General features: G+C 59.0%; 98 protein-coding genes and 8 pseudogenes (2 of these 106 cut by a window edge). 47 read left to right on the top strand and 59 right to left on the bottom strand.

Going from position 1 to position 113,517, the window contains the following annotated elements:
• Both ACZ1HM_RS02000 and ACZ1HM_RS01995 read right to left on the bottom strand, forming a co-directional pair.
• A protein-coding gene (locus ACZ1HM_RS02000) for a flagellar biosynthesis protein FlgN (protein WP_472740968.1) crosses the window boundary here: on the bottom strand, nt 1-249 show its 5' portion. 114 nt of this gene lie to the left of the window's left edge; the window shows 249 of its 363 coding nt (coding positions 1-249); the start codon lies at nt 247-249; its stop codon lies off the left edge, out of view.
• Nucleotides 224-517, bottom strand: coding sequence for a rod-binding protein (locus ACZ1HM_RS01995; RefSeq protein WP_472740967.1), 294 nt, complete (start codon nt 515-517; stop codon nt 224-226). The genes ACZ1HM_RS02000 and ACZ1HM_RS01995 overlap by 26 nt, the downstream gene beginning before the upstream one ends.
• Before the next feature lie 116 nt (nt 518-633).
• On the opposite strand from ACZ1HM_RS01995, the gene ACZ1HM_RS01990 reads away from it, so the two are divergent.
• From ACZ1HM_RS01990 to ACZ1HM_RS01980, 3 genes are all read left to right on the top strand, one after another.
• The gene (locus tag ACZ1HM_RS01990; RefSeq protein WP_472740966.1) at nt 634-1,482 is read left to right on the top strand and encodes a hypothetical protein; all 849 of its coding nucleotides are present in this window, start codon (nt 634-636) and stop codon (nt 1,480-1,482) included.
• A 103-nt stretch (nt 1,483-1,585) separates the two neighbouring features.
• Nucleotides 1,586-2,206: a flagellar hook-length control protein FliK gene (locus ACZ1HM_RS01985; RefSeq protein ID WP_472740965.1), complete on the top strand. Its 621-nt coding sequence runs from the start codon at nt 1,586-1,588 to the stop codon at nt 2,204-2,206.
• Nucleotides 2,207-2,220: 14 nt separating this feature from the next.
• Nucleotides 2,221-2,892, top strand: coding sequence for a flagellar hook capping FlgD N-terminal domain-containing protein (locus tag ACZ1HM_RS01980; protein WP_472740964.1), 672 nt, complete (start codon nt 2,221-2,223; stop codon nt 2,890-2,892).
• Between the two features lie 4 nt (nt 2,893-2,896).
• Here the strand turns inward: ACZ1HM_RS01980 and ACZ1HM_RS01975 are convergent, their stop codons facing one another.
• The 6 genes from ACZ1HM_RS01975 to ACZ1HM_RS01950 all read right to left on the bottom strand — a co-directional run bounded on the left by ACZ1HM_RS01975 (nt 2,897) and on the right by ACZ1HM_RS01950 (nt 8,288).
• On the bottom strand, nt 2,897-3,874 hold the full coding sequence (locus tag ACZ1HM_RS01975; RefSeq protein WP_472740963.1) for an NAD(P)/FAD-dependent oxidoreductase: 978 nt from the start codon (nt 3,872-3,874) through the stop codon (nt 2,897-2,899).
• Nucleotides 3,862-4,224, bottom strand: a complete 363-nt coding sequence (locus tag ACZ1HM_RS01970; protein WP_472740962.1) for an NAD(P)/FAD-dependent oxidoreductase — start codon at nt 4,222-4,224, stop codon at nt 3,862-3,864. The genes ACZ1HM_RS01975 and ACZ1HM_RS01970 overlap by 13 nt, the downstream gene beginning before the upstream one ends.
• Complete coding sequence (locus ACZ1HM_RS01965; RefSeq protein WP_472740961.1) at nt 4,224-5,042, bottom strand: ABC transporter permease; 819 nt, start codon at nt 5,040-5,042, stop codon at nt 4,224-4,226. Before ACZ1HM_RS01965 ends, ACZ1HM_RS01970 begins: the two co-directional genes overlap by 1 nt.
• Nucleotides 5,039-5,914: an ABC transporter permease subunit gene (locus ACZ1HM_RS01960; protein WP_472740960.1), complete on the bottom strand. Its 876-nt coding sequence runs from the start codon at nt 5,912-5,914 to the stop codon at nt 5,039-5,041. The genes ACZ1HM_RS01965 and ACZ1HM_RS01960 overlap by 4 nt, the downstream gene beginning before the upstream one ends.
• Before the next feature lie 95 nt (nt 5,915-6,009).
• Nucleotides 6,010-7,137 (bottom strand): ABC transporter ATP-binding protein, encoded by a 1,128-nt coding sequence (locus tag ACZ1HM_RS01955; protein WP_472740959.1) that lies wholly within the window; start codon nt 7,135-7,137, stop codon nt 6,010-6,012.
• A gap of 65 nt (nt 7,138-7,202) precedes the next feature.
• On the bottom strand, nt 7,203-8,288 hold the full coding sequence (locus tag ACZ1HM_RS01950) for a polyamine ABC transporter substrate-binding protein (RefSeq protein ID WP_472740958.1): 1,086 nt from the start codon (nt 8,286-8,288) through the stop codon (nt 7,203-7,205).
• Nucleotides 8,289-8,435: 147 nt separating this feature from the next.
• Here ACZ1HM_RS01950 and ACZ1HM_RS01945 point away from each other — a divergent pair, with 147 nt between their 5' ends.
• Together ACZ1HM_RS01945 and ACZ1HM_RS01940 are read left to right on the top strand one after the other, a co-directional pair.
• Nucleotides 8,436-9,146, top strand: a complete 711-nt coding sequence (locus ACZ1HM_RS01945) for a GntR family transcriptional regulator (protein WP_472740957.1) — start codon at nt 8,436-8,438, stop codon at nt 9,144-9,146.
• A gap of 57 nt (nt 9,147-9,203) precedes the next feature.
• Nucleotides 9,204-10,601: an aspartate aminotransferase family protein gene (locus ACZ1HM_RS01940; RefSeq protein WP_472740956.1), complete on the top strand. Its 1,398-nt coding sequence runs from the start codon at nt 9,204-9,206 to the stop codon at nt 10,599-10,601.
• On the opposite strand, the gene ACZ1HM_RS01935 is transcribed toward ACZ1HM_RS01940, so the two are convergent.
• Complete coding sequence (locus tag ACZ1HM_RS01935) at nt 10,596-11,867, bottom strand: lytic murein transglycosylase (RefSeq protein WP_472740955.1); 1,272 nt, start codon at nt 11,865-11,867, stop codon at nt 10,596-10,598. The genes ACZ1HM_RS01940 and ACZ1HM_RS01935 overlap by 6 nt on opposite strands.
• Before the next feature lie 65 nt (nt 11,868-11,932).
• Nucleotides 11,933-12,652, bottom strand: a complete 720-nt coding sequence (locus tag ACZ1HM_RS01930) for a helix-turn-helix transcriptional regulator (RefSeq protein WP_472740954.1) — start codon at nt 12,650-12,652, stop codon at nt 11,933-11,935.
• 81 nt (nt 12,653-12,733) lie between these two features.
• Here ACZ1HM_RS01930 and ACZ1HM_RS01925 point away from each other — a divergent pair, with 81 nt between their 5' ends.
• On the top strand, nt 12,734-13,462 hold the full coding sequence (locus tag ACZ1HM_RS01925) for a glutathione S-transferase family protein (RefSeq protein WP_472740952.1): 729 nt from the start codon (nt 12,734-12,736) through the stop codon (nt 13,460-13,462).
• On the opposite strand, the gene rnr is transcribed toward ACZ1HM_RS01925, so the two are convergent.
• The 3 genes from rnr to dapE are packed head-to-tail and all read right to left on the bottom strand — an operon-like array spanning nt 13,431 to nt 17,446.
• The gene (gene rnr / locus ACZ1HM_RS01920; protein ID WP_472740950.1) at nt 13,431-15,689 is read right to left on the bottom strand and encodes a ribonuclease R; all 2,259 of its coding nucleotides are present in this window, start codon (nt 15,687-15,689) and stop codon (nt 13,431-13,433) included. The genes ACZ1HM_RS01925 and rnr overlap by 32 nt on opposite strands.
• Nucleotides 15,686-16,297 carry a TIGR04282 family arsenosugar biosynthesis glycosyltransferase gene (locus ACZ1HM_RS01915; protein ID WP_472744544.1) on the bottom strand — a complete coding sequence of 204 codons (612 nt, stop codon included), beginning with the start codon at nt 16,295-16,297 and terminating at the stop codon, nt 15,686-15,688. The genes rnr and ACZ1HM_RS01915 overlap by 4 nt, the downstream gene beginning before the upstream one ends.
• A gap of 3 nt (nt 16,298-16,300) precedes the next feature.
• On the bottom strand, nt 16,301-17,446 hold the full coding sequence (gene dapE / locus ACZ1HM_RS01910) for a succinyl-diaminopimelate desuccinylase (RefSeq protein WP_472744543.1): 1,146 nt from the start codon (nt 17,444-17,446) through the stop codon (nt 16,301-16,303).
• A 280-nt stretch (nt 17,447-17,726) separates the two neighbouring features.
• Here dapE and ACZ1HM_RS01905 point away from each other — a divergent pair, with 280 nt between their 5' ends.
• Genes ACZ1HM_RS01905 through ACZ1HM_RS01895 form a run of 3 tightly spaced genes read left to right on the top strand, consistent with a single transcriptional unit; the run spans nt 17,727 to nt 20,402 of the window.
• On the top strand, nt 17,727-19,307 hold the full coding sequence (locus ACZ1HM_RS01905; protein ID WP_472740948.1) for a Hint domain-containing protein: 1,581 nt from the start codon (nt 17,727-17,729) through the stop codon (nt 19,305-19,307).
• A 1-nt stretch (nt 19,308) separates the two neighbouring features.
• Nucleotides 19,309-19,452 (top strand): hypothetical protein, encoded by a 144-nt coding sequence (locus tag ACZ1HM_RS01900; RefSeq protein ID WP_472740946.1) that lies wholly within the window; start codon nt 19,309-19,311, stop codon nt 19,450-19,452.
• 20 nt (nt 19,453-19,472) lie between these two features.
• Nucleotides 19,473-20,402 (top strand): Hint domain-containing protein, encoded by a 930-nt coding sequence (locus ACZ1HM_RS01895; RefSeq protein ID WP_472740944.1) that lies wholly within the window; start codon nt 19,473-19,475, stop codon nt 20,400-20,402.
• Nucleotides 20,403-20,525: 123 nt separating this feature from the next.
• Here ACZ1HM_RS01895 and ACZ1HM_RS01890 read toward each other — a convergent pair whose 3' ends face one another.
• The 3 genes from ACZ1HM_RS01890 to ACZ1HM_RS01880 form a co-directional block, all read right to left on the bottom strand.
• Entirely contained in the window at nt 20,526-20,879 is a 354-nt protein-coding gene (locus ACZ1HM_RS01890; RefSeq protein WP_472740942.1) for a hypothetical protein, read from the bottom strand.
• Nucleotides 20,880-20,887: 8 nt separating this feature from the next.
• Entirely contained in the window at nt 20,888-21,715 is an 828-nt protein-coding gene (dapD, locus tag ACZ1HM_RS01885; RefSeq protein WP_472740940.1) for a 2,3,4,5-tetrahydropyridine-2,6-dicarboxylate N-succinyltransferase, read from the bottom strand.
• 67 nt (nt 21,716-21,782) lie between these two features.
• Nucleotides 21,783-22,331 (bottom strand): thioredoxin family protein, encoded by a 549-nt coding sequence (locus ACZ1HM_RS01880; protein ID WP_472740939.1) that lies wholly within the window; start codon nt 22,329-22,331, stop codon nt 21,783-21,785.
• Between the two features lie 119 nt (nt 22,332-22,450).
• Here ACZ1HM_RS01880 and ACZ1HM_RS01875 point away from each other — a divergent pair, with 119 nt between their 5' ends.
• The gene (locus tag ACZ1HM_RS01875; RefSeq protein WP_472740937.1) at nt 22,451-23,299 is read left to right on the top strand and encodes an LOG family protein; all 849 of its coding nucleotides are present in this window, start codon (nt 22,451-22,453) and stop codon (nt 23,297-23,299) included.
• Here the strand turns inward: ACZ1HM_RS01875 and ACZ1HM_RS01870 are convergent.
• The 4 genes and pseudogenes from ACZ1HM_RS01870 to ACZ1HM_RS01855 all read right to left on the bottom strand — a co-directional run bounded on the left by ACZ1HM_RS01870 (nt 23,296) and on the right by ACZ1HM_RS01855 (nt 25,984).
• The gene (locus ACZ1HM_RS01870) at nt 23,296-23,508 is read right to left on the bottom strand and encodes a hypothetical protein (RefSeq protein ID WP_472740935.1); all 213 of its coding nucleotides are present in this window, start codon (nt 23,506-23,508) and stop codon (nt 23,296-23,298) included. The genes ACZ1HM_RS01875 and ACZ1HM_RS01870 overlap by 4 nt on opposite strands.
• 129 nt (nt 23,509-23,637) lie before the next feature.
• Nucleotides 23,638-24,108, bottom strand: coding sequence for a protein-tyrosine phosphatase family protein (locus tag ACZ1HM_RS01865; protein WP_472740933.1), 471 nt, complete (start codon nt 24,106-24,108; stop codon nt 23,638-23,640).
• Nucleotides 24,109-24,110: 2 nt separating this feature from the next.
• Nucleotides 24,111-25,290 (bottom strand): annotated as a pseudogene (gene rlmN / locus ACZ1HM_RS01860) (dual-specificity RNA methyltransferase RlmN).
• 165 nt (nt 25,291-25,455) lie between these two features.
• A pseudogene (locus ACZ1HM_RS01855) lies at nt 25,456-25,984 on the bottom strand (invasion associated locus B family protein).
• 177 nt (nt 25,985-26,161) lie between these two features.
• On the opposite strand from ACZ1HM_RS01855, the gene ACZ1HM_RS01850 reads away from it, so the two are divergent.
• Entirely contained in the window at nt 26,162-27,142 is a 981-nt protein-coding gene (locus ACZ1HM_RS01850) for an asparaginase (protein ID WP_472740931.1), read from the top strand.
• A 155-nt stretch (nt 27,143-27,297) separates the two neighbouring features.
• Here the strand turns inward: ACZ1HM_RS01850 and serB are convergent, their stop codons facing one another.
• A complete protein-coding gene (serB, locus tag ACZ1HM_RS01845; protein ID WP_472740929.1) occupies nt 27,298-28,185 on the bottom strand; it encodes a phosphoserine phosphatase SerB in 888 nt (295 codons plus the stop codon).
• A gap of 158 nt (nt 28,186-28,343) precedes the next feature.
• On the opposite strand from serB, the gene ACZ1HM_RS01840 reads away from it, so the two are divergent.
• From ACZ1HM_RS01840 to ACZ1HM_RS01830, 3 genes are all read left to right on the top strand, one after another.
• Nucleotides 28,344-29,507 carry a phosphoserine transaminase gene (locus ACZ1HM_RS01840; protein WP_472740927.1) on the top strand — a complete coding sequence of 388 codons (1,164 nt, stop codon included), beginning with the start codon at nt 28,344-28,346 and terminating at the stop codon, nt 29,505-29,507.
• Nucleotides 29,508-29,601: 94 nt separating this feature from the next.
• Entirely contained in the window at nt 29,602-31,197 is a 1,596-nt protein-coding gene (serA, locus tag ACZ1HM_RS01835) for a phosphoglycerate dehydrogenase (protein WP_472740926.1), read from the top strand.
• A gap of 70 nt (nt 31,198-31,267) precedes the next feature.
• Nucleotides 31,268-31,999: a metallophosphoesterase family protein gene (locus ACZ1HM_RS01830; RefSeq protein ID WP_472740924.1), complete on the top strand. Its 732-nt coding sequence runs from the start codon at nt 31,268-31,270 to the stop codon at nt 31,997-31,999.
• Between the two features lie 117 nt (nt 32,000-32,116).
• On the opposite strand, the gene ubiB is transcribed toward ACZ1HM_RS01830, so the two are convergent.
• Both ubiB and ubiE read right to left on the bottom strand, forming a co-directional pair.
• A complete protein-coding gene (ubiB, locus tag ACZ1HM_RS01825) occupies nt 32,117-33,649 on the bottom strand; it encodes a 2-polyprenylphenol 6-hydroxylase (protein ID WP_472740922.1) in 1,533 nt (510 codons plus the stop codon).
• 3 nt (nt 33,650-33,652) lie between these two features.
• Entirely contained in the window at nt 33,653-34,399 is a 747-nt protein-coding gene (gene ubiE / locus ACZ1HM_RS01820; protein WP_472740920.1) for a bifunctional demethylmenaquinone methyltransferase/2-methoxy-6-polyprenyl-1,4-benzoquinol methylase UbiE, read from the bottom strand.
• Between the two features lie 88 nt (nt 34,400-34,487).
• On the opposite strand from ubiE, the gene ACZ1HM_RS01815 reads away from it, so the two are divergent.
• The 3 genes from ACZ1HM_RS01815 (at nt 34,488) to ACZ1HM_RS01805 (ending at nt 36,825) form a co-directional block, all read left to right on the top strand.
• Nucleotides 34,488-34,895: a hypothetical protein gene (locus ACZ1HM_RS01815; RefSeq protein ID WP_472740918.1), complete on the top strand. Its 408-nt coding sequence runs from the start codon at nt 34,488-34,490 to the stop codon at nt 34,893-34,895.
• 237 nt (nt 34,896-35,132) lie between these two features.
• A complete protein-coding gene (gene mutM, locus ACZ1HM_RS01810; protein ID WP_472740916.1) occupies nt 35,133-35,984 on the top strand; it encodes a bifunctional DNA-formamidopyrimidine glycosylase/DNA-(apurinic or apyrimidinic site) lyase in 852 nt (283 codons plus the stop codon).
• A 64-nt stretch (nt 35,985-36,048) separates the two neighbouring features.
• On the top strand, nt 36,049-36,825 hold the full coding sequence (locus ACZ1HM_RS01805) for an enoyl-CoA hydratase (RefSeq protein WP_472740914.1): 777 nt from the start codon (nt 36,049-36,051) through the stop codon (nt 36,823-36,825).
• A gap of 65 nt (nt 36,826-36,890) precedes the next feature.
• On the opposite strand, the gene ACZ1HM_RS01800 is transcribed toward ACZ1HM_RS01805, so the two are convergent.
• The gene (locus ACZ1HM_RS01800; RefSeq protein ID WP_472740913.1) at nt 36,891-37,868 is read right to left on the bottom strand and encodes an HpcH/HpaI aldolase/citrate lyase family protein; all 978 of its coding nucleotides are present in this window, start codon (nt 37,866-37,868) and stop codon (nt 36,891-36,893) included.
• Nucleotides 37,869-37,972: 104 nt separating this feature from the next.
• Nucleotides 37,973-38,623 (bottom strand): response regulator transcription factor, encoded by a 651-nt coding sequence (locus ACZ1HM_RS01795; protein WP_472740911.1) that lies wholly within the window; start codon nt 38,621-38,623, stop codon nt 37,973-37,975.
• A gap of 197 nt (nt 38,624-38,820) precedes the next feature.
• Here ACZ1HM_RS01795 and ACZ1HM_RS01790 point away from each other — a divergent pair, with 197 nt between their 5' ends.
• The 10 genes and pseudogenes from ACZ1HM_RS01790 to gyrB all read left to right on the top strand — a co-directional run bounded on the left by ACZ1HM_RS01790 (nt 38,821) and on the right by gyrB (nt 51,932).
• Complete coding sequence (locus tag ACZ1HM_RS01790; protein ID WP_472740910.1) at nt 38,821-40,065, top strand: pyridoxal-phosphate-dependent aminotransferase family protein; 1,245 nt, start codon at nt 38,821-38,823, stop codon at nt 40,063-40,065.
• A 26-nt stretch (nt 40,066-40,091) separates the two neighbouring features.
• The gene (locus tag ACZ1HM_RS01785; RefSeq protein WP_472740908.1) at nt 40,092-41,288 is read left to right on the top strand and encodes a malate--CoA ligase subunit beta; all 1,197 of its coding nucleotides are present in this window, start codon (nt 40,092-40,094) and stop codon (nt 41,286-41,288) included.
• The gene (gene sucD / locus ACZ1HM_RS01780) at nt 41,285-42,163 is read left to right on the top strand and encodes a succinate--CoA ligase subunit alpha (protein WP_472740906.1); all 879 of its coding nucleotides are present in this window, start codon (nt 41,285-41,287) and stop codon (nt 42,161-42,163) included. The genes ACZ1HM_RS01785 and sucD overlap by 4 nt, the downstream gene beginning before the upstream one ends.
• An 11-nt stretch (nt 42,164-42,174) precedes the next feature.
• Nucleotides 42,175-43,146, top strand: a complete 972-nt coding sequence (locus tag ACZ1HM_RS01775; RefSeq protein WP_472740904.1) for a 2-hydroxyacid dehydrogenase — start codon at nt 42,175-42,177, stop codon at nt 43,144-43,146.
• A 151-nt stretch (nt 43,147-43,297) separates the two neighbouring features.
• Nucleotides 43,298-44,590: pseudogene (glyA, locus tag ACZ1HM_RS01770) on the top strand (serine hydroxymethyltransferase).
• 193 nt (nt 44,591-44,783) lie between these two features.
• Complete coding sequence (rpsT, locus tag ACZ1HM_RS01765) at nt 44,784-45,047, top strand: 30S ribosomal protein S20 (protein ID WP_472740902.1); 264 nt, start codon at nt 44,784-44,786, stop codon at nt 45,045-45,047.
• 512 nt (nt 45,048-45,559) lie between these two features.
• Nucleotides 45,560-46,933: a chromosomal replication initiator protein DnaA gene (gene dnaA, locus ACZ1HM_RS01760; RefSeq protein WP_472740900.1), complete on the top strand. Its 1,374-nt coding sequence runs from the start codon at nt 45,560-45,562 to the stop codon at nt 46,931-46,933.
• Between the two features lie 142 nt (nt 46,934-47,075).
• Complete coding sequence (gene dnaN, locus ACZ1HM_RS01755) at nt 47,076-48,194, top strand: DNA polymerase III subunit beta (protein ID WP_472740899.1); 1,119 nt, start codon at nt 47,076-47,078, stop codon at nt 48,192-48,194.
• Nucleotides 48,195-48,326: 132 nt separating this feature from the next.
• Nucleotides 48,327-49,424: a DNA replication/repair protein RecF gene (gene recF, locus ACZ1HM_RS01750; protein ID WP_472740897.1), complete on the top strand. Its 1,098-nt coding sequence runs from the start codon at nt 48,327-48,329 to the stop codon at nt 49,422-49,424.
• Between the two features lie 93 nt (nt 49,425-49,517).
• Nucleotides 49,518-51,932, top strand: coding sequence for a DNA topoisomerase (ATP-hydrolyzing) subunit B (gyrB, locus tag ACZ1HM_RS01745; RefSeq protein WP_472740895.1), 2,415 nt, complete (start codon nt 49,518-49,520; stop codon nt 51,930-51,932).
• Between the two features lie 106 nt (nt 51,933-52,038).
• Here gyrB and ACZ1HM_RS01740 read toward each other — a convergent pair whose 3' ends face one another.
• From ACZ1HM_RS01740 to ACZ1HM_RS01705, 8 genes and pseudogenes are all read right to left on the bottom strand, one after another.
• The gene (locus ACZ1HM_RS01740; protein WP_472740893.1) at nt 52,039-52,560 is read right to left on the bottom strand and encodes a PqiC family protein; all 522 of its coding nucleotides are present in this window, start codon (nt 52,558-52,560) and stop codon (nt 52,039-52,041) included.
• A 2-nt stretch (nt 52,561-52,562) separates the two neighbouring features.
• Nucleotides 52,563-54,995, bottom strand: a complete 2,433-nt coding sequence (locus ACZ1HM_RS01735; RefSeq protein ID WP_472740891.1) for a PqiB family protein — start codon at nt 54,993-54,995, stop codon at nt 52,563-52,565.
• Complete coding sequence (locus ACZ1HM_RS01730) at nt 54,988-55,644, bottom strand: paraquat-inducible protein A (protein ID WP_472740889.1); 657 nt, start codon at nt 55,642-55,644, stop codon at nt 54,988-54,990. The genes ACZ1HM_RS01735 and ACZ1HM_RS01730 overlap by 8 nt, the downstream gene beginning before the upstream one ends.
• Nucleotides 55,602-56,249, bottom strand: a complete 648-nt coding sequence (locus ACZ1HM_RS01725) for a paraquat-inducible protein A (RefSeq protein WP_472740887.1) — start codon at nt 56,247-56,249, stop codon at nt 55,602-55,604. The genes ACZ1HM_RS01730 and ACZ1HM_RS01725 overlap by 43 nt, the downstream gene beginning before the upstream one ends.
• 147 nt (nt 56,250-56,396) lie before the next feature.
• A pseudogene (locus ACZ1HM_RS01720) lies at nt 56,397-57,367 on the bottom strand (C45 family autoproteolytic acyltransferase/hydolase).
• A gap of 11 nt (nt 57,368-57,378) precedes the next feature.
• Complete coding sequence (locus ACZ1HM_RS01715) at nt 57,379-58,836, bottom strand: biotin carboxylase (protein WP_472740885.1); 1,458 nt, start codon at nt 58,834-58,836, stop codon at nt 57,379-57,381.
• Between the two features lie 21 nt (nt 58,837-58,857).
• A pseudogene (locus tag ACZ1HM_RS01710) lies at nt 58,858-61,574 on the bottom strand (aminotransferase class I/II-fold pyridoxal phosphate-dependent enzyme).
• A 78-nt stretch (nt 61,575-61,652) separates the two neighbouring features.
• A complete protein-coding gene (locus ACZ1HM_RS01705) occupies nt 61,653-62,756 on the bottom strand; it encodes a carbon-nitrogen hydrolase family protein (RefSeq protein WP_472740883.1) in 1,104 nt (367 codons plus the stop codon).
• Nucleotides 62,757-63,096: 340 nt separating this feature from the next.
• On the opposite strand from ACZ1HM_RS01705, the gene ACZ1HM_RS01700 reads away from it, so the two are divergent.
• The gene (locus ACZ1HM_RS01700) at nt 63,097-64,716 is read left to right on the top strand and encodes an FMN-binding glutamate synthase family protein (protein ID WP_472740881.1); all 1,620 of its coding nucleotides are present in this window, start codon (nt 63,097-63,099) and stop codon (nt 64,714-64,716) included.
• A 79-nt stretch (nt 64,717-64,795) separates the two neighbouring features.
• Here ACZ1HM_RS01700 and gabT read toward each other — a convergent pair whose 3' ends face one another.
• Nucleotides 64,796-66,217: a 4-aminobutyrate--2-oxoglutarate transaminase gene (gene gabT, locus ACZ1HM_RS01695; RefSeq protein WP_472740879.1), complete on the bottom strand. Its 1,422-nt coding sequence runs from the start codon at nt 66,215-66,217 to the stop codon at nt 64,796-64,798.
• A 181-nt stretch (nt 66,218-66,398) separates the two neighbouring features.
• Here gabT and ACZ1HM_RS01690 point away from each other — a divergent pair, with 181 nt between their 5' ends.
• A complete protein-coding gene (locus ACZ1HM_RS01690; protein WP_472740877.1) occupies nt 66,399-66,950 on the top strand; it encodes a cupin domain-containing protein in 552 nt (183 codons plus the stop codon).
• 292 nt (nt 66,951-67,242) lie between these two features.
• On the opposite strand, the gene ACZ1HM_RS01685 is transcribed toward ACZ1HM_RS01690, so the two are convergent.
• Genes ACZ1HM_RS01685 through ACZ1HM_RS01675 form a run of 3 tightly spaced genes read right to left on the bottom strand, consistent with a single transcriptional unit; the run spans nt 67,243 to nt 69,676 of the window.
• Complete coding sequence (locus ACZ1HM_RS01685) at nt 67,243-68,964, bottom strand: sensor histidine kinase (RefSeq protein WP_472740876.1); 1,722 nt, start codon at nt 68,962-68,964, stop codon at nt 67,243-67,245.
• A gap of 2 nt (nt 68,965-68,966) precedes the next feature.
• Nucleotides 68,967-69,524 (bottom strand): RNA polymerase sigma factor, encoded by a 558-nt coding sequence (locus ACZ1HM_RS01680; RefSeq protein WP_472740874.1) that lies wholly within the window; start codon nt 69,522-69,524, stop codon nt 68,967-68,969.
• On the bottom strand, nt 69,521-69,676 hold the full coding sequence (locus ACZ1HM_RS01675; RefSeq protein ID WP_472740872.1) for a NepR family anti-sigma factor: 156 nt from the start codon (nt 69,674-69,676) through the stop codon (nt 69,521-69,523). The genes ACZ1HM_RS01680 and ACZ1HM_RS01675 overlap by 4 nt, the downstream gene beginning before the upstream one ends.
• A gap of 110 nt (nt 69,677-69,786) precedes the next feature.
• Here ACZ1HM_RS01675 and ACZ1HM_RS01670 point away from each other — a divergent pair, with 110 nt between their 5' ends.
• Nucleotides 69,787-70,596, top strand: coding sequence for a response regulator (locus tag ACZ1HM_RS01670; RefSeq protein ID WP_472740870.1), 810 nt, complete (start codon nt 69,787-69,789; stop codon nt 70,594-70,596).
• A 2-nt stretch (nt 70,597-70,598) separates the two neighbouring features.
• On the opposite strand, the gene ACZ1HM_RS01665 is transcribed toward ACZ1HM_RS01670, so the two are convergent.
• Nucleotides 70,599-71,510, bottom strand: a complete 912-nt coding sequence (locus ACZ1HM_RS01665; protein ID WP_472740868.1) for a YihY/virulence factor BrkB family protein — start codon at nt 71,508-71,510, stop codon at nt 70,599-70,601.
• Nucleotides 71,511-71,682: 172 nt separating this feature from the next.
• Here ACZ1HM_RS01665 and ACZ1HM_RS01660 point away from each other — a divergent pair, with 172 nt between their 5' ends.
• Nucleotides 71,683-72,936, top strand: coding sequence for an aminotransferase class V-fold PLP-dependent enzyme (locus tag ACZ1HM_RS01660; RefSeq protein WP_472740866.1), 1,254 nt, complete (start codon nt 71,683-71,685; stop codon nt 72,934-72,936).
• Between the two features lie 13 nt (nt 72,937-72,949).
• Here the strand turns inward: ACZ1HM_RS01660 and ACZ1HM_RS01655 are convergent, their stop codons facing one another.
• Nucleotides 72,950-74,194, bottom strand: a complete 1,245-nt coding sequence (locus ACZ1HM_RS01655) for an Hsp70 family protein (RefSeq protein WP_472740864.1) — start codon at nt 74,192-74,194, stop codon at nt 72,950-72,952.
• A 161-nt stretch (nt 74,195-74,355) separates the two neighbouring features.
• Between ACZ1HM_RS01655 and ACZ1HM_RS01650 the strand changes: the two genes are divergently transcribed.
• The gene (locus ACZ1HM_RS01650) at nt 74,356-75,834 is read left to right on the top strand and encodes an ABC transporter substrate-binding protein (RefSeq protein ID WP_472740862.1); all 1,479 of its coding nucleotides are present in this window, start codon (nt 74,356-74,358) and stop codon (nt 75,832-75,834) included.
• A 45-nt stretch (nt 75,835-75,879) separates the two neighbouring features.
• On the opposite strand, the gene ACZ1HM_RS01645 is transcribed toward ACZ1HM_RS01650, so the two are convergent.
• Together ACZ1HM_RS01645 and ACZ1HM_RS01640 are read right to left on the bottom strand one after the other, a co-directional pair.
• Nucleotides 75,880-76,092: a TIGR03643 family protein gene (locus ACZ1HM_RS01645; RefSeq protein ID WP_472740860.1), complete on the bottom strand. Its 213-nt coding sequence runs from the start codon at nt 76,090-76,092 to the stop codon at nt 75,880-75,882.
• Nucleotides 76,089-77,210, bottom strand: a complete 1,122-nt coding sequence (locus ACZ1HM_RS01640; protein ID WP_472740858.1) for an acetoin utilization protein AcuC — start codon at nt 77,208-77,210, stop codon at nt 76,089-76,091. Before ACZ1HM_RS01640 ends, ACZ1HM_RS01645 begins: the two co-directional genes overlap by 4 nt.
• Before the next feature lie 121 nt (nt 77,211-77,331).
• On the opposite strand from ACZ1HM_RS01640, the gene ACZ1HM_RS01635 reads away from it, so the two are divergent.
• From ACZ1HM_RS01635 to ACZ1HM_RS01610, 6 genes are read left to right on the top strand one after another with little or no spacing between them, the layout of a single operon-like run.
• The gene (locus ACZ1HM_RS01635) at nt 77,332-78,279 is read left to right on the top strand and encodes an ABC transporter permease (protein ID WP_472740857.1); all 948 of its coding nucleotides are present in this window, start codon (nt 77,332-77,334) and stop codon (nt 78,277-78,279) included.
• Nucleotides 78,276-79,091 (top strand): ABC transporter permease, encoded by an 816-nt coding sequence (locus ACZ1HM_RS01630; RefSeq protein ID WP_472740855.1) that lies wholly within the window; start codon nt 78,276-78,278, stop codon nt 79,089-79,091. The genes ACZ1HM_RS01635 and ACZ1HM_RS01630 overlap by 4 nt, the downstream gene beginning before the upstream one ends.
• Nucleotides 79,088-80,686 carry an ABC transporter ATP-binding protein gene (locus tag ACZ1HM_RS01625; protein ID WP_472740853.1) on the top strand — a complete coding sequence of 533 codons (1,599 nt, stop codon included), beginning with the start codon at nt 79,088-79,090 and terminating at the stop codon, nt 80,684-80,686. The genes ACZ1HM_RS01630 and ACZ1HM_RS01625 overlap by 4 nt, the downstream gene beginning before the upstream one ends.
• Complete coding sequence (locus ACZ1HM_RS01620) at nt 80,683-81,036, top strand: cupin domain-containing protein (protein WP_472740851.1); 354 nt, start codon at nt 80,683-80,685, stop codon at nt 81,034-81,036. Before ACZ1HM_RS01625 ends, ACZ1HM_RS01620 begins: the two co-directional genes overlap by 4 nt.
• 10 nt (nt 81,037-81,046) lie before the next feature.
• Nucleotides 81,047-82,036 (top strand): P1 family peptidase, encoded by a 990-nt coding sequence (locus ACZ1HM_RS01615; RefSeq protein ID WP_472744542.1) that lies wholly within the window; start codon nt 81,047-81,049, stop codon nt 82,034-82,036.
• On the top strand, nt 82,029-82,838 hold the full coding sequence (locus ACZ1HM_RS01610; RefSeq protein ID WP_472740849.1) for an alpha/beta fold hydrolase: 810 nt from the start codon (nt 82,029-82,031) through the stop codon (nt 82,836-82,838). Before ACZ1HM_RS01615 ends, ACZ1HM_RS01610 begins: the two co-directional genes overlap by 8 nt.
• Before the next feature lie 23 nt (nt 82,839-82,861).
• On the opposite strand, the gene maiA is transcribed toward ACZ1HM_RS01610, so the two are convergent.
• The 5 genes from maiA to ACZ1HM_RS01585 all read right to left on the bottom strand — a co-directional run bounded on the left by maiA (nt 82,862) and on the right by ACZ1HM_RS01585 (nt 88,180).
• The gene (maiA, locus tag ACZ1HM_RS01605) at nt 82,862-83,509 is read right to left on the bottom strand and encodes a maleylacetoacetate isomerase (RefSeq protein WP_472740847.1); all 648 of its coding nucleotides are present in this window, start codon (nt 83,507-83,509) and stop codon (nt 82,862-82,864) included.
• A complete protein-coding gene (locus ACZ1HM_RS01600) occupies nt 83,506-84,198 on the bottom strand; it encodes a fumarylacetoacetate hydrolase family protein (protein WP_472740845.1) in 693 nt (230 codons plus the stop codon). The genes maiA and ACZ1HM_RS01600 overlap by 4 nt, the downstream gene beginning before the upstream one ends.
• Before the next feature lie 53 nt (nt 84,199-84,251).
• Nucleotides 84,252-84,656, bottom strand: a complete 405-nt coding sequence (gene cueR / locus ACZ1HM_RS01595; protein WP_472740843.1) for a Cu(I)-responsive transcriptional regulator — start codon at nt 84,654-84,656, stop codon at nt 84,252-84,254.
• Nucleotides 84,653-87,094, bottom strand: coding sequence for a heavy metal translocating P-type ATPase (locus ACZ1HM_RS01590; protein ID WP_472740841.1), 2,442 nt, complete (start codon nt 87,092-87,094; stop codon nt 84,653-84,655). Before ACZ1HM_RS01590 ends, cueR begins: the two co-directional genes overlap by 4 nt.
• 165 nt (nt 87,095-87,259) lie before the next feature.
• The gene (locus ACZ1HM_RS01585; RefSeq protein ID WP_472740840.1) at nt 87,260-88,180 is read right to left on the bottom strand and encodes a pyridoxal-phosphate dependent enzyme; all 921 of its coding nucleotides are present in this window, start codon (nt 88,178-88,180) and stop codon (nt 87,260-87,262) included.
• 183 nt (nt 88,181-88,363) lie between these two features.
• On the opposite strand from ACZ1HM_RS01585, the gene ACZ1HM_RS01580 reads away from it, so the two are divergent.
• Nucleotides 88,364-89,818, top strand: coding sequence for a mannose-1-phosphate guanylyltransferase/mannose-6-phosphate isomerase (locus ACZ1HM_RS01580; protein ID WP_472740838.1), 1,455 nt, complete (start codon nt 88,364-88,366; stop codon nt 89,816-89,818).
• Here the strand turns inward: ACZ1HM_RS01580 and rfbA are convergent.
• From rfbA to ACZ1HM_RS01550, 6 genes and pseudogenes are all read right to left on the bottom strand, one after another.
• A complete protein-coding gene (rfbA, locus tag ACZ1HM_RS01575) occupies nt 89,815-90,690 on the bottom strand; it encodes a glucose-1-phosphate thymidylyltransferase RfbA (protein ID WP_472740836.1) in 876 nt (291 codons plus the stop codon). The two genes, ACZ1HM_RS01580 and rfbA, sit on opposite strands and share 4 nt — an antisense overlap.
• The gene (gene rfbD, locus ACZ1HM_RS01570) at nt 90,687-91,538 is read right to left on the bottom strand and encodes a dTDP-4-dehydrorhamnose reductase (protein WP_472740834.1); all 852 of its coding nucleotides are present in this window, start codon (nt 91,536-91,538) and stop codon (nt 90,687-90,689) included. The genes rfbA and rfbD overlap by 4 nt, the downstream gene beginning before the upstream one ends.
• Nucleotides 91,535-92,574 (bottom strand): annotated as a pseudogene (rfbB, locus tag ACZ1HM_RS01565) (dTDP-glucose 4,6-dehydratase). The gene rfbD and the pseudogene rfbB overlap by 4 nt, the downstream one beginning before the upstream one ends.
• Nucleotides 92,571-93,139: pseudogene (gene rfbC, locus ACZ1HM_RS01560) on the bottom strand (dTDP-4-dehydrorhamnose 3,5-epimerase). Before rfbC ends, rfbB begins: the two co-directional pseudogenes overlap by 4 nt.
• A gap of 60 nt (nt 93,140-93,199) precedes the next feature.
• On the bottom strand, nt 93,200-93,373 hold the full coding sequence (locus ACZ1HM_RS01555; protein ID WP_472740832.1) for a hypothetical protein: 174 nt from the start codon (nt 93,371-93,373) through the stop codon (nt 93,200-93,202).
• Between the two features lies 1 nt (nt 93,374).
• The gene (locus ACZ1HM_RS01550) at nt 93,375-94,367 is read right to left on the bottom strand and encodes a DUF2793 domain-containing protein (protein WP_472740830.1); all 993 of its coding nucleotides are present in this window, start codon (nt 94,365-94,367) and stop codon (nt 93,375-93,377) included.
• Nucleotides 94,368-94,579: 212 nt separating this feature from the next.
• Here ACZ1HM_RS01550 and ACZ1HM_RS01545 point away from each other — a divergent pair, with 212 nt between their 5' ends.
• Nucleotides 94,580-95,797 (top strand): hypothetical protein, encoded by a 1,218-nt coding sequence (locus tag ACZ1HM_RS01545; protein WP_472740828.1) that lies wholly within the window; start codon nt 94,580-94,582, stop codon nt 95,795-95,797.
• The gene (locus ACZ1HM_RS01540; protein ID WP_472744541.1) at nt 95,713-97,296 is read left to right on the top strand and encodes a calcium-binding protein; all 1,584 of its coding nucleotides are present in this window, start codon (nt 95,713-95,715) and stop codon (nt 97,294-97,296) included. The genes ACZ1HM_RS01545 and ACZ1HM_RS01540 overlap by 85 nt, the downstream gene beginning before the upstream one ends.
• Nucleotides 97,297-97,466: 170 nt before the next feature.
• Here ACZ1HM_RS01540 and ACZ1HM_RS01535 read toward each other — a convergent pair whose 3' ends face one another.
• Nucleotides 97,467-98,690, bottom strand: a complete 1,224-nt coding sequence (locus ACZ1HM_RS01535) for a glycosyltransferase (protein WP_472740826.1) — start codon at nt 98,688-98,690, stop codon at nt 97,467-97,469.
• Between the two features lie 2 nt (nt 98,691-98,692).
• Complete coding sequence (locus ACZ1HM_RS01530) at nt 98,693-99,733, bottom strand: glycosyltransferase (protein ID WP_472740825.1); 1,041 nt, start codon at nt 99,731-99,733, stop codon at nt 98,693-98,695.
• Between the two features lie 403 nt (nt 99,734-100,136).
• Here ACZ1HM_RS01530 and ACZ1HM_RS01525 point away from each other — a divergent pair, with 403 nt between their 5' ends.
• Complete coding sequence (locus ACZ1HM_RS01525; protein ID WP_472740823.1) at nt 100,137-101,036, top strand: glycosyltransferase; 900 nt, start codon at nt 100,137-100,139, stop codon at nt 101,034-101,036.
• A 13-nt stretch (nt 101,037-101,049) separates the two neighbouring features.
• A pseudogene (locus ACZ1HM_RS01520) lies at nt 101,050-102,120 on the top strand (glycosyltransferase family 4 protein); the annotation flags it as partial.
• A gap of 52 nt (nt 102,121-102,172) precedes the next feature.
• On the opposite strand, the gene ACZ1HM_RS01515 reads toward ACZ1HM_RS01520, so the two are convergent.
• Both ACZ1HM_RS01515 and ACZ1HM_RS01510 read right to left on the bottom strand, forming a co-directional pair.
• Nucleotides 102,173-102,841, bottom strand: coding sequence for an ABC transporter ATP-binding protein (locus ACZ1HM_RS01515; RefSeq protein WP_472740821.1), 669 nt, complete (start codon nt 102,839-102,841; stop codon nt 102,173-102,175).
• Nucleotides 102,838-104,145 (bottom strand): KpsE/RkpR family capsule polysaccharide export protein, encoded by a 1,308-nt coding sequence (locus ACZ1HM_RS01510; protein ID WP_472740819.1) that lies wholly within the window; start codon nt 104,143-104,145, stop codon nt 102,838-102,840. The genes ACZ1HM_RS01515 and ACZ1HM_RS01510 overlap by 4 nt, the downstream gene beginning before the upstream one ends.
• A gap of 85 nt (nt 104,146-104,230) precedes the next feature.
• On the opposite strand from ACZ1HM_RS01510, the gene ACZ1HM_RS01505 reads away from it, so the two are divergent.
• The 3 genes from ACZ1HM_RS01505 (at nt 104,231) to ACZ1HM_RS01495 (ending at nt 109,112) form a co-directional block, all read left to right on the top strand.
• A complete protein-coding gene (locus ACZ1HM_RS01505; protein WP_472740817.1) occupies nt 104,231-104,998 on the top strand; it encodes an ABC transporter permease in 768 nt (255 codons plus the stop codon).
• A gap of 131 nt (nt 104,999-105,129) precedes the next feature.
• Complete coding sequence (locus ACZ1HM_RS01500) at nt 105,130-108,333, top strand: glycosyltransferase (RefSeq protein ID WP_472740815.1); 3,204 nt, start codon at nt 105,130-105,132, stop codon at nt 108,331-108,333.
• Nucleotides 108,330-109,112 (top strand): sulfotransferase family 2 domain-containing protein, encoded by a 783-nt coding sequence (locus tag ACZ1HM_RS01495; RefSeq protein WP_472740813.1) that lies wholly within the window; start codon nt 108,330-108,332, stop codon nt 109,110-109,112. The genes ACZ1HM_RS01500 and ACZ1HM_RS01495 overlap by 4 nt, the downstream gene beginning before the upstream one ends.
• Here the strand turns inward: ACZ1HM_RS01495 and ACZ1HM_RS01490 are convergent.
• From ACZ1HM_RS01490 to ACZ1HM_RS01480, 3 genes are read right to left on the bottom strand one after another with little or no spacing between them, the layout of a single operon-like run.
• Nucleotides 109,064-109,954 carry a sulfotransferase gene (locus ACZ1HM_RS01490; protein WP_472740811.1) on the bottom strand — a complete coding sequence of 297 codons (891 nt, stop codon included), beginning with the start codon at nt 109,952-109,954 and terminating at the stop codon, nt 109,064-109,066. The two genes, ACZ1HM_RS01495 and ACZ1HM_RS01490, sit on opposite strands and share 49 nt — an antisense overlap.
• Nucleotides 109,941-111,752 (bottom strand): HAD-IIIC family phosphatase, encoded by a 1,812-nt coding sequence (locus ACZ1HM_RS01485; RefSeq protein WP_472740809.1) that lies wholly within the window; start codon nt 111,750-111,752, stop codon nt 109,941-109,943. Before ACZ1HM_RS01485 ends, ACZ1HM_RS01490 begins: the two co-directional genes overlap by 14 nt.
• Nucleotides 111,753-112,394 carry a CmcI family methyltransferase gene (locus ACZ1HM_RS01480; RefSeq protein ID WP_472740808.1) on the bottom strand — a complete coding sequence of 214 codons (642 nt, stop codon included), beginning with the start codon at nt 112,392-112,394 and terminating at the stop codon, nt 111,753-111,755.
• Nucleotides 112,395-112,592: 198 nt separating this feature from the next.
• Between ACZ1HM_RS01480 and ACZ1HM_RS01475 the strand changes: the two genes are divergently transcribed.
• On the top strand, nt 112,593-113,517 hold the 5' portion of the coding sequence (locus ACZ1HM_RS01475; RefSeq protein WP_472740806.1) for an acyl-CoA dehydrogenase family protein. The gene runs 236 nt beyond the window's last position; the window shows 925 of its 1,161 coding nt (coding positions 1-925); the start codon lies at nt 112,593-112,595; its stop codon lies off the right edge, out of view.

Genomic DNA, 113,517 nt, shown 5'->3' with positions numbered 1-113,517 from the left:
GGTCACAGCGCGGATGCCTTCCATCGCGCCATCAAGCAATTGCTGATTGCGCTGCAACTTACCGCTGAGCGCCTTCAAGCTTAGCGCATCTGTTTGCGATGTGTCGTTCAACACGCGCACTAGCGTTTCTTTTTCATCCAGCAGCATGTGCAACGTCTCCAGTTTGCCGCTCAACAACGCCTGCCTTTCTGCTTCAAGCACTCCGTCCAAGGCTGTGATGGGATCATGTGTCATCTTGTTGTGCTGCATCTTCTCGCTCCTTTAACGCGTCAAAAATCGCCTCGCTTAACCCAATCCCGCCTGCCCGCACCAAGGCTGTTGCGTGTTCCTTCACCAACAGCGATGCGAACTGATCTTCCCCAGCCCCGCCGCCAAAGGCGCCCCGCGACTGACCGAACCCGGCAGACTTAAGCATCTCTGCAAGAAAGCTGGCCTCCAACGCATCAGCCGCCGCGCGTAGCGCTTCGGCAGGGGGAGTGGGGGTTTGCAACGGGTGCGCAACGGGCGGTGTGTCCACGATCAGTCCTTAAATTGCTGCGTATTTTTCGAACCATGCCCCGGTTTGGGTAAACAACGGGTAACGATGATCTGGCATAGCGGCGGACATTCCAGATTTTTGAAGAAAGGCCGCGCGTGCTGCTTCCCTTGCCCCATACCCTCCCGGCCACGCCGCCCCCTTTGGATGCCAAAGGACTGCGCGGCGCGGCTGATTTGATCGAAACAGATGATGCGGCAGCGATTGTTGAAGGGGAGCTGCCTTTGGAAGGCGGCTTTGGCGCGCTCTTTGCCTCTCTTCCAGACCCGAAAGCGGACACAGCGCTGCGGCAAGCGCTGCCAGAAGGGCCTCAGGTTGACGCCCCCGATGGGGCAGAAACGGACGCCCCCAATGACCCCGTGATTGACCTGCCTGAGCAACCATCTTTGACGACGTCGGAGCCAGAACCCGATCTTCCGGCCGCGACACTCTCAAGGCCAGATACAAAGTCGCCACTTCCAGACCCGCGCACGCCGGGTGTTGAGGATGTGCGTCACGCGTCCCCGTCCGCTGCGCCCCTCCCGTCGGGGCCTGATGTGCCGATCAGTGATCGTCGGGCAACGCCAGTCGCAACGTCTCAACTGGCTATGGATCGGGCTTATGCAGAACTTGCGCTTCGCGTACCAACGCAACCCCAAACCGCGCCAGATACGGGCCCGGCAACGCCTATTCAGACACCCATAGAGGGGGCGCTCGCGTCTACCCAACCACACAACTCTGGCGTTGAACAACGGACAAAGCTGCGGTCCCAAGCGCCCTTTGCATCGGATCAGCCCACGCCCCTGGCACCCGGCCATCCAGACCGTGGGCAAACGCAGCTGCCGCAGCAGGGGCAGATACCGCTACCGTCCCAGCCACCACCCGCGCCGCTTGGCCAATCCCTGCCCGTTCAGACAACGATCACCGCGCCCCCTTTCGGAGGCACCACCGCAGATCAAGACCGCTGAAACCCCCGCACCGCAGGTTCTTGCCAGCCTGCCAGTTCAGGCCATGCCGCAAGCACCGCCCCCTCCGCCACAGCGGCGCGGACGCTATGATGTGCTTGCCCCCATGGCTGAGCCGCAAACCGCTCCGCCAAAGAGCAACAATGGCCCCGCAGGGCCTATGACGCCACTGGCCTCGCCCCTGATGTCCAACCCGGCGCTGCAAACGAAAGAACCGCAAAGTGCCTCCACAGTCTCTGAACCTGAGCTGGTGCTTGCCCCGCGCGCTGAGGCGCAAGGCACCACAACAGCAACGCCCGGCACATCCGCGCCCGCCCTGCGAGCTGAGATTGCTCAACAGGTTTCAATGCAGATGGTCGAAGCGCTCAAAGGCCAAACCGCACGCCAGGTTGAAATCACGCTCAACCCAGAGGAACTGGGGCGTGTCCGGCTTGGCATGGCCGCACAGGAAACCGGGCTGTTGGTGCATGTGTTTGTCGAACGGCCTGAAACGATGGACCTCTTGCGCCGCCACATCTCAGCACTGGAAACAGCGTTTGCAGCGCTTGGATACGGCGATGTTGATTTCTCATTTGCCGGCGGTTCAGCAGAACACGCCAATAATCCGCAGGACGGCAGCGGTCAGGCCTCCGACATGGATACCCTTACCGCTGATGCGCCCCAACAGGTCATCGGCCAAATCAACCTCGACGCTGCTGCCGCCGGTGGCGTTGACCTGCGCCTCTAGCAAAGGATCCTTCTATGGAAACGACCCTGCCAACCGCAACCCCACCTGCAGCCCTAGCGGCAGAAGCACCGCAAAGCTCTGCGGTGATCTCGTCAGATTTTGAAACCTTCCTGAAAATGCTCACCGCCCAGGCCCGGTATCAAGACCCGCTTGAGCCGATTGATTCCGCGGAATATGCCGCACAGCTGGCGCAGTTTTCGATGGTTGAACAGCAAGTGTTGTCCAATGATTTGCTCACCTCGCTCGCTGCACAGCTGGGGGCGGGCAACTTAAGCCAGTTGGCTGGATGGGTCGGCATGGATGCCCTAAGCACCGCACCTGCGGCGTTTGACGGCCTGCCAATTGAAATCCTGCCCAAACCAGCGCCGCTAGCCGATGAGGTCATCCTCAGCGTTCGGGACGGCAACGGGACGGAGGTACAACAGCTCGCCCTGCCCAAATCAAATGAACCTGTGCTTTGGGCCGGCGTGCGCAGCGACGGCACGCCTTTTCCATCCGGCACCTACCAGTTTGAAGTGATCAGCCGTGCCAACGGAGAGGTGATCGCCTCAGAACCCGCCGCCACCTACGCCCGTATTTCTGAGGCGCGCATCCAGGGGGATGAAACGCTGCTGATCCTGCCAGGCGGGACATCCATTTCCGCCACTGACGTGACAGGTTTGCGGGCGGCCCAGGGGCTGTCCTAGATCTTCACCGGTCCTTCAACCCAAACCCCGCATAGACAAAGGGCATCACGGCCCGCCGATAACGGCCCAGTTCGAACCGTTTCAGCGGCTGTTTGATCGCATCAGGATAGGTCAGCCGTGGTGCGCGCCCCGCCACAACATCGGCCAGCACCGCACCGCAATAGGTGGCCATCGCCACGCCATTTCCGTGATAGCAAAGGCTGGCATAGAGCCCCGGCGCATCAGGCACCGGACCGACAAAGGGCATCTGATTGCGGGCAATGCACACCATGCCGGACCAGGCATGCGGCGTCTCCACATCTTTCCAGGCGGGAAACATCCGGTCAAAATCAGCGCGCGCCCTTGCGATGGCCTGCCGCTCCGCCCCGGCAGAAGCACGCAGCCCCCCTCTGACACCGAACAGCATCCGATTGTCTGGCATCAGACGAAGGTAATGCAGCAGATGCCGGGTGTCATATGACATCTGGTGACTGGTCCAACCTTGCTGTTCCAACTCCTGTGGGCTGAGTGGTCGGGTCACGATGATGCTGGATTGCGTGGGCATGTACCGACTGGCCAGCCAGGGCGGCAGATCCTCAGACGAATAGCCATTTGTTGCAATGACCACCTTGTCTGCCACCACACGCCCCGATGGGGTGTGAACCGTATGGGCGGCACCGCTACGTTCGATTATGGTGACGGGCGAATGGTGGTGGATGGTCGCGCCTGCGGTCTCTGCCGCGCGGGCAAGGCCGGTGACATATTTGAGCGGGTTCAGGGCAAAGCCTGCCGGGATGGTGATGGCCCCCGAAAAACCTGCATTCATGCCCTGATCTGCCAAATCCTTGGCCTCTGTCAGTTGGGGGGGCAGACCATAGCTTTCGGCATACTGCGCCACCTCTTGCTTCATCGCCTCAAAATCGCTTGCCCGGTGCGCCAGTTGGGTTTCGCCGTGCGAATGGCGGTCAACCTGGAGGGAAAAACGTTTGATCAGCTGGTCCACCAGCGCAATCGCATCCAGCTCTGCGCGGCGCCAATCCAGACGCCCTTGTCTGCCAAAACGTTGGTCAAGCTGGCGGTCCGCCAGCAGCCCGCCCCCAAACAGCAAAACCCACCATTGCGGCCAGAAGCGCCCCAGCCAACCTCTTGGGCATCCAGAACACAGACAGAAACACCCTGCTCTGCCAGATGCAGCGCGGCAGACAGGCCCGTGAAACCGGCCCCAACAATTGCCACGTCAACGGATTTGGCTCCGGTTAAAATGGTGCGGGTCTCAGCCGCGCAGGTCTGGGGCCACCAGCACCCTGCACGGGGTGCATTTGAATAGGCATAATCGCCAAAGATGCGCCGCATCAGACCGGGCGTTCCGCCGCTCGCGCATCCCGCTGCGCACGCACTGCATTCTGTTTGCTGATCAGAGATGCGGTGATCACACCGACGGTCACAATGAGGATCATGATGGTCGAAAGGGCGTTGATCTCGGGCGACACGCCCAGTCGCACGGCAGAGAAGATCTTGATCGGCAATGTCGTGGCGGAGGGTCCGGCTGTGAACGAGGCGATGACCAGATCATCAAGGCTGAGCGTGAAGGCCAAAAGCCAGCCTGAAATCACGGCAGGCGCAATGATCGGCAGGGTCACCAGCCGGAAGGATTCCCAAGGCGTGGCACCCAGGTCAAGTGCGGCTTCCTCAAGCGACCGGTCAAAGGACACAAGCCGCGAAGAGACCACAACAGACACATAGCACATCGAAAACGTTGTGTGCGCCAGCACGATGGTCAGCACGCCACGGTCCAGCCCAATCCCGATGAAGAGCAGCAAAAGCGACAGGCCCGTGATCACCTCTGGCATCACAAGCGGCGCATAGATCATCCCGGAAAACAGCGTCCGCCCCATGAACCGCCCGCCCCGCACCAGCACATAAGCGGCCATGGTGCCCAGCACCGTGGCAAAGGTGGACGACACCACCGCCACTTTGAGCGTGACCCAGGCGGCATCCAGAAAGGCTTCGTTCTGGAAAAGCTCACCGTACCATTTGGTCGAAAACCCCGCCCAGACAGTCACCAGTTTGGAGGCGTTAAAGCTGTAGATGATCAGCACGATCATCGGCAGGTAAAGAAAGGCAAACCCCAGCGTGAGCGAGGTGACGTTGAACCAGCTCATCCGCCTCATTGCTCCGCCTCCTGCTGTTTTTGCTGATTGCGCTGGAAGAGGACGATGGGGATCACAAGGATCAACAGCAAGATCACCGCCACGGCGGAGGCCACGGGCCAGTCGCGGTTGTTAAAGAACTCTTCCCAAAGCACCTTGCCAATCATCAGCGTGCCAGAACCGCCCAAAAGCGATGGGATCACGAATTCACCCAAGGCGGGGATGAAGACCAGAAAAGAGCCCGCGATGATCCCGTTTTTGGACAGCGGGATTGTCACCAGCCAGAACGCCTGCGCCTTGGAGCATCCCAGATCCTCTGCTGCCTCAATCAATGAGGCATCGAGCCTGTCCAGCGCGGCATAGATCGGCAAGATCATGAACGGCAGGTAGGTATAAACGATGCCGATATAGACAGCGATGTTGGTGTTCAGGATCGTCAAAGGTTCATTGATAAGCCCGATCCACGCCAGGAACTGATTGAGCAGCCCTTCGTTGCTGAGGATTCCCATCCAGGAATAAACCCGGATCAGAAAAGACGTCCAAAACGGCAGGATGATCAGCATCATCAGCGTGGCCCGCCATTCCTCGGGCGCTTTGGCCATGCCGTAGGCGATGGGGTATCCCACCAGCAGCGTGAGCGCGGTGGACAGCAGCGCAATCCGCAGGGAGCTGAGGTAGGCTTTCCAATAAAGGTCATCTTCCGTGAGCCAGACGAAGTTTTCAAAATCCAACTCAGCAATCAGCGCGGCGATGCCGTCTTTCATCGTCGGCGTGTAGGGCGGGATCGCCAAGGCCGTGTCTGACAGAGAGATCTTTAGAACGATCAGGAAAGGGGCCAGGAAGAGGACCAACAGCCAAATGTAGGGCACAGCGATGAGAGCGGCGCGGCGCATTTATGCGGCCCTCGTTTCAGGGTGACAGATGTGCGAGGGGCCAGCCCCTCGCGCTCCCCGGAGGTGTAGTGGAAAGATGAAGGACGCAGGCCCGCTCATTGCTCTAGCATCACGCCTGCTGTGGCGCTCCATGAGATCCACACCGGGTCTTCCCAGGTGATGTCACGCCGGGCGATGCGGCGGGTGTTGGCGGTTTGGGCTTTGATGACCTGACCGCCGGGCAGCTCCACATGGTAGGTCGAAAGATTGCCAAGATAGGCAATATCGAGCACTTTGCCCGCGATGGCGTTTGTCGCATCCTCAGGTTTTTCGGTTGAAATGCGGATTTTTTCGGGGCGGATGGCCAGATGGGCCTCTTGGCCTTGGCTAAAGGTTTTTTCCGAAGCGGCGGTGATCGTAATCTGGCCCTCGGCCCAGGTCAGATCATAGTTGTCTTGGCCCGCGGGGCTGGCCTGGCCGCTGATGATGTTCACATCCCCAATAAAGTCGGCCACATAGACCGAATTTGGGTATTCGTAGATATTGGCGGGTGTGGCCACCTGCATGATGCGCCCCTCATCCATGACGGCGACGCGGCTGGCGACGGTCATCGCCTCTTCCTGGTCGTGGGTGACAATGACAAAGGTGGTGCCGGTTTTTTCCTGGATGTCCATCAGTTCAAACTGCGTCTCTTGGCGCAGTTTCTTGTCCAAGGCCCCCAGCGGCTCATCAAGCAAGAGCAGTTTCGGTGCCTTGGCCAGGGACCGCGCCAGGGCCACCCGCTGACGTTGACCGCCCGAGATTTGATGTGGTTTCCGGCGGGCGAATTTTTCCAGCCGGGTGAGCTTGAGCATCTCGTCCACGCGGGCGTCAATTTCGGCCTTTGGCTTTTTGTCGCGTTTGAGGCCGAAGGCGATGTTTTCCCAGACCGACAGATGTGGGAACAGCGCGTAGGACTGGAACATCATGTTCACAGCCCGTTCGTTTGGTGGGACGGGGCCGATGTCTTGGCCTGCCAGATCAATGCGCCCTTCAGTGACGGATTCAAAGCCCGCCAGCATGCGCATCATCGTCGTCTTGCCACAGCCCGAAGGGCCCAGCAGCGCGAAGAATTCTTTTTCAAAGATATCGAGGGTCAGATCGTCAATGGCTGTGAATTCGCCAAACCGTTTGGTGACGTTCTGAAACCGGATCAGGGGCTTTTCGTCCGGGTCATCCCAGGGGGCAAAGACAGATTGGCTCACGAAAAGCTCCCAATAGCGTGGAAGGGAAAAGGGCGCGGTCCGTGTTGGCCGCGCCCTTTGATCTCTTAGGTCCCGGACTTGATCTTGGTCCAGAGGCGGGTCAGGTTCCGCTGATCTTTGGAGCCCCAGGGCGTAACCGTATAGAGGTTCTCAAGGGCGGCCGCGTCAGGGTAGATCGCGGTGTCACCAATCACGTCTTCTTCCAGGAACTCCTGGCTCGCCAGGTTGCCATTGGCGTAATAGACGTAGTTTGACGCTGCCGCCATGTTCTGAGCATCCATGATGAAGTTCAGGAACTTATGCGCCGCTTCGGGGTTGGGCGCATCCACCGGAACCGCCATTTGGTCAAACCACATCAGCGCGCCCTCTGATGGGGCGGTGTAGGCGATATCAACGCCATTGTCGGCCTCTGCCGCGCGGTCGCGCGCCTGCAGCACGTCGCCGGACCAGCCGAAGGCCACGCAGATGTCCCCATTGGCCAGGGCATTGATGTATTCAGAGCTGTGGAATTTCTGCACATGGGGGCGCACGGCCATCAGCACTTCTTCGGCCTTGGCCAAAGAGTCTTTGTCTTTGGCGTCAGATTCCAGGCCTGCGTAGGTCAGTGCGGCTGGGATCATCTCTGAGGGGGCGTCCAGAAAATGCACGCCGCAATCGGCCAGTTTTTCCATATTCGCAGGGTTAAAGATCAGCTCAAGTGAGCCGATGGGAGCATCCGCGCCCAAGATCTCTTGGACCTTGCCCACGTTCACACCCAGGCCGGTGGTGCCCCACATGTAGTTGATGGAATACTCATTGCCGGGGTCATAGGTGTCTGTCCGCGCGGCGATCACGTCCCACATGTTTTCCATGTTAGACAGCTGCGCCTTGTCCAGCTTTTGGAAGGCACCGGCTGCGATCTGACGGTTCAGGAAGGTGCCGGTAGGCACAACAACGTCATAGCCAGAGCCACCGGCAAGCAGCTTGGTTTCCAGCACTTCGTTGCTGTCAAAGACGTCATAGATCAGCTCAATGCCGGTTTCTTGTTCGAACTTCTCCAGCAGACCTTCGTCGATATAGTCGGACCAGTTATAGACCCGAACCTCATCTGCGGTGGCGGCACCGGCCAGCAAGGCCGCAGCAGCAACGCTGCTAAGAATGCGCATAGTCATGATAGTACTCCCTTCAGGTGGCCAGGTTTGCCCCAGCATTCCTGTAATTTGATCAAGTTTTGCCTCATGCGGCAAGATGATTTATGCTTTCACGCAGAGCGAACCGGTGCAAGCACTGGCCCGCGGCGAAAAAACAGGCAGCATTTTATGAGCTTAGCGCTTCTGACCCCCAGCAGTCCCTTTGTCGGTGAAGCCACGGACAAAATACCCGTGCATCAACAGGTCTATGAACGGCTGCGCGGTATGTTGCTGTTCGGAGACCTCGCCCCCGGACAGGCGGTCACGATACAGGGTCTGACGCAAACGCTGGGCGTCGGTATGACCCCGGTGCGCGAAGCCTTACGGCGGCTGGTGGCCGAAGGCGCACTGACACTGCGGGGCAACCGGCGCGTTATGGTGCCTTTGCTCACAGAGGTTGGGTTAGAAAACCTTGATTTCATGCGCAAATCACTGGAACCTGAGCTGACACGCCGCGCCACCCTTCGGATGAACAGCGATGATCTGGAGCATTTGCATCGATGTGATGCCGACCTCAATCAAGCCATTCAGCAGGGGGATGTGGGCGGCTATCTGACCCATAACTACCGGTTCCATGCCTTCATTTATGCCCGCGCCGAAGCGCCGATTATGGCCACGACCGTTGATCAGCTGTGGTTGCGGTTCGGCCCGTCCTTGCGCGTGGTCTGTGGCCGCTTTGGCACCAGCAACTTACCTGACAAACACCAGGCCCTGCTTGCTGCCTTTGCCGCACGGGATGTTGAGGCCGCAGCGACAGCGATGCAAGAGGACGTCAGCCAGGGCATCCTACAGATCAGATCCGCCATGCAAGAAGACCAGGCGGCAGACCGATTCGATTGACTCTGCAAAATTTGATCATATTCTGGCCCAAACGCCGCCGAGAGAGAGGTTTGGCCCATGTCTTCTATCACCAATCACCTGCCCACCGCTGAATTGCAAGCGCTGGACGCTGCGCATCATATGCATCCCTTCACCACCGGGGATGATTTGGCGAAGAAAGGTGCCCGCGTCATCACGCGCGCCAAAGGCGTGTTTTTGACCGACAGTGACGGCAATGAGATCCTGGATGCAATGGCCGGCCTTTGGTGTGTGAACATCGGTTATGGTCGCCCTGAAATGGGCCAGGTCGCGGCGCGGCAAATGACTGAGCTGCCCTATTATAACACGTTTTTCCAAACCACCCATGTGCCGGGCATCGCGCTGGCGGCTGAACTGGCTGCAATGGCACCGGGCGATTTGAACCATGTGTTCTTTGCCGGGTCAGGGTCCGAGGCGAATGACACCAACCTGCGCATGGTCCGCACCTATTGGGCTGAGTTGGGCCAGCCGCAGAAATCCCATGTCATCAGCCGTGAGAATGCCTATCACGGCTCCTCCATGGGGTCCGGTTCACTGGGGGGGATGACCTATATCCATGAACAGGGCGGTCTGCCCATCCCCGGCATCCACCACATCGGCCAACCGGATTGGTGGGCCGAAGGCGGCGATCACACGCCCGAAGAATTCGGCCTTCTGCGCGCTCGTGAGCTGGAAGACAAGATCAACGAACTGGGGGCGGAAAACGTCGCCGCCTTTATTGGTGAGCCTGTGATGGGCGCGGGCGGCGTGGTTGTGCCCCCCAGCACCTACTGGCCCGAGATCCAGCGCATCTGCAAAGAATACGACATCCTGCTAATCGCGGACGAGGTGATTTGCGGCTTTGGACGGACCGGCAACTGGTTTGGCTCCGAAACGCTGGATATCACGCCCGACATCATGACCATCGCCAAGGGGCTTTCCTCAGGCTACGCGCCCATTGGGGGCTCCATCGTGTCTGACAAGGTGGCCAAGGTCATCAACGCTTGTGAATTCAGCCACGGCTACACCTATTCCGGCCACCCGGTCTGTGCGGCGGTTGCGATGGAAAACCTGCGGATCATGAAAGAAGAAAATCTGCTCACCCATGTGCGTGAGGTGGGCATGCCCGCCCTGTCCAAAGCGCTGGCGGAACTGTCCGAACATCCGCTTGTCGGCGGCATGAACCAATCAGGGATGATGGGTTCATTACCGTTGACCCCGCACCGGGAAAGCCGTGCTAAGTTCGCCAGCGAAAAAGGCACCGTGGGCATCATGTGCCGCGAACATTGCTTTGCCAACAATCTGGTGATGCGCCACGTGGGCGACCGTATGGTCATCTCTCCCCCGCTGATCATAACACCAGAAGAGATTGAGATCTTTACCGCGCGGGCCAAAACAGCCCTCGACGCGACCTATAAAGAGCTTAAGGAAAAGGACATGCTCAAGGCCGCGTCATAGCGCCCTGAGCCGTTCCAGCACAGCAAGCGAGGGGTAGCCATCTGGTTTTACCCCTTGCGACAGCTGAAATCGGCGCACTGCATTGATGGTCAGTGGTCCCATCTTGGCGTCGATCTTGACCGTATCAAACCCTGCCGCTGTCAGGCGTTCTTGCAGCTCCGTACGCTCATCCTTGCTCAGGGCGCGCAACCGTCGCGGCCATCCATGCGCAATTGGCCCGCTGCCGCTGATCCGGTCCGACAGGTGGCCCACACCGATGACGTAGGCGTCTGCGGTGTTGTATTTCTCAAGCACCGCAAAGTTGGAAAAGATCATGAAAGCCGCCCCCTCAGCCCCGCCCGGCAGCAGGATGGAGGCCAGACCATATGCATCGTCAAAACGCCCTGTCACCGGCGTGATCCCGATGGCGGCCCAATCACTTGCCCGTTTCAGCTTTTCGCGGTCGGCTAAAGTAAAATCAAACCCGTCAGGCAAACGCACCTCGACACCCCAAGGCCGCCCCTTGGTCCAGCCAAAGTGCTGCAGATAGGCCCCGGTTGAGGCCAGCGCGTCGCGCGGATCGTCCTCCCAGATGTTGCGCCGGCCATCTCCGTCGAAATCGACAGCATGACGTTGAAACGATGAGGGCATAAACTGGGTGTGCCCCATCGCACCCGCCCAACTGCCTTGCATTAGGGCTGGCGTGGTATCGCCGCTGTCCAAGATCCTGAGCGCATGGATCAGCTCACCTTCAAAGAACGCCGCCCGCCGCGCATCATAGGCCAGCGTGGCCAAGCCATTGATCACCGGTGCACTACCGCGAAAGGTGCCATAAGCGCTTTCCAGCCCCCAAATGGCGGTGATCACCTCTTTTTCGACGCCGTACCGCGCCTCAATCTGGGTCAGCGCGCCGTCCCATTTGGCCAAGGCCTTGCGCCCATTTTCGATCCGCAGATCGGACACTGCGGTATCAAGGTAATCCCAGATCGTCTTGGTGAACTCGGCCTGATTGCGGTCCCGTTCGATGATCTTGGGATCATAGCGCGCCCCGCGCATCGCACGGTCAAACGTGGCCGCCGTGATCCCCGCCGCCAAGGCCCGCGCGCGAAAGGCAGAGACCCAAGATTGAAAGCCCTGCTGTGACTGCGTTTGCGTTGTTGCGGCCACCTGCACCACCTGCGCTGTTCGCTCCGCGGGGCGCAGGGACGTGTCAGGGCCAGTGGCCTCAGCCATTGGGGCCAGCCCAAAACTCAGCGCGACAGCCCCTAAAAAACCAATCGGACGCATCAAAGCCTCCTGTCATTGTTACTGCTCACCAGCAGCCTAGCCCGGAACGCTTGATGTCAAAACCCTCAACTCTGGGTTTGGCCCCCTTCGGCGCGTACCCGCGCTTCGGCCTTGAGCTGTTCCACATAGTCACGCAACATCGGCACCCGGCGCGGGCGGAAGCTGCGCCCGGTGCGGGCCAGATCATCCATGCGGTCCAAGCGAAAAACCCGAAAATCTTCGCGCAGGTGACACCAGGCCATCAGCATGTTGGTGTCATGCATATAGATGATTCCAAGCGGATCCACCTCCCGCTCTGACGCAGCGCCTTTGCCGTCTGTATAGGCAAAGCGCACGGTTTCTTCCTCCCAGGTGGCTGCGCGCAAATCGGCCACGTCAATGCGCGGAAGCGTCGGAGGAAAGAACCGTCGGGCGTCCAGCACGGCATGTTGTAACCGGTGCGCCTGACGGGGTGGCACACGAGAGGTCAGCTTGGCCAGCGCTGATTCCGCCGCCTTGGCCAGAGCCGGATCCCCAATCACCGCCACATCACGCAGGCCCAGCACAAGCGCTTCCAGCTCGTCATCCTCAAACCCCAAAGGGGGCAAAGCGGCGTCTTCGATCAGGGTATAGCCGAACCCCGCCTCACCATCGATCACCGCGCCGAGGCCGCGCAGCGCCTCAATATCGCGGTAGACTGTGCGCAAGGATGTTCCCATTTCATCGGCCAATTGCACCGCGCGCACGGGTGCAGGCAAACGGCGCAGGGCAGTCATCATCTGAAACAGGCGGTGGGTTCGGGTCATGCTCAGATCCTAACCCATCCTGACAAAAACTGACAGCACAAGATGCTAGGCCAAGGGCAATCCCAACCTCAGGAGAGACCCATGATCACCCTGCTCACGTACAAAGAAATCTTTGGCCAGCCCGCCGCCAGCCCCTTTTGCGTCAAGGCCATCTGGCTGTTGAATATGTCCGGCCTGCCGTGGCAACGCCAAGACCTGGATGATCCCCGCAAGATGCCGCATCAGAAATTGCCTGTCCTGAAGGCCGGGGATCAGCTGATCCCTGACAGCGACAACATCCGCACCTATCTGGAACAGCAGGGGGCAGATTTTGACCCAGGGCTTTCAGACATGGAAAAGGCGACCGCGCGCGCGTTTATCCGCATGGCCGAAGAGCATATGTATTTCCACATCATCCTCGACCGTTGGGGAGACGAGGCCATTTGGCCGCGTGTTAGAGACACATATTTCGATATGATCCCCCGCCCGTTGCGCAAGCTGATCACTGCTTCCATGCGCAAATCCGTGTTGAAAGGGATGCACGCCCAAGGCCTGGGGCGGCTTTCGCCAACAGAACGATTGGCCCGGTTAGAGCCTGATCTGCATGCCATCAGCACCCGACTGTGGCACGGTCCTTTCCTGTTTGCGGACCGACCTACGGCTGCGGACGCCTCTGTGGCCGCCATGCTGGGGGCCATGCGGGCCACACCTGGCAAAACCCTGCTCAAGATGCGGATTGCTGAGGATGAAATCCTATGCCGTTACATCGACCGGGCAGAGGATGCGATGAACGCGCCTGCTAGCGCCGCGTCCGAGAGACTTTGCGCTTGATCTTGTCCTTCTTGCGCTTGGCCTTTGCCGATTTGCGGCGCGGGTTGCTGCGCCCTGCGGGCGAACGCCCGCCTTGCAGCACCTTCTGGTCCTCAAGCTCCAACAGCTCCAGCGCGATGCCACCGGTGACAGGCACCGCTTCGGCCAAACGCACCAGAACGCGCTGGCCGAGGCTGATCAACATGCCCGTATCCGACCCCATCAGCGTCTGGCTTTCCGCGTCATAATGGAAATATTCGCGCCCCAAGGACCGCATCGGCAGCAGGCCGTCTGCGCCTGTCTCATCCAGTTTCACAAAGACACCAAAGCGCGCGATACCACTGATGCGCCCCGCAAACTCATTGCCCACACGTTCGGACAAATACGACGCCAGATAGCGGTCCGTCGTATCCCGTTCGGCCATCATGGACCGGCGCTCAGTGTCTGAAATATGCGCGCCGGTTTGCTCCAGCGTCTCATAATCCTCTGGCTGCAGCCCGTCTTTGCCCCACTGATGCGCCGCAATCAGCGCGCGGTGCACGATCAGATCCGCATAGCGCCGGATGGGCGAGGTGAAATGCGCATAAGACTGCAGCGCCAGACCAAAGTGCCCGATGTGCTGCGGCCCGTAATAGGCCTGCGTCATCGCGCGCAGCGTGGACAGGTTGATCAGCTCTGCATCATCGCTGCCCGCGGCATCGTTCAACAGCTTGTTCAGATGTGCCGTCTGCAACACCTGCCCCTTGGCCAGGGTAAAGCCTGCGGCCTCCGCCGTCTCGCGCAGGCTGTCGAGCTTTTCTTGTGTCGGCTCTTCGTGAATGCGGAACAGCAGCGGGATCTTTTTGGACAAAAGCGTCTCTGCGGCGGCGACATTGGCCAGCACCATGAACTCTTCGATCAGCCGGTGCGCATCCAGCCGGTCTTTGAAGTTGATGGATTTGACGGTCCCGTCCTCGGTCAATTCCACCCGCCGTTCCGGCAGATCCAAATCCAGCGGTTGCCGGGCAGCACGTGCTTTTTTCAGCGCCGCATAGGCGGCATAGAGCGGCTTTAAAACAGGCTCTAACAAGGGGCCACAGCGGTCGTTTGGGGCACCGTCGACGGCCTGCTGTACCTCTTCATAGTGCAGTGACGCCGGCGAGCGCATTAGCCCGCGATGAAAGCTGTGCGCGATTTTGTTGCCTGTGGCGTCCAGCACCATGCGCACCGCCAGACAGGCCCGCGGCACGCCTTCGTGCAGGGAACACAGATCGCCCGACAGCCGGTCCGGCAACATCGGCACCACACGATCAGGGAAATAGGTGGAGTTGCCCCGCTTGCGCGCCTCACGGTCCAGGGCTGAGCCCGGCGTGACATAGGCCGCCACATCCGCAATCGCGACCCAAAGAACATGCCCGCCCGCGTTCTTGGGATCGTCGTCCGCATGGGCATAGCAGGCATCGTCATGATCGCGCGCATCAGACGGGTCGATGGTGATCAACGGCAGATCGCGCAGATCCTCACGCCCCGACAGGCCCAGCGGTTTGGCGGCGTCCGCCTCGACAATCACATCATCGGGGAAATCATCCGGGATACCGTGTTGGTGGATCGCGATCAGCGACACCGCTTTGGGCGCGGATGGATCGCCCAACCGCTCCACAATCCGCGCCTTGGGCAGGCCCATCCGGCCCTTTGGCCCGGCCTGTTCTGCCTCCACCAGCTCTCCGTCCTTAGCCCCAAAGACGGCGTCTTCGGCGACGCTCCACTCCTTGTCTGATCCTTTGTCGATTGGCAGGATGCGCCCGCCTTCACTGCGCTTGCGAAAGATGCCCAGCACCTTTTTCGGGTTCGTCCCAATCCGGCGTATAAGCCGCGCCTCGTAGTTGTGATCATCCTCTTTCACCGCGGTCAGGCGGGCCAGGATGCGGTCGCCTTCGCCCAGCGCCGGGTCAGAGGCACGGGGGATCACCAGAACACGTGGCTCAACCCCTTCGCCCTGCCATTCCATCGGCTTGGCAAACAGATCGCCCTGCGCGTCCGGCCCGGTTACCAACAACACAGACACCGGCGGCAGGCGGTCGGGGTCTTGATAGCTGCGCTTGCGCTTTTCCAGATGGCCTTCCGCCTCCAGCTCTTTTAACACGCGTTTCAGATCAATGCGCGCGGCACCTTTGATCCCAAAGGCCTTGGCGATGTCGCGCTTGGCCGTCAGGGTTGGGTTCTGTTCGATCCATTCAAGAATCTCGGCCTTGGCGGGGATTTTGCTCATACCTGCGGGGTATCACGCGACCCGGGGCGCGTCATGGGCAAATCGTGCACCGTATCCACATCGCGCAGGCAAGCGACCTCAGCAATCCGGTGCCCCGGAAGCGTGGCGCGGCTGTCTGCCAGGGCGTGTTGGGTTGACCAGCGGACGCCTTGAAAGAACCCGGTGGGTTGGCGGCGCGGGTGTTTCAGGCCGATAAGCCAATACCCCCCATCCGGGGCCGGGCCAAAGACCGCGTCATGCCCGCCCAGCGCGGCAAAGGCCTGGGCGATGTGATGCCGACGTATGCCTGGAATATCCCCGCCGATCAGACAGGCGGGGCCCCGTGGCACCTGCCCCAGCATCCGCGCCATGCGCGCGCCCAGATCACCGCGCCCCTGTGGCCACCGCGCCAGCTGTGCGGGCCAGATCCGGCTTTGCGTTACTTCGCGGTCGGGGGCAACCGCCAGCACGATCTGCCAACGCGGATCCGCCAGATGCCGCAACAATTGCCGCGTTTGATGCCGAAACCACCAGGCCGCCGCCGTCATGCCAATGTCCCGGCCCAAGCGGGTCTTCACCCGACCTGGCCGCGGTTCCTTGACCATCACGATGAGCGTGCGTTGAACCATCATTCAGGCGAAATAGTCTCGCAAAATGCGGCCATAGATCGCCTTGAGCTGTTCGATATGGGCCACCGTCACATGTTCGTCCACCTGGTGCATGGATTGGCCCACCAGACCAAATTCCACCACCGGGCAATGCGATTTGATAAACCGCGCATCTGATGTACCCCCCGTGGTGGACAGCTCGGGTTTCACGCCTGTCTCAGCCTCCACGGCTGTGGCAACCAGATCAGAAAGCGCCCCGGGTGGGGTGATAAAACTCTCGCCCGAGATCTTAACCTTCATCTCAATCTCAACGCCAAAAGCGTCTCTAACTAGGGCAATTTCGCTCTCCAACCATTCGGTCAGACCGGCACCAGAGTGTTGGTCGTTGAACCGAATGTTCACCGCCGCCGTGCATTGCGCCGGGATCACGTTGGTTGCGGGATTGCCTGTATCCACCGTGACCACCGCCAAGGTGGACGGATCAAAGTGATCCGTGCCCTGGTCCAACTCATGGCTGGCCAACCGGTCGATCAGGCGCATCATCGCAGGCAGCGGGTTCAGCGCGCGGTGCGGGTAAGCCGAATGCCCCTGCTTGCCCGTGACCGTAACCCAGGCCGTCATCGACCCGCGCCGCCCGATCTTGATCATCTCACCCATGGTGTTGGGGCAGGTCGGCTCTCCCACCAGGCAGACATCCATGCGCTCGCCGTGCTGCTCCATATGCTCCAACAGCGCGGTGGTGCCGTCCAGCGCATCGCCCTCTTCGTCGCCCGTAATGGCGATGATCACCGATCCGTCGGGGGGCGTGTCGCGCACAAAATCCACGGCCGCCGCGACAAAAGCCGCCACGCCCGATTTCATATCCGTGGTGCCCCGCCCATACATCACACCGTCTTTCACCTCGGCACCGAAGGGCGGCATCGACCAATCCGCTTCTTGGCCAATCGGCACCACATCCGTGTGCCCGTTGAACCCAAAGCTCTTTTGATTGCCCTTGCTGCCCCAGCGCGCAAAGAGGTTGCGAATGCCGCCCCGGTCGGCCCAGGCGCAGTCAAACCCCGCTTCGCTCAGCACGCTCTCCAAAATCTCCAGCGCCCCGTCATTCTGGGGCGTGACAGAGGCGCAGCGCACCAATTGTGCGGTCAGGTCTACAGGATCAATCGCGGCCATACCGGGTTCCTTTTGCATGGTGTCTGCTCTTGGCATGCATCTTTTGTGGCGAAAAGGGCGCGGTGCCAAGGGGATAGGCTTAAGTTATGCTTAACAGCACAGGCCTGCACTGATAACAATATGGCAATAATATGACCCAAGGCAGGTCAGCAGCAGTACACGGATCACATCAAAGGCCCCCAGACGGCCCGTGCTCCACCCGATCAGGCCCTCCAAAAGACGCGCAGACGTCAAAGGCCACCGCTGTTTTGCTGCCCGGTCACAGGTGTTGAGGCAGAAAATGGTAACAGCGTCCGAACTCCCGATCACCACGGTGCGCGAAGGCACTACCGCCACAGATTTGGCGCAGACCATCTTTGGCAATGGCGTCACCGTGACCGGTGCGACTTACAGCGGCGATATTGACAGCGCCGGGACCTATGCCAACGGCAACGCCACCTCTCCGGGCGTGGTGCCGGGCGACACAGGCATCATCCTGTCCACGGGCAACGCTGAAAGCTTTACCAACTCCTCTGGGCAGGCCAACCAGCGGGCCAATACCTCGACCAACACCACCGGCCAAAACAACAACGCGCTTTACAACAACACGGCCCTGGCGCGCACCTATGATGCGGCCACCCTGGATGTGGATTTCATCCCCAATGCCGACCGGCTGACGATGCAATTCGTCTTCTCATCCGAGGAATATCCCGAATACCAGAACTCCATCTATCAGGACTTTGTCGGGGTCTGGGTGAACGGCAGCCTTGTGCCCATGGATGTAGGCAACGGCGATGTGGACGTGGGCAACGTCAACACCCAGAACAACATCAACATGTACGTCGACAACCAGAACGACAGCTACAACACAGAGATGGACGGCTTTACCATCACCATGACGCTCACCATGAACGTCATCCCGGACGCGGTGAACTCCATCCGCATCGCCATCGCGGACGTCTCAGATTCCAGCTACGATTCCAACCTGCTGATCGCCGGCGACTCTCTGCAAACTGATCTTGTCGCCCTCTCAGACAACATCGACGTCTTTCCCGACGGGGACAAAGACATCGACGTGCTGGCCAATGACATCAACAACGGCCCCGGCACCCTGACCATTACCCAGATCAACGGGGTCGACGTGGTGGTGGGCAGCATCGTGACCTTGCCCACCGGTCAAACCGTTAGGCTGAATTCCGATGGCACCTTCACCGTCACCGGGGACGGCGATGTTGAGAACTTCAATTTCACCTATACGGTCGACAATGGCACCAGCACCGATGTGGGCTTTGTCAACGCAACCGGCGTGCCCTGCTTTGTCGCAGGCACCCTGATTGCCACACCCGATGGCGAACGTGCAGCCGAAACCCTGCTGCCCGGCGATCTGGTGCTGACCCAGGACGATGGCGCGCAACCGCTGCGCTGGATCGGCACCCGCCATGTGGCCGCTGAAGGCAATTTCGCGCCGATCCACATCCGCGCCAACACCTTTGGCACGCACCGCGATCTTCTGGTCTCCCCCCTGCACCGTGTCCTTATACGCGACAATCTGGCTGAGCTTCTTTTCGGCGAGGCAGAGGTGCTCGTGGCCGCGCGCGATCTGGTCAATGACCGCTCCGTGCGCCGCAAACCGGGAGGAGAGGTCACCTATGTCCACCTGATGTTCGACAAACACCAAGTGGTCTTTTCCGAAGGATTAGAGACGGAAAGCTACCTGCCCGGCCCCCAAACCGCCAAAAGCTTTGACAGCGATGTGGTGGATGAGATCTGCAGCCTTTTCCCAGAACTCGACCGCGACACCGGCCAAGGCTACTCTCCCGCTGCACGCCGCACCCTGAAACGCTATGAGGCGGACCTGTTGCGCGCCGCCAAGGTGGCCTAACGTGACCTGGCTGGCGCTTTGTGATCCCCAAGAACGCCGCCTGTCCTGGCGCGGTCTGGGCGCGGACAAACAAGACGCCCCCTCTTTGAAGACAATGCCGACACCCGCCTCAGACGCGGCAGCATTCTCTTTGAAACCCGCCTGACGGCGGACACCCGGCCACAAGTGCTCTTTGCCTACAAAGACACCTTTCCTCAGCTGCGCAGCCTCACCTTCCAGGCCATCCCCGGCGGCGGCATCGCCATGGTGCAGGTGCAGGGCGATCACATCTGCCATGCGGCGATCCAAGCCAAGGGCACCGCCCGCACAGATGTGGCCCGCATCACCTATTCCTGGGATGTCGATCACAACTGGGGCCGCCTGACGCTGGAACGCCCAGAAGAGACCGGGCTTGCAACCGCCTATGTTGAAAACCCCTGCGCCCTGTCGCTAGATGACATCCGCGGCCTGATGCTGGGCCGCAGCGATCAGACCTTTGCCACCGACATGGTCTTTGCCGCCCTATCCGATCAAATCGAAGCTGTGGGACCCACGCCCACCCTCTTGCCCGCCACACCACTGGCGACGCCATGGGGCTACAAGCTGGCGGGCGATTTGCGCCGGGGTGATACGGTGATGACCCGGGATGATGGCGTGGTGCCAGTGTTGCAAAAGGTCCGCAGGATGCTGCCCGCCCGCGGCAGCTATCAACCCATCCGCCTGCGCGCCCCCTACTTCGGCCTGCAACAGGACATCATCGTCGCCCCCGATCAACGCCTGATCATCGACGGGCCAGAAGTGGAATACCTCTTTGGACAAGAGGCCGTGCTGGTGCCCGCACGCCATCTGGTCAACGGCTTTGCCGCGCTCAAAGAACCTTGCGGGCCCACCCTCCAATACAGCCAGGTTCTGCTGCCCCGACATGAGACATTGATTGCTGCTGGCACCACTGTCGAAAGCCTCTATATCGGCCGCATCCGGCGCAACGCAGAACATCTGCAGGCCAGCGTACTGCACCACTTTGACCGCGCGCTGCTGCCCGAACACCCCAAGCCCGCCCACCACGTGCTGCGCTGGTACGATGCCATCCACCTGGCCCGCAGACGCGCCGGCTGACCCAAGCGCCGCCCCCTCAGGCCCGCTTCATCTTTCCAACTACACCTCCGGGGGTCGGCCTTTCAGGCCGACGGGGCAGAGCCCCCTATAAGAGACTCGCTTCAATCCACTGGCCACTGGGGCTCAAGGGTCTGCTGGATCATCCCCAAAAAACGGCGTCATCTGCGCCACGATCACAGCGTTCTCATCCAGCGCGCGCTGCATCAACGCCCGCTCTTCCGCGTCAATCTGGTGGCCTTCGGCCTCACGCTCGGCCAGGGTGCCATAGCCGGTCACATCCAGCGGGGCGGTGTCCGCTTGCTTTAAGATCGCCACCGTTTCGCGCACGGCTTCGGCCTCATCCACACCCGAGGCAAAGCACATCAGCGCCGCACCGGTTGCCCCCTTGGGCAGGCCATCGCCGTCTTTGCGCCCGATCTGCACCAGCAAAGTATAAACCTGCTGGCGCTTCTTTTTCTTGGGGTCTTTATCGGCCACCGCGCAGGTCAGTCGCGCAGCAGATCATTGATGGAGGTCTTGGACCGGGTCTTTTCATCCACCCGCTTCACGATCACCGCACAATAAAGGTTCACGTTGTTCTTGGACGGCATAGAACCCGCCACCACAACAGAACCTGCCGGCACTTCGCCGTACATGATCTCACCGGTTTCACGGTCCACGATCTTGGTGGATTGGCCGATGAACACACCCATCCCCAAAACAGATCCTTCGCGCACGATGCAGCCTTCAACCACCTCAGACCGCGCCCCGATAAAGCAATTGTCTTCGATGATTGTGGGGCCTGCTTGCATTGGCTCCAAAACACCGCCAATGCCCACACCGCCAGACAGATGCACGTTTTTGCCAATCTGCGCGCAGGACCCAACCGTGGCCCAGGTATCGACCATTGTGCCTTCATCGACATAGGCGCCGAGGTTCACAAATGAGGGCATCAACACCACGCCCGGCGCGATATAGGCGGATTTGCGCACCACGCAGTTGGGCACCGCGCGAAAGCCTGCGCCTTTCCACTCCGCATCGCCCCAGCCTTTGAACTTGCTGTCGACCTTGTCCCACCAGCCGCCGCCCTGTGGGCCGCCGTCTTGCTGTTCCATGTCTTTGATGCGGAACCCTAAAAGCACAGCTTTCTTTGCCCACTGGTTCACATGCCAGCTGCCATCCTCCTGACGTTCCGCCACACGCAGGCTGCCGCTGTCCAGCGCATGCAGTGTCTCTTCGATGGCGTCACGGGTTTCACCGGTGGTGGCTGGTGTGATCTGGTCGCGGGTGTCCCACGCAGCTTCGATGGCAGTCTCAAGTTGGGCGTTCGACATGGGGCAGCGCTCCTGATGAAATAAAGTTCGCAGCGCTATACCTTTGCTGCCCCTTCAGCGCAATCGCTCAGCGCCATTTGATGGAACAGCCCATTGAGGCCATTTGATCCTGCGGCCCTTGGCCTGTCGCTGCCACCTGGCGCATCGCGTTCAGCAATTCTGGCACCCGCTCGGCAGGATCATCTCGCATCCCAATGTTGTCGAGCCTGCCGTGATACTGCAGCCCGCCCTTGGCATCAAAACCAAAGATATCCGGCGTACAGACCGCACCATAAGCCCGCGCCACGCTTTGATCCTCATCCACCAAATAGGGCGCGGTCATCCCATGTACCTTGGCAAACTCTACCATCCGGTCCGGCGCATCCGCTGGATAGGCCGCATAATTGTTGGACATGACCGCCGCACAGCCGATCCCCATGGCCTCAAGCGTCTTCATATCCTCGGCAAGCCGATCAATGAGGGCAATCACATAAGGACAGTGGTTGCAGATAAAGGCAATCAACATGCCCTTTTCCCCCATCACACTGTCTTTGCTATGCCGCGCGCCCGCCGGTGTGGCCAAATCAAACGCCGGGGCGGCCCAGCCAAAATCGCAAACCTCAGAGTTCAAAAGCATACAGGTCTCCTTTGCGCGCTCTACCCTGACGGGAGGTGCCACACCGGTCAATCCCAAACGCGCTTGCAACCTCGCCGCATCCGCTCAAGACTGCGGGCTACGGACAACCGGAGATCCTCATGAAAGACGACCAGCGCCGCCATCCATTGCGCGATGCCCACACAGACCGCACCTCTGCCGAGGCCGTGCCAGACACCCCGCAAACACGCGCGCCCGCCTACCGGCTTGCCTTTAATGACAATGATTTCATGTGCCGTGACGAACTGCGTCCCGTGCGCCTGCAGCTTGAGCTGCTCAAGCCAGAGCTGATGCTGGACGCCGAGGGCATCGTCTCAACGATTGTCCTTTTTGGCGGAGCCCGCATCCCAGAGCCATCGCAGAAAGACAGCGCAAGGACAGAAACCTTGGCTGAGCTGTCGCGCTTTTACGATGAAACCCGCACCTTTGCCCGTCTAATGACGGAAAAATCGATGCAAAGTGGCGGCAAGGAAGATGTCATTGTCACCGGCGGTGGCCCCGGTGTGATGGAGGCAGGCAACCGCGGCGCAGTGGACGCCGGTGGGCGGTCCATCGGGCTCAACATCGTGCTCCCGTTCGAGCAAGCACCAAACGCCTATGTGACGCCAGAGCTGTGTTTTAACTTCCACTATTTCGCCATCCGCAAGATGCACTTCTTGATGCGCGCCAAGGCGATCTGTGTGTTTCCTGGGGGCTTTGGAACGCTGGATGAGCTGTTTGAATCGCTCACGCTCATTCAAACCGGACGGATGCAACCGGTGCCTTTCCTGCTGTTCGGAAAGGCGTTCTGGGAAAAGATCATCAACTGGGAGGCGCTCGCAGATGCGGGCACCATCTCGGAAGAGGATCTTGATCTCTTCCGTTTTGTTGAGACCGCAGAAGAGGCGATGGCCCTGATCGACGGCTGGAAAGACGTCCCAGCGCGATCTGCCGTGCCTGGCCGGTCTTAGGCGCTCAGCTGCGCGGGCAACACACCCACTTCAACCCGGTGCGGCAGGGTTTCCACCACCTCGCCATGCTCGGTCTCTTTGATGGCATAGCCATAGCCCGCCAAACGGTGCTTCCATTCGCGCGGTGACAAAGAGGTTTCGCGCTCGCGCTGAACCAACTCCAGGACCTTAGCAGTGATGAACGGGTCTTTGTTATACATGATGGACATCTTCATGCCTCCAGATTGTTCTGTTTCTGGAAACACCCTTGTCCGCGACCATGGCAGCAGTTGTGCCGAATTGCGGCACAAGCGGGGTCATTTCAAGAAGCGCCATCGCATTTCGGGGCGCGCTTTCCCCTACATACGTGCCGCAAAACCCATCACAAAGGCCCGTTGCGCATCTGTCTCCGGCACCGCGATGCCGCGTGCCTGGGTCACTGTGTCCAGTACCGCATCAACCGGTTGGCCCTGCGCGATCAGCACACAAGCTGCAACAAGGCCAGACCGCCCAATCCCCGCCCGACAATGCACCGCCACATGCCGCCCCTGCGCCAGCTTTGCGCAGATCTCTTGCACCAGGGCGGCGCAGTCATCGGCATCCGGGACGCCGAAATCAACGATGGGAAAGTTCAAAAAGCGCAGGCCCGCCTGATCACACAGCGTATCTTCCGCCGTCATGCCCAGCGCCGTCGCCTGATCTTGGGGCAACAGCGACACCACATCTGTCAAGCCCTGGCGGCGCAGCGCGTCAAAGCCACCCGCCTCAGGACAAGCCATTAACGACAGCCGCCCCGGCCCCGCAGCCGGCACCGGATAAAGCGCTGCCATGCTCAGCCCAGACCCGCTTCGGCCTCAATTTGCTTGCGCGATTTGCGCGCGCGCTCCGTGGCGGATTTCAGCTGCCCACAGGCCGCCATGATGTCCTCGCCCCGTGGCGTGCGGATCGGAGAGGCATAGCCCGCCTTATAGATAATATCCGCAAACCGCCGAATGCGGTTGTTGGACGAACGTTTGTAAGGCGCGCCGGGCCATTCATTAAACGGGATCAGATTGATCTTGGCCGGGATGCCCTCAATCAGCTGGATCAACCGATGCGCATCTTCGTCCGTATCGTTCACCCCGTCCAGCATCACATACTCAAAGGTGATCCGCTCAGAGTTGGACACCTTGGGATAGACCTTGAGCGCGGCCAACAGCTCTTCGATATTCCAGCGCTTGTTGATCGGCACCAGCTTATCACGCACCTCATCGGTGGTGGCATGGAACGACACCGCCAGCTGGCAGCCAATCTCTTCAGCCGTCCGCGCAATCTCAGGCACAACACCAGAGGTCGACAGCGTAATGCGGCTGCCGCGACAGCTGAATGCCCTCAGCATCCATGGCGATCTTCATCGCATCGCGCACATTCTCAAAATTATAAAGCGGCTCGCCCATGCCCATCAAAACGATGTTGGACAGCAGCCGCGTCTCATCCTTGGGCGCGCCAATCTCGGGCCATTCGCCCAAATCATCCCGCGCCACCATAACCTGGCCAATAATCTCTGCCGCCGTCAGGTTGCGCACCAACTTCTGCGTGCCGGTGTGACAGAACGAACAGGTCAGCGTACAACCCACCTGGCTTGAGACACAAAGCGTCCCGCGTCCCTCTTCGGGGATATAGACCACCTCAACCTCATGGCCCCCGGCAATCCGCACCAAATACTTGCGCGTCCCATCCTCTGACAGCTGCCGCGTAACAACCTCGGGCACTTCAATGACAAATTGCTCGGCCAATTGCGCGCGGTAGGCTTTGGCAAGGTTTGTCATCAACGCAAAATCGCGCACGCCCCACTGATAGATCCACTGCCAAATTTGACCCACCCGCATCTTGGCCTGTTTCTCTGGCGTGCCAGCCGCGATCAGAACCTCACGCATCTTGTCCCGCGTCAGCCCGACAAGGTTCACAGGCCCCTCAGGCAGTTTGCGCGGGATGGTATGTACATCTTGAGTGATCGGCGCTGTGGCGGACATGAGCGTTCTCTGGATAACTTGGTTGGGTGCCATATAGACACCCTAACCCCAAATGCCAAACACCCTCAGGGGCCCGCCGCTCTGGACGCATCCCCTGGCTTCATCTTTCCAATACAACTTAGTTCAACACCTGCCCCGCGCAGAGCCCTGCGCGGTAGAGCGCTCTTAACTGCCGCAGCGCTTGGCCGCATCCTCAACCGCTGCAGTGAATCCGAGCAGCGAAAAGGTGTCTTTCGTATTGGTCCCGCGCCCCGACACGCCCGACAACACCGCCTGCGCGCCGCGCTTCATCGCGGTAATGATCCGCGCATCATCATCCGTGGTCGCAGGCCAGTGCCCACTCCCCTTCGGTGAAAAGCTCAAAGCTGTTGCCCGAAATTTCCATCCGCACGGTGGAACCTGAGGCAAAAGGATATCCGCCGGTAAAGGCCACCTGGCCCTTGGCCCCGGCAGAGGGACGGTAGAACACCATCAACAGGGTCTGCCCCCGGTTCACGGCCACCACACGCCCATCGCGCGAATTGACGGTCTCCTTTGGCGTGGACACGCCCCAGCATTCCGTGGGGTTGTCCTCAACAAAGACACTCCAATCGGTTTTTGCCGCAACCCGGTTGGTGCTTTGATCCTGCGCCGCAACGCCGGTGCCCATCAAGGCCAGCCCCAACGCGCAGGCCACGATTTTCGTCATTCCCATCTGTCCAGCCTCCAAGCTGTCCTTAACCTCAATTTCGAAGTGACACTTTCGGCGGACCTTCGCGCCCGCTCTTGACACAAGTGTCTGTTATCTTGCCGACAAAAAGCATACTAACGCCAAACAGGCGACCTCGGAAACCCTGATTGGCAGGTTTTCGCGCAACTTTTGGGTGACATCATGGTGAATCCAGCCCCCTTTGCAGAGATTTGGCGCGGCCCCTTTTTAGAAAGCCAGCATTTCGGCCATGCGGTGATCTGTGATGACACCGGCCAAATCGTTGAGGCCTGGGGCAATCCAAACCTCACCGTCTTGCCCCGATCATCTGCCAAAATGATCCAGGGCTTGCCCCTTATCCAATCAGGCGCGGCGGACGCCTTTGGGCTCACGACCGCACAACTGGCGCTGGCCTGCGCCTCGCATCAGGGTGCTGCCATTCACACGGATGCGGTCTCGGCCTGGCTCACGGCTCTGGATCTGACCGATGACGCCCTGCGCTGCGGCCCGCAAGAACCCAGCGACCTACCCGCCCGCGATGGATTGATCTGCGCCCATGAAACACCCTGCCAGATGCACAACAACTGCTCGGGCAAACACACAGGGTTCCTGACGCTGACAAAACACCTTGGCGCAGGGCCCGAATACGTGGATCCCCAGCACCCCGTGCAACAGGCCTGCTTGGAGGCTTTTGAGCAGGTCACCGGTGAAACCTCACCCGGCTACGGCATTGACGGCTGCTCCGCCCCCAACTTTGCTTGCACGCTGCATGGCATGGCCCGAGCTATGGCGCATTTCGCCGCCGCACCTGAGGGCTCCGCTGAGACGCGATTGCACCAAGCCATGCGCCTGCACCCCGAATTGGTCGCTGGCGAAACCCGTGCCTGCACCGAGCTGATGCGCGCCATGGACGGCAAGGTCGCCCTCAAAACCGGCGCTGAAGGGTTCTTCATTGCCATTCTGCCCGAACAAAAACGCGGCATCGCCCTCAAAGCCGCCTGCGGCACCACCCGCGCCGCCGAATGCGCCATCGCCGCCCTGCTCGTCCGCCTCGGCGCCCTCGCAGCAGACCACCCGGCAACCCTAAAGCGCATGAATGCACCGATCAAAAACTGGCGCGGCATTGAAACAGGCACCCTCAAACCCGCGGCAGGCCTGCTTTAAGGCGCTCAAACGCAAAGGGTGCATCTGGCTCCACCTGACAAATTGAGTTTTACAGGAAAGATGAAGCGAGACGGGTGCGCATCATCTTTCTTCTATAACTTAAAAGCAACTGATGCCGCATAGAAGACGGCGGGCGGGGTGCGAGACCCCAGGGTTCACGTTTGAAAATCCCCGCGTGCATAGCCCTGCACAAACAAAAGCGCCGTCAGATCCCCGTGGTTCACCCGCACCTCGCACTGGGCTGCCACGCTTGGCTTGGCATGAAGCGCCACGCCAAGACCCGCGCGGCCCAGCATCCCCAGATCATTGGCACCGTCGCCCACAGCAATCACATCCGCCTCTGTAATGCCCTGTTGCGCGGTGATCTCTTCCAGCGCGTCTACTTTGGCCTGTTTGCCCAGGATCGGCAGACCCACCTCACCCGTCAGATGCCCTTCAGCCATCATGAGCGTGTTCGCGCGGTTTTCGTCAAAGCCCAGCTCAGCCGCTACTTTTGCCGTAAAGGCCGTGAACCCGCCTGAGACCAGCGCGGCATAGCCACCATGGGCCTTCATCGTTGCCAATAAAACCCGCCCGCCCGGCATGAAGGTGATCCGCTCTGCCAGCACTTTATCGATGATCGCCTCGGGCAAGCCTTTCAGCAGCCCCACGCGTTCGCGCAGCGCGCCGTCAAAATCGAGCTCTCCGTTCATGGCGCGGGCCGTGATCTCTTTCACGCGGGCACCAACGCCTGCCTCTTCGGCCAGTTCATCAATACATTCCTGCTGGATCATGGTGCTGTCCATGTCCGCCAGCAGCATCTTCTTGCGCCGCCCTTCGGTGGGCACCGGGATCAGGTCCACGCCCATGCTCTGACAGTTTTCCCAGACGTCCCAGAAGTTGTCAGGCAGGGCGGCCACAGAAAACTCCGCGGCCTCATCAGGGCTGAGCCAGATTGCATCGCCGCCGCCCCAGGCATTGCGCACCGCATCGACCAAAGCGGGGTCTAAGCCTTTGGTTTCCGGGGAGGTCAGCAAAACAACCGTGTAGGGGGGCAAATGCATGGGCAAAGTTTCCGATCCGCGTCAGGCACGTCGCAAAAAGACGATCAAGCGGCGGTCTAGTCGCATTTTCGCGATTGTGCCAGCCCGCCCATCCCCGTATCCCCGTCAGTGGGACACCCTTCCCCAACGAAGGGCGCATATCTGGAAGGATAGCATTCATGGCTACTCAACAACCGGCAACGCGGCCGGACACGAAACCTGTCGCCGTTCCGGCGAACCCGCGTTTTTCATCTGGCCCCTGCGCCAAACCCCCCGTTTATGATCTGCAGAACCTGGCTGACGCGCCTTTGGGCCGGTCGCACCGCGCGGCTGTTGGCAAAGCCAAGCTTGCTGAGGCGATTGAGACCACGCGCGAGATCCTCGGCGTGCCTGCAGATTACCGCATCGGCATTGTGCCCGCCTCTGACACCGGTGCCTTTGAGATGGCGATGTGGTCGATGCTGGGCGAACGCCCGGCTGAGATGGTCGCCTGGGAAAGCTTTGGCGCAGGCTGGGTCACCGATGTGGTCAAACAGCTGAAGATTGAGGCGACCACCCATACCGCGGATTACGGCGAGATCGTCGATATGGCCGCGCTCAACTATGACAATGACGTCTGCTTTACCTGGAACGGCACGACATCTGGCGTGCGCGTGGCCTCGGGCGATGTGATCCCAGCAGACCGTGCAGGCCTGACCTTGTGTGATGCGACATCTGCCGCTTTTGCGATGGACCTGCCGTGGGACAAGCTCGATGTGACAACCTTCTCTTGGCAGAAAGTGCTGGGGGGCGAAGCGGCCCACGGCATGTTGATCCTTTCTCCCCGTGCAGTGGCCCGGTTGGAATCTTATGTTCCGGCCTGGCCGCTGCCAAAAATCTTCCGCCTGACCAAGGGCGGCAAACTCAACGAAGGCATCTTCCGGGGCGAGACGATCAACACCCCCTCCATGCTTTGTGTTGAGGATTATCTGCAAGCGCTCAGCTGGGCCAAATCCGTGGGCGGCCTGCAAGGGCTGATCGCCCGAGCGGATGCCAATGCGCAGGCGATTGCGGATTTCGTGGACGCCCACGACTGGATTGACCACCTCGCGGTAGATCCGGCCACGCGGTCAAACACCTCTGTCTGTCTGAAGTTCACCGATGATCGGATCACCGATGGCGCGGCCTTTGCCAAGGCGGTGGCCAAACGGCTGGCAGATGAAAACGTCGCCCTGGACATCGGGGCCTACCGCGACGCGCCTCCGGGCTTGCGCATCTGGTGTGGTGGCACGGTTGAGACCGCTGACATCACCGCGATGCTGCCCTGGCTTGCCTGGGCGTTTGAAGCCGAAATCAACGCATAAAGACCGGTGCGCAGTAAATGCGCACCCTTCCCACCCCACACCCGTAGGGTGCGCATTTACTGCGCACCGCTCCGATATCAAAAGGACCAAACCCATGGCCCCCAAAGTACTCATCTCCGACAAACTCAGCGATGCAGCTGTGCAGATCTTCAAAGACCGCGGCATTGACGTGGATTTCCAGCCCGACCTGGGCAAGGACAAAGACAAGTTGGCCGAAATCATTGGCAATTATGACGGGCTTGCCATCCGCTCTGCCACCAAGGTGACAGAAAAAATCCTCGCCGCGGCGGACAACCTCAAGGTCATTGGCCGTGCGGGCATCGGCACGGATAACATCGACAAGGAAAAAGCCTCCAAGAAGGGGGTGATCGTGATGAACACGCCTTTCGGCAACATGATCACCACCGCCGAGCACGCGATTGCGATGATGTTTGCCGTGGCGCGGCAAATCCCTGAGGCTTCTGCCTCCACCCATGCGGGCAAATGGGAAAAGTCCAAGTTCATGGGGGTGGAGCTGACCGGCAAGACCCTGGGCGTGATCGGCGCGGGCAACATCGGTGGCATCGTTTGTGATCGGGCGCGGGGGCTGAAAATGAAGGTCGTGGCCTATGATCCCTTCCTGGGCGAAGAAAAGGCCGAGAAGATGGGCGTTGAAAAGGTTGAGCTGGACGAACTGCTGGCGCGCGCTGATTTCATCACCCTGCATGTGCCCTTTACTGAGCAGACCGCAAACATCCTAAGCCGCGAAAACCTGGCCAAGACCAAGCAAGGCGTGCGCATCATCAACTGTGCCCGTGGCGGTCTGGTGGACGAAGAAGCGCTGGCTGAACTGCTGCAGTCTGGTCATGTCGCCGGGGCCGCCTTTGACGTCTTTAAGGTAGAGCCAGCAACAGAGAACCCGCTGTTCAACCTGCCCAACGTGGTCTGCACCCCGCACCTTGGGGCTGCGACAACTGAGGCGCAGGAAAACGTGGCGCTGCAGGTGGCCGAACAGATGTCAGACTATTTGCTGACAGGTGCCGTGACCAATGCGCTCAACATGCCTTCGGTCACCGCAGAAGAGGCCAAGGTCATGGGCCCTTGGGTTAAACTGGCCGGTCACTTGGGTGCGTTCATCGGTCAGATGACGGATGAACCGATCACCGCGATTAACATCCTTTATGACGGCACCGTGGCTGAAATGAACCTGGAGGCGCTGAATTGCGGCGTGGTTGCGGGCATCATGAAACGTGCCAACCCGGATGTGAACATGGTCTCTGCCCCCGTGGTGGCCCGCGAAAAGGGTATCCAGATCAGCACCACCAACCAGGACAAATCAGGCGTCTTTGACGGCTATATCAAAGTCACTGTTGTCACGGACAAGCGCGAACGCTCTGTCGCGGGCACGGTGTTTTCGGATGGCAAGCCGCGGTTTATCCAGATCAAGGGCATCAACATCGACGCCGAGATCGGCGATCACATGCTCTATACCACCAACGAAGACGTGCCGGGCATCATCGGTGCACTGGGTCAAACCATGGGCGAGAACGGCGTGAACATCGCGAACTTTACCCTGGGCCGTGCGACGGTAAAGGGCGAAGCGATCGCGCTGCTTTATGTGGATGAGCCGGTGCCCGCACCCGTGATCGAAAAACTGAATGGCACGGGCCTCTTTACCCAGGTCAAGCCCTTGCAATTCGACGTGGCCTGACCCGCGCCACCCTGTTAAACGAAGCGCGCCTGCCCCTCCGGGTCGGGCGCGTTTTTCATTGAGGCCCCTTATGACCAAACCGATTTATGCCATCGGAGATATTCACGGCCAATTGGCAGAGCTGCACCGCATTCTGGAGCTGATTGAAACGGACGGCGGCCCGGATGCAGAGGTGGTGTTTCTGGGTGATTACACCGACCGGGGCCCCGACAGCAAAGGCGTGCTGGATCTGTTGATTGCAGGCCAAAAGGCGGGGCGCAATTGGCATTTCATCAAGGGCAACCATGACCGGATGTTCTGCTGGTTCATGCAAGACTACCCTCGGCACGAAGCCTATCTGCCGGTTGAGCTAAGCTGGTTGCATCCGCGCCTGGGCGGCGACACGACGCTGGCCTCATATGGCGTGAATTTCACCCCACAAAGCCGCATGCTTATCGTGCATGCAGAGGCCCGCACAGCCGTCCCGCGTGCGCATATCGACTTTTTGGAAAACCTGCCGCTGACGCATGAAACGGACGATCTGTTCTTTGCCCACGCGGGCATCCGCGGGGGTGTAGCGCTGGCGGATCAAGATCCCGAAGATCTGCTTTGGATCCGCAAGGAATTCCACCAGGACACCCGCCGCCACCCAAAGATCATCGTGCATGGGCATACGCCGGTGGATCAGGCAACGCATTATGGCAACCGCATCAACCTCGACAGTGGTGCAGGCTATGGCAAACCACTGACGGTCGCGGTTTTTGAAGGGGCCGATTGTCATCTGCTGACGCCACAGGGCCGCGTTCCCCTAATCCCTACTTAAGGGTTAATGACCCCATCATCCTGTTGAAAAGACAGAAAAAGGCCGCTGTGTCCCCGCGGGGACAGGCTGTTGGTTGATCACTTCCTGCGCCAACCGCGTTCTGAGCCGCGCGCGGTGCTAGAGCAACAAGAACACCCCAACGGCGGCCCCGGCCCCCACAAGCGCACCCACGCCTCCGGCCAATATGTACCAGCGTTTCTTCGGACCCCGGTCCGGCTGTGGCGGGTTCGCCTGCGCCATCAATGCGCCTTCCACCAGATCCGGCAGGCGCGGGCCAAAGCGGCTCAGCACCAGCGCGGTCTGGGTCAAATCCTTGACCACAGCACGCGGTCCGATGGATTTGGTGATATAAGAGCTGACGATGGGGCTGGCGATTTCCCAGATGTTCATATGCGGGTTCAGTGACCGCGCGACCCCTTCAACCACCACCATGGTGCGTTGCAGCAAGATCAGTTCGGTGCGTGTCTCCATCCCGAACCGTTCTGTCACCTCAAAAAGATAGGCCAAAAGCCGTGCCATTGAGATGCGCGTGGCGTCCATGCCAAAGATCGGCTCACCCACCGCACGCAGGGCGCGGGCAAACTCATCCACGTCTTTATCCGCAGGGACATAGCCCGCTTCAAAATGAACCTTGGCGACGCGTTTGTAGTCTTTACGGATAAACCCATAGAGGATCTCGGCGTAGACCCGGCGGGTGTATTCATCAATGTAGCCCATGATGCCAAAGTCATAGGCGATGATGTCCCCGTTGGGCGCGACCTTTAGGTTGCCCTGGTGCATGTCCGCATGAAAATAGCCATCGCGCAGCGCGTGGTTGAGGAAAAGCTGTAGCACCCGGTTGCCCAACGCCACACGGTCATGGCCAGCCGCATCCAACGCGTCATTGTCCCCAAGGGGCGCGCCGTCGGCCCAACCCAGGGTCATCACCCGACGTGAGGAATAGGCCCACTTGATCTCGGGCAGCTGAAAGCCTGCGTCATCTTTGGTGTTGGCCGCAAATTCAGACGCGGCTGAGCTTTCCAGCCGCAGATCCAGCTCTCCTCGGACCACGCCATCGAAGTGCTCAATCACATCCATGGGGCGCAACCGGCGCGCACTGGGGGAGCCAAGTTCGATGATCCGGGCGGCCAAATAAAAGGCGTCAACGTCTTTGCGGAACGCGCGTTCTACATTGGGGCGCAGGACTTTGACCGCGACCTCTTCGCCGGTCTCAGCCAAGGTGGCCTTGTGCACCTGAGCGATGGAGGCTGCGGCAACCGGCGCGCTGAAATGCGAAAACATCTCATCCACCGGATGGCCCAACTCGCGTTCAACCTCGGCTTTGGCCTCTTCAATGCTGAACGGCGGCAGCTTGTCTTGCAGCACGCGCAGTTGCACCGCCAGTTCATCCCCGACCACATCCGGGCGGGTCGAAAGCACCTGACCAAACTTGATATAAGCAGGCCCCAGCGCCGTCAGTGCCCGCGTGAGCGGCGGCATGGCGGGATCGCCTTTGTAGCCCAGCCACCGAAACGGCAGGCCCAGCGTGCGGGCCAGAAAGCGCAGTATCGGCGGGGCCTCAAAAGCATCGAGGACCACCCCCATGGCACCTGTCCGCTCCAACGTGGCACCGGTGCGCACCAGGCGCCATATGTTGTGCGGACCGCGCATGAGCTAGAGCTTCCACCCCGAATGCAGACACGCCACACCCATTGTCAGGTTGCGGTACTTGGCCTGTTCAAATCCGGCCTGTTTCACCATCCCCAGGAAGGTTTCTTGATCTGGGAAATTACGAATGGATTCAACAAGGTACTGATAGCTATCGCGATCATTTGCAATCATCTGGCCCATACGTGGGATCACGTTAAAGCTGTAAAGGTCATAGGCCTTTTGCATCATCGGGTTGGGCAGTTGGCTGAACTCCAGCACCATCAGACGGCCACCGGGGCGCAGCACGCGAAACGCTTCATTCAGGGCCTCTTGGGGGCGGGTCACGTTCCGGATGCCAAAGCTGATCGTGTAGACGTCAAAAGTGTTGTCTTCAAAGGGCAGCGCCATCGCATCGCCCACAACCCAATCCAGGCTATCGGCAAGCTGCGCCGCCTCGGCGCGTTTGCGTCCCTCTACAAGCATCCCTTCGGTCAGGTCGCAGACCGTTGCATGGCCAAAGCCCGCACGTTTGAGAAATTTGAATGACACATCGCCCGTGCCGCCCGCCACATCCAGCAGCTTTTGACCGCCGCGCGGGGCCAGCCAATCCATCATCGCCTCTTTCCAAATGCGGTGGATGCCCACGCTCATCACGTCGTTCATGATGTCATATTTATTGGCGACCCCATCAAAGAGATCTTGCACCATGCCGGCCTTGTCCGCTTCTGGCACGGTTTGCGCACCGAAATGTGTCGTTTTATCCGCCGTCATACCACGATCCTGCCTTAAGAACGTCCATGTGGGGTTATACCGATGTTCGACAAGAGACAAATCCTCATTCTGACGCAGGGGTTTCCACATGAACTTGATACTGTTGGCCGTCGCGATTGGCCTTAGCTTTGCGCTGTTATTGGTCATTGGCCTTTTTCTTTTTGAACTGCGCCGCCGCAAGAAACGATCCGAGCCCAGCGCCAATGCGCCGGGGAAATTGTCACTGGCGGCTGTGGGGCTGAACGCAGAGCCTGAGATGTCTTTGAACACCGTTGTCATGCGGCCCACGCTGGGGCTGCGGATTTTTAGCCTTGGCTTTGGCGCGGCGGTGATGCTGATGACCTGGGGGCCGTTTTCAGGGCAAGGCGGTTTGGACCCAGTCAGCGCGCTGATGATCACTGTGGTGGTGTTTTATGCCACCTTGATGATCGCCAATTACGAGGCGCGCTATGACGATGAGGGGCTGACGGCCCCGGATTACTTTTTCCGCGACTAGACCTATGACTGGACAGACTATCAAGGGATCAGCGCGGATGGGCAATTTGTCTATCGGATGCGCTTTGGGAATGAAAAGCCGGTGTTTATGCAAAAATACCTGGTTGGCATGCCCACCTTCCTGCGGTTTCTCAAAGATGTTGAGGCGATGAACCAAAGGGCCTAAGTCTCAGGTCTGTTGGTCCTGGCAAAGGCGGTGTGCCTTTCTTGCTGTGGGCGATCCCAGTGAGAGAGTGCGATGCCCGAATTGCCCGAAGTGGAAACCGTGATGCGTGGGCTGATGCCTGCGATGCAGGGCGCGGTGATTGCGCAAGCAGACGTTAACCGCCCCGATCTGCGGTGGCCCTTTCCGCCCCGCATGGCTGAGCGGCTGACCGGCCAGAAGGTGCTGCAGATGCGGCGCCGGTCCAAGTACATTCTGGCAGATCTAGCGTCAGGGGAATCACTGCTTGTGCACCTGGGCATGTCGGGGCGGATGCTGATTTCAGGCGATCCGCTGGGGCAATTTGTGCATGATCACCCAGCCCCTGAAAAGCACGATCATGTGGTGTTTCACATGTCCAACGGCGCACGGATCACCTTTAATGACCCGCGCCGCTTTGGTGCGATGGATTTGCTGGATACGGCGACTGCGGACCAGCACAAGCTTTTGGCCAGCATTGGCCCTGAACCTTTGGGCAATGATTTTCACGAGGCGCATTTGGTGGCCGCGTTGGACGGGCGCAACACACCCATTAAATCCGCCCTTCTGGATCAGCGCATCGTTGCGGGGTTGGGAAATATCTATGTCTGTGAAGCGCTTTACCGGGCAGGCATCCACCCCAAGCGCAAGGCCGGGCGCATCTCTGAGGCGCGGGTGGCAGGGCTGGTGCCGATCATCCGGCAGGTGCTGGCAGAGGCGATTGAGGCGGGCGGATCATCGTTACGCGATTTCCGGCAGGCGGATGGGGAGCTGGGGTATTTTCAGCACCGCTTTGACGTTTATGGCCGCGAAGGAGAGGCCTGCAGAAGCCCCGAATGCCCCGCGTCAATCTCTCGGATCGTGCAATCGGGACGCTCATCTTTCTATTGCAGTCAATGCCAAAGATAGCTTGAAACACCTTCTGCCCATGGTATGCACCTAGGCCTGTGCGAAACAAACGAGAGCATCCTGGATGGCTTACGAGACGATCACGCTGGACGTTGATAACCATGTGGCCCTGGTCACGCTGAACCGGCCCGACGCGCTGAATGCGCTGAATGCTGAGTTGATGGGGGAATTGGCGGACGCGCTGAAAGGGTGCCAAGACAACGACAAGGTGCGCTGCATCGTCATCACCGGCTCAGACAAGGCGTTTGCCGCCGGGGCCGATATTGCCATGATGAAGGACAAAAGCTTTGTCGATGTCTTCTCTGGCGATTTGTTCACCCCTGAGACGGATCAGATCATGCGCGTGCGCAAGCCGATCATTGCGGCGGTGTCGGGCTATGCCCTGGGCGGCGGCTGCGAATTGGCGATGATGTGTGATTTCATCATTTGCTCTGAGACGGCAAAGTTTGGCCAACCAGAGATCAACCTTGGTGTGGTCGCTGGCATTGGCGGTACCCAGCGTTTGACGCGTTTGGTGGGTAAGTCCAAAGCGATGGACATGAACCTGACGGGCCGCTTTATGGACGCCGAGGAAGCGGAGCGTGCGGGGCTGGTCAGCCGCGTTGTACCGGTCAAGAAGCTGATGGATGAAACCATGGGTGCCGCGCAAAAGATCGCAGAGAAATCAATGGTTTCCGTGATGGTCGTGAAAGAGGCGGTGAACCGCGCCTATGAGGTGCCGCTGCGCGAAGGTCTGCTGTTTGAACGGCGGGTGTTCCATTCTCTTTTCGCGACTGAGGATCAAAAAGAAGGCATGTCTGCCTTCCTTGAAAAGCGCGAAGCGCAGTTCCGAGATAAGTGATCCTGTCCTAACAGAGCAAAGCCTGCAGGGGTGGGCGCGGACATGTGCCCGCGCCCTTTTTTGTTTTAGCCGGCCGCGATCTGCTTGGCCTTTTCAACCAGCACTTCGGCCTGGCGGATTGACGCGTAATCAATCAAGCGACCATCGAGGGACACGGCCCCTTTGCCTGCGGCCTCCGCCTCGGCCATGGCTTCCAGAATGCGGTTGGCTTTAGTGATTTCCGCCTCTGAAGGGCTCATCACCTCGTTGGCCAGGGCAATCTGGCTGGGGTGGATGGCCCATTTGCCTTCGCATCCCAACACAGCAGCGCGGTAGGCGGCGGCTTTGTAGCCTTCGGGATCAGAGAAATCGCCAAACGGCCCATCGATCGGGCGCAGTCCGTTGGCGCGGGCGGCCACGACCATATTGGCGATGGCAGAATGCCACATATCGCCCCAATGCACCTGGCGGCCACCGTCATCATCAGGGTCCGTCAGGACCGAATAATGGGGGTTCACACCGCCGATGACTGTGGTGCGGGCGCGCATGCTCGCGGCATAGTCTGCAACCCCGAAATGAAGGCTCTCATTCCGCTTGGAAGCGGCGGCAATTTCGTTGACGTTTTGCATGCCCAAAGCGGTCTCAATGATGTGCTCAAAACCGATGCGATTTTTGTAGCCTTTTGCATCCTCAATCTGGGTCACCATCATGTCCACCGCATAGACATCCGCGGCGGTGCCAACCTTGGGGATCATGATCAGATCCAGCCGCTCGCCTGCCTGTTCTACGACATCAACGACGTCGCGATACATGTAATGCGTGTCCAACCCGTTGATTCGAACCGACATGGATTTGGTGCCCCAGTCGATCTCATTCAGGGCCTTGATGATGTTCTTGCGTGCCTGTTCTTTCTCATCCGGGGCCACGGCATCTTCAAGGTCAAGGAAGATGACGTCGACATCAGATTGCGCTGCTTTTTCAAACATTTGCGGCTGACTGCCTGGGACGGCCAATTCGCTGCGGTTCAGGCGGCCTGGGGCTTGTTCGACGGGGTGAAAACTCATGTTGGGAGATCCTTGCGCTTGCAGAGTTACAGTGGGCGCAAGACAAAGAGAGTAATTTTATTACTGTCAAGCAGGTATTTTTGAACAATTTGGAAAGGGTGATTTCATCCCTCGCCTGGCGCGGCCTGATCCAGACGCGACGAAAAGTAAAACGCAACCGCCTGCGTGCGGCTGGTCACAGAGAGCTTTTCGTAGAGGTTTGAGAGGTGGAATTTGACGGTGTTGGCAGAGATCTCAAACTCCGCCGCGAGCTGCCTGTTGCTGAGCCCCCGAGACAGCGCCTCAAGCAGGGCGCGTTCGCGTTTGGTGAGCTGGTGAATGGGGTCGGTTTGCAGCGCCCGCACATCGAGGAACGGAAACACCATCTGGCCCGCCGCCACCGCCGCGCTGGTGTCGAGAAGCCCCTCCACCGGACCGTTGCGCGGGGTAAAACCGGCAGCCCCTGCGGCCAGCGCTTGCCGCGGCAGATCTCCGGCGTCATCGCCGTAGACCAGGATGCGCGGCGCGTTGGCCTGATCGCGCAGCACCTCAATGAGCCGCTGACCGCCCAGCGCAGGCAGGTTCCAATCAATGATCCCGATCTGCACGGGCACCCGGATCACCGTTCCCAGAAAGTCTTCGGCGGTCGCAGCCGTGGCCACGAGAGAGAATCGCGGATCGCGGTCAAAAATTTCGGACATCGCTGAAAGAACCAGCATGTTGCTGTCCGCGAGCGCGACAGAGATCGGGTTGCTCGGACGGCTAGACGGTTGCATTTATTGCCCTTTTCGCAAAAACCTACCCATTTGGGCGGGCACTATTTCGGTATACCGTGGCATATTTACCTAAATGGGCGGGCAAAAACCTACCCAAATATATACCCAAAAGCAGGAGTAACCGACGTTGCGTCAATCGGCAAAGAAATATTTTCTCTGCCCAACAATTAATCTCTCGAAAGAAATAGGCGGTTCTTATGACTCAGACGGTTCCCTTTCCAGCGCTTGAAATCCCCAACACCTTGGCCGCTGGGCCCGGCCCGGGCAATACCGACGCCCGCGTGCTGCAGGCCTTTGCCGGTGCCGGGTTGGCCGATCACATGCATGCGGACGTGCTGCGCGGGATGATTGAGTGCAAGCACATGCTGCGCACGTTCATGGGCACCAAGAACGTTTATACCTTTGGCGTGGCCGGCACCGGGTGGAGCGGTTTGGACACGATGATGTCTGCGGTCATGCCCGGCGACACGGTGGTGGCTTTTGCAAACGGCACGTTCTCCGGCATTGATGCGCTGACGCTTCGGATGAAGGCCGCAACCCGCGAAGAGCTGGCCGCCGACAGCCTGAACCCAATGCCAGCAAGTGTCACCGTCATCGAAGTGCCCCACGGCGTTTCCGTGACCGAAGAGGTGATCGAAGCCGCGCTGGCCGAGCATAAACCAAAGTGGGCGTTCATGGCCCATTGGGAAACAGGCTCTGGCCGGATCAACGATCTTAAGGGTTTTTCAGACGCCTGTTTGCGCCACGACGCGATGGGCCTGGTGGATGCGGTATCTTCCTTGGGTGTCGAGGATTTCGCACTGGATGATTATCCGGGTGTGGCGGGCTGGGCATCTTGCCCGCAGAAGGGCCTGTTGTGCCTGCCACTGACCTATGCACCGGTCAGCTTTTCGGACCGCTACATTGAAACGCTGCGCGCGAACGGCGCCTACACCTATTCCAACCATCCGATCATGGAAGCCCGGCACTGGGGCATCGTGGATGGCCAGGATGTGGAGAAAGGCAGCTATCACCGCACACATTCCGCTTATGCGGTGGCCGCGTTCCATGAAGCACTTCGGATCAACCTTGCCGACGGCCTTGCCCAGCGCGCGCAGGAATACGTGTTCCACGAACAGGCGTTGCGCGATGCGGTCACGGCGATGGGCTGTGAGGTTACATCAAACATGACCAGCCTTGTGGTGCTGAACCTGCCAAAGGCGTTTGCCGGGCGTGAGGCGGAGCTGGTGCAAAACTGCCGGGCGCAGGGCTTTGGCATTTGGCCCACGTTGTCGGCGCCGGTTCAGGTACGCATCGGCATTTTGAACCTGCTGAGCCGTGCAGCGATCACCGAAATTGTGACGAAATTCGCCCAAGCGCTAAATGATCTGGGGGCAGAGGTGGATATCGACACCATTCTGGCCGGCCTCGACGCGCATTACCAAGCCCGCATCGCGGCATAAGGCGACATAAGGAGGAGGACGACGATATGGACATCCATGAATATCAAGCCAAAGAGGTGCTGGGCAACTTTGGCGTCTCCGTTCCAACTGGTGCCTTGGCCTATAGCCCCGAGCAAGCGGCCTACCGCGCGCGGGAAATGGGGGGCGATAAATGGGTTGTGAAGGCTCAGGTCCATGCTGGGGGCCGGGGCAAAGCCGGAGGCGTCAAGCTGTGCGGGACGGATCATGAGATCCAGGAGGCCTGCGAAGAGATGTTTGGCAAAAAGCTCGTCACACATCAGACCGGGCCCGAAGGCAAAGGCATCTACCGCGTCTATGTCGAAGCGGCTGTGCCGATTGACCGCGAAATCTATCTTGGGTTCGTGCTGGACCGGACCAGCCAACGGATCATGATCGTGGCCTCCGCCGAAGGTGGCATGGAGATCGAAGAGATCTCTGAGACCAGACCAGAAAGCATTGTACGCTCCACAGTAGAGCCTGCAGTAGGTCTGCGCGATTTCCAGGCCCGCGAGATTGCGTTCAAACTGGGGATTGAGCCAAGCCTGACGCAGGCAATGGTGCACACGCTGCAAGGATGCTACCGCGCGTTCCGCGAGCTGGATGCAACAATGGTTGAGATCAACCCGCTGGTGATCACCCATGACAAACGCGTGCTGGCGCTGGATGCGAAGATGACCTTCGACGACAACGCGCTGTTCCGCCATCCGCAGATCAGTGAGCTGCGCGACAAAAGCCAGGAAGACCCCCGCGAAAGCCGCGCGGCGGATCGAGGTCTGTCGTATGTGGGCCTTGATGGGAACATCGGCTGCATTGTGAACGGTGCCGGTTTGGCGATGGCCACGATGGACACCATCAAGCTGGCGGGCGGCGAACCTGCGAACTTTCTTGACATTGGTGGCGGTGCCACGCCTGAGCGTGTGGCCAAGGCATTCCGTTTGGTGATGTCGGATCAGAATGTGCAGGCCGTCTTGGTCAACATCTTTGCGGGCATCAACCGGTGTGACTGGGTCGCCGAAGGCGTGGTGCAAGCGCTGCGCGAGGTGCAGGTAGATGTGCCCGTCATCGTCCGGCTGGCCGGCACCAATGTAGAAGAGGGGCAAAAGATCCTGGCCAAAAGCGGCCTGCCGATCATCCGTGCCTCTACCCTGATGGAGGCGGCGGAACGCTCCGTTGCTGCTTGGAAAAGCGACAATTCCTTAAACTTGAAGGTAGTATCGGCATGAGCATTCTTCTTGACCGCGAAACACGTGTCATCGTCCAGGGGATCACCGGACGCATGGCGCAGTTCCACACCAAAGACATGCTGGAGTATGGCACCAATGTTGTTGGCGGCGTTGTCCCCGGCAAGGCGGGCGAAACCGTGCATGGTGTGCCCGTCTTTGACACCGTGAAAGAAGCGGTGGCCGAAACCCAGGCCGAGGCGAGCCTTGTGTTTGTGCCGCCGCCTTTTGCCGCCGACAGTATCATGGAGGCCGCGGACGCGGGCATTAAATACTGTGTCTGCATCACTGATGGCATCCCCGCCCAGGATATGATCCAGGTGAAACGCTATATGATGCGCTATCCACGTGAAAAACGGATGGTGCTGACCGGGCCAAACTGTGCGGGCACGATTTCTCCGGGCAAGGCGCTGTTGGGGATCATGCCGGGGCATATCTATCTGCCTGGCAACGTCGGCATCGTCGGCAGATCCGGCACCTTGGGGTATGAGGCCGCAGCACAGCTGAAGGAACGCGGGATTGGCGTGTCCACCAGCGTGGGCATTGGCGGCGATCCTATCAACGGATCCTCTTTCAAGGACATCCTGCAGCGGTTTGAGGATGATGAGGACACCCATGTCATCGCCATGATCGGTGAGATCGGTGGCCCACAAGAAGCGGAAGCGGCTGAATACATCCAAGAGCACATCACAAAACCTGTTGTGGCTTACGTGGCCGGTCTGACCGCGCCAAAGGGCCGGACAATGGGCCATGCGGGTGCGATCATTTCAGCCTTCGGCGAAAGCGCGTCTGAGAAGGTTGAGATCTTGTCCGCTGCGGGTGTGACCGTGGCCGAAAACCCCGCCGTGATCGGCGAGACCATTGCGAGCGTGATGTGAGGGAGATGGGTATGAACAAGCCAAAGGTTCTTGTGACCCGCCGGTGGCCCGCCGCTGTTGAGGCAAAGCTGGCCGATCAGTTCAATGTGGTGCTGTCCAATAATGATGTGCCGTTGCGCCCCTGTGAATTCCGCCAGGCGTTCAAAGACTTTGACGCGGTTCTGCCGACGGTCACCGACAAGATCGGGCCGGATGCGATGGAGCTGACGCGCCCGCGCACCAAGCTGCTGGCGAACTACGGCGTTGGGTTCAACCACATCGACATTCCAAGTGCAGATGCGCTTGGCATGGTGGTGACAAACACGCCGGATGTTTTGTCAGAATGCACCGCTGATCTGGCGATGACGCTGATGCTGATGGCGGCACGACGCGCCAGCGAAGGCGAACGTGAGGTGCGCGCAGGTCGCTGGGACGGCTGGCGGCCCACGCATCTGGTGGGCACAAAGGTGTCTGGCAAAACCCTGGGCATCGTGGGCTTTGGCCGCATCGGTCAGGAAATGGCGCGCCGGGCGCATCATGGGTTTGGCATGGACATTGTGGTGCACAACCGCAGCCGCGTCGCACCCGAGGTGCTGGCACAATATAATGCCGTCCAAGCGGATGATCTGGATGATCTGCTGCCGCGCTGCGATTTTGTATCACTGCATTGCCCCGGCGGGGCGGAAAACCGGCACCTTATTAACTCGCGTCGTTTGGACCTGATGCGCCCTGGCGCATTCTTGATCAACACCGCCCGCGGCGAGGTGATCAACGAGCATGATCTGGTGCAGGCACTGGCCTTTGAAACGATCGGTGGTGCGGCGCTTGATGTCTTTGATGGAGAGCCCAAGATTTCCAAAGATCTTCTCGACAGTGACCGGCTGGTCATGCTGCCCCACCTGGGCAGCGCCACGGCTGAAGCCCGTGAGGCAATGGGGTTCCGGGCGCTTGAAAACCTCGAAGCGTTCTTTGACGGGCAAACGCCGCCCGACCGCGTGAACTAAGCGCGGGGTCCTCCGCTTTTTCATCCCTTTGGCCGTCCATCATCATGGGCGGCCTTTTGCAGGGCACCATCCGCCCGCCTTACACACACTATATATTACACAAGCCGTTCGTCGCCCTGCGGCTGAGCGGCCTTACAGGAAAGAGACACCTATGAATGCCATCGACCATCGTCCGTTTTTTCACCAGTCCCTTGCCAGCCTGGACCCTCAGATCCACGAGGCCATCCAGAATGAGCTGGGCCGCCAGCGCGATGAGATTGAGCTGATCGCGTCAGAGAACATCGTCTCAGCCGCTGTGATGGAAGCGCAGGGCTCAGTGATGACCAACAAATACGCCGAAGGCTACCCGGGCCGTCGCTATTATGGGGGCTGTGCTTATGTGGATGTCGCCGAGAACCTGGCGATTGAGCGGGCAACCCAGCTTTTTGGCTGTGGCTTTGCCAATGTGCAGCCAAACTCCGGCTCTCAAGCGAACCAGGGCGTGTTCCAGGCGCTGTTGCAACCCGGTGATACGATCCTGGGGATGAACCTGGCCTCTGGCGGGCACCTGACACATGGGGCCGCGCCGAACCAGTCGGGCAAGTGGTTCAATGCCGTGCAATATGGTGTGCGCGAAGACGACAACCTGATCGATTATGATCAGGTGCAGGCGCTGGCCGAGGAACATCAGCCTAAGCTGATCATCGCGGGCGGCTCTGCGATCCCGCGCCAGATTGATTTCGCGCGCTTCCGCGAGATTGCCGACAGCGTTGGGGCCTATCTGCACGTCGACATGGCACATTTCGCGGGCCTGGTGGCGGCGGGTGAGCATCCTTCCCCTTTCCCGCATGCGGATGTGGCCACGACCACGACGCACAAGACCCTGCGTGGCCCGCGCGGCGGCATGATCCTGACAAATGACGAAGCGATGGCCAAGAAATTCAACTCTGCTATTTTCCCCGGCATTCAGGGCGGTCCGCTGATGCATGTGATCGCGGCCAAGGCCGTGGCCTTTGGCGAGGCGCTGCAGCCTGAGTTCAAGACATATATAAAGCAGGTGCGCACGAATGCGGCTGCCCTGGCAGATCAGCTGATCAAGGGGGGCTGGATATTGTCACCGGCGGCACCGACACCCATGTGATGCTGGTCGATCTGCGCCCCAAGGGCGTGACCGGCAACATCACCGATGCCGCGTTGGGCCGGGCGCATATCACCTGCAACAAGAACGGCATCCCCTTTGATCCAGAAAAGCCTACAGTAACCTCGGGCATCCGCACTGGGATCACCCGCGGCGACAACCCGCGGCTTTGGTGAGGATGAGTTCCGCCAGATCGGCGATTGGATCGTTGAAGTGGTCGACGGCTTGGCCGCCAATGGCCCGGACGGCAACGCAGAGGTAGAAGCGAAAGTGGCCAAAGAAGTGGTCGCACTCTGCCAGCGCTTCCCGATCTACGCGGCGATCTAGGCCTCTCAAGGACCAATGAGAACACGGGGGGGCGGTTGCATTCCCTTTACAACCGCCCCCCAGGACCGCTATAGGCCCGGTCAGACATGCGCGTGCAGCCCGCTCAGGCTAGAATCACCTCACCGGGTACTCCGGCATGGGTTTGGCAATACGTGCGTTAGATATTGAACTCAGACCCCGAAGGTAGATCCTCATGGCAAATACACCACAGTCCAAGAAGCGCGCCCGTCAGAACGAAAAGCGCTTCCAAGTTAACAAAGCACGTCGTTCACGGATTCGGACGCATCTGCGCAAGGTGGAAGAAGCGATCGCTTCTGGCGACAAAACCGCTGCCGCTGAAGCGCTGAAAATCGCACAGCCTGAGCTGATGCGCGGCGTCACCAAGGGCGTTTTCCACAAAAATACAGCCGCTCGGAAAATGTCACGTTTGTCCGCGCGTGTGAAAGCGCTGGGTTGACTTTCGACTTCCCTTAAAACGGGAATCGCGTAATTGATTGAAAAAAAAGGCGTCGTTCTGCGGCGCCTTTTTCTTTGCATCTGCAGCAAATTTGGCAGGAGAGATTCTTTTTCCGCAAACCCTGAGTCAAGTTTGAAGATGTGTTGAAGCGACCCCTTCGAAGTTGCTACCAACGTCAGGCGAGGAATCTCGCAGGGGGGACAGGCTTTAAGAATCGGAAGCGCATGTGCGGCGCTAAACCGATAAAAATAAGGGCCATCGCTACGCCGTAGTTGAAACGGTGGGATGATCTGCAAATGCCGCTGTCGTGCATTTGCCCTGTCACATCATGAGTAGGCGGACCTCTCCGCCCAGCGCGACACTCCTTTGGTGGGGAGCGTTTCGTTGTTCGGTAGGTTTGTGTGTCGTCAGGACGCGACCGGTTTCGTGCGGGACCGGATTAGGAACAGTCGTTCTGATGTTTGGTGTCGCGTTGGTGGCATGTGATTGGAAAAGGGGCAACACGTAGTATTATGATGCGGGAAGAATGGGGCGAAATTTCACAGCGGCTTCTTAAGACTGTTGGGCAGAATAACTTTACCACTTGGATTGAACCAATGGTGCCAGGCGATGTCGACAATGGCATCGCGACAATCAACGTACCGACAAATTTCTTTGGCAACTACGTAAGCCAGAACTTCGCAGATTTGATCCTGCATGAGATCAATAACGCCGGAATCTCGGTTGGACGTTTACAATTCGTCCTCAAAGCGCCGCAGCGCGCGCCCAGCAATTCAACCGCCAAATCCTCTGGCGCGCGTCAGGTGCAATCGCGTCCCGCTGTGGCAAGCAACAGCGACAACATGTTTGGACTGTCCCCTGTCGATCCGCGCTTCAGCTTTGACAATTTCGTGGTCGGCAAGCCGAACGAGCTGGCCCATGCCGCAGCGCGCCGTGTCGCCGGAGGCGGGCCGGTCACGTTTAACCCGCTGATGCTTTATGGTGGTGTTGGCCTGGGCAAGACGCATTTGATGTATGCGATTGCACGGCGGCTGAAAGAAACCGACCCATCCTTGAACGTCGTATTCCTATCGGCTGAGCAGTTCATGTACCGTTTCGTGCAGGCCTTGCGCGACCGCAAGATGATGGATTTCAAGGAATTGTTCCGATCCGTCGATGTGCTGATGGTGGACGATGTGCAGTTCATCGCGGGCAAGGATAGCACGCAGGAAGAGTTCTTTCACACGTTCAACGCGCTGGTGTCTCAGAACAAGCAGATCGTGATCTCAGCCGATCGGGCCCCAAATGAGATCAAGGATCTTGAGGACCGCGTGAAATCACGTTTGCAGTCTGGTTTGGTCGTGGACCTGCACCCGACGGATTATGAGCTGCGCCTGGGCATTCTGCAGAACAAACTGCTGGGCCACCGCGTGGATCATCCCGAGTTGCACGTTGAAGAAGGCGTTCTGGAGTTTTTGGCCAGCCGTATCCCGTCCAACGTTCGGGTGTTGGAAGGTGCGCTGACGCGCCTCTTTGCCTTTGCGTCACTTGTGGGGCGCAACGTGGACATGGAACTGACTACGGAATGCCTGTCAGACGTGTTGCGCGCCAATGATCGCCGTGTGACGATTGAGGAAATTCAGCGCAAGGTGAGCGACCATTTCAACATCAGACTAAGCGATATGGTGGGGCCAAAGCGTCTGCGGGCCTATGCAAGGCCCCGTCAGATTGCGATGTATCTGTGCAAACAGCTGACCACACGGTCATTGCCTGAAATTGGCCGCCGCTTTGGCGGACGGGACCACACCACAGTCATTCACGGTGTGAAACGTATTGAGGAGCTGCGGCAGTCTGACGGACAGATCGCCGAAGACCTTGATTTGCTGAACCGGGCGCTGAAAAGCTGACCACCTTGCCACCCTTCTGTGGCAATCCGCAGGGGGGCATGCCACCATCTCTTGCAATCCTTCTGGCAACACACCAAAAGTCTTGCGCAAGCGGGGGAACTGGGTAGTCTGCCTGTCCCGGCAGTCCTGAGGGAGAAGGTCCATGAAATTCAGCATCGAACGTGCGGCGCTGCTTAAGGCTGTCAGCCAAGCCCAATCGGTTGTGGAACGGCGCAATACGATCCCGATCCTGGCAAATGTACTGATTGAGGCAGAAGGCAGCGATGTGTCTTTCCGGGCAACTGACCTAGATATTGAGGTGGTGGACAAAGCCGCCGCTCAGGTGGAACGCGCGGGGGCCACGACGGTATCCGCCACGCTGCTGCATGAAATTGTGCGCAAGCTGCCCGATGGGGCGCTGATCAGCCTGACCGCGGATACGGCGGCTGGCCGGATGACGGTTGAAGCGGGGCGGTCCAACTTTTCGCTCGCCACGTTGCCAAAAGAAGATTTCCCGGTGATGGCCTCATCGGAATATGCGTCGAACTTCAGCGCTGCCGCGCCGGAACTGCGGCGGCTCTTTGATAAATCCAAGTTTGCGATTTCGACGGAAGAGACACGATATTACCTCAACGGTGTGTATATGCATGTGTCTGAGGCGGATGGCGGCAAGGTTTTGCGCTGCGTGGCCACAGATGGCCACCGGTTGGCCCGCATTGATGCAGATCTGCCAGAGGGTGCGAGCGATATGCCCGGCGTCATTGTACCGCGCAAAACGGTCGGTGAGCTGCGCAAGCTGCTTGATGACGATGAGATGAAGATCGCCGTTTCTGTATCAGAGACCAAGGTACGCTTTGCCACGCCAGAGATCACGCTCACGTCGAAAGTAATCGATGGCACCTTCCCGGATTACACCCGTGTGATCCCGCAGGGGAATACCCGCAAGATGGAAGTGGACGCCTCAGATTTTGCCCAGGCCGTGGACCGTGTGGCAACCGTCAGTTCAGAACGGTCGCGCGCGGTAAAGCTGCAGCTGGACGAGGATAAGCTGGTGCTGTCGGTCAACGCGCCAGACAGCGGTGCGGCGGAAGAAGAGCTGGTCGTTGCCTATGGGGATGAGCGGCTGGAGATCGGGTTCAACGCCAAATACCTCTTGGAGATCGCCAGTCAGGTGGACCGGGAAAACGCGGTATTCCTGTTCAACTCCTCGGGTGATCCGACGCTGATGCGGGAAGGCAATGATCAGTCGGCTGTCTATGTGGTCATGCCGATGCGTGTTTGAGCGGGGCGGACCTTTTGAAAGGTCCGTTGCGATTTCTTTAAAGAAATCGATGTTCTGCGGCGCAGAGCCGGCTTGGAGCCGAAGATTTTGCGGTCTTCGGGGCGTTTCCTTTAACGGAAACGAGGCCAGACCATGACAGGGCAATATTTATCACAGCTCAGCCTATCGCACTTTCGCTCGCACCTGCGGGCTGTGATTGACTGTGATGCGCGGCCTGTCGCGATCCATGGCCCCAACGGAGCGGGCAAAACCAACATCCTTGAAGCCATTTCTCTGTTGTCACCGGGTCGCGGCTTGCGCCGGTCCAGCGCGCAGGACATGACGCGCCGGCCTGAGGCGCTGGGCTGGAAGGTCACTGGCGTCTTGCACAGCCTGGCGCAGCCCCATGAGCTGGAGATCTGGTCCGAGGAGGGTGCTGCACGGCAGACCCGGATCGACAGCAAGGCGGCCCCTCAAACAGCGTTGGGGCGCATTGCGCGGGTGCTGTGGCTGATCCCGGCGATGGACAGGCTGTGGATTGAAGGGGCCGAAGGGCGCAGGCGGTTTCTGGACCGGATGACGCTGAGTTTTATGCCAGATCACGCCGAGAACGCGCTGAGCTATGAAAAAGCCATGCGCGAGCGGAACCGCTTGTTGAAAGACATGGTGCGCGAGCCGTCTTGGTATGCCGCGCTGGAGGCCCGTATGGCCGAAGCGGGTGCCGCCATCCATGCCGCCCGCCTGGCGGCGTTGGCCGCGCTGGAGACGGCTCAGAACCAGGCGCAGACGGCCTTTCCCGCCGCCACGCTTAGCCTAATATGCGATATGCCAACGGACGTCTCTGATCTGCAAGCCGCGCTCGCGGATAACCGCCAGCGTGACATCGCAGCGGGGCGGACGTTGATCGGACCGCACCGTGCAGATCTCTACGGCGTCTATGCGGCCAAGGACGTGCCCGCCAAGGATTGCTCAACAGGGGAACAGAAGGCGTTGCTGGTTTCGCTCATCCTGGCGAATGCGCGGGCGCTGGCGGATGACTTTGGCGCGCCACCCTTGTTGCTGCTGGATGAGGTCTCAGCCCATCTGGATGCAGGCCGACAAGCCGCCCTTTATGATGAGATTTGCGCCTTGGGCGCGCAGGCCTGGATGACCGGAACCGGGCCTGAAATGTTCGCAGCCCTGGGCGATCGAACACAGCTTTTGGAAGTCACAGAAGAAGGTGGCACATCAACCGTAAAGCGCCTGCAGTAGCACGGGTATCTGAGCCACAAAATCTTGTGGCAGTTGCGTGACAACACCCCGAAAAACCACTATAAATAGGTCAAAAGGCGAAGGTTTTTCCAAATGTCCGAAAACGAGCAGACACCCGCAGAATACGGTGCCGATTCTATCAAAGTTCTCAAAGGCTTAGAGGCGGTTCGCAAACGCCCTGGGATGTACATCGGTGACACCGACGACGGGTCTGGTTTGCACCATATGGTCTATGAGGTTGTCGACAACGGAATTGATGAAGCTTTGGCCGGTCACGCGGATGCTGTGACGGTCACCATTCACGAAGATAACTCCGTCTCTGTCAGCGATAATGGCCGGGGCATTCCGGTGGGTATTCACGAAGAAGAAGGCGTTTCGGCTGCTGAGGTGATCATGACCCAGCTGCACGCGGGCGGGAAATTTGACAGTAATTCCTACAAGGTGTCCGGCGGCCTTCACGGGGTTGGGGTTTCCGTGGTGAACGCCCTTTCTGATTGGTTGGAGCTGCGTATCTGGCGCGAAGGCAAAGAACATGTGGCCCGGTTTGAGGGTGGGTTTACCACCAAACACCTCGAAGTGGTGGGTGAGACCGATCGCACCGGCACAGAGGTGCGCTTTCTCGCCTCTACTGAGACGTTCTCAAACCTGGAATACTCCTTTGAGACGCTGGAAAAACGTCTGCGCGAACTGGCGTTCCTGAATTCCGGTGTGCGGATCATTTTGCAGGATGAACGGCCTGTTGAAGCACTGCGGACGGAACTGTTTTACGAAGGCGGCGTGAAGGAATTTGTCAAATACCTCGACCGCAACAAAAGCTCTGTCATGCCAGAGCCGATTTTTGTGCAAGGCGAGCGGGATGAGATCGGTGTCGAAGTCGCCATGTGGTGGAACGACAGCTATCACGAAAATGTCCTGCCCTTTACCAACAACATCCCCCAGCGCGATGGCGGCACCCATATGGCTGGCTTTCGGGGCGCGCTGACGCGGACGATCAACAACTACGCGCAGTCCTCAGGCATCGCCAAGAAAGAAAAGGTCAACTTTACCGGTGACGATGCCCGCGAAGGGCTGACCTGCGTTCTGAGTGTGAAAGTGCCGGACCCAAAGTTCAGCTCTCAGACCAAGGACAAGCTTGTCTCGTCTGAGGTGCGCCCGGCGGTCGAAGGGTTGATGAACGAAAAGCTGGCCGAGTGGTTTGAAGAGAACCCCAATGAGGCCAAGATCATCGTTGGCAAGATCATTGAGGCCGCGCAGGCCCGAGAAGCCGCGCGCAAAGCACGTGAGCTGACACGGCGCAAGACGGCAATGGATGTGAACTTTCTTGCTGGCAAGCTGAAGGATTGTTCCGAAAAAGACCCCGCCAAAACCGAAGTCTTCCTGGTGGAGGGCGACAGCGCAGGCGGATCGGCACAAACCGGGCGGGACCGGCAAACGCAGGCCATCCTGCCCCTGAAAGGTAAGATCCTAAACGTGGAGCGCGCCCGCTTTGACCGGATGCTATCCAGTCAGGAGATCGGCAATCTGGTGATGGCGCTGGGCACAGGGATCGGACGGGACGAATTTGATATCTCCAAGCTGCGCTACCACAAGATCGTCATCATGACGGATGCGGACGTGGACGGCGCGCATATTCGGACGCTGCTGCTGACGTTCTTCTACCGGCAAATGCCTGAACTGATTGAGAACGGGCATCTCTATATTGCGCAGCCCCCGCTTTATAAGGTGTCTCGCGGCAAGTCTGAGGTGTATCTCAAGGATCAGGCCGCGATGGAGGATTACCTGGTCAACCAAGGCATCGAAGGGGCGATGCTGCAGCAGGGCAACGGCGAAGAAATCTCAGGCGCGGACCTGGCGCGGGTTGTCGATTTGGCGCGGCAAATGCGGCGCGTGCTGGAGGCGTTTCCGACGCATTATCCGCGCCATATCCTGGAACAGGCCGCAATCGCGGGAGCCTTCGTACCCGGCGCCGTGGACCGCGACCTGCAAGGTGTCGCGGACAAGGTTGCCACACGGCTGAACTTGATCGCCTTGGAATATGAGCGCGGCTGGCAGGGGCGGATCACGCAGGATCACGGCATCAAGCTGGCGCGCATCCTGCGCGGTGTGGAAGAGGTACGCACCTTGGACGGCAAAATGCTGCGGTCGGGTGAGGCGAAGAAATCGGGCAGTTTCACCGAGCATTTGCAGGACGTCTATAACCTGCCTGCCACCTTGGTGCGGCGCGACCGGACGCAGCTGATCCATGGGCCGATGGATTTGCTGGATGCGGTCCTGACTGAGGGCGAAAAGGGGCTGTCGTTGCAGCGCTACAAGGGTCTTGGCGAAATGAACCCCGACCAGCTGTGGGAAACCACCCTGGACCCGGATGCGCGGACGCTGCTGCAGGTGAAGGTGGAGGACATGGCCGAGGCGGATGATCTCTTTACCAAGCTGATGGGCGACGTGGTGGAGCCGCGTCGGGAATTCATTCAGCAAAATGCGTTGAGCGTGGAAAACCTAGATTTCTGATTTTGCGCAGGGTGCCGAACTCTTTAAAGAGTTCGGTGCGATTTCTTTAAAGAAATCGCCGCCCGTCAAAGACCGTTTTTGGCAATAAACGTCGACAGATCCAGGATCAGCTGACCCGCGCGCGGGCAATGGCTGTTGGCCCACCTGTGGGGTCAAAGGGAACCGATAGATCGAAAAGACCAGACCTTTCACGCCCGCCTTCCCGCACAGCCACGAAATACTGACCAGAGGTGCGGAAAGCGCCTGTGCTGGTTGCCACCAATTCAGCGAACCGCACCTCAAGACGGGCCTGGGCAAACTCTTCGAACGGCCAGGGCTCTGATGCGATGCGGCGGCCTGTTAGGCGGGCCAAGTTCTGGCTAAGCTCAAGCGCAATGGCCCGTTCGGGTGCATCGGCCCACAGCACATCCGTTGAGCTGGTCAATGTACCGTCTTCGGCCTGCAGGTGAATTTCGTCAGCTGCGGCATAGCTGGGCAGCGACACATCATTGACCTGCACTGAGGCGAAATCAATGCGCACCTTCTGCGTCACCTCTGGGGTGATCACGGCAAACCGGTCCGCTGGTGCACCGCAGGCGGCAAGCAAAGCAAGAAGGGGCAGCGCAATAAAGCGGGCAGCGAAAGTCATGGTCAACGTCCAAGCAAGAGCGAATTCGGGTTACGTTCTATGGTCCGGGCCAAAGACGCAAGGGCATCGGCGGCTTTCTGAATATCGCGCAGGGCGGCTTGGGCGGAGCGGCTTAGCTCATCGCCTTTATTGTAGCCTTCGATGGTGCGGCCCGCCTGATCAAAGAGACGTGTAAGACGCTCAACAATCTGGGGCAAATCTTTGGAGGAGAGCGCAATGCTGTCAGCGGCATTCCGGGCCGAGGCAAGCGTTTGGTTCACGTTATCAATCGCACCGCCTTCGCGCAGTTCTTGCAGGGTGTAGTTCAGCTCATCCAAGGCGCGTTTGAGCGATCCTGGCAGGGCCACGGCATCTTCTGTGGCGATAATGGCGTCTGCGGACCGGGTCAGCGCGGCAAGCTCTGTGATCAGTTCATCCACCGCAAGGCTTTCTGCCTTTGCGGCCACGGCTGCGATTTGTTCAACAAGGGCGGGGACACCTTCGACCGATCCTTCAACCGCCTGTGCGGCGGCGGCGGCATCGTCCAATACCGAGGACAGCTTGGACGCGATGCGGTCCTCTTCCAGCTGCGCGGTCAGCGCCTCAACACGGCGCAGCGTCGCGTTGAGTGCGACGGGCACGTTGCGCATGTCCTCTGAGGTTACCAACCCGCGCACATCTGCCAGCAATTGGCGCACTTCGGCAGGGGTTTCGCGCACGTCTTCATTGCTGAGGATCGTGGCCGCCGACTGGCTGAGGTCGGTCACCTCTGCTACCAGCGTATCGAGCGGCAGCGCCTCAATCTGTGCGGCGACAGCGGTAATGCGCGCGGTCAGCTCTGGCAGGCCCACAACAGAGGCCTCGACGCTCCCCACCGCTTGGGTTGCGTCATCGACGAGGGCGGCAAGTTTGGTCGCGATGCGTTCTTTTTCAAGCTCAGCCACCAGATCCTCAACCCGCGAAAGGGTCGCGTTAAGTGAGATGGGGATGTTTTTGACATCCTCTGAAGTCACCAACCCGCGCAGATCTGCCAGTAGCAGCCGCACATCCATGGGCGTGTCGACCAAATCAGGGTCCGAGATAAAGGCATCGGCGGAATCAAGGAATGCGATGGCGGCGTTCAAAAGCTCTTCGATGGGCAGGTTGTTGATCCGGCTGAACACACCTTCGACGGTAGCAGCGGTATCTGTTGTTTCGTTCTCGGTGGTGGGCATCACGGGCAGACCTTCGGTCACGCTCAGCAAACTGGCACCGGGCGCGCCATCGACCATCACGAATTCCACTTTCAGCCCACCGGTGAGCAAACTGGCCGATGCCAGGCGCGCGCGCAGGCCCGCAGCCACCTGGCTTTGCAAAAAGGCAAATGCATTGGCGGCGCTGACGTCGCCGGGCAGACCCAGGCGCGCAGGTTGGATGGACAGGTTGGCCGCAAGCCGCACGCGGCTGTCGCCAAACTGCTCAAAATCGACCACGCCAGTCAGCGAAGAAACCTCGCCAATGCGCAGGCCGCTAAGTTCAACGGGGGCGCCAACCACCAGACCAGAGATGTTGTCATCAAAGACCACGCTGATCTCCAGCGGCTCCACCTCGGAGGCGTTAAAGAGCGAATCGCGCGCTGAATCGCGATCTGGGTAGACCTCAAAAACTGTGCCGTCCTGCACCCTGCCCCCACCAGAGACAAAGGTGTCAAACGTCACGCCGCCGCCCACCAGCGTGGCGATGGAGGAAAAATCAATCTCGGCCCCCGCGGGCCCAATGGTGACGCTAAAGCCGGATGTATCCCAGAACCGGGTCGATTGGTTGATCAGGCCGCGGTGTTCTTCATAGATCAACGCCTCTACGATGGCGAAGTTGCCGCGTGGCGCGATGCGGGCGCGGCCCACACGGCCAACCTCAATACCTTTATAAAGGATCGGCGCGTTGTCGGTGAGCTGACCATTGGCCACGGTACGAAACGCAATCTCAAGCCCGGTCTGGCCTGCGCGGATCAGCGGTGCCTGAGTGGAGCCTTGCCACCGTTCAAGCGCAGGTCCGGGCACATCATCCCAGGATCCTTCGATATAGACCCCGCTGAGCACCGTGCTCAGCCCTGTGATCCCTTGTGCTGAAACCTCTGGCTGGACGATCCAGAACACCGCGCCGCTGTCGATAAAGGGGGCCACCTCTTTGTCCACACGCACGCTGGCCGTGACCCGCTCCAGACCGGCTGTAAAGCCGACCTTCTCCACCACGCCCACGGTCACATCGCGGTAACGCAGCTCAGTCTCACCAGCCTTGATGCCGGCACCCTGTTCGAATTCCACTTCGATCAATGGCCCACGGGCATTGTAGCTTTGCCAAGCGACGAACAAGGCACCAATCAGGGCCAGCAGCGGGATGATCCAGACAACTGACGCGCCGCTCAGAAACGCCTTGCGCAAAGGCGATATCGAAACCTGTGGTATGTTGTCATTCATCCGGGACCGGATCCTTTTTCACCTGAACATCCCAAATCAAACGGGAATCAAAGGCTTGCGCAGAAAGCATCGTGAATATCACCGATAGGGCAAAGAAAATACTGGCTGGCCCCGGCTGGATTGATGCCAAGGACTGGAGTTGCACAAGTGCCGACAGGATGGCAACGACAAAGATATCGATCATCGACCAGCGCCCGATGTATTCGACCACCTCATAAACAAGCTGGCGGCGGGATTTCGACATCAGCGCCGGTTCTTTGAGGCTGAGCGCCAGAAAGGCGATGGCCCAGAATTTGGCCAAGGGGATCACGACAGAGGCAAAGAGGATGATCGCGGCGATGCCGTAATTTCCGTAATGCGCAATCTCAACCGCGCCGCCGATGATGGTGCTTTCCTCCACCTGGAACAGGGTGCGGGTGCTGAGCATTGGGTAGAGGTTCGCCGGGATGTAGCAAATGATCCCGACAACCCAGAACGCCCAGACCCGCTGCAAGCTTAGCGGATCACGCGATTGCAGCTTGTGGCCGCAGCGCGGGCAGCGGGCGGTGCCCATGGGCGAGGCCTTGGTGCACCGGCGGCAGGCGACGATGCCCAGATCACGCGCGCTTACGATGTCTTGGGATGTTCCAGGCGATGCCATACTGACCATTTATCCATGAACGTGTCCTGGGCGATGACCAGAACAACCAAAATACCAAACATCCAGAACGCCGGACCAAAAGCAACATTGGCCAGATCCGTGATTTTGACCAAGGCCACGGCACAGCCAATTGCAAAGATTTCCGCCATCGACCAGGGGCGCAATGCCTCAGACAGGCGGAAGGCAGGGATGGCGTGACGGGCGGCGGGGCGGTCCAAGACAAGCGGGACCAGCACATAAAGCGTCAGCAGCACGCGCACCAAGGGCACAAAGATGATCAGCGCAGCGGTGGCCAGTGACAGCAAGATCATCGGCCCCCCGCTAAAGGCCAAGGCCGCATCCAGGATCGACACTGCGTTTTTGTTGCCTGCGGCATCAATCGTCAGAAACGGAAAGACAGCCGCCCCGATGATCAAGAAAAACACCGCCAAGGCCACCGCAATGATGTGCAGGCCTGCGTTGCGGCGCGGCGCAATAAGCACCTTATGGCAGCGCTGGCATACCGCGCGCTCACCATGTTGCGGCTTTTTCATCCGGTAAGCCGCGTCGCATTGCGGGCAGACGATCAGATCGTCCAGCAACGCGGGGCTGGGTGCCTCGGAAAAGTCTTTCATGGTGGGACGATACAGGAAATCTGCTGGGACTTACACGGCTAACTCAGGCTAGCGGCACGCAGTTGCGCAGGGGTAAGGCCCAGATCGGTGATGTCATGCCGCGCTGTCCACGCAGATCACATCTGCCCCCAGATCAGCCAGCTGTTTTCATGCCGCCCCCGGGATCAGCACCTCGCGTGCGCCTTCTACAAATGCATCCAATGACAAGGCCCAGACGGTGCCAGGCCAGCGCAACTCAAACTCTTGCTTTCGCGGGCGGTAAACCGCGGTGTAGAGCGTGCCAAACCCCGCTTTGAACGCAGTGGAATAAAGCGGCGGCTTCAAAAACGCACCGATGAATTTGTCCTGCGGGTCTTTGTGCATCCGTAGCCGGTTCAGCAGATAGCGCTCTCGCTCCACGGTGGCAGTGAAACGTGCGTGGCTGACCCATTCCACATTTTCCTGGTGGTTCGTGGCGACAGCCGCATGGGTTATCAGCGTTTCGCGGTCGGGGCCCATCATGGCGGTGGCATAGTTCCGCTTCCGGTCCAGAACGGTCACGTTATAGCTCATATGCGTGGGCACCCGGGCCAGAACGGCGGTGGCTTCGTCCACGGTTTCGCAGGTTTGCAAGACATAGCGCAGGATCAAGGGCACGCCAAAGCCTTGGCCCACAACGCGCCGCCCCCGAAGGTGAGCGAGATCGCAAGGCCTGCGTCATTCATCCCGTCAACCAACCCCCACAACCCGTCCGAGACGCCCAGCACCCTGCGCCCCTGCCAGGACGTGTGCAGCACCAGCTGGTCAAAGGCGTTGGGGTTATAGTCATAGTTGCGCACCATCACCGGTTCTTTGCCCGCCCAGATCGCTTGCGAACAGCCCGAAAGGTAGGGCGGCGGATTGTAAAAGCTGAGGAACCGCGCGGCATGATCGCCACCGCCCGCCAGCCCACAAAGCTCTTCGTAAAGCGGCATCAGTTCGGGCATGTGCAGCCGCAAGGCGCGCACGCATTCGGCATAGGTGGGGCGCGCCTCTTCGCCTTCCTTCAACCACCAGGTGCGATAGTCAGGCCAATATTCGGCGAAAAGCCCGGCCCACTTGGGACCGGGCGTTTCTTCATGAAGCGCGCGCCAGTACATCGGGCCCTACGTCAGAGGATCTTGAACGCGGGATCAGCCAGTGCTGGACCCGCTTGCGCAGTGGGCAGCGGCTGACCATCAACACCTTGCTTGATGCCGTGGATCCACTTTTTCGCCCGCTCATTCAGCTGGAAAGACTTGGTCATGGAGCGGCCGCGCGTGACCAGGATGCCAATGTCCGCGCCTTCATAACGGTAATCGCCCGGCTGCAGGATGCGTAGGAAGAACGCCTCATTCTCCGATTCTACAGCGCGGCGGTGATAATCGAAACGGTCAAAGACCACAGAGCCGTCTTCGCGCATCTTATAGATGCCGGTCTCAGGCGCTTGGGTGCAGATGTCGACGCTGTCGTCGGTGTGTTTGATCACCATCTGCGACCAACCGTCGATGTTGGCGGGGTCCGCCCAACGGGCGTTCAGCTCATCCACATCCAGGTTGAATTTCTTCTTTGAGAACTCAAGCAGGTGGAACAGGAAAAGCGGCGCATCCGCATGGGCAAAGGCCGCATGGTTGGTCATGGAAGAGGCACCCGTGATCCTTGGGTTCAACTCTCCGAGCCACAGATCGCCGGTCTTTTTGTCGATCAGAAAATCCAGTTCAAAATAGCCTCGATAGCCTTCTTTGCGCAGCTGCTCACCGAATTTAAAGGTCAGCTCGCGCGCACGCTCACGCACCTTGGGCGGAAAGGCTGTGGCCAGAATTTCATTGCCGCACCAGCCGCCGCGATAGGGGGTCAGCTCTTTAAAGCCGACCAGTTCGGTCATCAATGGCCCGACAATGGTGCCTTCTTTGGTCGCGCAGGCCTCAATCGCGGCCCCGCGACAGTCGATGCGCTTCATGATCTTGATCTCACCTTCGCCGATGATCTCACTTTCATGACGGCGGAAGTCCGCCTCGGATTTGATAAAGAAGGTGGTGTGGCCGCTGTCGCCAAAGGCGGATTGCAGCACCAGATCATGGCCCAGCCCGGCCTTTTCGCAGGTCTTTTGCAGATCCTCATAAGACTTCACTTCGGCCAAGGTATTGGGCACCGAAGGCACGCCCGCTTTGTTGCCGATGCGGACGGTTTCGATCTTGTTGTCCATCTTGGTGCGCAGCTTGGCTTTGGGGAACCAGACAGAGGCCCCCAGCTCTTTTGACAGCCGCTCTGTTTCCTCATCAAACATCAGGAAAACAAACTTGGGCTTGCCGCCACGGCGCTTGATAAAATCAATCACCTCTTTGTGCTGCAACAGGTAGTTGTTGATGTCCTCAATCGACTGAAACTCAGCATGGGGTTGTTCGGAGGGGCAGAACACATTGGGGTGCTTGCCGCCGTAACAGTCGATGTAGCAGATGTATTTGAAGTTTTTGACCCACTCATCCAGGCCAAGAAGGTTAAAGTTGGTCGCGGAAATGAAATACACCGGGTCTTCGTTTCGGTGAAAGAACCGGCGAATTTCTGAGATATTCTTGAGAACTGTTGCCATGTTTGGGGTCCTTTTTTTCCGTTAATTTCGTTTGGCGTGGACGGAATCCAACGCCTCTTGGGTGAATACCCGCAGCCCCAGATCGGGGCGGTATCCGTGGATTTCGCTCACATCCAAGGCGCGCATGAAATCGAGGATTTCGGCGCTGATCACCTGTCCGGGGACCAGGATGGGGAAGCCAGGGGGATAGGGGATGATGAAGCTGGCCGAAACGATGGTATCGCCCGCCTCCATCGCGTCTTTGAGCGATCCGTTCAGATCGAGATAGTCGCAGTTTTCATCATCATAACTGAGGTAATAGGCCGTTCTGATGTCGCCCTCGGGCGTGCCTTGGGCCTTGAACGCATCGTGAAAGCGGCTGAAATCCGGCAGGGGGGATAATGCTCCATCAGGTTGGTGACGCGCTTTTCAAAGCTCATCCGTTCCATCCGGCTGGCGTCATCCAGGCGTTCGTCCAAAGATTTGGCAATCTCGACCAGCACCTCAATCAGATAGGCGACAGAGGATCGCGTGGTGCCGATGTTCGTCATAAACAGAACGGTATTGCGCGAGGTCTTGTTGATCTGGATGCCGTATTTATCCATCAAGATATCGGTCTTGAAGGTATCGCCATCCCAGCCCGTGCCGCCCACAGCAAGCGTGATGCGTGTCGGATCCAGGACGAATTCGTCTTGTTCCCAGCTGTCCCACATATCGGTCCAGCCCTGTTCCACGTCATAATAGCTCGTCACGCCGCTTTCACGGTGGGCTTCGGGGATCATGTCACCTGCGGTAAGCACTTTGAAATACTTGCGTAGCAGCGGATGTTCCATGATCGCGCGCCGCATGGACATCGCGGCCTCCAGCTGGCGTTGGACAAACTCAAAGCCTTCCAGCTCCACTTGACGACGCCCCACATCCAGGGATGCGATGATCTGGTAGTTCGGCGAGGTTGACGTGTGGGTCATGTAGGCTTCGTGAAAGCTCTGTTCGACTTCCCCTTTGAAATCCTGATCGTTGACGTGGATCATGGAGCCCTGACGCAAAGACGTCAGCGTTTTATGGGTGGATTGCGTGGTATACACCCTGACCCGTGCGCCCGGTGGCGGTATCAGCCGGGTGTTCAGCAGCGTGTCATCGTCTGCATCGGCCAGCAGGCTTTGCTGTGCTTCATAAAGCCGGGTGTGGCTGTCAGAGCGGAGTTTGGCCCGTAAGCGGTTGGCCGCCTCCATGCCGGTGCGCTGGCGATAGGTGGGACCGAAGCGGGCAAAGGCAAACCATGCTTCATCCCACAGGAAAATGAGGTCTGGCTTGATGGCCAGGCATTCCTCCATCACCCGTTCGACGTTGTAGACAAGCCCATCGAACGTGCAGTTCGTTAACAGCAGCATGCGAACCTGATCCAGCTTGCCAGCTGCCTTCAGCTCTAGCAGGCGATGCTTGATCTCTTTCAGCGGCACCGCGCCATACATGGAGTATTCATTGAGCGGATAGCTGTCCAAATAACACACCTGCGCACCGGCCAGCACCATGCCGTAGTGGTGTGATTTATGACAATCACGGTCGACCAGCACGATGTCGCCCGGTTTGATCAGCGCCTGCACCACGATCTTGTTACAGGTTGAGGTGCCGTTGGTGGCAAAGAATGTCTGTTTCGCCCCAAAGGCCCGCGCGGCAAGCTCTTGCGCCTCTTTGATCGGGCCATGTGGCTCCAGCAGGGAATCGAGCCCGCCGGACGTGGCGGAGGTTTCGGCCAGAAAGATGTTGGGGCCGTAAAAGGCGCCCATATCCTGGATCCAATGCGACCGGGTGATGGATTTACCCCGGCTGATCGGCATCGCGTGAAACACGCCCGTGGGCTGTTTGGAGTATTCTACCAGCGCCGTGAAGAACGGCGATTTGTTGCGCGCCTGCACCCCGCGCAAGATGTTGAGGTGCAGTTCCATAAAGTCTTCTTGGTTGTAAAAAACCCGCCTGCAGATCCCCAGATCAAGGCCCGCGATATCCTCAACTGAGCGTTCCGTGACCAGATAGGCATCAAGCTCAGGGCGGACCTTGGCAACCATACGGCACAGCTCAGGCCCATAGCTTTCTGGGGTCAGCGCATCAATTTCATCACGACCACCGGCACGGGCAAGGTAGCGGGTTAGAATGTCCTGATCGGTCTTTGATTTCAGCGTCAAACCGGGGCGTACAACAATCGCCTGAATGTTGTGGTTAAACAGAACGGCAATCAGCGCATCCTCAAGACTGTTGACCACAACCGGCTCATAAATGAACGGATCCTCAGAGCGCCGCATGCGGTTCATATTGGACTTTAGCCAACGCTCTTGTTGTTCATTGACGTTATCCACGATCAGCACTTCGAAATAGGGTTTTGCCATTGCCCGCGCTTCGGGCGGCAAAATCGCCTCATCTTCCTCTTCGTGATCAATGCTGTCGCGCTCCAGCGGGATATGCCGACGGCGGTAAGCGCCGGTTGTCAGCGCCCGTGTCACCCGGTTGGTGGCAAAGGCAAGATCTTCATAACTGCCATGGTCAAACTGCCGTCTGAGGTGATCAAAAGCGGCCATGCCGGGAAAGGCCCAGTAAGGCTCAATAACCGCGAGAGAGGCAAAGAGCTGTTGAATGGTCGTAAGGAGTTTTTCGCGATCCTTGGCCCCCGGATCACGGGTCAGCGCAGCGGTTGCTTCGCGCAGCGCACTCCACCTGTCTGACCGCAGCTGAATTGCCGAGGAATATTCGTTCATCGAATGCATCTTCACGTCTCCAATTGACGATCTTGTCCGCACCCGATCAGGCGAACGCCACAGCGTTCACCACGATGGATGCGACAGTTAATCGCCTGTTTTTTGTTCCGTACCCGCCAACCTGCGCACCGGTTCTGCCGGTGCTTGAGTTGGGTGGGAAGGTGGTGTGGGTTTGGCCGCGGCAACGGGTGTGGCACCAACCACGCCCGCAACGGGGGCCGCAGGGGCGTTGAGTGCAGATGCGGCAAAGCTTGGCATCGCCTCTTGCCCCTTAAAGGCGGGCACATCTGGCACGCGCTCAGCTGGGACATCCACATGCAGGCCCGCACGGCTGCCTTGCTGCGGGATTTCCAAGGGGCCCAGCGTATGCAGATAGGCGTCCGTGCCGCTGCTGCGGTCATAGACGGGAAAGTCTGTTGAACGATCCCGGAAGGATTTGAGCACCTGGCCCAGGCCCTTCATCCCTGTCTCGCGCTGTCGGCGCACCATGTTGAGATCAATCTCAATGGGGAACATGTCCTCTTGGCCCGCAGATTGGTGCAGAACCATCGACGTGGGATCAACAACGCAGGATTTGCCCACGCCCCCGGCCCCCAAGCCGTTCACATCAAAGATGTAGCACTGAAATTGCGCCGCCGTGGCCCGCGCGATGGCAAGTTCGGCGTCCCGGTCCGTTGTCCCGGTCAATACAGGGTGCAACAACACTTCGACCCCCTGCGCGGTCAGTTGGCGCGTGGTTTCCGGGAACCAGATGTCATAGCAGATGGATAGCCCAAACCGCCCCACATCCGGCACGTCAAACACGCAGAACTCCGTTCCTGCGGCAATGCCTGCCTCATATGGGCGGAACGGGAACATCTTGGCGTAGCGGCGAATAACCTCGCCTTCGGGGTTGATCACCACGGAGGTGTTATAGATCCGCCCATCCTCAGGATCTTTGAGGAACATCGACCCAGGGATCAGCCAGACCCGGTGTTTGCGGGCAGCCGCCTGGAAGCGTTCGATGGTTTCATTCTCAGGCGGCAACGCGAACCGGTCCAGGGGGCCATAGGGTGCCAGCTCAGAGAACAGCACCATCTGGGTCCAGGGAAAACGGGCCATTAGGATATCCAGGCGCTGGATCATCCCATCGACGTTTGAATCCAAGGCATTGACGTACATCTGCACGCCTGCAATCGCGAAGGGGGTCATTTTTTCACACTCCGAGAGATTTGGCGCAGCGCGGGCGACATGCCTGCGTTCTGGCCTGTGAACATGGCCCATACGCGCAAAGAAGCGGAAGGTGAACAGGGACCATCACATGCGCCAAGCGCACGAGGTCTGCAGTGATATGTCCGTTGCCGAATGATGACAGTTGGTCCCTAACCCCTTCAGCATCGCGCATCTGCAAGGTGAACTCAACCAGATCGCCTGAGGCCTCCGGAAAGGCCCCAAGGTGCCCCCTCAATAAAGGGTGAGCGCGCAAGAACTTGCGTCGCTGCGTAATCCCGGCAAAGTAGCGGGGCGGTATCGCGCCAGTGGAGAACATCACATGCCAGCTTTCAAAGACGTCGCCCGTTTCACAACTTTCGCGGCTGTGGTTGCACTTACGCTGATTTTCCTGGTGCTGACGCTGGCGTGGTCTGGGTGGTTTTTCTGGCTGTTTTTGCTTTGCGGCATTCTCTCTGTGATGGGGGTCTATGACGTGTTGCAGCCATCGCATTCGGTGCTGCGAAACTACCCGGTTTTGGGCCACATGCGGTTCTTCTTTGAAGGCATCCGCCCAGAGATCCGCCAATACCTTATCGAATCAGATCAGGACGAAGAACCGTTCAGCCGGGATGACCGCAGTTTGGTCTATCAACGCGCCAAAGGTCAGGAAGATGCGCGCCCCTTTGGCACGCGGGAACGGGTCTATGATGCGGGCTATTCCTGGGTCACACATTCGGTGCAGCCCGTGCACATCACCGACAGCGATTTTCGCACCAAAATCGGCGGGCCCCAGTGCGCGCAGCCCTATGAGGCTTCGCTTTACAACATCTCAGCCATGAGCTTTGGCTCGCTTTCTGCCAATGCGATTGAGGCGTTGAACACGGGCGCAAAACTTGGTGGATTTGCCCATGACACCGGCGAAGGATCAGTCAGCCGGTATCACAAAAAGGGTGGCGGAGACCTGATTTATCAACTGGCCTCCGGCTATTTCGGCAGCCGTGCGGCGGATGGCAGTTTTGATCCTGAAAAGTTCAAAGCAACCGCAGCACTTGATCAGATCAAGATGATTGAGCTGAAACTGAGCCAAGGGGCAAAGCCCGGTCATGGCGGCATGTTGCCTGCCGCCAAAATCACACCAGAAATTGCCGAAGCACGTGGCATCCCGATGGGTCAGGATTGTGTATCCCCCGCAGCGCATCCTGCCTTTTCCACGCCAATTGAGATGATGGAATTTATCGGCCAACTGCGGACGCTGTCAGGTGGCAAGCCAGTGGGCTTTAAGCTGTGCATCGGGCACCGGCGTGAATTTATGTGCATGGTCAAGGCGATGCTGGAGACCGAGATCTTTCCTGATTTCATCGTGGTGGACGGTACCGAAGGGGGCACAGGGGCCGCACCCGTTGAATTCTCCAACCACATGGGCATGCCGATGATCGAAGGGCTGACCTTTGTGCACAACACCCTGCGCGGCGCGGGTATCCGCGATCAGATCAAGATCGGTGCTGCGGGCAAGATCGTGCATGCCTTTGATATTGCCCGCGCGCTGGCGTTGGGTGCCGATTGGTGCAACTCAGCACGCGGCTTTATGTTTGCGATCGGCTGCATTCAGGCGCAGGCTTGCCATACAAATCACTGTCCCGTTGGCGTGGCCACGCAGGATGAGCTGCGCATGCGGGCCTTGGATGTGGGTGACAAAAGCCAGCGCGTGGCGCGGTTCCACCAAAACACCATGCACGCGTTGGGAGAAATGACAGGAGCAGCAGGGCTGCATCACCCCAGTGAGTTTTTACCCTATCACCTGATGTTGCGGCAGGGCGACAAGAGCATGGCTGAGGCCAGTGATGTCTTTGGATATCTGCCCGAAGGCTATCTGCTGGATGACGCCGCAGAAGATTTCAAAGGCAACAAAAGCCGCTGGGCGCGGGCGCGGGCCGACAGCTTTGCGCCGTTTGATGTTTAGAGCCATTTTGGGAGAGGGGGCCGGACCCTTTAAAGGGTCCGACACGAAGTCTTTAAAGACTTCGGCCCCTGTTGCAGTCTTAGTATCCTGCGGCAACCGCCTCTTGCACAGCCGCCTCAAGGATCGCCAGACCCTCATCCACAATTGCGTCAGAGGCCGTCAGCGGCACCATGATCCGCAGCGCATTGCCGTGCATCCCGCAGCTCAGCAGCAGCAAACCGCGTTTGAGGGCATTGGCGATGACCTGCTTGGTAAAGGCTGCATCGGGGGCCGCACTTTCGAAATCCGTGACAAATTCCACGGCAACCATCGCGCCCAACCCACGAATGTCCCAGAACCGATAGGGTGCAGACCGCGCGCCGATCTCAGCCAAACGCGCCTTTAGCGTCTCGCCCATCGCGGTGGAGCGGGCCAGCAGGCCTTCGGCCTCAATCGCGTCGATGGCAGCCAATGCAGCGGCACAGGCCACCGGGTTGCCCCCGTAGGTGCCCCCCAGACCGCCTGGATCCATCGCGTCCATCACATCGGCCCGGCCAATCACGCCCGCCAGCGGATAGCCCCCCGCCATGGATTTCGCCACTGTGATCAGATCCGGTACTACGCCCGAATGCTCAATCGCGAACCAGGTGCCCGTGCGGCCAAAGCCCGCCTGCACCTCATCCGCAATCAGCAGAATGCCATGCGCGTCACAGATGCTGCGCAGCTGTTGCATCATCTCAAACGGCACCGGGACATAGCCGCCTTCGCCCAAGACAGGCTCAATGATAATCGCCGCCACGCGCTCGGGCTGGGCGTCTGTAAGAAAGAGATTTTTCAGACCGGTGATGGCATCCTCAACCGTGATCCCATCGCGCACAGAGGGGAAAGGCGCGCGGAAGACATCTGCGGGGAAGGGTCCGACATCCTTTTTGTACGGTGCGACCTTGCCGGTCATGCCAAGCGTCAGCAACGTGCGGCCATGGTACCCGCCCGTAAAGGCAATCAAGCCGGGACGGCCAGTAGCGGCACGGGCAATTTTCACCGCGTTCTCAACGGCTTCTGCACCGGTTGTCACCAGCAGCGTCTTTTTGGGCGCATCGCCTGGGGCCAGCGCGTTCAGCCGCTCAGCCAGGTCGATATAAGGGGCATACGGCACCACCTGGAAAGAGGTGTGGGTATAGTGATCTTCTTGCGCCTTTGCAGCGGCAACAACCTTGGGGTGGCGATGACCGGTGTTCAGCACGCCAATCCCACCGCAGAAATCGATGTAGCGGTTGCCTTCCACGTCCCAAAGCTCAGCATTGTCTGCATGTTGGGCATAAATCGGCGCGGCCGAGGCCACACCCCGTGGCACCGCGGCCTCCCGCCGTGCGATCAGCTGGGCATTGGAGATATCAGCAGCCGCCATGGCATCAGAGACGATGGCTTTGGCCACCTTTTTGCTCTGGGGTGCCGCAGCTTTGCGGGCCGTTGTCTTTTTCGACGCAGCCTTACGGCCCGATTTCTTTACAGTGCTCGACATGGGTTCAAGTCCTTTGATGGGAGATGCTGATGTAGCGTTTAAAAATCCTATCATCGCGTTTAATATTCTTGTCAATGCCCGTTTTCTGTCAGAAAGATAAAGCCCTCTGGTGCTTGCGATTTTTCTGGCACAGACGCCCGAATGAACGCTAGGAACAGCCCAACAAACGAGGAACGTCGCGTTGGACATTGGTGAAAAACTCAAAGCCATCCGGATGGAGCGCGGCCTGTCGCAACGCGAGCTTGCGGCGAAAGCGGGACTGACCAACGGAACGATTTCGTTGATTGAACAAAACAGAACCAGCCCCTCTGTCGCCTCTTTGAAAAGCCTTCTGGACGCGATCCCGATCAGCATGGCTGAGTTTTTCTCAACCCTTGAGGACGCGGAACAGCCCAAGGTGTTCTATAAGGCTGAGGAATTCACCGAAATCGCGCCTGACAGTCCCAACAAACTGTCCCTGCGGATGTTGGGGGACGCGCAGAACCACGCGCTTCAAGTGCTGCATGAAACCTATCCGCCGGGCGCAGATACGGGGCCCGAAGCGCTGTCGCATGAAGGAGAAGAAGCCGGGATCGTGGTGCGCGGTGTAATTGAGGTGACGGTGGATGGCAAAGCCGCCCTGTTGGGGCCGGGGGACGGGTATCTTTTTGACAGCCGCCTGCCCCACAGGTTTCGCAACACAGGCTCAGAGGTTTGCGAAGTGGTCAGTGCCTGCACCCCGCCCAGCTTTTAGATGCAAACGGCCCCGCACCTGGGTGCAGAGCCGTTATGCGACATTGACGTGATCGAGCCGTGTTCAGGACCCGCTGGGCTTTCGCCCAGATCCGGGCCTGTGACCATCTGACGGATATTCTGTCCGCTTGCTCTTGGTCAGGGTCGCGATAAGTGCGACCACCAAAATAATGCTCGCCACGCCACCGATCAAAAGTTCGGGGGTCATGACTGTTCCTTTTTCTGCCTCTTCGGGGGGACCAACGCGTGGTGCGACAAAAGGTTCCCGGGATCAGACAGTTTTTAGCTTGCGATTAGAAATCCGCCTGCGGCCGTGGGGTTTGCGGCACGGGGAATGAGACGTTCAATGTATAGCTGTCTGGTGCGTCAATGACATCGACCTGGCCGTTCAACTGCCGCGCAAAGGCTTCGATCAAACGCGACCCCAATCCGGTCCCGCTTTCTGAACCCTGGGTGCCTTTGGTGTTCCAAACACTCAGCTTGGCATGATCAGCGCCATCTTCCACCAGCGTCACAGAGATTTTGCCCCGCTCAGCACCATCTTGGCCCACGTTTTTCAACGCATTTGTCACAGCTTCTGATAGCAACAAGGTCACGGGTGCCGCATCATCCGTTTCAAAAGTCAGGTCGGCGTAATCCTGTTTGACCTCAACGTTGCTGCCCGTGGCAAGGCCGACCGCCAAAAGCTGATTGACCACTTCATGCAGCAATGCAGGCGCGTGCACCCGGACCAGATCATCGGTCTGGTAGAGGTTCTTGTGCACGGTCGCCAGGCTCAGGATACGCTCTTGCAACCGTTTCAGAACCAAGCTGGCGTCAGGGCTTTTGGCCTGCCGGATCTGCATGTTCATGATGGAGGAAATGAGCTGCAGGTTGTTTTTGACCCGGTGATGCACCTCTTTGAGCAAGATGTTTTTTTCCCGCAGGCTGTCTTCTAACGTGGCCTCATCGCGCAGAATGCTTTCGCCCATGCTGATAAAGGTTGCTTCAATTTCAACCAGTTCCGTGGGCACGCCAGTGCCCAGGGTGTTGCGCGGCAGATCACGGTTGATGGCAAAGCGACGCATCTGGCGGCCCAGCTTGCGAATATGCGTGATCGCCAGACGGTTCAGCGCCCAGAAGGCCACCAAAAGGCTGGCAGCCCACATCACAATGGGCACCATCGTCCCCAAACGAGACAGGATGGAGGGGTTTAGAAACGGCGTTTCCACGGGCCAGACACTGACGGCGAATACAGCGTTTTGAACAATGGGCCGGATGGCGTAAACCCGCAGAACACCGCGGCCATTCTCAGCCTCAAACACCGAAGGTTCCTCAGCGGTGAACGCCGCCAGCGCCACATCGGCAGGCAGCTCATCTGTGACTGCATCCATACTTTGCTCAGTCGCGATGATTTCGCCTTTCTGGTTAAAGGCCATCAAAGCCAGCGGGCTGAGCGGCAGGTCAGGCTCATCTGCTGCCTCAAACACAGTGGAATGGATTGAGATCTTGATCAGCCCCTCCAGCCCCGCGTCTGTTATCACCGGAGAAGTCACGACCGTGACCGGATCGCCCGTGATCTTTTCTGATTGGAAAACCTGCGTCCCGCTGTCGGGATCTTGCAAAGCCGCTTTGAAATGCGGGTCATCTGCCAAATCCTTGTGTTGATCCGCAGAAGAACATGTCATCTGCCCGTCCGGTCCCACCAACCCCACCACGCCAAATGTCGGATTGGCCTCTTTGTAGGCCTGGAAGAACGCCCTGCAGCTTTGCGCATCGCCATGATGCAGCTGGACAATGGAGGACAACGCCTGCGCTGCGCCAAATGCATCGGCCAGAATGGCGGCCTCAGCGGTGGCGGCCTGTTCCGTGATCGCCAGCAGCGACAGCTCTGCATTTACACGGTTTTGCGCGGCAATCTGCTGGGTTTGGCTGAACGCAATCAGGCCAATGGGCAGCAGTGCCAATGACAGCAAGAACAGCACACGCACGGTCAGCCCGCGCAGCACATCACCCGAGAAGAAGCCGGAAGTCATGATTAGAAACTAGACACCTTGGACGCAGAGATCACCGACATTGTCGCATCATCCGTCATTTCCAGCGTTTCTTGTTCGTTATAGCCCATCATTTCGCCCAGTTGAGCACGGGCGCGGTTGATGCGGCTTTTGATGGTGCCAACGGCCACATCGCACATCTTTGCCGCTTCTTCATAAGAAAAGCCCGATGCGCCAACCAGCAACAAAGCTTCGCGTTGCTCATCGGTCAGAGAGCCCAGCGCGCGGCGGAAATCAGCCAGCTGCATGTGCCCGTCATGCGCGGGTTTTTCAGCCAGGTTTTCGGTGATGATCCCGTCAATGTCGGCGACTTCGCGTTTGGATTTGCGGCGGCTGGAATAATAGGTGTTGCGCAAAATGGTGAACAGCCAAGCCCGCATGTTGGTGCCGACATCGAACTTGTCGATGTTTGTCCAGGCCTTCACCAGGGTGTCTTGCACCATGTCATCCGCAACAGCCGGGTTTCGCGTCAGGCTGATTGCGAAGGCCCGCATCGCTGGCAGATGCTCAATCAGCTCGTCGCGGGGGTCTTCGTTGCTCATTTCGCCTGACTCTGATCGTTGTCTTGCGCTTTGAGCTGAGAAAGCAGATCCTTGAACCGATCGGGGATGCCTTCATCAAGTGTTTCTTCAAACACCTTTTTCAGGTTCTCGTCGATTGCCCGTTCGCGATCATCTTTCTTTGGGATATTCACAAACTTAACCTCAAGTGCATGCCAAATCGGCACATAAATTTCACGTGCTTGGGAACCGAACGCACGGTTGCCGTGTTTTGTTCCAGAAAAGATGAAAAAGGACCACCCAAATGAGTGAGGCTTCCTCCGGCATGTCAGTCAGCGACCAACTTGGTGAAAATATTCCCTTCCTCCGCCGTTTTGCGCGCGCCATCACCGGCAACCAAGAAACAGGCGATAAATTTGCAGCCGCCGCATTGGAGGCCATCCTGGCAGACCGTTCCATTCTGGGCGATCATGACGTGAAAGTTGGACTTTTCAAAGTGCTCTTTGGGATCTGGGCCAGCGCAGGCGCCCCTGTTGAGGAAGGCGAAACAGGCGCGCGGGCAAAGGCGCAGGAACGGCTGCAAAGCCTGACGAACAACAGCCGCGAAGCGTTGTTGCTGCACACGGTTGAGGGGTTTTCTTATACTGAGACGGCTGCAATCATCGGCGTCAGCCAGGCTGAGGCAGAAGAGTTGATCAGCATTGCCCGGCGCGAGATTGCAGATGCGTCAGCAGGCTCTGTGATGATCATTGAGGATGAAGGCATCATCGCGATGGACATCGAATCCATCGTGGCGGACATGGGCCACCGGGTCACTGGTATTGCCGCCACCAAGGACGAAGCGGTGGCACTGGCCAAGGCGGATCTGCCCGATCTGATCCTTGCGGACATCCAGTTGGCGGATAATTCATCAGGCATTGATGCGGTGAACGAAATCCTGGGCGAATTTGGGCTGCGGCCGGTAATCTTTATCACCGCCTTCCCAGAACGCCTGCTGACCGGCAACAAACCGGAACCGGCGTTCCTGATCTCCAAGCCTTATACGGTTGATCAAGTGATCTCATCGGTGTCGCAGGCGATGTTCTTTTCCTCAACCGAAACACTTGACGCATAGCGTTACGCCAGATCTGCCGGCCCATCCTTCTGCGCAAGGGTGGGCGGGACGCTGCGCTTGTCCCTTTCCCGCGCGACCTGGGCGTTCAGCACCGCGCCAAACAGCACGATAAAGCTGCTGATCCACAGCCACGTCAGCATCGCAATGACGGCCCCGATGGAGCCATAGACCTGATTGTAGTTGCCGAAATTCGCCACGTAATAGGAAAAGGCGACGGACAGCACCACAAACAGCAAAACCGCAATCACCGCACCAATGGTCAGAAATTCAAACCGCGCACCATCGCGTTGCGGGCCGAAACGGTAGAGCAACGCGATCCCCGCCAACAGCACACCCACCGTCACTGCCCAGCGCAACCCGTCAATGACCAGGGTGCCGATGATCCCCAGCGGAAAGAACGCCAGAATGACAGGGATCACCACAAGGCTCAGCAAGGCGATCAGACCCACACCAATCAGCGCCACGGTCAGCCACAGCGCGCGGAACTGATGACGCAGGCTGCTCCAGGCCGGTTCATCATAGGCCGAGCTAAGCCCCGTGATCATCGCACCAACGCCCGCCCGCGCCGACCAAAGCGCCAGCCCCAAGGAAATCAAACCGGCCCAGCCCAGGCGATTGCTGCTGGTGTTGACCAGGCTGACAACCTGCACTTCGATGATCCGGTAAACATCACCGGGCAAAAAGACCTTCATCTCTTCCATCTGCGCAACAACAATTTCCGGATCAGAGATCAGCCCCAAGACAGCGATCAGCGCAGCCAACGCCGGAAACAGCGACAGCATGCCGTAAAACGCCACGCCTGCCGCAATGAGGGCGATGTTCTTGTCGCCCACCTGGGCCATACTGGCGCGCAAGACAGCCCAGCTGCCGCGCAAGCCAAGGCGGGGTGGAATTGTGCTGATTTGGTTCTGCATCACTCAAAATACCGTTTTTCGCGCGGGTCACCAATATTGCCGCCAGATGTGCACCTGCTGTACACGAATGTGTCGCAGACGGACATGCGGGCAAGCCTGGTGGTTTTCAAAACGATAAGGCGCGTCTGCCCATCTGACGCGCGGCACCCTAAAGACGTCAAAGGACATCGTCATGATCACCCAATCGGCCCCACTGACCCAAGCGATCCGTGATCGGTTTGCCCATGTGGAAACCTGTCCTTTTCAGGGGCCACGTGTCTTTTTTGAAAACGCAGGCGGCGCGCTCACGTTGAAATCCGTGGTTGAGACCTCTGCCACCTTCGCTGCGATCCCTGACAACCAAGGACGCGGGAATGCCGCGTCGCAGGCGTTGGTTGAGATCATCAAACGGGCGAAAGAGGACATGGCCGTCTTTTTCAACGCCCCTGAGGGGCAGTTTTTTGTCGGAGAATCCGGGACCGAGTTGACCTTTCGCCTGATCCGCACGGCGGTGATGGGATCGGCCACAGGCGGCATCGTGTTGGGATCATCCGTCGAACACCCCGCGTCGCGCAGCGCGGCACAGCATTGGGCGGAAAAGGCGGGCAAGCCTTATGTCAGCGTGCCCCATGACGATGAAACAGGCCAAGTCACCCCAGCGGCCTATGCGGCACTGGTCACGCCTGAGGTGCGGGTGGCGACCATCTTGCATACCTCACCCGTAACCGGCATCGGCAACGATGTTGCGGGCATCGCGGCGGCCATCCGGGCTGTATCGCCTGATGCGTTCATCTTTGTGGATGGCATCCAGCATGCAAGTCACGGGCGTATCGACATCGCCAGCTACGATATCGATGGCTATGTGGTGTCACCCTACAAGGTGTTTTCCCGGCATGGGTACGGCGTGGCTTGGGCGTCTGACAGGCTGACGGCTGCGGGCATCGAAACGCTCAAGGACAGCCCAGCGGGCAATTGGGAAATGGGCACCCGCGATACCGGGGCCTATGCGACGTTCTCAGATGTGGTGGGGTATTTTGAGTGGTTGGGCAGCGAGGTTTCAGACACCACCGACCGGCGTGCCCGGATTGAAGCCGCAGGGGCGGCCATCCATGACCATGAAAAAGCACTCACCGACGCGATGCTCTTTGGCGTAGATAATCTGCCCGGCCTGTCAGAGCTGCCTGGTGTGATGATTTTGGGTGGCGCTGAAAACCCTGACCGGGAAGGCCTGGTGTGCTTTGCCCTCGACCATAAGCCAGCCGGTGAGATCGTAGACGAGCTTAACGCGCAAGGCATCCGCACGCATATTCGCAAGGCTGACCATTATTCGGGGAACATCCTGAACCCGTTGGGTATGGACGCCGCTGTGCGGGTCTCCTTGTGTCACTATAACACCTTGGATGAGGTTCGCAGCCTGCTTAGCGCGATGAAAGAGATAAGCGGGTAGCCTTCCCAGAATTTTAGCCAGCTGAGCGGATGGCAAGCCCATCAACAATGGCCGTCAACGCAGCACCTCGGTGTATTTGGGCGGCGGGGAAACGGTCCGTCATGGCGGCCTCAATCACCTGCATAAGGCTCGATCCGCCCACAAAGATCAGCTTTGTCACCTGACCGGGTTCAAGCCCTGCCGCATCCAGCGTTGCCAAAGCCGCCGCACCCACGTCCCCGGCAAGCCCGGCCAGCTTTTTGGTCATCATCTCCGCAGGCAATGGCAGAACCGCCCTGGGTTTGAGCATCCCAACCTTGATGACGGGATCCTCGACGCCCGGGGTGTTGGCCATGATCTTTCCCGCCTCAACCGCAAAGGCCAGATCATGGCCCAGCTCTTCTTCCAGCACCTTCACAAGGCGGGCCAGACGTTGTTCGTGCACGGCGTATTTGTGCAGCTCCTTCGCCGCCCGCCGGGTGTCTGCGCCATAAAGGAACGGGATCTTGGCCCAGGTCGCAAGATCATTGAAAATCGCATTGGGTGCGATGTGCGTCTCCCCGCCAAAGGCATGGCGGATGGGGCTGCCCATGCCCAGTTGCGGCATCACGCGCGCAATACTGAGCCTGCGGTCAAAATCGGTCCCACCGATCCGCACCCCGTAACTGCCCAGTATCTCAATATCCGCGCCGCTGCCTTGGCGAAACAGCGTGAAGTCCGACGTACCGCCGCCAATGTCGACGATCAGGCCCAAATCCCCTGGGGTCAGAACCTGTTGATTGGCCACAGCGGCGGCTTCGGGTTCATTCAGGAACGACACGCTTTCAAACCCTGCGCGGCCATAGGCCTCGGTCAGATCTGCCAGGGCCTGCGCATCGCGCGCGTCGTCCTCGGAATGGAACCGCACCGGGCGCCCCGACAACGCTTTGGTGAAGGTCTGGCCCGTCTGCGCCTCTGCCCGCGCTTTTACCGTCGCCAGAAACCGCGCGATGATGTCGATGAAATCAAGACGTTCGCCCAGCAGCATCCGACTTTCCCGCACCAACCGCGTCCCCAAAAGGCTTTTCAGCCCCCGCATATAGCGACCTTCTTCGCCCTCCAGCAACGCAGCACTGGCCTGCGCGCCCACGACCATCTGTTGCGCTTCAAAGTCAAAAAAGACGGCTGTCGGCATCGTCATCTCACCACCCTCAAGCGGGATCAGCTGTGGTTTGCCATTCACGGCGATGCCCGCTGCGGAGTTTGAGGTGCCAAAATCTATTCCTAGAACCTGTGACATCATCCACCCTCCTGCAGCAAAGGGCGCGTCTCTAGCGTCAGCGACACCAAGATGCAAATGGTTCTTTCCCCAAGGGCATGCGCCACACCCGGACTTTAGGGAACACTGGCCAGCAAGGCGGGATTTCGCTAGCCTGACCTTATCACAAACGGGAGACACTTATGTTCCACCTTCGCCATTTCCTGCTTGGCGCAAGCACCGCTGCCCTGATGGCCGGCGCTGCCGCTGCCAAAGATGACATCACCATCGCCATCCAGCTTGAACCGCCGCATCTTGATCCGACATCTGCGGCGGCTGGTGCGATCGACTCGGTCCTGTATTCCAACGTGTTCGAAGGGCTGACCCGCTTTATGTCCGACGGCTCTGTTGTGCCGGGCCTGGCGGAAAGCTGGGAAATCTCAGACGATGGGCTGACCTATACTTTCAAGCTGCGCGCGGGCGTGACCTTTCATGACGGCACCACGATGGATGCCGAGGACGTCAAATTCTCTCTGGACCGGATCGGCGAAGAGGAAAGCGCAAACGCGCAAAAGGCGCTTTATGCCGCCATTTCTGAGGTCAATGTGATTGATCCCACCACGGTTGAGGTCAAACTATCAGAGCCGAATGGCAACATGATCTTTAACCTGGCTTGGGGCGACGCCGTGATCGTGGCACCAGAAAGCATTGAGAACATCAAACAACAGCCCATCGGCACAGGGGCTTTCAAATTCGAAAGCTGGACCCAGGGCGACAAGGTCGAACTGGTGCGCTACGATGCCTATTGGGGCGATGCGCCCGCACTGGCCAATGCCACGTTCAAGTTCATCTCTGACCCGACCGCCGCCTTTGCTGCGGTGATGGCTGAGGATGTGGATGTCTTTGCCGGTTTCCCCGCCCCCGAAAACCTGCCCCAGTTTGAGGCGGACCCGCGGTTCCAAGTCCTTGTTGGTTCCACCGAAGGGGAAACGATCCTGTCCACCAACAACAAGATGCCGCCTTTCGACAACGTAAAGGTCCGCCAGGCCGTGGCTCATGCGATTGACCGTCAGGCCATCATTGATGGTGCGATGTTTGGCCTGGGCACGCCCATCGGCACGCATTTCGCCCCGCACAACCCGGCCTATGTCGATCTGACTGGCCAGTCGAACTATGACCCGGCCAAGGCCAAGGCGCTGCTGGCCGAAGCAGGCTTTGCCGACGGGTTTGAGACGACATTGCACCTGCCGCCTCCGTCCTATGCCCGGCGTGGTGGAGAGATCATCGCCGCCCAGCTGGCCGAGGTTGGCATCAAGGCTGAGATCACCAATGTGGAATGGGCCCAGTGGCTGGAAACCGTGTTTCGGGGCAAGAACTTTGGCCTGACCATCGTCAGCCACACTGAGCCGATGGACATCGGCATCTACGCCAACCCAGACTACTATTTCCAGTACGACAACGCGGATTTCCAAGACCTGATCGCCAAGCTGAACACCACCTCTGATCCCGACATGCGCGGCCAGATGATGGCGCAAGCGCAGCAGATCATCGCGGATGATTATGTGAACGGCTATCTGTTCCAGCTGGCGCTGCCCACGGTAGCCAAGGCCGGTGTACAAGGGCTGTGGGAAAACGCGCCCACGCAGGCCAATGACCTGACAGCGGTCAGTTGGGCGGACTAAACTGTCTCTAATACGTGCAAAATGGCCCCTATTACGGGGCCATTTTCATTTGTAACTGGCGCGCCTGTCTGAAAAGGCGCGCACCCGTTTGCGCCATGCGCGGTAGCTGCCGGGCTTTAGGTGTTTGCGCATCAACGCTTTGACTTCGCTCTCGCTCAGCCCGTATTCGGATTGGATCGTGGCAAAGGCCGTGTGATCCGACAGCGCCATCTCAATCACCGCGCTTATGTCTGCGTCTTGCAAGGTACGGTCTGTCATGCCTGCACCTTCACACGGGTTTCTAACTGTTGGATAACCTCTTTGACCTCTGCCCGCACCGGCCCTTCGCGCGGGGCGTCGCGCAGGGTGGTGAACCAATGCTCGGGCGGGTTCTTGCCCCGCCGGTTGCCGTCAAAGCGCAATCCGCGCAGCACCGCCTCTGCCGCTGCGGGCAGAACCTCTGGCGCTTCATACCCATTCAGCAGCCCCCAGACCTGCGTCCAAAGCCGCCCCACAGACCAGGGATTGTACCCGCCCCCGCCCAGAACCAGCAGCCGAGGGGCAACACCCATCAACCCATGCAAAACAGCAAGCTGGGCGTTGTTCGACAGCGCCATATGCGACAGCGGGTCTTCCTCAACCCCATCGGCACCGCACAACAGCACGATGGCATCCGGCGCAAAGGCGCGGACCTGGGGCAAGATAAATGTGTCTCTAACAAAGGCCATTTCGCTGTCATTGAACCCCCGCGGCACGGGGATGTTGAACGCATTCCCGCCCCCGTCATTCTCAACCGGGCCAGTGCGCGGCCACAACCGATCCTCATGCACTGAAATCAACAGACAGTCTGGATCCCCGGCAAAGCCCACCTCAACCCCGTCGGGGTGATGGGCGTCAATATCCACATAAGCAATACGGCGCACCCCGTGATGACGCAGGCTGCGCATGGCCAAGACCGGGTCATTAAGATAGCAAAACCCGTTGGCGCGGTCCGGCATCCCGTGGTGTGTGCCGCCGGGCGGGTTATAGATGACGCCGCCGTCTTTCAGCAACTCTCCAGCTAGGATGGAGCCGCCAGCGGCGGTGGCAGGGCGGCTAAAGATCTCTGCAAAGACCGGGTTTGTGACACTGCCAATGTCGTGGCGGCTGCGGTCTTCTTGGGTGGCTTTTTGCGTCGCCTCCACCCGCTGCAGGGCTGCCACGTAGTCAGGCGTGTGCCAATGGGTCAGCGCCGCAGGCTTGGCTCGGGGTGAGAGGATGAATTGCTCCTTCGGCAGCCACCCCATCGCCCGCGACAAATCCATCACCGTGGACACCCGTGGCACCCGCAAAGGGTGCCACCGTCCATAGGTGGAGTGGCGAAAGATCTCATGCCCGATGAAAAGTGGTGCCTGCATGGCCGTTATATAGGTCGGCTTTCCCCGCTGTCTGAGCAAAATTAATCTGCGCACCAAATCGGCGCCCGCCGCGCACCAAACGCTCTGGACGCCCTCCGGCGCGGCGCATAGGCTCTGGCCAATGCTGCGCTATACGCTCAAACGTCTGCTTTCTCTGATCCTCAGTCTGGCGGTGGCCTCTGTGGTGATTTTTGTGGTGATTGAGGTGGCCCCCGGCGATCCCGCTTCTTTCATGCTGGGGGTGAATGCCCAGGCCGATACGCTGGCCGCTTTACGAGCCGAACTCGGCCTCGATGTGCCCAAGGTGCAGAGGTATTTTGCCTGGGTGGGCGGTATGCTGACCGGGGATTTCGGCACCTCCTACACCTACCGCACCCCGGTGATTGAGATGATTGGCGATCGGCTGTGGATCTCTTTGCCGCTGGCGCTTTATGCGCTGACACTCAGCACAATTGTGGCCTTTCCCGCCGGGATCTACGCCGCCAGCCGCCGGGGCCAAGCGGGGGACATCGGCGTCATGGGCGCGACCCAACTGGGCGTTGCAGTGCCAAATTTCTGGTTTGCGATGATGCTGGTGCTGATTTTCGCCATCAACCTGCGCTGGTTCGCAGCGGGCGGCTTTGTCGGCTGGGACAATGGGTTTTGGGCGGGGATCCATGCGCTAACCCTGCCTGCCATCGCCCTTGCCCTGCCCCAAGCGGCGATCCTGGCGCGCGTCATGCGGTCGTCGCTCTTAGATGTGCTGGGTGAGGATTTTATGCGCACGGCCCGCGCCAAGGGGCTGACCGCGCGCCAAGCGCTCTGGCGGCACGGGCTGCGCAATGCACTGATCCCGGTGTTGACCATCATTGGCCTGCAGTTCTCTTTCCTGCTGGCCGGCTCCATCATCATTGAACAGGTGTTCTATCTGCCCGGCCTGGGGCGGCTGGTGTTCCAATCCATCACCGCGCGGGACCTGATTGTGGTGGAATCTGTGGTGATGCTGCTGGTGTTCTCTGTCATCGTCGTAAACTTCCTCGTCGATCTGGCCTATGCGGCGGTGGACCCAAGGCTGAGGGCGCGGACATGAGACGCAATCTGATCTTGGGCGGGCTGCTGAGCGCGGTTTTCCTGCTGGCCGCTGTGATCAGCTTTGCCTGGACCCCGTTTGATCACGCCGCACTGAATATCCCCAACAAGCTTCAGACGCCCAATGCGACCCACTGGTTTGGAACCGATCATTTTGGCCGTGACCTGTTCAGCATGATCATGGTGGGCGCGCGCACGTCGATTGCCGTGGCACTGGTGGCGGTGGGCATCGGTATGGGGCTGGGCGTGCCTTTGGGCCTTTGGGCGGCAGCCCGGCAGGGCAGTTACCTGGATGAACTGATCATGCGCGGCAACGACCTGGTCTTTGCCTTCCCCAGCCTAGTGATCGCCATCCTGATCACCGCAATCTTTGGCGCAGGCGCGGTCAATGCGATTATCGCCATCGGTATTTTCAACATCCCCGTCTTTGCCCGCATCACCCGCGGTGCCGCTCTGTCGCTGTGGCAGCGGGAGTTTATCCTCGCCGCCCGCGTTGCGGGCAAAGGGGCCACACGGATTTCGGTGGAGCATATCCTACCCAATGTCACCAACCTGCTGATCGTGCAGGGCACCATCCAGTTCTCCCTTGGTATCCTGGCCGAGGCGGGGCTGAGCTATGTCGGTCTGGGCGCACAGCCGCCCACGCCATCCTGGGGCCGGATGCTGGCCGATGCACAAACGCTGGTTAGCATCGCACCGCATATGGCGTTGGTGCCGGGCTTTGCGATCATCTTTACTGTCTTGGGGCTGAACCTGATGGGAGACGGGCTGCGCGACTACCTTGACCCACGGCTTCGGGTGGCGCGCACATGAGCTTGCTGTCCATCGAAAACCTCAGCCTGTCGATCCATAGCTTTGACATTCTGAACAACATCAACCTGACCATCGCACCGGGTGAGATTATTGCCGTGACCGGGGAAAGCGGGTCTGGCAAATCCATGACCGCACTCGCCACGATGCAACTGTTGCCCAAGGGCGCGCGCACCTCGGGTCGGATCCTGTTGCAGGAACACGATCTGACCGCGCTGGATGAGGCGACGCTTTGTGACATGCGCGGCAATGACATGGGCATGGTGTTTCAGGAACCGATGACCGCCCTGAACCCGGTTCAAACCATCGGCGCACAGGTGGCCGAAACGATCCGCATCCATGATCCATCCACGTCGGCCGCGCAAGCCGCTGAGGAAGCGGCGCAGACGTTGGCGCGTGTGGGCCTGCCCCAAGATCGCTTCCCGCTCAGCCGGTATCCGCATGAGCTGTCCGGCGGTCAGCGGCAACGGGTGGTGATCGCCATGGCCATTGCCCGCCATCCCCGCCTTTTGATTGCCGATGAACCGACAACGGCGCTGGATGTGACAACCCAGGCGCAAATCCTGGAGCTGCTGAAACGGTTGGCCAAAGAGGACAACATGGGCCTGATGATGATCACCCATGATCTGGCCGTTGTTGCCGATATGGCCGACCGCATCATCGTCATGCGCAATGGCGAAATCGTTGAGCAAGGCCAGACGCACGCGCTTTTGCGCAACATGCAACATCCCTACACCAAGATGTTGTTTGAGGCGTCGGGCCACCAAGTTGACCTGCCGCCCGTCACGCAATCAGCTCCGCTGTTGCGCGTTGAAAATGTGATCCGCGACTACCGGCTGCCGCGCAAAACGCTGTTTTCCGCACCGGGCACGTTTCGCGCGGTGGACAAGGTGTCCTTTGACATCGCACGCGGGGAACGTCTGGGGTTGGTCGGCGAAAGTGGATGCGGAAAGTCGACCCTAACACGGGCTCTTTTGGGACTGGAGCAGATCCAAGGTGGGCGGATCACGTTGGAGGGCATGCCGGTTTTTTCTGGCACCAAACCCAACCTGGAGGTACGGCGACGGATGCAAGTGGTCTTCCAGGATCCATTCGGCAGCTTTAATCCCCGCCACCGTGTTGACCGGCTGATCACAGAGCCTTTTCATCTGCTGGCCAGCCCGCCCTCGGGTGCCGACCGCACCCGTGCGATTGATGAGGCATTGACCGCGGTGGGCCTGTCCCCAAGCGACGCGCGCAAGTATATCCATGAATTTTCAGGCGGTCAGCGCCAGCGCATTGCGATTGCTCGCGCGCTGATCATCCGGCCTGATCTGATCTTGTTCGACGAGGCGGTCAGCGCACTTGATGTCTCGGTGCGGGCGCAGATCCTTGATCTGCTGGCTGAGCTTTGTACGGCCTATGATCTGACGTATCTGTTCATTTCGCATGATTTATCAGTGGTCCGCACAGTGACGGACCGCGTGTTGGTGATGAAATCCGGCAAGATCGTGGAACAGGGTGCCACCGAAGAGGTTTTTGAAAACCCACAGCACCCCTATACCAAAACACTGATTGCCGCCGCCCCGCAGCTGCCCGACGTAGGAGCCCTTGTATGACCACCCCCATCAACCTTGCCGAAAAGCTGGGCCAGATCAGCACCCATTGGGACCCCCATGTGGTGGCCGATTACAACGACAACGATGTGATGGTGGTAAAGTTCCGGGGGGCCTTTCCGTTTCATTTGCACGACGACACCGATGATTTCTTTTTGGTGCTGAAAGGCGAAATGGTAATGGATATCGAAGACACATCGCACCCGGTCAAAGCCGGTGAGGTTTTTGTTGTGCCCAAGGGTATGACCCACCGCCCAAGGGCTGACGCGGAATGCGAAGTTCTGCTGATTGAACCCAAAGGTGTCCCTAACACGGGCGATCCGGCTACCGCTGCCCCCAAACCAAGACTGTGATCCCCCCATGATGCACCCCGGACCCAAGAACCTAATCACCGATGTTACCGGCGTGCTGGTCGGCAATGCGCAAGACGATGCGCTGAAATCTGGCGTCACCGTCGTGACGGCAGACGCTCCCTTCACCGCCTCAGTGCATGTGATGGGCGGCGCCCCCGGCAGCCGAGAAACAGATTTGCTGGCCCCGGATAAATCGGTGGAGGCGGTTGATGCCTTGGCGCTGTCGGGCGGGTCAGCCTACGGGCTGGACGCCTGCTCGGGCGTTGTGGATGCCCTGCGGGCAAAGGGGCGCGGTTTTCAGGTGGGGGATGCGGTGATCCCCCTGGTGCCGGGCGCGATTGTTTTTGACCTGCTCAATGGCGGGAAAAAGGATTGGGATGAAAACCCCTATCGCGCTTTGGGGCGCGCGGCACATGGCGATGCCTCAGACAGCTTTAAGCTGGGCAGCGTCGGCGGGGGCACAGGCGCTTTGACCGGGATGATGAAAGGCGGGCTTGGATCAGCCTCCCTCACTCTGCCCGATGGCAGCACAGTGGGGGCGATCGTCATCAGCAACCCGGTAGGGTCTGTGACAACGCCAGGCGACAGGCATTTCTACGCCGCACCCTTTGAAATTGACGGAGAATTCGGCGGGCTTGGCCCTGATCCCGCAGGCGGGCTGGGGCGCAGCATGGAAAGCCGAAAGATGGTGGCCATGTCCGGCAGAGAGAACACAACGATTGCTGTGGTAGCGACAGATGCGGCTCTGACAAAGGCGGAATGCCAGCGTGTTGCCGTTGCGGCCCATGACGGCATCGGGCGCGCCACGGTGCCGGCCCATCTGCCGCAAGATGGCGATTTGGTCTTTTCGATCAGCACCGGGGCAAAAGCCGCCGGCGATGTGGCGCTGATCGGTCACGCCGCCGCCCTCTGTCTCAGCCGGGCCATCGCGCGGGCTGTTTTCGAAGCGACCCCTGCAGAGGGGGATCTTCTGCCTTGTTGGAGCACACTGAATGCCTGAATTTGCCCATGACGGGATCACCCTGCACTATGAAATTGAAGGCGAGGGGCCGCCGCTTTTGCTGCTGGCCGGCATGCTGAGCGACAGCGCGTCCTGGGGACCGTTGCCGCCGATGTTCACCGATCGCTATACGGTAATCCGCCCAGACAACCGGACCACCGGGCGCACAACGCCATGGGATGCCGCAACGGATTGCCAGCGCATGACAGATGATGCGTTGGCCTTGATGGCGCATCTGGGGTTTGAACGGTTTCACGTCGCGGGCCACTCCATGGGTGGACTGCTCACGCTGGAAATCGCGGGGCAGGCAACGGATAAGGTTGCCACCGCCACGGTGATGGCATCGGGCCGCTTCCGCACCCCTCGGACGACGGCTGTTTTTCAGGCGCTTTTGCAAATACGCCGCGCGCCTATGGGCGAAGAGATGTGGTTGCGTGGGCTTTACCCTTGGGTTTTCGGCAATGGCTTTTTCGATGATCCCGAGAATATTGAAACCGCTTTGACCGCCGCACAGGCCTATCCCCATGCCCAAAAGGCGGAAGCCATGGCCCATCAGATCGAGATGTTCAGCACCTTCAGGCCAAGGGCGAAGCTGGATCAGATCACCTGCCCCACCTTGGTGCTTTATGCCGGGCAAGATGTGCTTGTCCCGCCAGAGATGGCGCGGCCCAGTTTTGACGCCTTGCCTAACGCCCGGCATGAACAGATTGATCATGCGGGCCATTCTATTGTCTGGGATGCCCCTACCGAAGTCGGCGCGTTGTTGGGTGATTTTCTGAACGATCATCCGATCACGAGCTAGCCCGCGCCAGGATCCACTTCGCCCTAGACTGCGTCTGGCTGGTTTGCTGGGGCGGCTTGGGCCAAGGCAGGGACGTCCATGCAATTGGCGTGGATGCGAGAGATGGTGGGAAAGGCGCTCATGTCCACTTCGAACCGGGCGTTGTTCAGCACCTGGGCGTAAAGGCACAGATCCGCCAACCCAACCGCATCGCCATGGCAGAATGCACCTGTCTCAGGTTCTTGGGACAGCCGCGTTTCAAGCGCCTGCATCCCGGCGTTGGCCCATTTGCGAAACCAAGCCGCTTTGCCCGCAGCGTCCACGCCATACGCGGCTTCTAGATGCTGCAAAATACGCAGGTTATTCACCGGGTGAATATCGAGCGCCACGATCTGCGCCAAGCTGCGCACGCGCGCCCGGCCCCACGGGTCCTCCGGCAAAAGCGGCGGCTCTGGGTGCACTTCGTCCAGCCATTCCAGAATGGCCAGCGATTGGGGCAATGCGCCTTCTGGCGTGACCAGTGTTGGCACCAACCCGGAGGGGTTCAGCGCCAGATGCTCGGCGCTGGCCTGCTCACCCTTCAACAGCGCAAGCGGGATGTAGTCATAGCTGAGCCCCTTGAGGTTCAAAGCGGCGCGGACCCTCACGGAGGTGGAGGAGCGGAAATAATTGTGCAGGGCAAAATCGCTCATGTCGGATCTCCGATCGTCACTTCGAGGGTGCCAACACCATCAACCCCACCGGTAATAACATCGCCAGGCACTACGGCCCCAACCCCCGCAGGCGTGCCGGTCATGATCAGATCCCCGGGGGCCAGCGCCATGGCGCGCGACAGGATTGAGACGTGTTCGCGCACCGACCAAATCAGATCAGACAGATCGGCGTCCTGCCGCAGAACACCATTCACGGCGAGCCAGATGCGCCCTTCGGTCACGCTGGCAACATCTGCCAAAGGTTTGATCGGGCTGATGGGCGCAGAGTAATCAAAGGCCTTCGCCCAATCCCACGGGCGGCCCATTTCCTTGGCCTCAGCCTGCAGATCCCGGCGCGTCATATCAAGCCCGACAGCTGCCCCCCACAGGTGCGCCATCACATCATCTTCGGGGATGTCAGAGCCGCCTTTGCCAATCGCAATCACCAGCTCAATCTCGTAATGCAAGTTCTGCGTCAGCGGGGGATAGGCCATGGTGCAGGGGGCGTCCAACGCGGCATCGGCAGGTTTGGTAAAGAAAAACGGCGCTTCACGGGTTGGATCCTTGCCCATCTCGCGGGCGTGCGCCTCATAGTTGCGGCCAACGCAAAAGATGCGGCGGATGGGAAAGCGATCTGTGCTGCCCTCAACGGCAAGACTGGCTTGTTTTGGGGGTTCAAACACAAACATGGGGCGCGTCCTTTCTGGCTTTGACCATCACGGACCACAGCTGGCCAGGACAGTCAATTGCCTGGCGCCGCCTCACTTTGCGCCAGATCAGCAAGGATGGGGCAATCCGGGCGGCTGTCTCCGGCACAGGACTGCACCAATTCGGCCAGAGTGTCGCGCATGGCGCCCAGTTCCGCCAGTTTCTGATCAATCTCGCGCAGGTGATCCTGCGCGATGTCTTTCACATCCGCGCTGGCGCGTGATTTATCATCATAAAGCGCCAGCAAGTTGCGACAGCTTTCCAACGGAAAACCCAATGACCGGGCGCGGGCTAGAAACGCCAGTTTGTGCATGTCAGTGTCTGAAAACACGCGGTAGCCATTGGCCTCACGCTTTGGGCGCACCAGCCCCACATCTTCGTAATAGCGGATGGTTTTTGCAGGCAGGCCCGTCGCCGCGCTGACGGATTTGATGTTCATGCCGCGCCCCCTGCATGGCGCAGGCGCAGCGCGTTGCCCAGAACGAACACAGATGAAAATGCCATCGCGCCCGCCGCCAACCCTGGCGAAAGCAAGAGGCCGAAGGCCGGAAACAAGACGCCTGCCGCCACCGGGATCAGCAGAACGTTATAGCCGAAGGCCCAGAGCAGGTTCTGTTTGATGTTGCGCAGCGTCCGGGCGGACAGATCAAAGGCATGATCCACGCCCATCAGATCGCTTTGCATCAAAACAACATCTGCCGTTTCGATCGCCACATCCGTGCCAGAGCCGATGGCAATGCCGACATCCGCCTCAGCAAGCACCGGCGCATCGTTGATGCCGTCACCGACAAAGGCGACCTTACCGAATTGCGCGCGCAACTCTTTCAGCGCGGCGGCTTTGCCTTCCGGCAAGACGCCCGCAATCACCGTTGAGATCCCCAGCCGATCTGCGACAGCCTCTGCTGCGTCCTGCGCATCACCCGATATCATGGCGATATGCAAACCGCGCGCCTGAAGCGCCTGGATGGCGGCAGGCGTGGTTGCGCGGATGGGGTCCGACACCGCCAGAACGGCGATAAGTTCACCGTCGCGCGCCACGAAAATGCGCGTCTGCCCAGAGGTGGCCGCCCCGCGTTGGGCGTCCAAGGCGCCGGCTGGCACACCGGCTTCGGCCATGAGGGCGGCGTTACCGACATGCAGCTGCGCACCTTCTACGCGTCCCGCGATACCCTTGCCGGGATGCACCTCTATCGCTTCTGGCTTTGGCAAAGTGACACCTTTTGCTTTTGCATGGGCCACGATCGCTTGCGCGACGGGGTGTTCTGAATGTGTCTCTAAACCGGCGATTTTGGCCAGGATATCGAGGCCATCCTCACCCTCCACCGGCTGGAACGACGTGAGCGCAGGCGCGCCTTCGGTCAGCGTTCCGGTCTTGTCCAAGGCCACCACTGACACGCCGCTCAACGATTGCAGCGCATCGCCCTGCCGGAACAAAACGCCCAAGCGCGCGGCCCGGCCTGTCCCCACCATAATAGAGGTTGGCGTGGCCAAACCCATTGCGCAGGGGCAGGCGATGATCAAGACCGAAACCCCCGCAATCAACGCGTAGGACAGCACCGGTTCCGGGCCAACAACAGCCCAGATCGCAACGGTCAGCGCAGCGATGGCGATGACGGCTGGCACAAACCAAAGGGTCACTTGATCTACCAAAGCCTGAATGGGCAGGCGCGCGGATTGCGCCTGCTGCACCATCTGAATGATCTGGGCCAATGTGGTATCAGCGCCCACGCGGGTCACCTGGCAGACCAGACTGCCTTGGGTGTTCACGCTGCCACCGGTCAGCCGATCCTGCGCGGTCTTGGAAACGGGCATGGGTTCCCCGGTGATCATGCTTTCATCAACTCGGCTGGTGCCTTCGACGACAACGGCATCTGTCGGCACACGCGCACCGGGACGGAGCAGAAACAGCTGGTCCACCGCCAGCTCAGAGCTTGGCACCTCAACCCAGTCTTCCCCGGATTTGACCCAAGCCGTGCGGGGCTGCAGGCCGATCAAATGGCGAATGGCCGCGCCGGTTTGGCCTTTTGCCCGTGCCTCAAACCAGCGGCCCATCAAGATCAGTGTGACGATCACTGCCGCTGCCTCATAATAAACCGCCTGCGTTCCTTGCGGCATCAACGCCGGGGCAAAAAGGGCGACAGTCGAATAGATCCAAGCAGCCCCAGCGCCCAGCGCCACCAGGCTGTCCATCGTCGGGGCCCGGCGATAAAGCGCGGGCAGGCCTTTGGTGAAAAACCCACGGCCGGGGCCAATCAGGACCAAAGATGTCAGCAGGAACTGGATCACCCAGCTGGCCTGAAGGCCAATCGTGCGGTGAATAAGGTGATGCCACGCGGGGAAAAGGTGGCTGCCCATTTCAAGAATGAACACCGGCAGCGTCAGCGCCGCTGCGATCAAAAATACCTGCCGGTGCTGAAGAACCTCCTGGTGTTTTTCCGCATCATGCTCATGGGCAGATTTTTCGGAAACGGCTTGGGCGGGATAGCCTGCCCTGGCCGAAACCTCTGCCAGTGCGGCTGGCCCCGTCACCCCCGGCACAAAGCTGACGCGCGCGGTTTCATCCGCCAGGTTCACGCGCGCCTCGGTCACGCCGAGTGTCGCAGCAAGTGATTTTTCCAGCCGGGCCACGCAGGATGCGCACGACAGGCCCGAGACACCAAATTGCACGGTTTCCACCTTTGCCGGGTATCCCGCCGTCGCAAGTGTGCGCTGGACCGCGTCAAAGCCCGTTTCTTCGGCCAACGTCATCCGTGCGGTGCCATCAACGAAATTCACAGCGATATCCGCCGCACCGGGGATTTGCCCAAGCGCCTTTGTAACGCGGCTGGCACAGCCGCCGCAGTTCATGTTTTCAACGGGGAACGTCAGGCTAGGCATGGTGCTGCAATCCCGGATAGCACGGTTTCCACCCCGGACATAAAGGTTCTAGTAACTGGAAGGTCAACCTTTGATATCAGAGTAATCTGGGCAAATGCTGCTCACCGCGCTGCAACTGCGTCGCAAAGGTGGCCGCGTCTATGTTCGCACCGCAGACCACGACACCTACCCGCTTGCCCTGCAAACGGGCACGCAAGGGCCAAGCAACCCCGCCATCGCAGCACCCGCTGCCGGTTCCACCGCGAGTTTGGCGTCTTGTTGCAACACAACCATGCCCGCGCAGATGTCATCATCGCTGACGGTGACAATATCATCGACATAGGCCGCGCAAAGCGCATGCCCCAAAGGCAAGGCCATGGGCGGCGCCAAACTGTCTGCAATGGTGTTGAGCGTCTCAAGCGTTGCTGGCGCACCTTGGGCCAAGGACAGCGACATGGCCGCAGCGCCCTCGGGCTCCACGCCGAAGACCTGACAGGCAGGGTTCGACAGCTTGATGGCTGCTGCAACGCCGCTGATCAAACCGCCACCGCCCACTGAGATGATCACAGCGTCGAGTTTTGGCGCTTGAGCGATGAACTCCAGCCCCACCCCGGCAGAGCCCAAGACGGTATCAATACCATCAAACGGATGCACAAAGGTGCGGCCCTCTTCATGGGACAGACGCTCAGCCTCGGCGAAGGTTGCAGCACCCGGATCGCGCATCACAATCTCAGCGCCCTGCGCTTTGGCTTGGGCTACGCGGAACGGGTTAGCATTGTTTTGCATCACCACTTTTGCCGACAGGCCTGCAGCTTTGGCCGCCCAGGCCGCCGCGATAGCGTGATTTCCTGCACTTGCCGCCGTAATCCCCAGCGCCTGCTTTTCCGACGGGATGGCGCGCATATTTGACAATGCTCCGCGCGCCTTGAAGGTGCCTGTATGCTGAAAGCACTCCAGCTTTAGCACCACCTCTCCGCCGCCAATCGCGGCTGACACCCGGGGTGCATCCAAGGGCTGTATCGGCGTTTCACGCACGTCACCGGCAAGTGCTGCGTGCCGCGCCTTGATCGCGTCAAGTGTGATGGCCTCTAATCCCAAATCTTTCATGCTGCACCCCTTGTGCCTTTTGAAGTATCGGGGCCTTTGCGGTGTCAAAAGTCAACGCATAGCTGCGTTTGGCAAGTTCTGGCACATGCATAACCCCATTGCCGCTTGCAACTAAGGGACGCAGTATCCTAACAGAGCACATCCGCACCCCATTTCAGCGGCAGAAGTAGTTAAGGAATAACGATGGCAACCCATGACATTACGCCAGTGATCCTTTGTGGTGGATCAGGCACGCGTTTGTGGCCGGTGTCTCGCAAGAGCTTTCCCAAGCAGTTCATTGATTTGATCGGGTCCGGCAGCCTGTTTCAGCAATCCAGCAAACGTTTGTCGGGCGCTGGCTTTGCCAACCCGGTTGTCGTGACCAACTCAGATTTTCGTTTTATTGCAACCCAGCAGCTGCATGATGCAGGCATTGACCCCGGCGCGGTCCTGATTGAGCCTGACGCGCGCAATACCGCGCCCGCCCTGCTGGCCTCCGCATTGGTCGTGGCGCAACAGGATCCAAACGCGCTGATCCTTGCGGCCCCCTCAGATCACTACATCACCCAGGCCGACGCCTTTTGCGCCAGCGTTCAGCGCGGGGTGCCTGCAGCGCTGGCAGGGCAAATCGTCACCTTTGGGATCACGCCCACCAAACCGGAAACCGGATACGGGTATCTTGAGCTGGGCAGCGGTGAAAGAGAGGGTGCGCAAACGCTTGAGCGGTTTGTGGAAAAGCCTCAGCTTGCCGAGGCACAGCGCATGTTGGACGCAGGTGGCTATCTTTGGAACGCGGGCATCTTTCTGTATGCCGCGAAGACCCTGATCAGCGCCTTTGAAACCCATGCGCCTGACATGCTGGCCCTGGTGAAGGCGTCTGTTGACACGGCAGAGACTGACTTGGGCTTTTTGCGCCTCGCCCCTGAGCCTTGGGGGCAATGCGAAGACATCTCTGTCGATTTCGCGATTATGGAGAAGGTTAGCAACCTGAGCGTCATCGCCCATGACGGCGATTGGTCTGACATGGGGGGCTGGAATGCCGTCCATCAACATGCCGAAACGGATGCGAATGGCGTGGCCTTGCAGGGCAAAGCGCATGCGGTTGAGTGCAAGGACACCTTGTTGCGCTCTGAAAGCGATGCGGTGCAGCTGGTGGGTTTGGGCCTGGATAACATCGTTGCCGTCGCCATGCCCGACGCCGTTCTGGTCGCGGATCGCAGCAAAACCGCCACCTTGGGTGATGTTGTAAAGCAGATGCGCAAAACAGCCGTGCCGCAGGCGGATAACTTTCCCAAAGATCACCGGCCCTGGGGATTTTTTGAGACGTTGATCCTGTCAGACTCGTTTCAGGTGAAGCGCATCGTGGTAAACCCTGGCGCTTCTCTCAGCCTGCAAAGCCACAAGTTCCGGTCGGAGCATTGGATTGTGGTGGTGGGCACGGCAAAGGTGACTGTGGGCGACACCCTCGACACCATTCAGTCGCAGTTGGTGCATGAAAACGAATCTGTCTACATCCCGTTGGGGGCCATCCACCGGATGGAAAACCCCGGGGATACCCCAATGGAACTGATCGAAGTGCAGACAGGCAGCTACCTTGGTGAGGATGATATCATCCGCTACGAAGATATCTACGCCCGCGGGCAAGGCGCCAAAGGCTAATCCTCGATCAGATCTTGCAGGTATCTGCCGTATTCGTTCTTGGCAAAAAGCTTGGCACGCTCTGACAGCTCATCATCGCTAATCCAGCCCAGTTCATGGGCGATCTCTTCCAAAGAGCCTGTCTGCAAACCTTGCCGTGAGGTGAGTGTGCGGACGAAATTGCCCGCATCCAGCAGGCTGGTATGCGTGCCGGTATCAAGCCAGGCATATCCCCGCCCCATCGTATTGACGCGCAGATCACCGCGCTTGAGGTATTTTTCAAGCAATGAGGTGATCTCAAGCTCTCCGCGTGCTGACGGTGTCACTTCTCGTGCAAGCTTGGGCGCATCTCCGTCCAGGAAATAGAGCCCCGTTACCGCATAGTTTGAAGCGGGCACATCCGGCTTTTCAATGATGCTTTCAACCTTGCCGCCCGCGTCAAAACCAACAACACCGTACCGTTCCGGGTCCGCCACGTGATAGCCGAAAACCGTGCCGCCTGATGTCTGCTGATCGGCCTCAGCCAATAGCGTTGGCAGGCCGTGACCAAAAAAGATGTTGTCCCCCAACACCATCGCGGAGGGGGCTCCATCCAGAAATTCTTCTGCAAGAATATAGGCTTGCGCCAGCCCGTCCGGCGACGGTTGGGTGATAAAGGTCAGCGAGATACCCCATTGACTGCCATCCCCCAGACTGCGCTGGAACTGCGCCTGATCTTCGGGCGTGGTGATCATTGCGATCTCACGGATGCCCGCGAGCATCAGCACCGAAATCGGGTAATAGATCATCGGTTTGTCGTAGATCGGCAGCAATTGCTTACTGATCCCCATGGTGATCGGATAAAGCCGCGTGCCGGACCCACCTGCCAGAATGATACCTTTGCGTTGTGTCATTGGATGGCTCCTAGATCTTTGAGGATGTCTGTCAGGCTCGCACGCCAATCTGGCCGTTCCACACCAAAGACGGCTTTGGTGGTGCTACAATCCAGCCGCGAATTCAGGGGGCGGGTAGCCGGTGTTGGGTAATCGGATGATGGAATATCTGTCACCTCGCAAGATAGCTCCGCTTGCTGAAATACCGCGCGGGCCAGATCGGCCCAGGAACAATCAGGCGCCCCGGAAAAGTGATATACCCCGGTCTTGCTGGGGTTTTTGATCAGCTGTTGGGCCATCGTATAACAGGCGTTGGCGATGTCTCTTGCCGCGGTTGGACCACCGATTTGATCCGCAACAATGCTCAGCGCCTCACGCTCAGCGCCCAGCCGCAACATGGTTTTGACGAAGTTGTTGCCATGGGCCGACACAACCCAGGATGTACGCATAATCGCATGCGGGCCATCGGCCACGCTTACGGCGGTTTCCCCCGCAAGTTTTGAGCGTCCGTAAGCCCCCAAAGGCCCCGTTGGATCACTTGGGTGCCAGGGCTGATTACCATCCCCTGCAAAAACATAATCGGTTGAGATGTGGACAAGCGGAATGCCCAGCCCGGCACAAGCCCGCGCCATCGCCCCAGGTGCCGCGCCGTTGATGACGGTGGCCAGGGCTTCCTCCTCTTCGGCCCGGTCAACCGCGGTATAGGCGGCGGCGTTAATCACGGCCTCAGGACGGTGGGTATGGATAGCTTTGGAACAACTTTCAGGCTCGCTTAAATCAGCGGCCTCTCGGCCAAGACACAGCACACCCGGCAACCGCGCCAGTTCTTGCGCGACCTGCCCGGTTTTTCCGAACACCAGAACGCTCATACCTTTGTGCCCAACCGTTCGCCCACGCCGTGGCGCGACTGCAATGCACGCCACCATGTTTCGTTCTCCAGATACCAGCGCACCGTCCGCTCCAACCCCTCTTGCAAGGTGACGGAGGGCCGCCATCCAAGCTCATCCCTGATCCGGGTCGGATCAATCGCATAGCGTAGGTCATGGCCCGCGCGATCTTTCACGAAAGTGATCTGCTCAGCATAGGGTCGGTCCTTGGGGCGGGAGGCATCAAGAATAGCACAGATGCTGCGCACCAAATCGATGTTGCGCGCCTCATTTTCCCCGCCGATGTTATAGCTCCGCCCCAGCGCGCCTTTTTCCAGCACCAGCAAAAGCGCATCGGCATGGTCTTCGACAAAAAGCCAATCGCGCACGTTTAGCCCCTGCCCGTAAACCGGAATTTCCTTGCCAGCCAAGGCGTTCAGAATGACAACGGGGATCAGCTTTTCGGGGAAGTGATAAGGCCCATAGTTGTTGGAGCAATTCGTTAGCACCACCGGCAAACCATAGGTTTCATGCCAGGCGTTTACCAAATGATCGCTGGCCGCTTTGGACGCAGAATAAGGGGAGCGCGGATCATAGGCGGTGTCTTCGGTGAACAGGCCGGTGTCCCCCAAGCTGCCATAAACCTCATCGGTTGAAATATGGTGGAACCGAAAGCTGTCCGGCTTGCCTTGCGCAGTCCAATAGGCGCGCGCGGCCTCCAGCATGTTGTAGGTGCCGGTGATGTTCGTCTCAATAAAATCGCCCGGCCCATCGATGGAACGGTCCACATGGCTTTCCGCAGCAAGGTGCATCACGGCACCGGGTTGATGGGCCTTAAACACCTGATCCAACGCGGCCCGGTTTCGGATATCAACCTGCTCAAACGTGTAAAGGGGGCTGTCTGAGACGCTGGCCACATTGCTGAGCGAACCGGCATAGGTCAGCGCATCCAGGTTGATCACCTGGTGCCCCCGGGCCACGGCCAAACGTACAACCGCAGACCCGATAAAGCCTGCCCCCCTGTCACCAAGATCTTCATGTAGGGTCCTCCCACACAAAGGGGCTGTCGAAGGCGGCAAGCGTTGGGGCCTGCGCATCTTTGTCTGACAAAACAGCATCACCGGTCAGGCCCCAATCAATCCCAATGTCCGGGTCATCAAAGCGCACCGCGCCATCGCAGTCGGGCGCGTAGTAATCGCTGCATTTATAGATGATCTCTGTGTCGGGTGCCCGCGTGCAAAAACCGTGCAGGAAACCTGCCGGGATCAACAGTTGCAGCCCATTCTCGGCCGTCAACTCATACCCGACCCATTTGCCAAACGTCGGGCTGCCCTTGCGGATATCAACCGCAACATCAAAAAGCGCACCGCGTCCGCATCGCACCAGTTTGGCCTGCGCATGCGGTGGGGCCTGAAAATGCAGCCCCCGCACGGTATTGACCGCCGCCGAAACAGAATGGTTGTCCTGCACGAAATCCAGATCGACACCATGCGCCAACATCTTTTTGCGGTTCCAGCTTTCTGAAAAAAGCCGCGCGCATCGCCAAACCGGGGCGGGCAAATCAACAGCACACCGGGCAGGTCAGTTGGGGTCACAAAGTCCAATGTCAGCGTTCCTTCTTGCTGCAGCTATTGGTAGAGTACCAACACTGCAGAAGGAACGGATTAACGCCTGATTTTAGGCTTTTTCTTGGTTTTTTGCGGTGCCGTTGCGGTTTCGCTGGCCTCAAGAACCGCGCTCAGCACTTCTGCATCCGTCATATGCGCAGGTACTTGAACCCGCCCGATCTGTGGGAGGACGGCAATCCGGTAGGATGGTGTGTTGTTCTCATCAGTCATCTTATTTCCCCAGTGTCGCAAGCGTGAAGAGACGGTTGGACCCCAATCGGTTCTCCAAGTGCAGCTTTGGCACCGCCCCCGTGGTGTCCATGGCAATCGCAATGCCCCCTGCGGGGCCCGTCGTGCCGGTCAATGGCCCTGTATGATACGTCAGGCTGCCAGGCGGGTTTGCGAACATTTCGCCAAAGTTGTTTGCACCTGTCAGCGTCCCTGTGATGGAAAACAGATAAAACCTGCCCTCCATATTGATGCTCAGCCACATCATGATCCGGGAAGGGTTAGACCACGGCACATCCATCGACCACGACGTGTCATTCAAGATAAAGACATCTTCGAAATAGGTCTGCCCGGACGGGATCTGAACCGCTGCATCGGCGGCATCCATGCGCAGGGCCGTTTTAAACACCGTCCCATCCGCGCTGACCTTGATTGCAAAATCATCCGATCCCGCTGTCCCCATTTCGGCGCGGCCCGAGAACCCAGTCTGAAACAGAAGGCTGGCCGTATCGGCTGAGGTATTCTTATTCAACTTCAACTGATGGCCACTGCCCGCATGGGTCAACAACGTCGCATCAGATGAGGCCGCCAATCTGTTGGTGCCATCCGCGTTGGTGTTCACCCCAACGGCAGGGATATTCTGCAAGTTGACCACACCGGATGTGCTTTGCCAGTTTGTTCCGTCAAAGCGCAACTGTTCGCCGGTGGCATTGTCATCCGCGCGCCATCCCACCGTTGGCGCAAAGAACTGCCAGCTGTTGTCGACCCAAACCGCAACCGCCGCATCCTGACCGGCCCAGGCACCGGTTGCGTTTTCGCCAACGATATAGCGGTCGCCTGACGCCACTTGCCCCGGCGGGGCGGTCAACGCCGCACTGATAACGCTAAGCTGCGTGATCGCATCCAGAACGCGCAGGGCCTCGTTATGGGTCACATGCTTTTGCGCCTGGGCAGGTTGAATGTAGGGCAGCGAAAGAACCGGAGATGTCTGCGACATAAAAAACCCTCTGAAACTGATGGATAGCCAACGTCGTCAAAACCTTGGCGAGTTGGGTGAATTATTCCCAAAGCCGGCGCGCGGCCGCGTGCAATCAGACGCAACGCCAACCGTTCAAATTGCAGCCAAACGCCGCAGAACCGCCATGATCTGCCCCGGAACTGTCCCCACCCAAGTGGCAAGGAAATGCCGATCCATATCAGAGAGGCATCATGGTCAGAGCCACCTTTACCCAGCACGGACAGCTCTTTACAGCCGAGGAATTCGGTCTTGTCGGCTTGAATGACGTAAAGATCGTTTATGGCGCGCAGGGCCCAACCCTTTTTGCCGCCACCCGTGGCGATGGCTGGTTGAGCGCTTATGATCTGGGGGCCACGCCGGGCACTGCGACCTTGCAACAACAATGGCGCATCGCGCCCCATCTGCTGCAGCTGGAAACCACCGATCTGGTGTTGCGTAACTCCGGCGGCACCCGTCAGCTTTTCATGGCGGGCCTGAACTCAAGCGCGCTGACAGGGGTGCAGCTGGACAGCAATGGCTGGGGCCCGCCCATTGACGGGGCCGTCAGCGTCAGCGCGTCGGGCCGCAACCTAAGCGGGTTGTCAGAAATGGAGCTGATCAACGATGGCTCCAGCGGGCTTGCCGCGTTGCGCAACAGCGGCTTGGTCAGCCTCTCTTTTGCCGGCGATAGCCTGAACATGTCCAACATCTATCAAGGGGCGGCGATGCAAGGGGAGCGGGCGACAGACATTGTCACTGCGACCCACAATGGCGAAACCTACGCCTTTGTCAGCTATCTGGGTGCCGATACCGTCAGCATGTTTCGCCAAGGGGGCGATGGCAGAATGCAGCACATTGATGATGCAGGTGTCCAGGATGGCCTTTGGGTGGACAGGCCGGGCGCGCTGACCGTAACGACCGCGGCGGACGGTCGGCTTTACGTGGTGGTTGCAGGCTCAGGCACCGATTCACTGACGTCTTTTCAGGTCACAGGGAACGGGATTGTCCCCGTTGATCACGTCATTGATGACCGCAGCACCCGCTTTGCCGATGCAAGCCATGTCACAAACGTTGCTGTTGGAGAGCATAACTTCGTCCTTGCGGCCGGATCAGACAGCGGGCTTAGCTTGTTTTCTGTCCTGCCGGGGGGCGGTTGCAGCATGTCGAAGCCATGGCTGGCAGCATTCAAACGCCCCTGCGCGGCATCACGTCGTTGGATGCGATGGCAACACCCGATGGCTTGCGTATCTGGGCCTCAACCGAAGCCGCGCCCTATCTTGCGGAATTCTCCATTGATTTGCCGCAGCTTGGCGGGAACAGATCTGCCAGCGCGGGTGGCGGCGCGCTGCAGGGGACTGTCGCAGATGACATCCTGTCCGGGGCCAGCGGGCGCGACACAATCACCGCCGGTTCCGGGGATGATATCCTGATGGACGGGGCCAACTCTGACACGCTGCGCGGCGACGGCGGACGCGATACGTTCATCCTGGTTGAAGACGGCGCGCGGGATGTGATCCAGGACTTTCAGCTTGGGTTTGACCGGATCGATCTGAGCGATTTCAGCCAGATCAGCGGGCTGGGGGGCATGACGATTTCATCACGCTCCTGGGGAGCTGAATTCCGCATTGGCAGTGAGGTGCTGGAGGTGCGCACCGCGAACGGCACCAGCCTGAATGCGCAGCACTTCAACACCGGCAATCTGATCACCGGCAACCGCATCCAAACGGACCCGGCGGTTTATCCTGACAGCACAGGCACACCCCGCGCGGATCCAAATCCCGGCAGCGTTGAAAACCCATCCGGGATTGATCCAGAAACGCTGTCTGCCACCTGGATCAACGCGCCCAGCTTCCCGCTTTCGCCGCAGCAGGGGGATTATATGGGCAGCAGTGGCGATGATGTGATCTTGTCCGGTGGGCAACATGACAGGCTTTTTGGCGGGCTGGGGCATGACACAATCCAGTCCGGTGCAGGTGTTGACCGCGTCGATGGACAGGGCGGCAATGACAGCATTGACGGCGGCGCGGATGGCGATTTGCTGAAAGGCTCCGCAGGCTTTGATACCCTCAACGGCGGGGGCGGCAATGACACTTTGGTGGGCGATACCTTTGCAGATGCCCTAAACGGTGGCGATGGAAATGACATCCTGTTGGGGGGCGATGGCTTTGACCAGATACGTGGCGGAAATGGCAACGATCGCGCCTGGGCCGGTGCCTCGCCCGACCGGCTTTTTGGGGGTGAGGGCAACGACTGGCTCAGCGCTGGCAGCAACTTTGGCCTGAGTGTGGATGGGGTGTTTGGGGAAGGCGGCAATGACACCCTGTTTGGCAACGCGGGCTTTGATCTGCTGAATGGGGGCGACGGGGATGACCTGCTGGATGGGGGGCACCAGTCTGACAATCTCTATGGTGAGGATGGCAACGATACGTTGATTGGCAACCTCGGATTTGACCGGCTCTTTGGGGGTCGCGGCAATGATCAGATCTATGGCGGTGGGTCGGGTGACGGGGTGTTTGGCCAGGAAGGCAACGACACGCTTTGGGGCGGCGAAGAGGGTGACCGGTTCTTTGGCGGGCAGGGCAATGACGTCATCGACGGCGGCACCGGAGAGGACACGGTATATGGCGGCGCAGGGTTTGATACCGTCATTGGCGGCACCGAAAATGACCTGCTCTATGGCAGTTTCAATGCGGACACCTTTGTGTTCAGCAACGGTCACGGCCAGGATACGATAGCGGATTTTGATGCGGCCAGTGGCAATGAGGTGATCGATTTTTCTCACCACGGTGAGCTTAATCAGTTCAGCGATGTCATGAGCAATGCGCATCAATCCGGTCAGGACGTGATTTTAAACACGGGCAGCGGCAACACCATCCGGCTGAGTAAGGTGAACTTGAACGATCTAGACGCCAGCGATTTTGAGTTTTAGGGCCAGCGGATTTGGGCAAAGCCGCACCCACCACGGCCTCTTGTCGCCGTTGCCTTCAAACAGGGGGGTAAGGTGTTGGCTTAAGCCTTTCCCTTCTGACCCCTCAAATCAGTATCAACGCTGATCTGAAAGGGGCCACTCTTTGCAACCAAACGCCCCAGCTCCCTCACTCAAGCCGCTCGCCGGCTTTTGTTGAGAACCTCTTCTACCAAATCGTGGAACGCGCGGGCCTGATCGGCAAAGCTGGTGACGGGTACGGGCGCATGTTTGGTTGCCCCAAGCTCAATCGCCTGGATAAGCTGTCGCCGCAATTGCTCTGTCCCGGCACCGATGGGGATCAACTGATCCTGGGCGACTGCGCCATGTTCGACGGTGCCGCCACTGTCTGTCTGGATCACCTGAATGCCCCTGGCCAAAGCCTCTCGAATGGCCAATCCAAAGGTCTCTTTCCATTGTGACATGAACAACAAAACGTCGATCTGGGCATAGAATGCATCCATGCTTTCCTGATCAAAGCGCGGGTGGATCACCCACTCGCCAGGCAGGGGTTTCAGGTTGCGCTTGGCCCACCAACTGCCATCCAGACTGCCATCCACAACAAGCATGCGGAAATCGTCGCGGTCCAAACCGCGAAACGCCTCCCTGATCTGCGGCCAGCCTTTGATCGCAGATGGTCCACCGATATAACCAAAGTTTAGCTTGTCTTGTTTAAGGCGCCGGGCGGTCTGGCGGTCAAAAAAGGCTGGGTCGGGCAGGCGTACACCGTTTTCCCAAACCACCCCGCGCCCCGTGGCAAAACCTGATGCCTCGCTCAAATCCTTGGCGAAGGTGCTGGGATAGGTCACCACATCAGCAAGGCGACCCATCTCTTGCAAATGATCAAACCGCATCTTGGCCGCCCAGTAGTTATCGGCACAGCCTTTGCACGCTTTGATCTGAACCGGAGATTGCCCGCAATAGCTGCCGTCCACGCGGATCATAAACTGTCGCTCACAGAGCCACCAAAAGTCATGAACGCTTAGCACAACAGGAATGTTTTGCGCCGCGGCCACTGCCAATACGCCTGTGCCCATTTCCTGGATGCAATGCACATGTACCAGATCCGGCATCAACGCCTGAGTCAGTTCGGCAATGCGGGTCGTGACCTCAGGATTGTTGTACATTTCGCCGTAGTTCCGGTTGTGCGGCACGTTGATCAGATAGTTCTCAACGCCGCCCACTTCGGATTTGATCACCATATAGGGTGCCAAATCCTCTCGCTGACAAAGCGAGATTGCAGAGACGCGATACCCGCCCGCGCGGATCAAAGCCTGCGCCACTTCCTCTGCGACAATGGTAGCGCCGCCATAGCTGAAGGGCGCGAAATGGATGTTGGCGACTAGGATGTGCCGCATGCTCAGGCCTCAACCCAATCCAGCAGTTCTGGCGCGATAATATGTGGCCGGTCAGATGCCTGCCAATTCTCCTCCACTTCCCGCCGTGCCAGCAGCCCCATGTTGCGCGCGCCCAGCGGGTCCGCAGCAAGCTCTTTCAAGGCGCTAGACCAATCTTGCGCATTGGCTGCGATAAATCCGGTTTCGCCATGGCGTACCACAGCACTTAGATCGCCGACGGGGGCGACGATGCTGGGCACGCTGACCGCAGCCGCATCCAGCACGCGCACGGCACTTTTGCAGCGGTTGAACGCATCATCACAAAGCGGCATGAGCGCACAATCGGCGCGCCTGAGCGTGTTCAGATAGCTTTCGTAGTCGCTAAACCGGATCTGTTCCGTGCGCGGCCAAAGTGCTTTGGGCAAGTGGCGGCGTTCGATATGCCCCAGCAACATCAACCGCCTGTCAGGGGCAGCCAACAAGAACTCTGTCAGCGGGTTGAAGATTTCTTTGAGGTCAACCTCATGCCCCTGTGAGCCACTGGCAAAGGCTACGCAAAACCCTTCGGGTTTTTCAACACCCTGCACCGCTTTGCCCTTTTCCAAGGTTTCGGTATCGACGAAATTGCGGCGCAAACAAATCTGACGGTCGCTCAGCAATTGGGCTTGTTGCGCCATCCCCGGGGTGGAAACCGAGATGATGTCCGCCCCGTTCATCATGCTTAGATACTTCGGGGCGGCCGCCAGAAAATGCGCCTTCATCCCGGCATCCACTCCTTCCATGTTGCGGTAGGTTTCATAGGCCGAGACCGAAAAGAGCGGGTCATCAAGATCATAGAGAATGGGCAGTCGCAGCCTGCGCGCCTCATAACGCAGCATTTCGGCGGCGGGGCCCGATTGCAAACGGTACTCCATCAGATGGGTAGCGTGTTGCATGATCCGCACGGCGCGCGGGATGTCCTGATAATGAGCAAATTCAAACTCAACACCTCGGGCACGCCAAAACGCCGCCAGTTGTTCCACCCGGTATTTGCGACATTGCGGCAGGTTCAGATCGGCAATCATGGCGATTTGTCTGGCCTTGCGGTTCAGCCGCGGCGCGGCATGGATATGAAACGCCTCAGCCCGGGCGAGCGTTTGCCAACCCCCCCAAGATGGTTGTTCGCAGGCTCCGCAACCTCATCTGACACGCCCGCAAGACCCGTTTGCCGACGTCCGCTTAACCGCCGGGCAAGATAGCCTAAGGCTTGCGTGAAAGCCGTCCGAAGCCCCTGTTCCCGGACAACGGCAAAAAAGCGGCAACCTAATGCAAAAGTCCGTGAATGTGGCACCGTTTACCCCTTCTGACGCGATGCCTTTGGCCTAAGCAGCGACACTTAACAATTTGTGAACCCTTTTCCGTTTTTTTGAACGAATGATGACGACCCATTTGGCCCTCATACCCTTCGTCCCAAAAGTGACCATTTTGATGGCCACCCGAAACGGGGCAACGCATTTGGCGGCCCAGTTGGCCAGTATCGCGGGCCAGGCGTCGGTGAACTGGCGGCTCATCGCCAGCGATGATGGATCGACCGACGAAACCATTGATATCCTTCATCGCTTTGCCGCACTGCATCCTGGTCGCGTGACGGTGCGCGAAGGTCCCCAGCAGGGCTTCTCAGCCAATTTCATGTCCTTGATCAAGGGGTTACCAAATGACGCGGGCTTCGTTGCATTCGCTGATCAAGACGATGTTTGGCAGCCTGAAAAGCTCTACAAAAACCTGTCAATGTTACGCGGAATGCATGATCAGCTTGGCCTGACCTGCGGGCGGCAGATGTATTGGTATCCAGATCGCAACCGGTACTGCCCGTCCAAACGCATTTGGCGACGCTGTGGGTTCAGGAATGCGCTGGCTGAGAATATCGCACCGGGCAACACCATGATGCTAACGCCGAACGCAGCCGCGTTGGCAAAAAGGGCGGCGCGGCGGACCGGTCCAGTTTTTGCGCATGATTGGTGGCTTTATTTGCTGATTGCGGGCGCGGGCGGTGCGGTAAAATTCGATAATGGAACGCCTCAGGTCATGTACCGCCAGCATGGCAACAATGCGATTGGGGCCGGGCATGGACTGCGCGCGCAAATCGCCCGCAAACGTGGCGTTTTGCAGGGCACATTCATGGCGCGGGTGCAGGGGAATCTCGATGCGCTTCACGTCGTGCAAGATCTGCTGACACCACGGGCACAAGGCACACTGGCCTCTTTCATCCATGCGCGCGAACAAAGGCTGCTAGCGCGGCTGGTTGGCCTGCATCGTGTGTCGCCTTACCGCCAGAACGTGATCGGCACCTTGGGCTTTTGGGGGGCCGCCAGCCTTGGCCGCGTCTGACCAAAAGCCGCGGGTGATCCTTGTCGGGGGGGACGGACGCGTGTCTGGTGTCCCGCGCCACATCCTCCATTTGGTCGATGCGCTGGGCGCGGATGCGCAGATCACCGTCATCTCTGATCAAGATGAAGGGGGCTATGCGCCGCTGGCCAACACATCTGCACAGCATGTCGTTGTGGAGGGTTTGCGCAATAAACTGTCATTGCAGCATCTTTGGTCCGGGATCACGGGATTGATGAAAGCGTTCGACAGCCATGCCCCAGATCTGATCTGGGTCCATGCCCGTCTGCCAATTTTGCTCTTGCGCCTGGCTTTGGCCCTGCGGCTTTGGCGGCCCGGGTGTCCGGTTGCCTTTACGCATCACGGCCTGCCCTACGGGCCAGGATACCACCCCGTGGTTCATTGGCTCTGCAGGCAGCTTGAGCGTGTATTGGTTGCCAGTTGCCCGCCACAAAACCTGATCTTTCTGAACTGCCGGATGGCGGGGTGGATGGCGCGGGATACAGGCGGGTTGCGGCTCGCTCGGCACCGGGTGCACATCCTGCCCAACTGCTCTGATCTGCACCCCTACGCCCCTGTTCAAAAACCCAAAACAGCGACCCGCACTTTGGTAATGACGGGACGGGCGGGGCGGCAAAAAGACTATGCTTTTGCGGCCCGCCTTTTGGCAGCGCTTCCCGGCCATTACCAATTGATGCTTTGCGGGCCGGGGACAGAGGATCAGATGGTGCAAAGGAAAATCACCGCCGGGCTGCCGCCATGGGATGTGAAACGCATCAGTTTTACCGGCCCGATCCCGGACGCCAGGTTGCCCTTGCTGGGGGCGGACGCCTATCTGTTAACCTCGCGGTATGAAGGGACGCCCATCGGCGCGCTGGAGGCTTTTGAAGCCGGGCTGCCGATCATCTTGCGGAACTTTCCGGGGGCCACTGATCTGACCGCGCTGCACCCCTGCAGCCTGCTGGTCGGGACACAGGATTTAGCCAAGGATGCCCGCCAGATTGATGCGCTTTTGGACAGATTTCAGGCTAATGAGGACGCGCTAAGACGAGACATTCAGGCGGTTTGGCAACGCAATTGGTCCCCCCGTCTGTTCCAGCGCAATGCGCGGGCATTGCTGCGCGCACTGCTGGCTGAGGTTAGGCACGAACAGGCTGCGCCAGATTACGTTCGTGATGCTCTAGCGCTGCATCCAAGTCATCGTAAAAATGCAACTGTCCCTCCTCCAACACCGCAGCCATCTGGCACAGGCGGCGGACCATCGGCGGGGAATGGGTAACAACGATGGCACCGGCGTTTTGCATGCGCTTGTCAAAAACCTGAACGCTTTTGTGCCGAAACGCCCCATCGCCCACAGACGTGACCTCATCCACCAAATAGGTGTCAAAGGGGATGCCCATGGATACCCCAAAGGACAGACGTGATTTCATCCCTGCCGAATAGGTTCGAAGCGGCATCCGAAAATGCGCGCCAAGCTCGGCAAAATCCTCTACAAAGGCAACCAGATCATCGCTATCAACACCATAAAGCCGGGCGACGAACCGCGTGTTTTGCACGCCGGTGAGGTCGGGGTGAAAAGAGCCCTGAAACCCAACCGGATATGACACCGTGCCAGAGGACAACACACGCCCCATCGTGGGCCGGATGGTGCCTGAAATAAGCTTGAGCAAGGTGCTTTTGCCTGCCCCATTGCGGCCCAGCAACGCCACGCTTTTGTGGGAAGGGAAGGTGGCGTTCAGATGATCGACGATCACGTGCCTGCCCTGCCGGGTCCAAAACCACTTGGCCAGGTTTTCAAGCCGGATCATCGCCGATCCCGCAGCGCATAATAGGTCAGGCAAAAGAGCGCCCAGCCGAAAAACAAAAACACCGTCGCAATGCCCAGTAGCTTCAGCCGTTCAGGATATTCCGCTTTTTCCGCAAGCGTTGGTTTGACGTGTGCGGCCAGATACCGGCTTTGTTTGCGCACCTCAGCCAGTGCCGCGTCGTGGGCGGCCAAGGCGGCGGTATAGGCGGCTTCTGCAAACTCACGGTCCACGATAAGCCCTTCGTATTCGCCGACCAGGGTGGCGTATGCTGCATCACTTTCGCCATCTTCGCCCAGGCCCAAGTTGCGTTTTTCGGCAGCGATCCGTGCCTCAATCACTTCGATCCGGCGAGAGGCCTGGGTGACACGCGGATCACTCGCGCGTGTGGTTTCGCGCAGTAAATCCGCATCAATCAGCGCATCGGCCAACTGCTGTTGCAGCGTTACCAAAAGGCCCATCTGGTTTTGCGTATCCATCGTCGGATCGACAATTTGCGTCCGGTTGCGAAACTGCGTCAACGCTTGCCGTGCGGTTTTCAGCCGGATCTTTGCATTCTCAAGTTCGTCATTGGTGAACCCAATCGCATCCTGTTGCGCGATCCGGGACAGTCGGTTGATCATCCCGGCCGAGATATCCAGTATCGCTTGCGCGGCCCGCTGGGCATCCAAGGGGTCAAATGCATGGACTTCCAGTTCAATAAGCCCCGTCCGGCTGTCATAGATAACCGCGATTTGCCGTGACCAATGATCTTTCAGATCCTCAATGCTCCCCGCAGGGTCAAAGGCGTAAACCGGGTCTTGTTCCACTGAAACACGCGACCACATGGCGCGCAGATCGACCTGTGTATCGACCTGGGCCACCAATTCCTGGCTGTTGAGATAGGCAAACAGGATATCCGTGTCGGATGAGCTGGACCCGGATAATTCGGTGATGCCGCCCAACAGTTCAATCGCTGAGCTTTTCTCTTCCGTACGGACGGAGAACGCGACGCGAGAGGCATATTGATCCGCCGCGTGTTGCCAAAGGTAATAGGCACATCCGGCGGCGGGCAGAACCACCATGACCAGAAAGGACAACAGCAACAAACGATGCCGCCTGCGTGGACGGGCGGGTTGAGCGGGCGGTTTGATGTCAAAGGTGGGAATGCCCGGCGGTGCAGGCGGCGGCGCTGGCACTTTGGCCGGTGCGGGGGGTGGCTTTGGTACGGGAGCAACTGGCACAGCGCGCGCGTCAGCCCCGGCCGCGTGTTTCAGGCGGCGGATCTCTCCGACAATCTTGGCTTCTTCGGTCGCCCTGTCCGGCATGCTCATTAACTTTTTAGTTGTATTTGTCCCAGATTATCCGGCCAGAGGTTAATTTTTGGTAACCTCGCAACGCCGAAGGTGGCCCATGTCCTACCCCTCAGATGCCCCGCAACAGCTGCGCCCGGTGGCGTCGCGCCTGGCCACGCCGCGCGCGATAGGCGCACTGGTCTTGCGTGAGATCAACACCACCTATGGCCGCTCGCCCGGGGGATATATCTGGGCCGTTGTGGAACCTGCCGCTGGCATTGCGCTTTTGACCATGGTGTTCTCCATCGGGTTCAGAACGCCGCCTCTGGGGGACAGTTTTTCGCTGTTCTACGCGGCTGGCATTCTGCCCCTGATGCTTTACGCGGATCTTGCCGCGAAACTTGGGCAAACGGTTCAGTTCAGCCGTGCGTTGCTGGCCTATCCCCGCGTCACCTATCTGGATGCGCTGCTGGCACGTCTGATCCTGAGCTTGCTGACTCAAGTCATCGTGCACACGCTGATCTTAGGCTTCATCGTATTTGTACTGGAACCGACGACGGTCTTTGATTTTTCAAAGGTCGCGATGGCCACTTTTCTGGCCGCGGCCCTCGGGTTTGGCATCGGTACGCTCAACAGCTTCTTGACACTTGCCTATCCGATCTGGGCCACCGCCTGGGCTGTGGTAAACCGACCGCTGTTCATCATCTCATGTATGTTCTTTTTGTTTGAATCGATCCCACAACCCCTGGCGGACTACCTTTGGTACAATCCGCTGGTGCACACCGCCGGGCTGATGCGCGATGGGTTTTACCCTTCTACCAACCCACATACGTCTCAATTGCCTATCCGCTGCTGGTGGCCGGGGTCACAGCCGTTGCGGGGCTGATGCTGTTGAACCGCTATCACCGGGACATCCTCGATCAATAACCACCTGTTCATCTGAGTTAACTCAAATTTAAGACAAACCATGCGGTAAAGACCTCGGCACGCTGAGTGCTGATCGAAAACGGGGTGTGTATGTCGGTTGATTTCATGTCTGAGCTGCGGTGCTTGGTGATGTTGGACGGAACGGTGTTTGGCAACGTCGAAAAGGCGGCCACGGACAAGCCGATGGAAATCCGTCTGGGCGATGCGCTTTCACCGTTTGAGCCTTGCACGTCAGAGCCTGAGCAGATCCTGCGCAGCGCAGCACAACAACGGCTTAATCATACGGCCCTGCTCCAGAATACCCATGTCCTGCCACCTGAGGATGCGCCGGGGCAAATCTATGCCATTTGGATGAACCACCTGACAGATTGGGCGCTCTCTGGCAGCGATACCGTGCAGGTGATGATCAACCAATATGATGCGCCTTGTCAGATTTTCCTGGGCAGTCAGATCCATATCGACACCGTCAAAGAAGGCATGACCTTTCGCGCGGCCCTCGCGGCCCACCGCGCTGCTGCCACGCTGTGCGTGATTTTCCGCGATCCGGTCTCACTGCAAGAAGAACGGCATTTCACGCGCTTTGACACGGCCTATGCCGGCGGCCCGCTGCGCAGCGGCTATGACGAAATCAGCCAACCCGTGCCGCAGCATTTCCAGAAATGTGATGTGCTGCTAGAAATTGAATACCGTCATCATGAGCCCGACGAAAAAGGCACAGAACCCTTCTTGTTTCTCGCCGATGTGCATGTCGCCGCCGCGGATGAGCCTGTTGAGGCCCGCCAAATCCTTGAGCCGCAGTGGCTATACGGCATGGCAGAACACGCCGATGGCCAGTGGATCAGGGCACCTTTGCCAAACGCGCTTGTGCCTGGACAGGATCTTGCCGTTCAGGTCGGGCCAGAGGTTTTTCCAATAATTCCCCTCTCCAAACCCAATTTTCGCCTGCGCGAAAACTATGGCCATACGTTGATCTGCGAGGCGGACGAAAAGATCGAAGTGGTGCTCAGCATTGACGGCCAGCACGTGATGCCCGTCCATATTTCACCCGGCGATACGATCATCCGCATCCCGCCAAGCTATCTGAATGGCCAGGTGCGGCGGCTGTCGATCAAAGACCGGTCAGGCTCCGTCACTCTATTTGAGGGCGATCACCTGATGCCCTACACGGCAACCCCGCCAGACGTGATGCAACGGGAATCCACCGCACCGCTGCCTGCGGCACTGTTGCCCCAAACACCCCGCCGATATCCCAGCCTCAAGGCACTGATGGCCAACGCGGCGCATCTCAGCACGGACTTTGATCAAATCACACATGCCCTGAACACGCTTGAGGCAGGGCCTGAAAAGGTCGTGCTGAAACCCTTGCGGTTCCAGCAACATGCCAAGCCGGATGTGACGGTTGTGATCCCGGCCCACAACAACATCGCATTCACCTACCTGACCCTGTGCTCCCTGCTCGTGGCACATAATAGGGTGAGTTTTGAGGTGATCCTGGTGGACGATGCATCCACGGATGCCACCAAATCGCTTGAGACCTTTGTGTCCGGCATCAGCATCGTCCGCCACCCGCACCCGCAGCGTTTTATCAGGGCCTGCAACGCAGGTGTTGATCGCGCGCGTGGGACATATGTGGCCCTGCTGAACAATGACGTTGAGGTCACGACCGGCTGGCTTGATGCCTTGGTTGACGCCTTTTCGCGCTTCGACAACGTGGGTCTGGTTGGCTCCAAGCTGCTGTACCCCAATGGTGATCTGCAAGATGCGGGCGGCATTGTCTGGGGGTCTGGCAACCCTTGGAATTACGGCAAGGGGGAGAACCCGCAAGATCCACGGTTCTGCTATGCCCGGCAGGCTGACTATTTGTCGGGTGCCGCCCTGCTGGCCCCTCGGACGGTTTGGCAAGAGATCGGTGGTCTCTCTGCCTATCTTGAACCGATGTATTTCGAAGACACCGATTTAGCCTTTAAGATCCGTGAGGCTGGGTATGCCACCTGGTACATCCCCGGATCAGTCGTTTATCATTTCGAAGGAACAACATCGGGCCAGGATGTGTCCACCGGCTTCAAGAAGTACCAAGAGGTCAATCGCCCGAAGTTCAAACGCCAATGGGCCAACGCCTTTGCCCGCCACGGCTCTGAAGCGGTGCGGCCAGATCTGGAAAAAGACCGTGGGATCGTTGGGCGCGTTCTGTTTATCGACCAAACCGTGCCGCGCCCGGATCATGATGCTGGCTCGTATGCCGCTTATCAGGAAATGAAGCTGGTCCAGTCGCTGGGCTATAAGGTTACGTTCATTTCAACCAATATGGCCCATCTGGGCAGCTATACTGAGGCGTTGCAAAACGACGGCATCGAAGTCGTACATGCGCCGTTTTTCATGAACCCGGCTGAGTATCTGGATGCGCACGCTGGTGATTTCGACGCGATCTATATCACCCGTTACTACGTTGCGAAAAACGTGTTGGCGCAGCTGCGCAAACAGGCACCACAGGCCAAAATCCTGTTCAACAACGCCGATTTGCACTTCCTGCGCGAACTTCGCACAGCGGCCTCTTCCGGCTCAGACGCCCTGCTGGATCAGGCGAAAGACACCCGATCGGCTGAGCTTGACGTGATCAACCAGGTGGACGTGGTTCTGTCCTACAATGACGTCGAACACTCCGTCATTCAGGCCTATACCGACGGGGCGGCGAAAGTGGTCAAATGCCCATGGGTCGTGACGCTGCCAGACACCGTGCCCCCAGCGCAAGACCGTCGCGGTCTTAGCTTTTTGGGCAGTTTTGCGCACCACCCCAATGTCGAAGGGATCACGTGGTTTGCGCGCAGCGTGATGCCACGGATACTGACGCGGCTGCCGCGGTGTGGCCTGTCGATCTATGGGGCCGGGATGACGGAGGAGATCCGCGCCCTTGGCAACAGTCGCGTCACACCGGTGGGGTTTGTAGACAGGCTGCAAGATGCCTTTGATCCCCACCGGATCTTTGTGGCACCGCTACTGTCGGGTGCTGGGATCAAAGGAAAGGTGATGAGCGCGCTGGCCCATGGCATTCCCAGCGTCATTACCCCCATCGCCGCCGAAGGAATCGGGCTGCGGTCAGGCCATGACTGCATCATCGCCGAAACCCCGCAAGATTGGCTGCAAGCGATTGAGGCGCTGACACAGGATGACGCGCTCTGGGCCGAAATCTCTCAAAATGCGCGGGCCTATATGCAGGCGACATTCTCCTTTCAGAAAGGGCGCAGTGTCATGCGCCACGCCTTTGAAGCCGCCGATTTATACCGGAGCCAGCCATGAACGCCCCTCGCCACCCGCACGCTGCCCATCGGCACGTGGTTTTGCACAACCACCTGTTCAAAAACGCCGGCACATCCGTTGACCACATCCTGCAGCAGAACTTTGGTCCCCGTTGGCATACCAAAGAGTTTTCGGGGCAAGGCAATAACAATAGCCAGGCCGTCGCGGACTGGATCAAGGCAACCCCGGCGGGGGTGGCCTATTCCTCGCATACGATGCTTGGGCCGCTGCCGCGCATGGATGGGATACGGATCTACCCCATCCTGCTTTTGCGCGATCCAATCGAACGGATTGCGTCAGCTTACCGTTTTGAACGCGCCCAGGAAGCCAAAACGCGCGGCGCGGTCTTGGCCAAAAAGCACGGTTTTGCCGGGTATGTGCATGAGCGTCTGTCCTTTACCGGCGACAGGCAGTGTCAGAATTTTCAGACCCAGCGTCTGGCCAGCCTAAGACCAGACAGCCCGGGGACAGAGTTGCAACGTGCCCAAACCGCGCTGCGTGAGGTGGCAGAGCAGGGGGTGGTCGGGCTTGTCTCAGACTTTAACGGTGCGATGCGCAGGCTGAGCGCCTTGCTGCTCCCGCATTATCCGAACTACGCGTGGCGGCCCGTGACAGCGAACGCCTCTGGGTCGAACAATGCGCATGCCGTGTCACCCGAAATGAAAGACCTGCTGAGCAAAGAAAACGCGGATGATCTGGCCCTGCTGCGGTATGCCCGTACGCTGCCGGGTCAAACAAGTGCTGTTGTCGGAACCCTCCAAGAACCGGGGATCGCATAGCCTTCGGCCTGCACCTCATCACAGATGCGGCGCACGTCCTCTGCAATCAGTTCAGGAAAGAACTCCGGCATCTGATGCCGCACGCTTTCGGTAAAACGCCGATCCAGCAGAGACTGGGGATAGTCATGATGGCCAACCCCGAGGAACCTCTCAATCTCCCGCAGGGTGCCGCGTTGATCTTGGTGCAGCGCCTCATAGGTGATGACCTTGACCGCATTTTCGGGCAACGCGCGTTTCAGAGTGCGCAGGATATGGCCATATTCCGCGTTCACCCAGATGTGCGGGCGGCGGATAAATTCGTCAAACTGGGCGGGGCCCCAGCGTGTCAGACACTCTAGCTGACCCGTGACTTGAAGGTGGAACTTGGTGTGGCTCCAAAGCCGCTGGACGGGATCGCGCATGGTGAAAAGCACCCGCAACTTTTCGCATTGCGACGCAATTTTGGGCCAGGCTGTTTCCGGGATCTGGGCCTGTAGGTTGGAAAAATCACAGGCATAGGATTGATGATCGCGCAGCTCAAACAGGCTACGGTACCAATCGTCATCCACGGGGCGGTTGAGATAGGCCGCCACCCACCGCAGGTTCGCGCGCACCGCATCAATGTTGGCGTTCTCTGGATCGAAGCGAAACAGATACCTTTCGCGCGCTTCGCGCAGGCGGTACGCCTCACTCAGCTGCGATGGGTTGACGTAGCGGTGATAGAAATAGTGGATCTCTTTTTCCAAGGCGAAATGCAGCGCGGGATGGCGTGACAACACCGCATAAAGCCAGGTTGTACCCGCTTTCATCGCCCCCACGCTGAGGAACAGATTGCCAAAGATCTTGGGCTCAGGCGGCAGCATCGGACGCTCCTGTCATGTGCAGTTTTTGACCAAGCCGCTCCAGCACCTCTTTCGCCATCGCGTGGTAAATGGGACGTTTGAAATGGTTCAAATCAATCAGGTCTTGCGGGCCATTGATGTGATCCTGAGGGTCCAACACCATCACATTTCGCCGCCCCTGGGCCGCTGCGCGCAATGCCTGGTTGAGCCGTTTGTGATGCGGGTGTTCGGGACCGGATGGATCACTGTAGAACCGCGGGCCGCGCTCATTGGCCAGGACCAAGACGATGGCGGGCTTCGGACCGATGTGGTCCAATATTTGACGATATCGGCGCTGCATCTCATCCGTGTACAGCAGGCCGATGTGCGCAAAATTTGTCTCTAACTTTGCCAGACGCGCCCTTTGGGTATCTGTTTTAGCCAGAGCCGCGCCAAGTTCGGACTTGGTGATCAGGTCCTGGTTCTGTGCCCCAATCAACCAATAGGGCAACTCCATGCCGGTTTCGCTGTGCTGATAAAGCGGAATGTCGGCATCGGCCCAAAAACTCAGAAAAATGAGGGTGCTTGCCGGGTGGGAACCACAAAGGGCGCTCTGAAAATCAGCGGTGTCATACCCCAACAGCGCTGCCGCTTCCGTTTCTGCCGGGGTCAGACCGTCTGTCAAAGCGGGCATCAGAAAAGCGGAATGATCCCGCCGCAACATCTGACCGTTTTTGGGGTGATTGAACTCTTCAATCACCTCAGTGCCATAGAGCCGGAAGTAGTGCATCAAGCTGGCCAGGTCACAACCGCCGCGGGCGATGATCCGGTCAAACGCCAGGTCCGATCCCTGACGCGCTTTTGGCTGCGCGGGACCTTTAAGCGGTGTAATCCAATCCACTTTGACGTCGTCTGTTGTGGGGTTCGTCAGCACCTTTCCAGACACGCTCAGCTCTGGCTGGTCCAGAAACGCATAGGCCCAATGTTCAATGAACATGTTCAGCGTCCGGCAGGAAAAGCAGAAATGCCTAAGGTGTCGTTTGTTGTTCCGTCGCTCGGTTAGGTAAAACCCCGCAAACCCATAGTCCCCATAGGCATCCTGAACGTGGATCAGACCAGCATCGGTGGTGTTGTGGGCCAGTTGTTCTGTCAAAGCTGCGCGGGCGGCGGGCAGATCTTCGGGCAAGCGGTTTTTGGTGAAATTGAGCTGGTTTGTTCGGTTCACCAGTTCGATGGCCCGGTCCAGATGCGCCTCAACATCATGCTCAACACGCACCTGGATGCGAGAGGCCCGCAAAAAGGCAAAGCAATCGTCCCCGGTTGCCGCCATCGCCTGGGACTTACGCTCTTTCACCTTGTATTGCGCCAGCCGTGTCAGGCCGGGATCAGACTTGCCCAAGAGCTGAGGCGCATCGGCGAGTTGGGCAATAATCTCAGGCCCCGCCACATTCAGCCCCGGCACCATTTGCTTGGCTTGTGCGCGGTTCATGGCGTTGTCATCAATGAACAAAACGCTTTGGGGACGCAGCCCGATATCGGCCACCATGCGGTGCAGTCGTGGGCCCTTGGGCGTCCAGTCAATGCTAGGAAAGACGAAGAAGCGCCAAAGTTCCTGCGCCCGCAGAATGCGTTCAATTTCAGCCCGGTCATTTTTGGAACAGATCGCTGAGATGATGCCACGCCCGGCAAGCGTGACGACAAGATCGTGGTGATCCAGACGGTAGCGCATGCCGCCTTCGGTCACCGTGCCATCCCAAAAGGTTTCATCCAGATCCCAAATCACCAGCCGAATGTCTTCGGGCAGGGACAGAACATGATCGTTGACGGGGGCCACGTTCATTCAACGCCTCCTGAGGTAGCCATTGGGGTTGGTGGTGGCGTTCACGCCAAACATATCGCAGTAGTCTGTGTCGATCTCGTAGACCTCTGGATGGTCCGTCAGAAACGTCTGCAAGGCGCGGCTGGGGCCGCCATCAAATCGGTCGGCCAGATCCAGTTCTTCCAACACCGCATCTTCGATGATTAGGTATTCGCCGCGCCGCAAATGCCGCGCGCCAAAGGCCATCACCGCCATACAGGCGTCAAAGGTATGCGCGCTGTCTTCGGACAGGATCCAGGGGCGCGGCAGGGAAAACAGCCCATGTTTGGAAAAGGTTTCTTCCAGCGCCATCACATCACCTTCGACAAAGCGGATGCCGTCAAACCGCCGGTCCACATCCGGCATGCTGCGGTCGATCGACACCACCTGCGTGTCCAAACCGTAGGTGCGTATCATGTCGCGGAACATCAGGGCGGAGCCGCCGTGTTTTGACCCCAATTCAATCAGCGTTCCCGGCCCAACCGCATGGATCAGATGCAAATAGAGCGCGATGTCGATGGGCGACTTGTTGCACATCACATCCCGGTATCGGTATTGCATCACGCCCTGATGATAAGCCCCCAACGAAGGGCGCGAAAAAGGCGTTTTGAAGGATCTGATCATGCTGTGTTCTGTCCTTTACTGCCGCCAGCGAAAGCGGGTCGGGCTTCCGCCCTCCGCCCTGCTCTTTGTGGGCGGATATCGGTAAACAAGGGATTAACCTTGCTGTCCTTTTTTGACGGACAAACCGTCGCTTTTTCACTGCTAAGCGCCGCTGGACTGCCTAGTGTCAGACCGACAGACGCCGAAAGGAAACCCGCCATGCACTTTGGTCTGAGCGACGAGCAAGAGATGATCGTCTCAACCGTCCGCAGCTTTGTGGAAAATGAGATCTATCCGCACGAAGCGGAGGTGGAACGCACCGGCCAGGTCCCGCATGAGCTGGGTGAAGCGATCAAGCAAAAGGTGATCGATCTGGGGTTTTACGCCTGCAACTTCCCCGAAGAGGCCGGCGGCGCGGGGCTGAGCCACATGGACTTTACGCTGGTGGAGCGGGAGCTGGGGCGCGGCTCCATGGCGCTCACGCATTTCTTTGGCCGGCCTCAGAACATCCTGATGGCGTGTAACGACGAACAGCGCGAACGCTATTTGCTGCCAGCGGTGCGCGGGGAAAAGATGGATGCGCTGGCGATGACAGAGCCTGATGCAGGGTCTGACGTGCGCGGCATGAAATGCTCCGCGGTGCGGGACGGGGGCGATTGGGTCGTGAACGGCTCCAAACACTTTATCTCGGGCGCGGAACATGCCGATTTCTTCATCGTCTTCATCGCAACCGGGGTGGATGACACCCCCAAAGGGCCCAAAAAACGCATCACCACCTTTCTGGTGGATCGTGGCACGCCTGGGTTTGAAGTGCGCGATGGCTATAATTCGGTCAGCCACAAAGGCTACAAAAACTGCATCCTCTATTTCGACAATTGCCGCCTGCCGGATGCCCAGGTGCTGGGCGAGGTGGATGGCGGTTTTGCAGTGATGAACGAATGGCTCTATGCCACGCGCCTCACGGTCGCCGCCTTTAGCGTGGGCCGGGCGCGCCGCTGTTTTGACTACGCGTTGAATTACTCAGCAGAGCGCAAGCAGTTTGGCCAGCAGATTGGCAAGTTCCAAGGCGTCAGTTTCCAGATTGCCGATATGATCACTGAGATTGACGCAGCAGATTGGCTGACGCTTGCCGCGGCTTGGCGGC

It is taken from the genome of Sulfitobacter sp. GN1-4 (assembly GCF_055693825.1).
The sequence above is the reverse complement of the archived record's forward strand: the minus strand, read 5'-3'. Positions and strand labels throughout refer to the sequence as shown.

What these genes read in the sequence shown, in the direction of transcription:
- ACZ1HM_RS01985 (WP_472740965.1), top strand. Translation starts at nt 1,586, where the DNA reads ATGGCTGAGCCGCAAACCGCTCCGCCAAAGAGCAACAATGGCCCCGCA.
- ACZ1HM_RS01980 (WP_472740964.1), top strand. Translation starts at nt 2,221, where the DNA reads ATGGAAACGACCCTGCCAACCGCAACCCCACCTGCAGCCCTAGCGGCA.
- ACZ1HM_RS01970 (WP_472740962.1), bottom strand. Translation starts at nt 4,224, where the DNA reads ATGCGGCGCATCTTTGGCGATTATGCCTATTCAAATGCACCCCGTGCA.
- ACZ1HM_RS01965 (WP_472740961.1), bottom strand. Translation starts at nt 5,042, where the DNA reads ATGAGGCGGATGAGCTGGTTCAACGTCACCTCGCTCACGCTGGGGTTT.
- ACZ1HM_RS01960 (WP_472740960.1), bottom strand. Translation starts at nt 5,914, where the DNA reads ATGCGCCGCGCCGCTCTCATCGCTGTGCCCTACATTTGGCTGTTGGTC.
- ACZ1HM_RS01950 (WP_472740958.1), bottom strand. Translation starts at nt 8,288, where the DNA reads ATGACTATGCGCATTCTTAGCAGCGTTGCTGCTGCGGCCTTGCTGGCC.
- ACZ1HM_RS01945 (WP_472740957.1), top strand. Translation starts at nt 8,436, where the DNA reads ATGAGCTTAGCGCTTCTGACCCCCAGCAGTCCCTTTGTCGGTGAAGCC.
- ACZ1HM_RS01940 (WP_472740956.1), top strand. Translation starts at nt 9,204, where the DNA reads ATGTCTTCTATCACCAATCACCTGCCCACCGCTGAATTGCAAGCGCTG.
- ACZ1HM_RS01935 (WP_472740955.1), bottom strand. Translation starts at nt 11,867, where the DNA reads ATGCGTCCGATTGGTTTTTTAGGGGCTGTCGCGCTGAGTTTTGGGCTG.
- ACZ1HM_RS01930 (WP_472740954.1), bottom strand. Translation starts at nt 12,652, where the DNA reads ATGACCCGAACCCACCGCCTGTTTCAGATGATGACTGCCCTGCGCCGT.
- ACZ1HM_RS01925 (WP_472740952.1), top strand. Translation starts at nt 12,734, where the DNA reads ATGATCACCCTGCTCACGTACAAAGAAATCTTTGGCCAGCCCGCCGCC.
- rnr (WP_472740950.1), bottom strand. Translation starts at nt 15,689, where the DNA reads ATGAGCAAAATCCCCGCCAAGGCCGAGATTCTTGAATGGATCGAACAG.
- ACZ1HM_RS01915 (WP_472744544.1), bottom strand. Translation starts at nt 16,297, where the DNA reads ATGGTTCAACGCACGCTCATCGTGATGGTCAAGGAACCGCGGCCAGGT.
- dapE (WP_472744543.1), bottom strand. Translation starts at nt 17,446, where the DNA reads ATGGCCGCGATTGATCCTGTAGACCTGACCGCACAATTGGTGCGCTGC.
- ACZ1HM_RS01905 (WP_472740948.1), top strand. Translation starts at nt 17,727, where the DNA reads ATGGTAACAGCGTCCGAACTCCCGATCACCACGGTGCGCGAAGGCACT.
- dapD (WP_472740940.1), bottom strand. Translation starts at nt 21,715, where the DNA reads ATGTCGAACGCCCAACTTGAGACTGCCATCGAAGCTGCGTGGGACACC.
- ACZ1HM_RS01880 (WP_472740939.1), bottom strand. Translation starts at nt 22,331, where the DNA reads ATGCTTTTGAACTCTGAGGTTTGCGATTTTGGCTGGGCCGCCCCGGCG.
- ACZ1HM_RS01875 (WP_472740937.1), top strand. Translation starts at nt 22,451, where the DNA reads ATGAAAGACGACCAGCGCCGCCATCCATTGCGCGATGCCCACACAGAC.
- ACZ1HM_RS01870 (WP_472740935.1), bottom strand. Translation starts at nt 23,508, where the DNA reads ATGTCCATCATGTATAACAAAGACCCGTTCATCACTGCTAAGGTCCTG.
- ACZ1HM_RS01865 (WP_472740933.1), bottom strand. Translation starts at nt 24,108, where the DNA reads ATGGCAGCGCTTTATCCGGTGCCGGCTGCGGGGCCGGGGCGGCTGTCG.
- ACZ1HM_RS01850 (WP_472740931.1), top strand. Translation starts at nt 26,162, where the DNA reads ATGGTGAATCCAGCCCCCTTTGCAGAGATTTGGCGCGGCCCCTTTTTA.
- serB (WP_472740929.1), bottom strand. Translation starts at nt 28,185, where the DNA reads ATGCATTTGCCCCCCTACACGGTTGTTTTGCTGACCTCCCCGGAAACC.
- ACZ1HM_RS01840 (WP_472740927.1), top strand. Translation starts at nt 28,344, where the DNA reads ATGGCTACTCAACAACCGGCAACGCGGCCGGACACGAAACCTGTCGCC.
- serA (WP_472740926.1), top strand. Translation starts at nt 29,602, where the DNA reads ATGGCCCCCAAAGTACTCATCTCCGACAAACTCAGCGATGCAGCTGTG.
- ACZ1HM_RS01830 (WP_472740924.1), top strand. Translation starts at nt 31,268, where the DNA reads ATGACCAAACCGATTTATGCCATCGGAGATATTCACGGCCAATTGGCA.
- ubiB (WP_472740922.1), bottom strand. Translation starts at nt 33,649, where the DNA reads ATGCGCGGTCCGCACAACATATGGCGCCTGGTGCGCACCGGTGCCACG.
- ubiE (WP_472740920.1), bottom strand. Translation starts at nt 34,399, where the DNA reads ATGACGGCGGATAAAACGACACATTTCGGTGCGCAAACCGTGCCAGAA.
- ACZ1HM_RS01815 (WP_472740918.1), top strand. Translation starts at nt 34,488, where the DNA reads ATGAACTTGATACTGTTGGCCGTCGCGATTGGCCTTAGCTTTGCGCTG.
- mutM (WP_472740916.1), top strand. Translation starts at nt 35,133, where the DNA reads ATGCCCGAATTGCCCGAAGTGGAAACCGTGATGCGTGGGCTGATGCCT.
- ACZ1HM_RS01805 (WP_472740914.1), top strand. Translation starts at nt 36,049, where the DNA reads ATGGCTTACGAGACGATCACGCTGGACGTTGATAACCATGTGGCCCTG.
- ACZ1HM_RS01800 (WP_472740913.1), bottom strand. Translation starts at nt 37,868, where the DNA reads ATGAGTTTTCACCCCGTCGAACAAGCCCCAGGCCGCCTGAACCGCAGC.
- ACZ1HM_RS01795 (WP_472740911.1), bottom strand. Translation starts at nt 38,623, where the DNA reads ATGCAACCGTCTAGCCGTCCGAGCAACCCGATCTCTGTCGCGCTCGCG.
- ACZ1HM_RS01790 (WP_472740910.1), top strand. Translation starts at nt 38,821, where the DNA reads ATGACTCAGACGGTTCCCTTTCCAGCGCTTGAAATCCCCAACACCTTG.
- ACZ1HM_RS01785 (WP_472740908.1), top strand. Translation starts at nt 40,092, where the DNA reads ATGGACATCCATGAATATCAAGCCAAAGAGGTGCTGGGCAACTTTGGC.
- sucD (WP_472740906.1), top strand. Translation starts at nt 41,285, where the DNA reads ATGAGCATTCTTCTTGACCGCGAAACACGTGTCATCGTCCAGGGGATC.
- ACZ1HM_RS01775 (WP_472740904.1), top strand. Translation starts at nt 42,175, where the DNA reads ATGAACAAGCCAAAGGTTCTTGTGACCCGCCGGTGGCCCGCCGCTGTT.
- rpsT (WP_472740902.1), top strand. Translation starts at nt 44,784, where the DNA reads ATGGCAAATACACCACAGTCCAAGAAGCGCGCCCGTCAGAACGAAAAG.
- dnaA (WP_472740900.1), top strand. Translation starts at nt 45,560, where the DNA reads ATGATGCGGGAAGAATGGGGCGAAATTTCACAGCGGCTTCTTAAGACT.
- dnaN (WP_472740899.1), top strand. Translation starts at nt 47,076, where the DNA reads ATGAAATTCAGCATCGAACGTGCGGCGCTGCTTAAGGCTGTCAGCCAA.
- recF (WP_472740897.1), top strand. Translation starts at nt 48,327, where the DNA reads ATGACAGGGCAATATTTATCACAGCTCAGCCTATCGCACTTTCGCTCG.
- gyrB (WP_472740895.1), top strand. Translation starts at nt 49,518, where the DNA reads ATGTCCGAAAACGAGCAGACACCCGCAGAATACGGTGCCGATTCTATC.
- ACZ1HM_RS01740 (WP_472740893.1), bottom strand. Translation starts at nt 52,560, where the DNA reads ATGACTTTCGCTGCCCGCTTTATTGCGCTGCCCCTTCTTGCTTTGCTT.
- ACZ1HM_RS01735 (WP_472740891.1), bottom strand. Translation starts at nt 54,995, where the DNA reads ATGAATGACAACATACCACAGGTTTCGATATCGCCTTTGCGCAAGGCG.
- ACZ1HM_RS01730 (WP_472740889.1), bottom strand. Translation starts at nt 55,644, where the DNA reads ATGGTCAGTATGGCATCGCCTGGAACATCCCAAGACATCGTAAGCGCG.
- ACZ1HM_RS01725 (WP_472740887.1), bottom strand. Translation starts at nt 56,249, where the DNA reads ATGAAAGACTTTTCCGAGGCACCCAGCCCCGCGTTGCTGGACGATCTG.
- ACZ1HM_RS01715 (WP_472740885.1), bottom strand. Translation starts at nt 58,836, where the DNA reads ATGGCAACAGTTCTCAAGAATATCTCAGAAATTCGCCGGTTCTTTCAC.
- ACZ1HM_RS01705 (WP_472740883.1), bottom strand. Translation starts at nt 62,756, where the DNA reads ATGACCCCCTTCGCGATTGCAGGCGTGCAGATGTACGTCAATGCCTTG.
- ACZ1HM_RS01700 (WP_472740881.1), top strand. Translation starts at nt 63,097, where the DNA reads ATGCCAGCTTTCAAAGACGTCGCCCGTTTCACAACTTTCGCGGCTGTG.
- gabT (WP_472740879.1), bottom strand. Translation starts at nt 66,217, where the DNA reads ATGTCGAGCACTGTAAAGAAATCGGGCCGTAAGGCTGCGTCGAAAAAG.
- ACZ1HM_RS01685 (WP_472740876.1), bottom strand. Translation starts at nt 68,964, where the DNA reads ATGACTTCCGGCTTCTTCTCGGGTGATGTGCTGCGCGGGCTGACCGTG.
- ACZ1HM_RS01680 (WP_472740874.1), bottom strand. Translation starts at nt 69,524, where the DNA reads ATGAGCAACGAAGACCCCCGCGACGAGCTGATTGAGCATCTGCCAGCG.
- ACZ1HM_RS01670 (WP_472740870.1), top strand. Translation starts at nt 69,787, where the DNA reads ATGAGTGAGGCTTCCTCCGGCATGTCAGTCAGCGACCAACTTGGTGAA.
- ACZ1HM_RS01665 (WP_472740868.1), bottom strand. Translation starts at nt 71,510, where the DNA reads ATGCAGAACCAAATCAGCACAATTCCACCCCGCCTTGGCTTGCGCGGC.
- ACZ1HM_RS01660 (WP_472740866.1), top strand. Translation starts at nt 71,683, where the DNA reads ATGATCACCCAATCGGCCCCACTGACCCAAGCGATCCGTGATCGGTTT.
- ACZ1HM_RS01655 (WP_472740864.1), bottom strand. Translation starts at nt 74,194, where the DNA reads ATGTCACAGGTTCTAGGAATAGATTTTGGCACCTCAAACTCCGCAGCG.
- ACZ1HM_RS01650 (WP_472740862.1), top strand. Translation starts at nt 74,356, where the DNA reads ATGTTCCACCTTCGCCATTTCCTGCTTGGCGCAAGCACCGCTGCCCTG.
- ACZ1HM_RS01645 (WP_472740860.1), bottom strand. Translation starts at nt 76,092, where the DNA reads ATGACAGACCGTACCTTGCAAGACGCAGACATAAGCGCGGTGATTGAG.
- ACZ1HM_RS01640 (WP_472740858.1), bottom strand. Translation starts at nt 77,210, where the DNA reads ATGCAGGCACCACTTTTCATCGGGCATGAGATCTTTCGCCACTCCACC.
- ACZ1HM_RS01635 (WP_472740857.1), top strand. Translation starts at nt 77,332, where the DNA reads ATGCTGCGCTATACGCTCAAACGTCTGCTTTCTCTGATCCTCAGTCTG.
- ACZ1HM_RS01630 (WP_472740855.1), top strand. Translation starts at nt 78,276, where the DNA reads ATGAGACGCAATCTGATCTTGGGCGGGCTGCTGAGCGCGGTTTTCCTG.
- ACZ1HM_RS01625 (WP_472740853.1), top strand. Translation starts at nt 79,088, where the DNA reads ATGAGCTTGCTGTCCATCGAAAACCTCAGCCTGTCGATCCATAGCTTT.
- ACZ1HM_RS01620 (WP_472740851.1), top strand. Translation starts at nt 80,683, where the DNA reads ATGACCACCCCCATCAACCTTGCCGAAAAGCTGGGCCAGATCAGCACC.
- ACZ1HM_RS01615 (WP_472744542.1), top strand. Translation starts at nt 81,047, where the DNA reads ATGCACCCCGGACCCAAGAACCTAATCACCGATGTTACCGGCGTGCTG.
- ACZ1HM_RS01610 (WP_472740849.1), top strand. Translation starts at nt 82,029, where the DNA reads ATGCCTGAATTTGCCCATGACGGGATCACCCTGCACTATGAAATTGAA.
- maiA (WP_472740847.1), bottom strand. Translation starts at nt 83,509, where the DNA reads ATGAGCGATTTTGCCCTGCACAATTATTTCCGCTCCTCCACCTCCGTG.
- ACZ1HM_RS01600 (WP_472740845.1), bottom strand. Translation starts at nt 84,198, where the DNA reads ATGTTTGTGTTTGAACCCCCAAAACAAGCCAGTCTTGCCGTTGAGGGC.
- cueR (WP_472740843.1), bottom strand. Translation starts at nt 84,656, where the DNA reads ATGAACATCAAATCCGTCAGCGCGGCGACGGGCCTGCCTGCAAAAACC.
- ACZ1HM_RS01590 (WP_472740841.1), bottom strand. Translation starts at nt 87,094, where the DNA reads ATGCCTAGCCTGACGTTCCCCGTTGAAAACATGAACTGCGGCGGCTGT.
- ACZ1HM_RS01585 (WP_472740840.1), bottom strand. Translation starts at nt 88,180, where the DNA reads ATGAAAGATTTGGGATTAGAGGCCATCACACTTGACGCGATCAAGGCG.
- ACZ1HM_RS01580 (WP_472740838.1), top strand. Translation starts at nt 88,364, where the DNA reads ATGGCAACCCATGACATTACGCCAGTGATCCTTTGTGGTGGATCAGGC.
- rfbA (WP_472740836.1), bottom strand. Translation starts at nt 90,690, where the DNA reads ATGACACAACGCAAAGGTATCATTCTGGCAGGTGGGTCCGGCACGCGG.
- rfbD (WP_472740834.1), bottom strand. Translation starts at nt 91,538, where the DNA reads ATGAGCGTTCTGGTGTTCGGAAAAACCGGGCAGGTCGCGCAAGAACTG.
- ACZ1HM_RS01555 (WP_472740832.1), bottom strand. Translation starts at nt 93,373, where the DNA reads ATGACTGATGAGAACAACACACCATCCTACCGGATTGCCGTCCTCCCA.
- ACZ1HM_RS01550 (WP_472740830.1), bottom strand. Translation starts at nt 94,367, where the DNA reads ATGTCGCAGACATCTCCGGTTCTTTCGCTGCCCTACATTCAACCTGCC.
- ACZ1HM_RS01545 (WP_472740828.1), top strand. Translation starts at nt 94,580, where the DNA reads ATGGTCAGAGCCACCTTTACCCAGCACGGACAGCTCTTTACAGCCGAG.
- ACZ1HM_RS01535 (WP_472740826.1), bottom strand. Translation starts at nt 98,690, where the DNA reads ATGCGGCACATCCTAGTCGCCAACATCCATTTCGCGCCCTTCAGCTAT.
- ACZ1HM_RS01530 (WP_472740825.1), bottom strand. Translation starts at nt 99,733, where the DNA reads ATGATTGCCGATCTGAACCTGCCGCAATGTCGCAAATACCGGGTGGAA.
- ACZ1HM_RS01525 (WP_472740823.1), top strand. Translation starts at nt 100,137, where the DNA reads ATGGCCACCCGAAACGGGGCAACGCATTTGGCGGCCCAGTTGGCCAGT.
- ACZ1HM_RS01515 (WP_472740821.1), bottom strand. Translation starts at nt 102,841, where the DNA reads ATGATCCGGCTTGAAAACCTGGCCAAGTGGTTTTGGACCCGGCAGGGC.
- ACZ1HM_RS01510 (WP_472740819.1), bottom strand. Translation starts at nt 104,145, where the DNA reads ATGCCGGACAGGGCGACCGAAGAAGCCAAGATTGTCGGAGAGATCCGC.
- ACZ1HM_RS01505 (WP_472740817.1), top strand. Translation starts at nt 104,231, where the DNA reads ATGTCCTACCCCTCAGATGCCCCGCAACAGCTGCGCCCGGTGGCGTCG.
- ACZ1HM_RS01500 (WP_472740815.1), top strand. Translation starts at nt 105,130, where the DNA reads ATGTCGGTTGATTTCATGTCTGAGCTGCGGTGCTTGGTGATGTTGGAC.
- ACZ1HM_RS01495 (WP_472740813.1), top strand. Translation starts at nt 108,330, where the DNA reads ATGAACGCCCCTCGCCACCCGCACGCTGCCCATCGGCACGTGGTTTTG.
- ACZ1HM_RS01490 (WP_472740811.1), bottom strand. Translation starts at nt 109,954, where the DNA reads ATGCTGCCGCCTGAGCCCAAGATCTTTGGCAATCTGTTCCTCAGCGTG.
- ACZ1HM_RS01485 (WP_472740809.1), bottom strand. Translation starts at nt 111,752, where the DNA reads ATGAACGTGGCCCCCGTCAACGATCATGTTCTGTCCCTGCCCGAAGAC.
- ACZ1HM_RS01480 (WP_472740808.1), bottom strand. Translation starts at nt 112,394, where the DNA reads ATGATCAGATCCTTCAAAACGCCTTTTTCGCGCCCTTCGTTGGGGGCT.